The organism is Pseudomonas sp. Wu6 (assembly GCF_019891515.1).
In the GTDB taxonomy this organism is placed as follows: domain Bacteria; phylum Pseudomonadota; class Gammaproteobacteria; order Pseudomonadales; family Pseudomonadaceae; genus Aquipseudomonas; species Aquipseudomonas orientalis_A.
The window spans coordinates 112,719-225,854 of the sequence record NZ_JAFLXH010000002.1 but is presented as its reverse complement, the minus strand read 5'-3'; the positions used below and the strand labels follow the sequence as shown (position 1 = coordinate 225,854).

Genomic DNA, 113,136 nt, shown 5'->3' with positions numbered 1-113,136 from the left:
TCCAGGCCGATCATCCGGCGTTTGCTCCCCGGGCCGCGATGGCCTGGTTCATGTCCTCGATGGACACAGCAGTGGCAGGCTTGCTGATCAGTCCCTTGAGGTCGGTGACGGTTTTACTGGCGGCGATCATGGAAAACTTGCCGTCTTCCATTTCGACGAATTCCACCCGGTCGCCTGTTTCCAGGCCGAGGGCTGTCCTCACCTGGACGGGGATGGTGATTTGCCCTTTTGAAGTCAGTGTGGCGGTCGCCATAGTGAAGCTCTCCATCGTGATATTCCTTACCTTAGGGTAAGGAATGATGGAGGACAATATCCGTTGGTCCATAGGTGGCTCGCAGGTGTGGTGAGTCGTCCTCAAACCCTAGCTCGGACTCTCAATCCCCACACCTTTGGCCATGGGCCAAACCGATACAAACTATGACCGACCGCGCCCGCTCACTGCACCACGCGATAGCACGGCACATACGCCGCGCCGCCCGGCAGCTTCATGCGGTGCTGGGCGACAAACGCTTTAAGCAGCTCGTCCAGCGGTTTCATGATCGCCGGGTCACCGTGAATCTCGTACGGCCCGTTTTCTTCGATCAGGCGAATGCCCTTGTCCTTCACGTTACCTGCCACGATCCCCGAAAACGCGCGACGCAGGTTGGCCGCCAGTTCATGGGGCGGCAGCGCATGGCTCAGTTGCAGGCTGGCCATGTTTTCGTGGGTCGGGTCGAAGGGGCGCTGGAAACCTTCGTCGATCTTCAACAGCCAGTTGAAGTGGAACGCGTCGTTGCGCTCGCGTCGGAACTGCTTCACGGCCTTGAGGCCCAGCGTCATCTGGCGCGCGACTTCGGCCGGATCGTCGATGATGATCTGGTAATGCTTCTGCGCCGCTTCGCCGAGGGTAGCCCCGACGAACGCGTGCAGTTGTTCCAGGTAAGGGGCCGCATGCTTGGGCCCGGTCAGCACCACCGGGAACGGCAGGTCGCGGTTGTCCGGGTGCATCAGGATGCCCAGCAGGTAGAGGAATTCCTCAGCGGTGCCGGCGCCGCCGGGGAAGATGATGACGCCGTGGCCGACACGCACGAAGGCTTCCAGGCGTTTCTCGATGTCCGGCAGGATCACCAGCTCGTTGACGATCGGGTTGGGCGCTTCGGCAGCGATGATGCCCGGCTCGGTCAGGCCCAGGTAGCGGCCACCGGTGATGCGTTGTTTGGCGTGGGAAATGGTCGCGCCTTTCATCGGCCCTTTCATCACGCCGGGGCCGCAGCCGGTGCATACGTCAAGGCTGCGCAGGCCCAGCTCGTGCCCGACTTTCTTGGTGTATTTGTATTCTTCGGTGTTGATCGAGTGGCCACCCCAGCACACCACGATCTTGGGCTCGACACCCGCGCGCAGCGTACGGGCGTTGCGCAGCAGGTGGAACACGTAGTCAGTGATGCCCTGGGAGTTGCTCAGGTCGATGCGCTGGCTGTCCAGCTCATTCTCGGTGTAGACGATGTCACGCAAGGCGCTGAACAGCATTTCGCGCGTGCTGGCGATCATCTCGCCATCGACGAAGGCGTCGGCGGGCGCGTTGAGCAGTTCCAGGCGTACGCCGCGGTCTTGCTGGTGGATGCGCACTTCAAAGTCTTTGTAGGCATCGAGGATGGTCTTGGCGTTGTCGATATGCGCGCCGGTGTTGAGGATCGCCAGGGCGCACTGGCGAAACAGGGCGTAGACGCTGCCGCTGCCGGCTTCACTCAGTTGCTGGACTTCACGTTGTGACAGGGTTTCGAGGCTGCCCTTGGGGCTGACGGCGGCGTTGATGACTTGACGTTGGGGCATTCTGATTCCTTGAAAGCACAGCCACCGCATCCACGACAGGCGCGGTGGCTTGAGAATGATGGGCGCCGTATACGGTCGCACGAGACGGTTATTTACCTCAGGCGCAAGGCCGAGCGCAAACACCGTCCAGCACCATCATGCCGCAGAACTTACTGGATCAGCTTCCAGTTTTTGTAGAAAACTCGACGCAGGGTAAATACCAGGCCGGCAAAACCGGCGATCACGGCGTTAAGCACGGAGGGCACCCGGGTTGGCCGCACGATATCAATGAACAGGCAGTAACGTTTTGCATCGTTCTTGTTGAAAGACGCATGCATCAGCGTGTCATCGAAGATAAACAATGGGTCGTCGTGCCAATAGTGCTTGTGCTTGCCCACCTGGATATACACGCCTTCGTGGTGCGGCGCCGGCGCCATGTTGTAGAGCACGCGGAACATCATGCGCAGGGGGCCGAAGTGGAACGATGTCGAGCGGTTCTCGTTGAACACCGACACGCCGATGGTCTTCACGAATGGCAGTTTTTTGCGCAGTTGCGGGATGTCCAAGGCGGTTTCGATGGGGCGGCCGTACCACTGGAAAAACAGCATGCCGCGTTTCTTCTCGGCCATGCGTGCGTCCAGGTAACCGATGATTTCTTCCTTGCGGGCCATGGCGTCGTTAATGACCTGTTGCAGGTCTTCGCGCCAGGCCGGCGGCAGGTCTTGCATCGTGTAGACATGCCGGTTGCGTTTGCTCAACAGGTCGAGCAGGGTGTTGAACGGTGCCAGCACCCAGGTATTGCGGCCGTTTCCGACGAAATATTTCTTGATGGTGCCGCGGTCGTAGAGGCCGTTGCGCAAAAAATCATAAACACCGCAGAACAGCACCAGCAGCAGAAACACCAGGCAGATACGCGGGAAACAGTAGATCAGCAGCAGAACGCCGACGACCCAGGCGAGGGACACCAGCTTTTTGCCGACAGCATTTTTGCTCATGAAACCTGGCTCCAAACTTGAAACATAATGAAACAATATCGTCATGATAGGGGTTTCTGCCGTGCTTGGGCGTTTTAAATAGTTCGAAAAGTGTTAACGCGGTGCACAGTTTGTAACGGTCGTCAGGGTGGGTGGATTGAATTTTGAGAACGGAAGATTTGCGTCTATCGTGACGCTTCGGTTTTTCAGGCGTCATAGACCGGTACGATTGAAGTTGAATGGCCACCATTGGCCTTCGGCACCTTGGAAGAGGCAGAATTTTTATGATCATCAAACCGCGGGTTCGTGGCTTTATCTGTGTGACCGCTCACCCTGTTGGCTGTGAAGCGAACGTCAAGGAGCAGATTGAGTACGTCACCCAAAACGGCGTAATCGAAGGCGGCCCCAAGAAGGTGCTGGTCCTCGGTGCTTCCACCGGCTACGGCCTGGCCGCGCGCATCAGTGCTGCGTTTGGCTGCGGCGCCGACACCCTGGGCGTGTTTTTTGAGAAAGAAGGCGAAGAAGGCAAGCTGAGCTCCGCCGGCTGGTACAACAGCGCGGCGTTCGAGAAGTTTGCCGTGCAAAAGGGCCTGTACGCCAAGAGCATCAACGGCGACGCGTTCTCCGACGAGATCAAGCGCCTGACCATCGACACCATCAAGAAAGACCTGGGCAAGATCGACCTGGTGGTCTACAGCCTGGCCGCGCCACGCCGTACCGACCCGCAAGGCGTGGTGCACACCTCCACCCTCAAGCCGATCGGCAAGGCTGTGACCCTGCGTGGGATCAACACCGACAAGGGCGTGGTGGTCGACACGACGCTGGAACCGGCGACCCAGGAGGAAATCGACGGCACCGTGAAAGTGATGGGCGGCGAAGACTGGCAGCTGTGGATCGATGCCCTGCGCGACGCCGACGTACTGGCCGAAGGCGCCAAGACCACCGCGTTCACTTACCTCGGCGAAAAGCTGACCCAGGACATCTACTGGAACGGTTCCATCGGCGAAGCCAAGAAGGACCTGGACAAGAAAGTCCTGACCCTGCGCGAAAACCTCGCTGCACTCAAGGGCGACGCCCGTGTGTCGGTGCTCAAGGCCGTGGTCACCCAGGCAAGCTCGGCAATCCCGATCATGCCGCTGTACCTGTCGCTGCTGTTCAAGGTCATGAAAGAGCAGGGCACTCACGAAGGCTGCATCGAGCAGGTCTATGGCCTGTTCAAGGACAGCCTCTACGGCAGCGAGCCAAAGCTGGATGCCGACGGTCGCCTGCGTGCCGACCTGGCCGAGTTGGAGCCAAAGGTCCAGGACGCCGTGGCGGCGCTGTGGAACCAGGTCACCGACGACAACGTCAACGAGATCAGCGATTTTGCCGGCTACAAGGCTGAGTTCCTGCGCTTGTTCGGTTTTGAAGTCGATGGCGTGGACTACGACGCGGACGTGAACCCGACCGTCAAGATCAACGGTCTGGTCCAGGCGTAAATGATGTGATTGGCAGCGGCCTTGATCACAAAGTGATCAGGCTGCTGTTCGCCCGAGTTTGAGTTGAATAAGGTTTTGCGCGCGGATGAAGTCAGGCCGTCGCACCTCGACCACTTCTTTCTCCCAGAGTGGATTCAACGGCAAATGATAGCCGCTGTCCTTGGCGGTGTTAATGAATTCGGCCATTTCCCGAGCGTTACAGATGATGCTGATTTCATCGAATCTGCCCAGTTTCGCCGGCAGGAAAAAGGTCACCGGGTAATTTGCGCTCACGTCCGTGAACGGGTTGCCTGAATCCGCACTGTGGTGAACCACTTGCTCCGCATCACCCACCAGTTTGCGGTTGATGATGTTTATCATCTGCTGCAGCCGCGCAGTTGCATTGCCGAGATGGGGATCTTCTTTCTGATAGAAACTGTCCGCGCTTTTAAAGTCCGCGTGCAGTTCTTGCGGTACCTTTTTGTACCCACTGATTCGTTCCTTGAACACGCTGTGCGCGACATCCGATACGGGGAGCTTATCCTGGGGCCCGAAGTCACTCAGGTGCGGCGCGACCATATGCAGATCGTAGTCGGCGGTCAAAGGCTTGCCCCCTGCCTGCTTGGCCAGCACTTCAAGCGGCTTGCCCAAGTAGGTGATCAGATAGGTGTCGGCGGCAGGCGAAGCGCAACGGGCTTGAAACGTATAGCGTTGCCCGCTCGGCCCTTGGGCGCTGAGGTGCAGCTTACCGTTGGCGTCTTTTGCAGACAGCTCAGTGATAGCGCCCAGCTTCACCAATTCGTTAAGGCGGCCGCGCGAGAGTTTCAGCGGGATCGGGACTGCATGGCCTTGCGCGACACAATCCAGGATCTGCACGTTGGCGCCAGCGACTTTTTCCGGCGCGCCCTCCAGCTTGCTGAAGGCCTGGTCGATACAGATCAGACCGGCCTGCGGCCCCCAGTTGGCACTTTTGCCCTTGATGTGAAAATCCTTGGTGGGGTGTCCGGCTTCTATCAGTCCGGTAGCCACGGACTCGACTGGGCGTATGCCGATGATGGAGTTGGTGGTCGCCGCGATCTGTTGCAAGGGTTCTATGTGGCTTGAAACTATTCCTGTTTGCTCTTTTACCCGCTCGATCAGGGGGGTGTGCAGGCTGTCGGATTTTCCGGCACCTGCGTTTTTCTGAAGGGACTGTTTGCGGTGCAAGGCTTCCATGCTGAGTGCGGAGGGTGATGTAACACTGAGAGTTCTGGTTTTCATCGGAATACCTCTACGTCACGTCTAGCGGCAGTGTTGGATGATTCCGTTCAGTCACTGTTCTCCTTGATAGGGCTGACAGTAAAAGAGATTGGCTCCTTACGCAGAGGTTTGGTGAATTTTCAGAACGATCCTACGCGTGCTTGCCTTCTGCTGCGGGTCCTGCGCATGCCAGACTGCCCCACTCATTGTGCAAACGAGAGCAAACCCATGACGATCCGTGCGGTAGTGTTTGATTTCGGTGGCGTGTTGTTTGACTGGAGCCCGCAGCATCTGTATCGCAAGCTGATTGCCGACGAGCAGGAACGGCGATGGTTTCTCGAGAATATCTGCACCCAGGCCTGGAACACCGAGCAGGATGCCGGCCGAAGCCTGGCTGAAGGCACCCGCAGCCTGATTGCCCAACATCCTGAACACCGGGCCTTGATCGAGGCTTATTACGCGCGCTGGCACGAAATGTTGCGTGGTGCGTTGCCGGAAGGGGTTGCGATTCTCACCGCGTTGCATCAGGCCAATATGCCGTTGTTCGGGCTGACCAACTGGTCGGCGCAAACCTTTCCCTATGCCCTTGAACGCTACCCGTTCCTGCAATTGTTCCGCGATATCGTCGTCTCCGGCCAATTGAAACTGATCAAGCCGGACCCGGCGATCTACCAGGCCAGTCTTACGCGGATCCGTGCCCATCTGCCGGACATCCAGCCCAATGAGGTGGTGTTCATTGATGATGTCGTCGGCAATGTCGACGCGGCCATCGCCCTTGGCTGGCAGGGCATCCACCACGTGTCGGCCGAGCGCACCGCCGCGCATCTGCGTGAACGGGGCGTGGCGTTCTAGCGCGCCCATTTCTCCATGACAAAATCGACGAAGGCCCGCAGCTTGGGCAGGCGATAACGGTCCTGGCGATACAGCAGGTGCATGGGCCGGCTGGGCAGTTTGTAGCCGGTCAGCAAGGCGACCAGCTTGCCGCTCTCCAGGTCCGGTTGCACCAGGGCATCCGCCAGCATGATGATGCCCATGCCGTTTACCGCCGCCTGGCGCAAGCCCTGGGAGCTGTTGATGGTCAATGAGCCGGCCACCGGCACCTCTACCTCGCCCGCGTCCCCGGTCATGCGCCACAGTTTGTCGGTGTCGCGCCAGTTGTCGGTCGCAGGGTAGGCGAAGGCCAGGCAGTCGTGTTGCTGCAGGTCCGCCGGAGTCTGCGGCGTGCCACGCCGCGCCAGGTACGCAGGGGACGCGCAGAGGGTGAGGGTGTAGGCCTGCAGGGGCCTGGCGATCACGCTGGAGGTTTCCAGTTCGCCGAGACGGATCGCCACGTCGAAGCCGCTGTCGACCAGGTCCATCCGCTCATTGCTCAGCACCACGTACAGGTCGATCAGCGGGTAGCGCTGGGAAAACTCGCTCAAGGCCGGCACGAGACGTTCGGTGCCGAACACGGGCGGCGCGGTGATACGCAGGCTGCCTTTGGGGGCTTCGCTGTGAATCTGCTCCGCCAGCAGCTCGGAGTCGGCCACCAGCCCCAGCACTTCCAGACAGCGCTGATAATACTGCCCGCCAAATTCGGTAAGGTTCTGTTTGCGGGTGGTGCGTTTGAGCAAACTGACGCCCAGTCGTTGCTCCAGCGCCCGCAGATGGTTGCCGACCATGGTGGTCGACATCCCGCACTCGTGCGCGGCGGCGGTCATGCTGCCGGTCTCGACGACTTTCACGTACACCGACATGGCCTGGAACAGATCCATTATCAAGTCCTGGTTTAAAGTAATTGCAGTAATTCGCAGTTTATCCAGCTGTGGTGGCTAACGATACTTAAACACCGCAACGATGCACTGGAGCCCGCCCCATGACTGCCGCCTGCCTGATGAGCACCTATCAACCCTTGGCCTTGAGTTTCACCCGTGGTTTGGGCACGCGTCTGTGGGATCAGCACGGCCGCGAATACCTGGACGCGGTTGCGGGCGTGGCCGTGACCAATGTCGGCCATTCCCATCCGCGGCTGGTAACGGCCATCAGCGAGCAGGCCGGCCTGCTGTTGCACACCTCCAACCTCTATAGCATTGACTGGCAACAGCGTCTGGCCCGGCGCCTGACCCAGCTGTCCGGGCTGGACCGCGCGTTCTTCAATAATTCAGGCGCTGAAGCCAATGAAGCGGCGCTGAAACTGGCAAGGCTGCATGGTTGGAAAAAAGGCATTGAGCAACCCTTGGTAGTGGTGATGGAGAACGCTTTCCACGGGCGCACGCTGGGCACCATGGCAGCCAGTGACGGGCCGTCGGTACGCCTTGGGTTTCAACGTTTGCCGGGGGATTTTCTGAGGGTGGGTTTTGGCGATCTGGACGCACTGGAACGTATCACCCAACAATTTAGCGCGCGTATCGCCGCCGTTCTGTTGGAGCCGATCCAGGGCGAAAGCGGTGTATTACCGGCGCCGCCCGGCTATCTGAAAGCGCTGCGCGATCACTGCACGCGCCACGGCTGGCTGATGATGCTCGATGAGATACAGACCGGCATTGGCCGTACGGGGGCCTGGTTTGCCTTTCAGCACGAGGGCATTGTCCCCGACGTGATGACCCTGGCCAAAGGCCTCGGCAACGGCATACCGATCGGCGCCTGCCTGGCCCGCGCCGGCGTCGCCGAATTGTTCACGCCGGGCAGCCATGGCAGCACCTTTGGCGGCAACCCGCTGGCGTGCCGTGTCGCTTGCACCGTGCTGGATATTATTCACGAGCAAGGCTTGTTGCAGAACGCTGCACGCCAGGGCGAACACCTGCTGGATCGCTTGCGCATCGAGCTGGATGGGCATCTGCAAGTGCGGGCGATTCGTGGCAAAGGCCTGATGATCGGGATTGAACTGGCCAGCCCTTATCGCGACCTTGCACACCGTGCCGCCCAGGAGCACGGGCTGTTGATCAACGTCACGCGGGGCAAGATCATTCGCCTGTTGCCGCCGCTGACCCTTGATGCCAGGGAAGTCGAGATGATCGTTCGAGCCATCACCCGACTGCTGGACTGAAAGGCAATCAAAATGTGGGAGGGGCAAGCCTTAATACCGTCTGTAGGAGCGAGCTTGCTCGCGAAAAACGTCAACGATAACGCGTGCTTTCTGAATGAACGCGGTGCCGGTAAGTTTCTCGCGAGCAAGAGCTAGGCGCTCCCCTCCCTCAGAATTCTGTGCTGCTTTTCAGATTCCATTCAGCCACTCCTGATTCAGGGTCTCGGTATCCCCCAGGTACTCCAGCAACCACGCCATGGCCGGCGACAGTTTGTTCTGCGCCCAGGCCACGCAGGATGGGCTGGCCGGGAAGGGGCGGTGCAGTTGCAGCGCCACCAGCTCGCCGCGCTCGACCCACGGCAGCACCTGATGCGCCGGGGCCATGCCGACGCACAAACCGTCGCGCAAGCAATCGAGCGCCGAGGACCAGTTGGGCACCACCAGGCGGCGCTGGTTATCCAGGGTCCAGGTGTCACGCTTGGGCAGGTTGCGCGAGGTGTCGGTCATGCACAGTGAGGCAAAGGGGCGCAGTTGATCATCACTGAGCAGGCCGCTGACCGCTGCCAGGGGATGTTTGGCGCTGACCACGCACAACCAGTTCAACAAGCCCATGTCACGAAAGCTGAAGTGGCTGGCCACCGGCACCGCGCTGGTGGCGCCGATCACAATGTCGGTGCGCTCGTCCGCCAGCGCATCCCACACGCCGTTGTACACCTCGTACTCCAGCAGTAATTCCACGTCGGGAAACTGTCGATAGAAGTCCAGCACCAGTTGCCGACAGCGGTGCGGCTTGACGATGGAATCCACCGCCACCTTCAATTGGCCGCTCCAGCCATTGGCCACTTGCTGGCACAGGCGCCGGGTGCCGAGCATTTTTTTCATCACCCCGCGGGCTTCGTCGATAAACAGGCGGCCCGCGGGCGTCAGCTCCACGTCACGGTGGCGCCGTACAAACAGCGGCACGGCCAGCCACTCTTCGAGCTGGCGCACCGTGTAGCTGATGGCCGACGGCACGCGATGCAGTTCCTGGGCGGCGGCGCTGAAACTGCCGTGGCGTGCGACGGCATCGACCACATCCAGGGAGTATTCGGACCACATGGCAGTTGCCTTCAAAATTATTGATAAGACTATTCAATTATTATCGCTTCACAGGAAAACTGCCAGCTTCATAATGGGCGCCAGTCAGCAAATAGTTTGATGGCAGGATCGACAAGGCTTCAATGAAAAATTCTTTTGGTTTCACGTGGTATCTGGCGGGGCTGAGCATGCTCGGTTATCTCGCCATGGACATGTATTTGCCGGCGTTTGGCGCCATGGGCGAGCAGTTGCAGATTGGCGCCGGGGCCGTGGGCGCCAGCTTGAGCATTTTCCTTGCCGGTTTTGCGCTGGGGCAGTTGCTGTGGGGGCCACTGTCCGACCGGCTCGGGCGCAAGCCGGTCCTGCTCATGGGGTTGAGCCTGTTTGTGCTGGGGTGCCTGGGTATGTTCTGGGTGCAGACGGCGCCGCAGCTCTGGGCATTGCGCTTTATGCAGGCGATCGGTGTGTGCTCTGCCGCCGTGAGTTGGCAGGCCCTGGTGATTGATCGTTACCCGGCGGACAAGGCTCACCGGGTGTTCGCCAGCATCATGCCGCTGATGTCGCTGTCGCCGGCGTTGGCGCCGTTGTTGGGCGCGATGGTGTTGAATCACTTTGGCTGGCAGGCGATTTTTGGCGTGTTGCTGGGTGTGTCGCTGCTTCTGCTGTTGCCGACGGTGTTCCTGCGCGCCGCGCCGAAGCGTCAAACGCGCCACCCCGTGCGCCTGGGCTATGCACAGCTGCTCACTTCACGGGTATTTACCGGCAACGTCATGATATTTGCCGCCTGCTCCGCCAGTTTCTTTGCCTGGCTGACCGCTTCGCCGTTCATCCTCGGTGGCATGGGCTACACCCCGAGTGACATCGGCCTCAGTTACGTGCTGCCCACCCTGGCCTTTCTCGTCGGCGGCTACAGTTGCCGCAGCGCCTTGCAGCGCTTGCCGGGCAAAACCTTGCTACCGTGGTTGCTCGCTTTCTATTGCCTGAGCATGGTGACGTTGTACCTGGTTGCAACGTTGACAGTGCCGACCCTCACCACCTTACTGATTCCGTTCTGCCTGATGGCGCTGTGCAACGGGGCCAGTTACCCGATTGTGGTGGCGAATGCACTGATGCCGTTCTCGGAAAATTCCGGCAAGGCGGCCGCTCTGCAAAATACCCTGCAATTGGGCTTGTGCTTTCTCGCCAGTCTGTTGGTGTCATCAATGATCGAGCAGCCGCTGTTGATCACGGTGATTGTGATGCTGGCGACCGCACCGTTGGCGGTGCTGGGTTACTGGCTGGCGCGGCCGAAGGCGCAGTGCTCTGAGCTGGCAACTGATCTGAAGTAAAAATGTGGGAGGGGGCTTGCCCCCGATTGCGGTATATCAGCGCCAAATGTGCTGGCTGATCCACTGCTATCGGGGGCAAGCCCCCTCCCACATTTGGATTGAGTTTCTTCAGCTTGAACGCGTTCTGGCTCATGACGGCCGGATTGTTTTTGTAACGCCTCGGCAGACTATCTTGTCCGAATGATTGTATACAACTCTATGGACATACAGTCTCAACATTGCATACAGTGAGCGCACAACAAAAACAGAGATGCGCTCACCATGACTATCCCGAAGGCGTCACCGCAGCGGCCCGAAGATGAAAATCTGGGGGTCGCCGCCAACATGGCCTACGGCCTGCAGCATGTGCTCACCATGTATGGTGGCATCGTTGCCGTACCATTGATCGTCGGCCAGGCGGCCGGGTTGTCGCCGGCGGATATCGGCCTGTTGATCGCCGCGTCGTTGTTTGCCGGTGGCCTGGCCACGTTGCTGCAAACCCTTGGCTTGCCGTTCTTCGGCTGCCAGTTGCCGCTGGTGCAGGGCGTGTCGTTCGCCGGTGTGGCGACCATGGTGGCGATCGTTGGCAGCGACGGGGCAGGGGGCGTGCCGGCGATTCTCGGCGCGGTGATGGCCGCGTCGTTGATTGGGTTGTTGATCACCCCGGTGTTCTCGCGCATTACCCGGTTTTTCCCGCCGCTGGTGACCGGTATCGTCATTACCACCATCGGCCTGACCCTGATGCCCGTGGCGGCGCGCTGGGCCATGGGCGGCAACAGTCGCGCGGCGGATTTCGGCAGCATGTCGAATATCGGCCTGGCTGCGCTGACATTGGTGCTGGTGTTGCTGCTGAGCAAAATCGGCAGCGCGGCGATCTCGCGCCTGTCGATTCTGCTGGCGATGGTGATCGGCACGGTGATCGCGGTGTTCCTGGGCATGGCCGACTTCTCCGGCGTGACCCAGGGGCCCATGTTCGGCTTTCCCACGCCGTTCCATTTCGGCATGCCGACCTTTCATGTGGCGGCGATCATTTCCATGTGCATTGTGGTGATGGTGACGCTGGTGGAAACCTCGGCGGACATTCTGGCGGTGGGCGAGATCATCGACACCAAGGTCGACTCCAAACGCCTGGGCAACGGCCTGCGCGCCGACATGCTGTCGAGCCTGTTCGCGCCGATCTTCGGTTCATTCACGCAGAGTGCGTTCGCCCAGAACGTCGGCCTGGTGGCGGTGACCGGGGTGAAAAGCCGGTTCGTGGTGGCAACCGGCGGGGTGTTCCTGGTGGTGCTTGGCCTGCTGCCGTTCATGGGCCGGGTGATTGCCGCAGTGCCTACCTCGGTACTTGGCGGTGCCGGCATTGTGTTGTTCGGCACGGTGGCGGCCAGCGGTATTCGCACCTTGTCCAAGGTGGATTACCGCAACAACATGAACCTGATCATCGTCGCCACGAGTATCGGTTTCGGCATGATTCCTATCGCCGCGCCCAGCTTCTACGACCAGTTTCCCAGCTGGTTCGCGACCATTTTCCATTCGGGCATCAGCTCGTCGGCGATCATGGCGATCTTGCTCAACCTGACGTTCAACCACTTCACCGCCGGTAACTCTGACCAGCAGTCGGTATTCGTGGCGGGGACTGAGCGCAGTTTGTGCTTTCGCGACGTGGCGGCATTGCGCGATGGTGATTACTACCGGGGCGGCAAGCTGTTCGATGCCGAAGGCAAGGAGATTCCACTGGTGGCGGATATGCCGAAGAGAACAGTGAAGGCTGAAACCAGCAAGGTCTAAATGTGGGAGGGGGGCTTGCCCCCGATGGCGGTGTATCAGTCAAAACTCCAGTGGCTGACACACCGCTATCGGGGGCAAGCCCCCTCCCACATTGGAATTAGCCAGCCTTGAGGGCTTGGTGCGGCATTGAACATACTTCATCCAAGAACTTCACCACCGTCCCCATGCACGCCTGGCGCTCTTCCACGTGGGGCATGTGGCTGGAGTCTTCGAACAGCGCCCAGCGCACGTCGGGGATTTCGTCCAGGAACGGCTTGACCACCAGCGGCGTGGCCTCGTCGTGCCGGCCGGAGATCACCAGGGTCGGCACGTTGATCGCAGACAAGCGACCGATCACGTTCCAGTCCTTCAAGCTGCCGATCACATGGAACTCCGTCGGGCCGCTCATGGCGTGATACACCGTCGGGTCGGCATCGACCTGGGCGAAGGTGCGCGCGACTTCTTCCGGCCACGGGTTGACCCGGCACACGTGCTGGTCGTAGAAAATCCGCGAGGCGGCCTGGTATTCCGGGTCCTGGTAGGTACCGGCGGCTTCATGCTTGAGCAGGGTTTCATGTACACCTTCGGGCAACAGCTTGCGCAGTCGATTGGCCTCGCTGACCCAGGTGCGCATGCACGTCGGTGAGTTGGCCGGGATAAAGGCGCGCAGGCCCTTGGGCTGCAGAATCGCATGTTCGCTGCCGAGCATGCCGCCCCAGGATTGCCCGAGGATCGCGTAGTTGTCGCTGATGTGCAGGTGGTCGAGCAGGTTGTTCAATTCGTCGAGGAATAGCTCGACGGTCCAGAACGAAGCCGGTTTTTCCGGCAAGTGCGTCGAGCGACCATTGCCCAACTGGTCGTAGTGAATCACCGCGTGGCCGCTGGCGGCGACATCCTTGAACGCGTCGACGTAATCGTGGGTGCAGCCGGGGCCGCCATGGATGATCACCAGTGGTGTGCGGCCGGTGGACAGCTCGCCCGTGATGCGATACCACGTCTGATAGGCGCCGAAGGGGGCGTAGCCTTCGCGGACTTTGTCGATGAATTCCATTTCGTACCCTGCTCTGAAAAAAGGATCATGGCTACGATAGTCTGCACGCGACGTTTAGGTAACTAGCAAAACAGCTAGGTTTTAGATAAGGATCAATCGTCCAGCAACCGGTAGTGCGTGGCGCGCACCACCGCCTGCACGCGGTTCTTGGCGCCCAACTTGTGCATGGCCGATGCCAGGTGCAGGGTCACCACCGCCAGCGAACGGGTCAATTGCGTGGCGATCTCGGCCGCAGTCAAGCCTTCGGCCGCCCATTTCAGGCACTCGCGCTCGCGCTTGGTCAGATGGATATGCGGGTAGGTGCGCACTGCTTTGTTGAACAAAGGATAAGCCGCCTCCTGTAACGCGTGGCCGATCACGCTGAAGTCCGACAAGGTTTGCTGCGCATCTTTCAATACCGTGCTCGCCTTACCGGTGCGCAGCCCGGTCAGTGAAGCGAAGCCACCGCGGGGCAGGTGGATCGGCACGCTGACGCCGCAGGTCAACTGTTGTTCGTGCAGGTAGGAGCAAACGGGTGCATGGCAGGGGTCGATGATCGTTTGCAGTGCAGTCTCGGCCTTTGCCTCATACGACCAGACAAACGGCGATACGCTGCGCAAGGCCAGGTGTTGCACCGGATCGATCTGGTAGAACCCTTCGCTGCACCACAAGGCGTGCCAGTCGGTCGGCGTGTTGCGCAGTTGCAGCACCGAGGGCGTGATCAGCACCCCGTTGAGGTCGATGGGCACCGGCGTGTAGTCGTACACCAGCGCATCGAAACCCAGCTGTTGGGCGAGGATAAACGTATTGTCTATCTGCTCGTCCAGGCTCCTGCCCGGCATCAGGCGATTATTGAAGGCAGTTAGCCTGGCCAGCATCCGTTCTGCTCCCGAATTCATTTGAATCTCGACTTGCTGCAAGTAGAATGCCACGCCCCGGCGAAGGACTGCCAGGCCAAACCTATAAGAAACGCTAGGTTATGGACGCGCGGCATCCTCGGTAGTGTTGACGTACAAACGGCCACTACCTGCCAGGCCGATACAACACAAGGAATGTATGCATGTGGCGTGAAATTGCCCCCGACCAGCAGTACAACGTGCAAGTCGACGGCCATAATCTCGTGGTCTACAGCTTTGGCGAAGGCGATGAGGTGCTGCTGTGCCTCAACGGCGGGCCGGGCCTGCCGTGTGACTATTTGCGCGACGCCCATGGCTGGCTCAAAGACCATAACCTGCGAGTGGTTGCATTCGACCAGCTTGGCACGGGCGCATCAGCCAGACCGACCGACGTTTCCCTGTGGGAAATCCGCCGTTATGTCGAAGAAGTCGAGACCGTGCGCCAGGCACTGGGCCTGGGCCCCGTGCATCTGCTCGGGCATTCCTGGGGCGGTTGGCTGAGCATCGAATACGCCATCCATTACCCCGATGCGCTGAAAAGCCTGATTCTCGAAAACACGGTCGGCGATATTCCCCACCTGTCCCGGGAACTTGAACGTCTGCGCGGCGCCCTTGGCAGCGAAACCGTGGCCATGATGCAGCGCCATGAAGCCATGGGCACGCTCGATCACCCGCAGTATCAAGCCGCCATTACCTTGCTCAACTATCGCCACGTGTGCCGCCTGGACGAATGGCCGGAGCCGGTCAAACGCTCCCTCGGCGATTGGAACATGGGGCCTTACGAAACCATGCAGGGGCCCAACGAATTCCTGTATATCGGCAACCTCAAGGACTGGAATCGCATTCCTGAAATGGCCACGTTCAAGATGCCGATATTGATCACCTCCGGCCAGCACGACGAACTCACGCCGGCCTGTGCCCTGCGCATGAAGATGGCGGCCCGGCACGCCGAACTGCACGTATTTCCCAACAGCAGCCATATGCCGTTCTACGAAGAACCCGAGGCGTATTTTCCGGTGCTGCTGGACTTTCTCGCCCGCCACCGAGGCTGACGAATGAACCTCGCGCGTTACCGCTTCGTACTGTCCCGGCCCCTGCAATTGTTGCCGGTGCTATTGGGCATCAGCCTGATCACCTTTGTGCTGGTGCGCTCGATCCCGGGCGATCCGGCGCGCGCGCTGCTGGGTTCGCGCAGCACGCCGGACGCATTGCTGAAAATCCGCGCCCAGTACGGCCTCGACGAACCGTTGTGGCTGCAATATTTCTACTTCCTGAAGAACCTGCTCAAGGGCGATCTCGGCCAATCGCTGCTGTACAAGGTCGACGCCCTGAAGCTGATCGTCACGCGTATTGAACCGACGCTGGTGCTGGTGCTCGGCAGTGTGCTGCTGGCGCTGTTGATCGCGGTACCGCTGGCGACACTGGCGGCGCGCAATAAAGGCGGCTGGCCAGACAACCTGATCCGCGTATTCACCACGGTCGGCCTGGGCATGCCGGCGTTCTGGCTGGGCCTGATGCTGATCCTGTTGCTGAGTGTGCAGTGGGGCTTGTTTCCGGTGTCCGGTTACGGTCGCACCTGGTTGGACAAGGCCCATCATATGGTCCTGCCGTGTCTGACCATTGCCCTGGCGCTGTCGGCAGTGCTGGTGCGCAATTTGCGCGCGAGCATGTTGGTGGAACTGCAGGCCGATCATGTCACCGCAGCACGGGCGCGGGGGCTGTCGGAAGCCGCCGTGTTCCGCCGCCATGTCGTGCCCAACTCCCTGGTGCCGGCCGTCAACCTGCTGGCTGTGAATATCGGCTGGCTGATCAGCGGCACGGTGGTCATCGAAAGCCTGTTCGCCATTCCCGGCATCGGTCAGTTGCTGGTGCGCGGTATTTTTACCCGCGACTACATGGTGGTACAGGGCGTGGCGATGGTGCTGGCCTGTGCGACGGTGGTGGTCAACTTCATCGCCGACGTGGTCACGGTGGCCCTCGACCCACGGGTGAAAATGCAATGAACAGCCGCCCATTGATAGCGCCCTGGCGTTTGCGCCTGCGCCTGGGTTTTCGCAACGGCCGGCTGACCGCCGCGTGGGGCCTGTTGATACTGCTCACGTGGCTGACCCTGGCGCTGTTCGCGCCGTGGATCGCGCCCTACGACCCGATTGCGCAGAACACCGATATTAGCCTGCTGGCGCCCGGTGCTGCGCACCTGTTCGGCACCGATAACTACGGCCGCGACGTGCTGTCGCGGGTGATCTGGGGCGCGCGCATCGACCTGCAACTGGCGATTGTCGGGGTGATCTTTCCGTTCATGATCGGCACCTTCATCGGTGCAATCTCCGGGTATATCGGCGGACGCCTGGACAGTGTGTGCATGCGCGTGATCGATGTGGTCCTGGCGTTCCCGTTTCTGGTGTTGATGCTGGCGATCATGGCCATTCTCGGGCCTGGACTGCAGAGCTTTTACATCGCCATGGCACTGGTGGGCTGGGTCTCGTATGCGCGGTTGATCCGCTCGCAGATTCTGGTACTCAAGGAGAGCGATTTTGCCCTGGCCGCCAGGAGCCTGGGGTTTGGTCATGGGCGCATTCTGTTCCGGCATTTGCTGCCCAATGCGATGTTTGGCTCGATCGTGTTTTCGATGTCCGACGCGGTGCTGGTGCTGCTCAACGGCGCTGCGGTGAGCTACCTGGGCCTGGGCGTGCAGCCACCGACCGCCGAATGGGGCACGATGGTCGCCGAGGGCCAGGCCTTTATCACCACCGCCTGGTGGATCTGCACCTTCCCGGGCGTGGCCATCGTCACCCTGGCCATGGGCTTCAGCCTGCTGGCCGATGGTGTGGCGCAAGTCCTGGGGGATCGTTCATGAGCCTGCTGCAAGTGCGCGACCTCAGCGTGATCGCCGACAACGCCGGGCATGCGCTGACCCTGGTCGACCGCGTGTCCTTTGACCTGGCCGAGGGTGAAATCCTCGGGTTGGTCGGTGAAAGCGGTTCGGGCAAGACCCTGGCCTGTCGCGGCTTGATGCGCCTGCTGCCATCGCCCAGCCTGCGCGTGCAAGGCGGCACGGTACGCCTGGCCGGCCAGGACCTGCTGCGCCTGGATGAAGCCGGCATGCGCGCCGTCCGTGGCGGGCAGTTGGGCATGATCTTCCAGAACCCCAGCAGTCACCTGGACCCACTGATGCGTATCGGCGAGCAGATCGCCGAAGGCATCTGCCTGCATCAAGGCGCCTCGAAAAAAGATGCGCGCCTGCTGGCCATCGACGTGCTGCGCCAAGTGGGTATTCCTGACCCGCAGGCCCGTGTCGACAACTATCCCCATGAGTTTTCCGGCGGCATGCGCCAGCGCGCGATGATTGCGGTAGCGCTGGGGTGCAACCCGAAGGTGCTGATCGCCGACGAACCCACCACGGCCCTGGATGTGACGGTGCAGGCGCAAATCCTGCGGTTGTTGCTCGACCTTCGCGACAGGCGTGGCCTGTCGATCATCATGATCACCCACGACCTCGGCGTGGTCGCGCAAAGCTGCGACTCCATCGCGGTGATGTACGCCGGGCGCCTGTGCGAACACGGCAGCAAATACGAACTGCTGGCCCAGCCACGGCACCCGTACACCGCCGGCCTGATCGATTGCCAGCCGGCCCACAGCAGCGGCCATGCGTTGTTGCGCACCATCCCTGGCCAGCCGCCGCTGCTCGACGCATTGCCGGGCGGTTGCCGCTTCAACCCGCGCTGCCCGCAGGTCGGCGCCCTGTGTACCGAACTGTTGCCGGAAGGCGCGCGAGTTGCCTGTCACTATCCCCTCGGAGGGCGCCCATGAGCCTGTTGCAGATCAAGGACCTGGAGGTCCGCTTTGCCGCATCCGGCGGTGGCCTGTTCGGGTTGAGCAAGCAGTGGGTGAGGGCGGTGAACGGGGTGTCGCTGAATCTGGCCGCCGGTGAAACCCTCGGGCTGGTGGGCGAGTCCGGCAGCGGTAAAAGCACGTTGGGCCGGGCAGTTTTGCACCTCAACCCGATCAGCGCCGGGCAAGTGCTGTTCGACGGTGTCGACATGGCCCGGGGCAGCGCCATCGATATTGCGCGCTTGCGCCGGGAAACCGCGATGATCTTCCAGGACCCCTACGCCGCCCTGAACCCGCGTCACAGCATCGGTGAAACCCTCGCCGAAGTGTTGCGGGTGCAGCGCAAGGTCGCGCCGCAAAACATCCGCGCCCGTGTCGATGAACTGCTCGAGCTGGTTGGCCTGCGTCCTGAACTGGCCTCGCGCAAACCCGGCTCCCTCAGTGGCGGCCAGTGCCAGCGCGTGGGCATCGCCCGAGCGCTGGCGGTGGAACCGCGCTTGATCGTCGCCGACGAATGCGTGGCGGCGCTGGATGTGTCGATCCAGGGCCAGATCATCAATCTGCTGCTGGAACTGCAACAGCACATGAACCTGGCGATCCTGTTTATCGCCCATGACCTGGCCATCGTGCGGCGCCTGTGCGACCGCGTGGCAGTGATATACCTGGGCAAGATCGTCGAGGAGGGTCCGGTGGAAGCAGTGTTCACTGCGCCGCGCCATCCCTATACGGCGGCGTTGATCGAGGCGATTCCGCAGATTGACCCCCATCGTCCGTTGCCTGCGCAGCCATTGCCCGGCGAACCACCCAGCCCGCTGAATTTGCCCACAGGTTGCGCGTTTCACCCGCGCTGCCGCTATGCCCAGGCCATGTGTTCCGTGGTGTTGCCGCCCACCCATTCAGTGCATGAGCATCGGTACAGTTGCGTGCTTGAACACCCTTTGCCCCTTCCTGCCCATCATGAACAAGGAGTTATGACATGCAATCGCGCCATTTGAAATTGCTCGCCGCCGCCACGCTGACCGCCTGGTCCCTCACTGCCGGCCTGGCCCAGGCTGCTGGCGTACTGACCATCGGTTGCCGTGAAGACAGTACCACCTTTGACCCGATCAAAAGCGCGCAGAACCGCGATACCTGGGTATTTGCCAACGTCTACGACACCCTGGTGCGAGTGGACAACCTGGGCACCAAAATGGAACCGGGCCTGGCGCAAAGCTGGGAGATTTCCAAGGACGGCCTGACCTACACCTTCACACTGCGCGACGCGAAGTTCTCCGACGGCTCGCCGATCACCGCCAGCGACGCGGCGTTCAGCCTGTTGCGCATCCGCGATAACAAGGCGTCGCTGTGGAGCGACCCGTTCAGCCTGATCGACACCGCCAAGGCCCGCGATGGGAAAACGCTGGTGGTGACCCTGAAAACCCCGGCGGTGGCGTTTCTCTCGCAATTGGCGTCGCCAACGGTGTCGATCCTGTCGGAAAAAGCCATGACGACAATGGGCGAAGACGCCTACTCGGAAAACCCGGTGACCTCCGGCGCCTTCACCGTGGACGAATGGCGCAAGGGCGACCGCGTGATCCTGAAGAAGAACCCGAACTTCTGGCAGGCCGGCAACGTCAGCCTGGACGGGGTGGAGTGGGTGTCGGTCACGGACGACAACACACGCATGCGCATGGTGCAGAACAACGAGCTGGACACGGCGATCTTCGTACCGTTCTCCCGGGTTGAAGAGCTGAAGAAAGACCCGAACGTGGTGATCCATGCCGACCCGTCCACCCGCGAAGATCACCTGCTGATCAACCACGCGCATGGCCTGCTGGCCAAGCCAGAAGTGCGTGAAGCGCTGGACATGGCCATCGATAAACAATCGCTGGTGAAGACCGCCACTTACGGACAAGGCACCGTGGCCTATTCCTACATCCCGAAAGGCTCGCTCTATCACTACGCCAATAACCTGCAACGCCCGTATGACCCGACTGCGGCGAAAAAGCTGCTGGCCGATGCAGGCGCCAAGGACCTGAAGCTCAACTACGTGGTCAACGCCGGCAACGAAGCGGACGAGCAGATTGCGGTGATCATCAAGGATCAACTGGCCAAGGTCGGCGTCACCGCCAACCTGCAAAAGGTCGACCCGACCCAGAGCTGGCAGATGCTGGTGGACGGTGAGTACGATATTTCGGTGATGTACTGGACCAACGACATCCTCGACCCGGACCAGAAGACCACTTTCGTGCTGGGTCATGACACCAACCAGAACTACATGACCCGTTACCAGAACGACAAGGTCAAGGCCCTGGTGGCGCAGGCGCGCATCGAGGCCGACCCGGCCAAGCGTGAACAGATGTACGTGGAGTTGCAGAAACTGGCGAAACAGGACGTGAACTGGATCGATCTGTACTACAGCCCTTACATCAATATCTCACGCAAGAATGTGAGCAACTTCCTGCAGAACCCGCTGGGCCGCTTCACGCTTGAGGAAGTGGTGAAAAACTGACGAGCGCTGCAATACCAATGTGGGAGGGGGCTTGCCCCCGATAGCGGTCTGTCAGCCAACAGATTCATGGGCTGATCCACCGCAATCGGGGGCAAGCCCCCTCCCACATTTTGCTTCAGGTTGTGTCAGGGGTTATTGCGCATCAAATGCCTGCCCATTGATCCCTGCACTGTCCGGCCCCATCAGGTACAGGTACACCGGCATGATTTCTTCCGGCGCCGGCCGTTCCATCGGGTTTTCCCCTGGGTAGGCCTGGGCTCGCATGCTGGTGCGCGTACCGCCCGGGTTGATGCTGTTGGCGCGCACGGCGGCGACGTCTTCCAGCTCGTCGGCCAGGGTCTGCATCAAGCCTTCAGTGGCAAACTTCGACACTCCGTAAGCGCCCCAATACGCGCGGCCCTTGCGCCCGACGCTGCTGGAAGTGAACACCACCGACGCATCCGTGGACAGCTTGAGCAACGGCAGCAGGGTGCTGGTCAGCATGAACATCGCGTTGACGTTGACGTGCATCACTCGCATGAAGTGCTCGCCGGACAATTGTTCGATGGGCGTGCGCGGTCCGATGATCGAGGCGTTGTGCAGCAGGCCGTCGAGGCGGCCGAATGCCTTTTCGATCATTGCTGCCAGCTCATCGTATTGATGGGGCAGGGCGGTCTCCAGGTTGAACGGGATCACCACCGGTTGCGGCTGGCCGGCGGCTTCGATTTCGTCATACACCTGGGCCAGGTTGGCCTCGGTCTTGCCCAGCAGCAGCACGGTAGCACCGTGGGCGGCGTAGGTTTTCGCCGCAGCCGCGCCGATCCCGCGGCCGGCACCGGTGACCAGGATCACCCGGCCTTTGAGCAGTTCTGGAGGGGCGGAATAATCAAACATACATAACCTCACATTCGAAAACGCCGAAGATCAACTGTGGGAGGGGGCTTGCCCCGATAGCGGTGGATCAGTCAACAAATGCAGTGACTGACACACTGCAATCGGGAGCAAGCCCCCTCCCATATTGGATCTTCATCGATCAGTTAAATCAGCAACTGCACACCGCGCTATCCAGCACCTTGCGCAGCTCCAATGGGTGGTCCACCACCACATCCGCCCCCCAGTGACGCGGATTGTCGTCCGGATGGATATAGCCGTAGGTAACTGCCGCCGTCCGGGTGCCGGCATCGCGACCGGATTCGATATCACGCAAATCGTCGCCCACGAACAACACGCTGGCCGGGTCGAGGTCGAGCATCTTGCACGCCAGGATCATCGGCTCCGGGTCCGGCTTGCTGTTCTTTACGTGGTCCGGACAGATCAGCACGGCCGAGCGTTCGGCCAGGCCCAGTTGCTGCATGATCGGCTCGGCAAAGCGCAGCGGCTTGTTGGTGACCACGCCCCAGACCAGCTTGGCTTTCTCGATGTCTTCCAGCAGCTCGGCCATACCGTCGAACAATTTGCTGTGCACCGCGCAGTCCTTGAGGTAGCGCTCGAGGAATTCCTGGCGCAGCGCTTCGAAACCTGGCGACTCCGGGTCCATCGAGAACGTCACGGCGACCATCGCCTTCGCGCCACCGGAGATTTCATCGCGGATGTGCTGGTCGTTGACCGGCGGCAGGCCACGGTCGGCGCGCATGGCCTGGCAGATGGCGATAAAGTCCGGCGCGGTGTCCAGCAGGGTACCGTCCATGTCGAAGAGAACCGCTCGCAACTTCACAGGCTTACTCCTCGCGCAGGGTCTGGATCATGTAGTTGACGTCAACGTCGTTGGCCAGTTTGTAGTGCTTGGTCAGCGGGTTGTAGGTCAGGCCGATGATGTCCTTGACGGTCAGCCCCGCCTGGCGGCTCCACGCGCCCAGCTCGGAGGGGCGGATGAATTTCTTGAAGTCATGGGTGCCGCGCGGCAGCAGCTTCATGATGTATTCGGCGCCGATGATCGCGAACAGATAAGCCTTGGGGTTGCGGTTGATGGTGGAGAAGAACACCTGGCCGCCGGGCTTGACCATGCGGAAACAGGCGCGGATCACCGAAGACGGGTCCGGCACGTGTTCGAGCATTTCAAGGCAGGTGACCACGTCGAACTGTTCGGGCATTTCCTCGGCCAGGGCTTCGGCGGTGATCTGGCGGTATTCCACGCTTACGCCGGATTCCAGCTGGTGCAGCTGGGCCACGGCCAGCGGTGCCTCGCCCATGTCGATGCCCATGACGGTTGCGCCGCGCTGGGCCATGGCTTCACTGAGGATGCCACCGCCGCAACCGACGTCCAGCACCTTTTTGCCGGCCAGGTTGACGCGTTCGTCAATCCAGTTGACCCGCAGTGGGTTGATGTCATGCAGCGGCTTGAACTCGCTCTCACGGTCCCACCAGCGGTGGGCCAGGGCTTCGAATTTGGCGATTTCGGCGTGGTCGACGTTGCTCATGGTGAATCCTCTGAATCTGATAAATCGGTTTATTCGCTGTGCCCGCTGATGCGTTGGCCCCAGGCAATGGCCGTGGCGGTCAACTGTGCTTCATCCATGCGGGTCAATCGTCGGTCGTCGAGCAACTGCTTGCCGGCGACCCAAAGGTGTTTCACACAATCGCGACCGGTGGCGTAGATAAGCTGTGAGACCGGGTCGTAGATCGGTTGTTGCGCCAGCCCCGAAAGGTCGAAGGCGACGATATCCGCAGCCTTGCCGACTTCCAGCGAGCCGATCTGGCTGTCCAGGCCCATCGCCCGCGCGCCATTGAGGGTGGCCATGCGCAGCGCGCGATGGGCGTCCAGCGCAGTGGCCGAACCGGCGACGGCCTTGGCCAGCATCGCGGCGGTGCGGGTTTCGCCCAACAGGTCAAGGTCGTTGTTGCTGGCGGCGCCGTCAGTGCCTATAGCCACATTGACGCCAGCCTGCCACAGGCGTTCAACCGGACAGAAGCCGCTGGCCAGTTTCAGGTTCGATTCCGGGCAATGGATCACGCTGGTGTTGCTTTCTACCAGCAAAGCCAGGTCATCCTCGCTGATTTGGGTCATGTGAACGGCCTGGAAGCGCGGGCCCAGCAAGCCAAGGCGACCCAGGCGGGCCAGTGGCCGCTCGCCCGTCTGTTCCACGGCCTGCTGCACCTCGAAGGCGGTTTCGTGCACGTGCATATGGATCGCGGCGTCCAGCTCTTCAGCGATGATCCGGATATTTTCCAGGTTGTCATCGTTGACGGTATAGGGCGCATGGGGGCCGAACGTGATCTTGATGCGTGGATGATGCTTGAGGTCGCCGAACAGCTCGATGCCCTGGCGAATCGCCTCATCGGCGCTGCTGGCGCCCGGGATCGGGAAGTCCAGGATCGGAATGGCGATCTGCGCGCGCATGCCGCTGTTGTGCACGCAATCGCTGGCGACCTTGGGGTAGAAATACATATCGGAGAAGCAGGTGATGCCGCCCTTGAGCTGCTCGGCGATGGCCAGATCGGTGCCATCGCGCACGAAGGCTTCATCGACCCACTTGGCCTCGGCGGGCCAGATGTGTTTTTCCAGCCAGGTCATCAATGGCAGGTCATCGGCCAGGCCGCGGAACAGGCTCATCGCCGCATGCCCGTGGGCGTTGATCAGGCCGGGGCTGAGCAGCATGCCCGGCAGTTCGCGCACTTCGTTCGCCTCAAGCTTCAATGCCGCCGCCCGCGGCCCGATAAACACGATGCAACCGTCGCGGATACCCAGGCCATGCTCCTTGAGCACTACGCCGGCGGGTTCGACGGGTACCAGCCAGGTCGGCAGCAGTAATAAGTCGAGCGGGGCGGCAGTGGGCGTCATCGCAGGCTTCTTCCTGGGCAGCTATAAAAGAAGGGCGAAGTATACCCGAGCGTCCCGGCGGGCGGATCGCTATAATCGGCGGCTTTTGTTCATGAGTACGGGGTTAAGGGATGCGCGACCGACTGTTGGCGGCGGAGAAGGTGAAGGCCATCGAGTGGCGTGATGGCGTGCTGCACCTGCTCGATCAGCGTGCATTGCCGGCCCGGGAAAGCTGGGTAACGTGCTCAACCGTCGACGAGGTGGCCGCCGCCATTCGCGCGAGGGTGGTGCGCGGCGCGGCGGCCATTGGTATCAGTGCGGCCTACGGCCTGGTCCTGGCTGCGCGCCAGCGCATTGCCGAGGGCGACGACTGGCAGGCGGCATGGGAAGAAGACTACGCATTGCTGGCCGATACCCGCCCCACCGCATCCAACCTGTTCTGGGCGTTGAAGTGCATGCGCGAGCGCCTTGACCGTCTCAAGCAACACGCCGACCCGTTGGCGGCGCTGGAAGCCGAAGCCATTGCGATTCATGAGAGCGATCGCGAAGCCAATGTGGTCATGGCCCAATTGGGCCTCGAGCGCATTCGCAAGCATCAGGGCAACGCCCAGGCGATCCTGACCCATGGCAACGCCGGCGCCCTTGCCTCCGGCGGTGTCGGCACGGCCCTCGGGGTGATCCGCGCGGCATTCCTGGAAGGCCTGGTCGAGCAGGTTTATGCCAATGAAACCCGGCCGTGGCTGCAAGGCTCGCGATTGACCGCCTGGGAGTTGGCCGGCGCCGGCGTTCCGGTCACGGTAAATGCCGACGCTGCCGGGGCGCATATCCTCAAGACCAAAGGCGTCACCTGGGTGGTGGTCGGCGCGGACTGCATCGCGGCCAATGGCGATGTGATCAGCACGATCGGTACCTATCAACTGGCCGTTTGCGCCATGCACCACGGCGTACGCTTCATGGTGGTGGCGCCGAGCTCGACCGTCGATCTGATGATGGCTACCGGCGATGATGTGACCCTGGAAGAGCGTGACGGCGCTGAGTTGCTGGAGGTGAATGGCCAGCGGTTGGAGGCGCAGGTATTTAATCCGGCGTTCGATGTGACGCCGGCGGATCTGATTGATGTAATCGTGACCGAAAAAGGTGTGGTGGAGCGGCCGGATACTGCCAAGCTGGCCAGGTTGATGTGCCGTAAGCGGCTGCATTGAGGGCTGTGGTGTCTGTGCCATTGCTATCGGGGGCAAGCCCCCTCCCACAGGTTTGACTGTGTTCACAATTCAAGTGTGGGAGGGGGCTTGCCCCCGATTGGCCCTCAAAGTCAATAAAAGTCCCGGATTTGCCCTCAAAAAACAGCACCACCCCACCTCTGAGCCTCTCTCGTCCCCCTCAAGCCTGTCATTCATCAAATTACTAGCCTCCATGCGCATCAGGGGGATAGGTGCGTGGCGGCGATTGTGATAACATCCGGCGGTTTCCAGGGCTGCCCCGAGGGGTGGTCCATAACGTGCAGATCCGTGTCATAACTCGTTGATTTGTCGTAAGTCGTTGTCAGGCACCGTGCCGGCAGCGGCGAGCTTTGTTCGTCCCGAATGGATGTAACGAAGTTTCACCCGAAAAAGGAATCAGGCTTCTCATGGGCGAACTGGCCAAAGAAATCCTCCCGGTCAATATCGAAGACGAGCTGAAACAGTCCTACCTCGACTACGCGATGAGCGTCATTGTCGGTCGGGCACTGCCTGATGCGCGCGACGGCTTGAAGCCCGTGCACCGGCGTGTGCTGTTCGCGATGAGCGAGCTGGGTAACGACTGGAACAAGCCGTACAAGAAATCTGCCCGTGTTGTCGGTGACGTGATCGGTAAGTATCACCCCCACGGCGACACTGCGGTGTACGACACCATCGTTCGGATGGCCCAGCCGTTTTCCCTGCGCTACCTGCTGGTAGACGGCCAGGGCAACTTCGGTTCGGTCGACGGCGACAACGCCGCGGCCATGCGATACACCGAAGTGCGCATGACCAAGCTGGCGCACGAACTGCTGGCCGATCTGCATAAAGAAACCGTGGACTGGGTGCCGAACTATGACGGCACCGAAATGATCCCGGCCGTCATGCCCACCCGTATTCCCAACCTGCTGGTCAACGGTTCCAGCGGTATCGCCGTGGGCATGGCCACCAACATCCCGCCGCACAACCTCGGTGAAGTCATCGACGGTTGCCTGGCCCTCATCGACAACCCCGAGCTGACCGTCGATGAGCTGATGCAATACATCCCCGGCCCGGACTTCCCGACCGCCGCGATCATCAACGGTCGCGCCGGCATCATCGAAGCCTACCGCACCGGTCGCGGGCGCATTTACATGCGCGCCCGCTCGATCATCGAGGACATCGACAAGGTCGGTGGCCGCCAGCAGATCGTCATCACCGAACTCCCGTACCAGCTGAACAAAGCGCGCCTGATCGAAAAGATCGCCGAGCTGGTTAAAGAGAAGAAGCTCGAAGGCATCACCGAACTGCGCGACGAGTCCGACAAGGACGGTATGCGCGTAGTCATCGAGCTGCGTCGTGGCGAAGTGCCCGAGGTGATCCTCAACAACCTGTACGCCCAGACCCAGCTGCAAAGCGTGTTTGGCATCAACGTGGTTGCCCTGATCGATGGCCGCCCACGCATCCTGAACCTCAAGGATCTGCTGGAAGCCTTCGTCCGTCACCGCCGTGAAGTGGTCACCCGTCGTACCGTGTTCGAATTGCGCAAGGCCCGCGAGCGCGGCCACATCCTGGAAGGCCAGGCGGTTGCGCTGTCGAACATCGACCCGGTAATCGCCCTGATCAAGGCATCGCCGACGCCGTCGGAAGCCAAGGAAGCCCTGATCAAGATGCCGTGGGAATCCAGTGCCGTGGTGGCCATGGTTGAACGCGCCGGCGCTGATTCCTGCCGCCCTGAGACCCTGGACCCGCAATACGGCCTGCGTGACGGCAAGTATTTCCTGTCGCCGGAACAGGCCCAGGCCATCCTGGAACTGCGCCTGCACCGCCTTACCGGGCTGGAGCACGAGAAGCTGCTGGCCGAGTACCAGGAGATTCTCAACCAGATCGGCGAGCTGATCCGCATCCTCAACAGCGCCGTGCGCCTGATGGAAGTGATCCGCGAAGAACTCGAAGTGATCCGCGCCGAATACGGCGACGTGCGCCGCACCGAAATCCTCGATGCGCGCCTCGACCTGACCCTGGGTGACATGATCCCGGAAGAAGAGCGTGTGGTGACCATCTCCCACGGTGGCTATGCCAAGACCCAGCCGTTGGCGGCGTACCAGGCCCAGCGTCGTGGCGGTAAAGGTAAATCGGCTACCGGCGTCAAGGATGAGGACTACATCGCTCACCTGCTGGTCGCCAACAGCCACACCACGCTGCTGCTGTTCTCCAGCAAGGGCAAGGTGTACTGGCTGAAAACCTACGAAATCCCGGAAGCCTCCCGTGCCGCCCGTGGGCGTCCACTGGTCAACCTGCTGCCGCTGGACAGTGATGAATACATCACCACCATGCTGCCGGTCGAGGAATACACCGAAGGTCACTTCATCTTCATGGCCACCGCCATGGGCACCGTGAAGAAGACCCCGCTGGAATCCTTCAGCCGTCAACGCAGTGTGGGCCTGATCGCCCTGGAACTGGATGAAGGCGACGTGCTGATCTCTGCCGCGATCACCGATGGCGAGCGCGAAGTCATGCTGTTCTCCGACGGCGGCAAGGTCACGCGCTTCAAGGAGTCCGACGTTCGCGCCATGGGCCGTACCGCCCGCGGCGTGCGCGGCATGCGCCTGCCGGAAGGGCAGAAGCTGATCTCCATGTTGATCCCGGAAGAAGGCAGCCAGATCCTTACCGCGTCCGAGCGTGGCTACGGCAAGCGCACCGCCATCAGCGAGTTCCCGGAGTACAAGCGTGGCGGCCAGGGCGTGATTGCCATGGTCAGCAACGACCGCAACGGCCGTCTGGTCGGCGCGGTGCAGGTGCTCGACGGCGAGGAGATCATGTTGATTTCCGACCAGGGCACCCTGGTCCGTACCCGCGTGGCGGAAGTATCGAGCCTGGGCCGTAACACCCAGGGCGTGACCCTGATCAAGCTGGCCAAGGATGAAAAACTGGTCGGCCTTGAGCGTGTGCAGGAGCCTTCGGAAGTTGAGGGCGAAGCGCTCGAAGGTGAGGAATTCGACGGCGAGGTGATCGCAGCCGGCGATGACAACGTCGACGAGCCAACCCTCGATGCTGCCGCAGACGAAGAAGAACCGCAGGAATAAGCGGACACACAGGGGGCGGATGAAGATTCGCCCCCTTGTTGTTTGTCCCCTTTGAAATATAACGCCGCCCCCTGTAGGAGCTAGCTTGCTCGCGAAAATCGCCAACGATGACGCGGGCTGCCTGATACGCCCTTGCGCTATCGGGTTTTTCGCGAGCAAGCTCGCCCCAGCAGTGTTTGATTTCAGTCCCACCAGATCAGAGAGATTGGATGTGAGCAAGAGAGCCTATAACTTCTGTGCCGGTCCCGCGGCGCTTCCTGAAGCAGTCCTGCAGCGCGCGCAGGCTGAACTCCTCGACTGGCATGGAAAAGGCCTCTCCGTGATGGAAATGAGCCATCGCAGCGATGAGTTCGTGTCCATCGCCACCAAGGCCGAGCAGGATCTGCGCGACTTGCTGGACATCCCCTCCCACTACAAAGTGCTGTTCCTGCAGGGCGGCGCGAGCCAGCAGTTCGCCCAGATCCCGCTGAACCTGCTGCCCGAAGGCGGCACGGCCGACTATATCGACACCGGTATCTGGGGTCAGAAGGCCATTGAAGAAGCCTCCCGCTACGGTCATGTCAATGTGGCAGGCACCGCCAAGCCTTATGACTACTTCGCCATTCCTGGTCAGAACGAATGGAATCTGTCCAAGGATGCGGCCTACGTGCACTACGTCGCCAATGAAACCATCGGCGGCCTGCAATTCGACTGGGTGCCGCAAGTGGGCGATGTCCCACTGGTGTGCGACATGTCCTCGGACATCCTCTCGCGCCCCATCGATGTGTCCAAGTACGGCATGATCTACGCCGGCGCGCAGAAAAACATCGGCCCGAGCGGCATCCTGGTCAATATCATCCGCGAAGACCTGCTCGGCCGCGCGCGCTCGGTGTGCCCGACCATGCTCAACTACAAGGTCGCGGCCGATAATGGCTCGATGTACAACACCCCGCCGGCATTCGCCTGGTACCTGTCCGGCCTGGTGTTCGAATGGCTCAAGGAGCAGGGCGGCGTGGCTGCCATGGGCAAGCTCAACGAAGTGAAGAAGCGCACCTTGTACGACTTCATCGACGCCAGCGGCCTGTACAGCAACCCGATCAACCTCGCCAATCGCTCATGGATGAACGTGCCATTCCGCCTGGCTGACGACCGCCTGGACAAGCCGTTCCTGGCCGGTGCCGACGAGCGCGGCCTGCTGAACCTCAAGGGTCACCGTTCGGTCGGTGGCATGCGCGCCTCCATCTACAACGCCGTCGACATCCACGCCATCAACGCGCTGGTTGCCTACATGGCAGAGTTCGAAAAGGAACACGGCTAATGTCTGAGCAAGAACTCAAGGCCCTGCGGGTACGCATCGACAGCCTGGACGAGAAAGTCCTCGAGCTGATCAGCGAGCGCGCACGCTGCGCCCAGGAAGTGGCCCGGGTGAAAATGGCGTCCCTGGCGGAAGGCGAGGTGCCGGTGTTCTACCGGCCCGAGCGCGAGGCTCAGGTGCTCAAGCGCGTGATGGAGCGCAACAAGGGGCCGCTGGGCAACGAAGAGATGGCGCGGTTGTTCCGTGAAATCATGTCCTCGTGCCTGGCGCTGGAGCAGCCGCTGAAAGTGGCGTACCTCGGCCCGGAAGGCACCTTCACCCAAGCGGCGGCCATGAAACATTTCGGCCATGCCGTGATCAGCAAGCCAATGGCGGCGATCGACGAAGTGTTCCGCGAAGTGGCGGCCGGTGCGGTGAATTTTGGCGTGGTGCCGGTGGAAAACTCCACCGAAGGCGCGGTCAACCACACGCTGGACAGCTTCCTGGAACACGACATGGTGATCTGTGGCGAGGTCGAGCTGCGCATCCACCACCACCTGCTGGTGGGCGAAAACACCAAGACCGACAGCATCAGCCGTATCTATTCCCACGCCCAGTCCCTGGCTCAGTGCCGCAAGTGGCTGGACGCCCATTACCCGAACGTCGAGCGCGTGGCGGTCTCCAGCAATGCCGAGGCGGCCAAGCGGGTCAAGGGCGAGTGGAACTCGGCGGCGATTGCCGGCGATATGGCGGCTGGCCTGTACGGGCTCACGCGCCTGGCCGAGAAAATCGAGGACCGTCCGGACAACTCCACGCGCTTCCTGATGATCGGCAGCCAGGAAGTGCCGCCCACCGGCGACGACAAGACCTCCATCATCGTCTCCATGAGCAACAAGCCCGGTGCGCTGCATGAGCTGCTGGTGCCGTTCCACGACAACGGGATTGACCTGACGCGCATCGAGACGCGTCCTTCGCGCAGCGGTAAATGGACCTACGTGTTCTTTATCGACTTCATCGGGCATCACCGTGACCCACTGGTCAAAGGTGTGCTGGAGAAAATCAGCCAGGAGGCCGTGGCACTCAAGGTGCTGGGCTCTTACCCGAAAGCGGTTTTGTGAGGCTTTGACATGAGTGGCAACTTCCTCGCCCTGGCGCAGCCGGGCGTGCAACAACTCTCGCCTTACGTTCCGGGCAAGCCTGTGGACGAGTTGGCGCGTGAGTTGAATCTGGATCCGTCCAAAATCGTCAAGCTGGCGAGTAACGAAAACCCGCTGGGCCCGAGCCCCAAAGTGTTGGCGGCGATTCGGGAAGAGTTGGCCGAGCTGACCCGTTATCCCGACGGCAACGGCTTTGCCCTCAAGTCGTTGCTGGCGCAAAAGTGTCGGGTCGAGCTGAACCAGGTGACCCTGGGCAACGGCTCCAACGACATCCTCGAGCTGGTCGGCCGGGCCTACCTGGCACCGGGCCTGAACGCGGTGTTCAGTGAGCATGCATTTGCGGTCTACCCGATCGTCACCCAGGCCGTAGGCGCCGAAGCGCGGGTGATTCCGGCAAAAGACTGGGGGCACGATCTGCCGGCAATGCTGGCCGCAATCGATGCGCAAACCCGCGTGGTGTTTATCGCCAACCCGAATAACCCGACGGGCACCTGGTTCGATGAGCAGGCCTTGAACGAATTCCTGCAGGACGTGCCCGAGCACGTCCTCGTGGTGCTGGACGAGGCTTATATCGAGTACGCCGAAGGCAGCGACCTGCCGGATGGACTGGCCTTCCTGGCGGCCTATCCGAACCTGCTGGTGTCGCGCACCTTCTCCAAGGCCTACGGCCTGGCGTCGCTGCGGGTTGGCTATGGTTTATCCAGCGCGGTAGTCGCTGATGTGCTGAACCGTGTGCGCCAACCGTTCAACGTTAACAGTCTGGCCCTGGCGGCGGCCTGCGCGGCGTTGAACGATGCCGATTACCTCGAGGAAAGCCGTCGCCTCAACGAGCGCGGCATGCAGCAATTGCAGGACGGTTTTCGCGAGTTGGGCCTGGGCTGGATTGCGTCCAGGGGCAACTTTATCTGCGTCGACCTCGGCCAGGTAGCCGCTCCGGTCTTCCAGGGTTTGCTGCGCGAAGGCGTGATCGTACGCCCGGTGGCCAATTACGGCATGCCCAATCACCTGCGCGTCACCATCGGTTTGCCGGCTGAGAACAGTCGCTTCCTGGAGGCGTTGGCCAAGGTGCTGGCCCGTGGTTGATGTCACTGCATTGCAACCTGCTGTGCCTATGATCGGTCGCCTGGTGGTGGTCGGTCTTGGGTTGATCGGTGGATCCTTCGCCAAAGGTCTGCGCGAGAGCGGCCTGTGCGGCGAAGTGGTCGGTGTGGACCTCGACCCGCAATCGCGCAAGCTGGCGGTGGAGCTGGGGGTGGTGGATCGCTGCGAGGCGGACCTGGCCATCGCGTGCCAGGGTGCCGACGTGATCCAGCTGGCCGTGCCGATCCTGGCCATGGAAAAGCTGTTGGCGATTTTGGCCGGCCTGGATTTGGGCAGCGCGATCCTCACGGATGTCGGCAGCGCCAAGGGCAACGTGGTGCGCGCAGCACAACTGGCGTTTGGTGAAATGCCGCCGCGTTTCGTGCCCGGCCATCCGATTGCCGGCTCCGAGCAGAGTGGGGTGGAAGCCTCCAACGCCCAGCTGTTTCGTCGGCACAAAGTGATCCTGACGCCGCTTGCGCAGACCGATCCTGCGGCCTTGGCCGTGGTGGACCGGTTGTGGCGCGAGTTGGGCGCGGATGTGGAGCATATGCAGGTCGAGCGTCACGACGAAGTGCTGGCGGCGACCAGCCATCTGCCCCATCTGTTGGCATTCGGCCTGGTGGATTCATTGGCCAAGCGCAACGAGAACCTGGAGATTTTCCGCTATGCCGCCGGCGGCTTCCGCGACTTCACGCGGATTGCCGGCAGCGACCCGGTGATGTGGCACGACATCTTCCTCGCCAATCGTGAAGCGGTGTTGCGTACCCTCGATACCTTCCGCAGCGACCTCGACGCCTTGCGCGACGCCGTGGATGCAGGCGATGGCCATCAACTGTTGGGTGTGTTCACCCGTGCGCGGGTGGCGCGTGAACACTTCAGCAAGATCCTGGCGCGGCGCGCCTATATGGAAACCGCAGTGAATGCCGACGAACTGACCTTCATCGCCCGTCCAGGTGGCCGCTTGAGCGGGCGCATTCGGGTGCCGGGTGACAAGTCGATCTCCCATCGCTCGATCATGCTGGGCTCATTGGCTGATGGCGTGACCGAAGTGGAAGGCTTCCTTGAAGGTGAGGACGCCCTGGCGACCTTGCAGGCATTTCGCGACATGGGCGTGGTGATTGAAGGGCCGCACCACGGCCGCGTGACGATTCATGGCGTGGGCTTGCATGGCTTGAAACCGGCGCCGGGGCCGATCTACCTGGGCAATTCCGGCACGTCCATGCGCCTGCTGTCCGGGTTGCTGGCGGCGCAGCGCTTCGACAGCGTGCTGACGGGCGATGCGTCGCTGTCCAGGCGCCCGATGAGCCGCGTGGCCAAGCCGTTGCGGGACATGGGTGCACTGATCGAGACCGGGCCGCAAGGGTGCCCGCCGCTGACCATCCGCGGTGGCCAGGCACTCAAAGGCATCAATTATGTACTGCCGATGGCCAGTGCCCAGGTGAAATCCTGTGTGTTGCTGGCCGGACTGTATGCCGAAGGCAAAACCGCAGTGACCGAGCCTGCACCGACCCGCGACCACACCGAGCGCATGCTGCGCGGTTTTGGTTACCCGGTGACCGTGGAGGGCGCGACGGCGTCGGTCGAATCCGGGCATACGTTGACCGCTACCCATATAGAAGTGCCTGGGGATATTTCCTCCTCGGCATTTTTCCTGGTGGCGGCCACGATTGCCGAGGGTTCCGAGTTGTTGCTCGAACATGTCGGTATCAATCCGACCCGCACCGGGGTGATCGATATTCTGCGCCTGATGGGCGCGGACATTACCCTGGAAAACCCGCGTGAAGTGGGTGGCGAACCGGTGGCCGACTTGCGTGTACGCGCCGCTGTGCTTAAAGGCATCGAGATTCCCGAAGCGCTGGTGCCGCTGGCGATCGATGAGTTTCCCGTGCTGTTCGTCGCCGCCGCCTGCGCCGAGGGGCGCACCGTGTTGCGCGGTGCCGAGGAGCTGCGGGTGAAGGAATCCGATCGCATCCAGGTCATGGCCGACGGTCTGCTGGCGCTGGGTGTGAAGTGTGAACCGACATCTGATGGGATTATCATTGATGGCGGCCCGATAGGCGGCGGCGACGTGCATGCCCATGGCGATCACCGCATCGCCATGGCATTGAGCGTGGCGTCGTTGCGAGCGGCGGCGCCGATTCGTATCCGTGACTGCGCTAACGTCGCTACATCTTTTCCGAACTTTCTTACACTGTGTGCCCATGTTGGCATGCGTGTAGCCCAAGAGGCTCAATTGTGAATATCAAAGCACCGGTGATTACCATCGATGGGCCAAGCGGCTCGGGCAAAGGCACGATCGCCGGCATCCTGGCCAAGCGTCTCGGCTGGTGCCTGCTCGATTCCGGCGCGCTGTATCGCCTGCTGGCCTTCGCTGCGCGCAACCATGGCGTCGACCTGACCAACGAAGAATCCCTGAAGCTGCTGGCGGCGCACCTTGACGTCCAGTTCGTCGGCGCGACGGAAGGTCATCCCCAGCGGATCATCCTCGAAGGGGACGACGTGACCGACGACCTGCGTAACGAGCAAGTCGGTTCCTGGGCCTCCCAGGTTGCCGCGTTGCCCGCCGTGCGTGACGCATTGCTGCAGCGCCAGCGCGCGTTTCAGGAGTCGCCGGGCCTGGTCGCCGACGGCCGTGACATGGGCACGGTGGTGTTTCCCGAGGCGCCGCTGAAGATTTTCCTGACCGCCAGCGCCGAGGAACGTGCTCGCCGCCGTTACTTGCAGTTGAAGGGCAAAGTCGATGGTGTTAGTCTGTCGAGTCTGCTAGATGAGATCCGTGCACGCGATGAGCGTGATACCCAGCGTGCGGTAGCCCCGCTCAAGCCGGCGGCTGACGCCATACAGCTGGATTCCACGGAGTTGTCCATCGAGCAGGTGCTGGAACGCATCATGAGCGAGATCGCCATTCGCGATATCGCCGGGTGACCAAGAAGGCTGCAGGGGACCAGTCATAGTCCTGCGGTGCTTCTTCTAATTGAAACTGACCCATACCGTCTGGGGTGTGGAGATGGGCGTATTCTTCGCCCTTATCAACAGGAATTAAAATGAGCGAAAGCTTTGCGGAACTCTTTGAAGAAAGCCTAAAAACCCTGAACCTTCAGGCAGGCTCCATCATCACCGGTGTTATCGTTGATATCGATTACCAAGCTCGCTGGGTAACCGTTCACGCTGGTCTGAAGTCTGAAGCTCTGATCCCGCTGGAACAGTTCTACAACGATGCTGGTGATCTGACAATCAATGTTGGTGACGAAGTTCACGTTGCTCTGGACTCGGTTGAAGACGGTTTCGGTGAAACCAAGCTGTCCCGTGAAAAAGCCAAGCGCGCTGAATGCTGGATTGTTCTCGAAGCAGCCTTCGCAGCTGAAGAAGTGGTCAAGGGCGTTATCAACGGTAAGGTTAAAGGCGGCTTCACTGTCGACGTTAACGGCATCCGTGCGTTCCTGCCAGGTTCTTTGGTCGACGTTCGTCCTGTGCGTGACACCACGCACCTGGAAGGCAAAGAACTCGAATTCAAGGTCATCAAGCTCGACCAGAAACGCAACAACGTTGTCGTTTCCCGTCGCAGCGTCCTGGAAGCAGAGAACTCCGCCGAGCGTGAAGCTCTGCTGGAATCCCTGCAGGAAGGCCAACAAGTCAAAGGTATCGTCAAGAACCTCACCGATTACGGCGCATTCGTCGATCTGGGTGGCGTCGATGGCCTGCTGCACATTACCGACATGGCTTGGAAGCGTATCAAGCATCCATCGGAAATCGTCAACGTTGGCGACGAGATCGATGTCAAGGTTCTGAAATACGATCGCGAACGCAACCGTGTTTCCCTGGGCCTGAAGCAACTGGGTGAAGATCCATGGGTCGCTATCAAAGCCCGTTACCCAGAAAGCACCCGCGTGACCGCGCGTGTTACCAACCTGACCGACTACGGCTGCTTCGCTGAGCTGGAAGAAGGCGTGGAAGGCCTGGTACACGTTTCCGAAATGGACTGGACCAACAAGAACATCCACCCTTCGAAAGTCGTACAAGTCGGCGACGAAGTGGAAGTTATGGTTCTGGACATCGACGAAGAGCGTCGTCGTATCTCCCTGGGCATCAAGCAGTGCAAATCTAACCCATGGGAAGATTTCTCTGGCCAGTTCAACAAGGGCGATAAAATCTCCGGCACCATCAAGTCGATCACCGATTTCGGTATCTTCATTGGTCTGGACGGCGGCATCGACGGCCTGGTTCACCTGTCCGACATCTCCTGGAACGAAGTTGGCGAAGAAGCTGTTCGTCGTTTCAAGAAGGGCGACGAGCTGGACACCGTTATCCTGTCGGTTGACCCAGAGCGCGAGCGTATCTCCCTGGGCATCAAGCAACTGGAAAGCGATCCGTTCTCCGAGTACGTACAAGAGAACGACAAAGGCGCCATCGTTAAAGGTACAGTGAAAGAAGTTGACGCCAAAGGCGCCATCATCACCCTGGCCGACGATATCGAAGCGACTCTGAAAGCCTCCGAAATCAGCCGTGACCGCGTTGAAGACGCGCGCAACGTTCTGAAAGAAGGCCAGGAAGTAGAAGCCAAGATCATCAGCGTTGACCGCAAGAGCCGCGTAATCCAACTCTCCATCAAGTCTAAAGACGAAGTGGAAGAGAAAGAAGCTATCCAGAGCTTGAAAGAAACTCCGGCAGCTGCAACTGGCGAGACCACCATGGCCTCCCTGCTGCGCGAAGCAATGGCTAAGCAGAACTAAGTTCTGTAAGGCTGTAGAAAAAGGGCGACTTCGGTCGCCCTTTTTTGTGCCTGAAATTTGATGAATTAACATCCTCGAACCAAGGCATTCAGCCTGTGGTCAGAACTGGCTATAGTCTTTAAAAGATATGTCGCGTTACTGATTCGATAAGGGTTTGAATGAACAGGATTCTCTTGATACTTGCGTTGATCGTACTTGCGGGTTGCTCCAGCACCAGCGCTAAGACCCATGCCAAGCGCGGCGTCAGCGGCATAGAGGTCGATTGCTCTGGTCTGGGTAACAAATGGGAGAAGTGCGAAAAACGCGCTGCTCGCGAATGCAAAATGCAGGGCTATAAAGTCATTACCCGATCCAGTGATGCTTCGGATGAAGAGGGCGATTACCCATTCGGCTGGAACCCCGCCGGCGCAGTCACGCGGACGATGTTAGTGATCTGCAATTAGGGTCCTGTGTGTTCACAGTGAGCGTTTATTCAGCTCGCAGATAAGTTGATATACGGGCTGTTCAAATTCATCAAGTCATGCTAAAACCTTCGAAGCGCTTTTCCTAGCTGCTTGAAAAAGAAGGGAAAAATATGACGAAGTCGGAGTTGATCGAACGAATTGTCACCCATCAAGGGCTGCTCTCATCCAAGGATGTGGAGCTGGCTATCAAGACCATGCTCGAGCAAATGTCCCAATGCCTGGCCACTGGAGACCGCATCGAAATTCGCGGCTTCGGTAGCTTTTCCCTCCACTACCGCGCGCCGCGCGTTGGCCGCAACCCAAAAACCGGCCAATCCGTCAGTCTCGACGGCAAGTTCGTTCCCCACTTCAAACCGGGCAAGGAATTGCGCGATCGGGTGAACGAAGAAGAGGAAGAGGGCGTCTGAGTATTTCTTTGGAAAGGAGATGGGTATGCGTGGGGTTAAGCGCGTTGTTGCGATATTGATTGCAGTGCTTGCGGGTTTGGTAATTTTGGCATTTGTGCTCGAGAATCAGCAAGGTGTTGCGTTGTCTTTCTTGGGTTGGAGTACTGCGCAGATGCCGGTGGCGGTGTTTGTGGTGATTGCTTTGATTGTAGGAATGTTGATTGGGCCGTTGTTGGGGGTGTTTGTACGTAGGCGTCGGCATAAGACGATTGCCTAGTGGTTCAGGTGTGGTGCGGTGAGCGGCGCTCATGACCGTTTGTCAGAAATCTCATCATGCAGAGCTCTTTGAGCTTTGCACTGCTGCCTGGCCACCCAGTCCTGCTGGTTACGACAGTTCCCACGGAAAAATCAGAATCGTCCGACATACATTTCAAGGCTTGTATTATGCCAAAGAGATGGCAAAATGGAATCTGTTCTCGATAACGGGCATTTTGTGCGCTCAAAATTTGGCAGAGACGCCGGTTTTTGGCTGTTACTAATTAAAATAAAAAATACACAATTTTGTCTGCATAACGAGCCCGCAGTTTCTCTTTGAAGGCAGGTTTTTGTTGTGAGTAGTAGCTTTCGCATCCCCTCTGCACCTCCGCACGGTGAGGTTGATATCACCGCAGTTTTCCAAGCCATTTGGCAACAGAAAATCCTTATTTTATGTGTGACCGTAGGGGTGACATTGGCTGCGGCAGTCTATGCATTCACTGCAACTCCTGAGTACCAAGTAAGTAGTGTTTTGCGCCCCGCTGCTATCAATGAGCTGGATGCTTTGAATCGTTCTGAGGTCTATCAGCTACCCCCAGGGGATGCGCTTATCAAAGTAGGCGCATCGTTGGAGTCTTATGAGACTCGACTCAATTTCTTCAGGGCTAATCAGGAGTTGTTCAAGCCCTTCGAGCGCCCTGGACGTACACTTGAGCAAAGCTTTGACGCTTTTAATCGCGACTCGCTGAAGTTAGTGCTTCCCGATCCAAAAAAATCAGACTCTCTGAGTGCCTATATAGGTCTTGGGCTCACTTATCCGAAGGGTATTGATGGCGTCAACGTGCTTAATAAATTCGTTGATTTCGCGATTGGTGCTGAGCGTGAACAGATCGCTGCCGACCTCCGAGTGATTGTTAAAAACCGTCTAAGCGAACTGGAAGGTAAGATTGAAGCGGCTCGCTCAAGTTATAAGACGGATAAAGATGCGCGAATAGCAACGCTTCTAGAGGCCGACAATCTCAAGCGGGCACAGTTGCAGGACGAGCTGAAAGCTTTGCGCCAGCAAATCAAAACTACTCGCCAGGACCGCATTACGCAACTGGGTGAGGCTATTGCGATTGCTAAATCTCTCGGAATCGAGAAGCCGACGACACCTTCTGCCTTGGGTGAAAAAAGTACGGGTTCCAGCGAAAGTAGCAGCGTGATGCGAACAGAGATTAATAATCAGCAAATACCCCTTTATTTCATGGGCGTAGAAGCATTATCGGCTGAACGGACGGCGCTGTTGCAACGCAAGTCTGATGACTTTACCGAAGGCCGAATCGCCCAAATCGCTCGTGAATTGCAGTTGCTGCAGAGTAACCGTGAAATTGAGGTGTTAAACCAGCGGAAAAATGAAGACCTCTTTCTTTCCGGGGTTGAGCCTCTGAGGGCGGAGGTTGTACGCCTGAGAAATCTGGGCAATCTCGACATCAGCAACATGAAGCTGGTAACGATAGACCGAAAAGCGCTTGAGCCATTAAGACCTGTAAATCCTAAGAGAGTGTTGATACTGGCGGTCGGCATTTTTGTGGGTGGGATCTTGGGAGTTCTCTCTGCATTGGTCAGGCATTTTGTCGTCAGTGGTCGACGCGCCAGGCAACAGGAGGCCACTCCGCGGATCTCTAATGCTGAAGGTAAGCCATCGCACGAGAAGGCGGTACTGTAATCCTGCCTTTCAGTGCATCCAGCAAGCCATGATCTTGCATAGTCATGGCTCATTATTGGTCCCGGATTTTGAGGTTTACCGGGCATCCCTTGAGTATTCAACCATCGAAGCTTTGCACCCTGGTCGGGAGGGGAAGCTGTTTCCTTCGTCATCACCTAGTGCTTGGCCCGCGCTGCTATAAATTCAGTTTTTGGTAATTTCAAATGCAGGGCATTTGCAGAGGGGATTTCGCTGCGAGCTGGCTAATTGACGCTGCAGTGGGTGGCCTCGACGCCGTTGGAGTCTTTCACAGTTCGTTTTTGAATTGGAGGGTTAGAGCTGTATCATAGTGCCCTTTGTCGCCATCGAAAATACTGTGTCAGCGCACATAGGCAAGGTGTCAAAAGCATGCCGAACAAAAAAGGCCATTCGGCCGGCCGGTTGCAATACGCAGCAGAAGCGCCGCCGTGATAAGTATTTGGCGAGGTAGGGTGATCCAACGCTTTCAAGGATTTCAGCTAAAGGTTTTGGATGGGCGGCACGATTTTTCAGTAAAAATCAAGTAAACCTCTGTCCGAATGGTGGGGGGATCTGGACGTTAAGGACGTGTTTTGGATATGACAATGTTGAAGCGTAAGGGAATCATTCTTGCAGGAGGCGCGGGCACCCGCCTCTATCCATTGACACTGGGAGTGTCGAAGCAAATGCTCCCCATCTACGACAAACCGATGATCTTCTACCCGCTGTCTGTGCTAATGCTGGCAGGTATTCGTGAAATTTTGATTATCTCGACCCCCGATGATTTGCCAGGATTCCAGAAATTACTCGGTGACGGCAGCCAATACGGTGTGCAATTGAGCTATGCGGAGCAGCCTAATCCCGACGGCTTAGCGCAGGCATTCATTATAGGTGAGGAGTTTATTGGCAAAGACCCTGTGTGCCTGATTTTGGGCGATAACATTTTCTATGGTCAGCATTTTTCCGATAACCTGCGATCTGCCATGTCGCAGACGTCTGGTGCCACCGTATTTGGATATCACGTATCGGACCCGGAACGTTTCGGTGTGGTTGAGTTTGACCCTATTGGACGTGTGCTCAGTATTGAAGAAAAGCCCGCAAAACCTAAGTCGAATTATGCTGTTACAGGCCTGTACTTTTACGACAACCAAGTCGTGCAGATCGCTAAAAGCATCCTCCCATCCTCACGTGGCGAGCTTGAAATTACCGATGTAAATCGTGTTTACCTTGAGCAGCGAAGCCTGACTGTCGAAATGTTGGGGCGAGGCTTTGCTTGGCTGGACACGGGCACCCATGAGTCATTGTTGGAGGCGAGTCAGTTTGTGCATACCATTGAGCATCGGCAGGGCTTGAAAGTGGCTTGCCTCGAAGAAATCGCCTTTCATGCCGGCTGGATTACGCCCGAACAATTGGCCATTCAAGTGCAGCACTTGAGTAAAACAGGCTATGGGCAATACTTGCGGAACATACTTACTGAGCATACGAGCTAATGAAGTTTATAGAGACCAAGTTGGCCGGTGTGGTCATCATTGAGCCCAAAGTATTCGCGGATGACCGTGGATGGTTTATGGAAAGTTTCAATGAGCCGTTGTTTCATGAGCAACTCGCCGCATTAGGTCATCCAATCCCGCGCCCATTTGTACAAGACAATCATTCATGCTCAAAAAAGCATGTCTTGAGGGGACTGCACTTTCAGCATGATCCCCATGCCCAGGGCAAACTGGTGCGGGTTACCGCAGGCAGTGCCTATGACGTGGCGGTAGATATCAGAAAGGGCTCGCAAACATTTGGCCAGTGGGTGGGCGTCGAGTTGTCAGCGAGCAATGGCCGGATGCTTTGGATTCCAGAAGGATTTGCGCACGGTTTCTTAGCCTTGGAAGACAATACGGAGTTTCTCTACAAAACTACGGATACTTACTCCAGGGCCTGTGAGCAATCGATCAACTGGAGCGATCCCGCCATTGGTATCCAATGGCCGGTGACTCAGGAGTTGATCATCAGCCAGAAAGATAACGAAGCTCCGTTGCTCTCGGATGTGATTTCCTTTGTTTCAGCGCTAACAGGCAATGTGACGTCGAGTGAACTGCAAATAATCGGAGATGATCGTGGCAGTCTGATTGCCCTTGAGCAAGGGCGTGATATCCCGTTTGACGTCAGACGAGCCTATTACATTTTTGATACTAAAACAGGTGTCAGCAGGGGCTCGCACGCTCATTTCAGATTAGAGCAGTACATTATCTGCCTGTCTGGTAAATGCAGAATTTTGATCGACGACGGTGTGACGCGGAAGTCAATTTGGCTGGACGCCCCGAACAAGGCCATTCACATCAAGAGGCTGATTTGGCGCGAGATGCACGATTTCAGTGAAGATTGCGTTCTCCTGGTGTTCGCAAGCAATCATTATGATGAAGGCGATTATCTACGAAATTACGATGATTTCATGCGTGCGGTGAAACGATACGCTTGATTGAATAGCATGCTTGCTCAGGTCCAGCATTAGCGAGCCCGCCTTTTAGCGCGCGGCCTGATCAAGCAGCTTACAGATTTGCAGCGGTGCAGCGTTGGCTGTGCCTTATGCACCCAATAACGAAGCACCGAAATCAGGTATTTTTTGATGATCCCATTTCTCGATCTAAAATCATTGAACAAGGCTTATCGTGAAGAGCTCATAGAAGCAGCGACACGTGTCATTGATTCGGGCTGGTATATTCAGGGGGAATGCCTCAAGCGCTTTGAGGAGGAGTTTTCAGCCTACACGGGCGCACTTCACACTGTCGGTGTGGCGAACGGTCTGGACGCATTGACCTTGACCATACGTGCCTGGAAAGAGTTGGGGAAACTCAAGGATCACGATGAGGTTATAGTCCCGGCTAATACCTACATCGCGACATTACTGGCCGTCACCGAAAACAATTTGACACCGGTTCTGGTTGAGCCTGACGCAGACACCTACAACTTGTGCCCCAGGAACATCGAGCACGCACTAACTGAAAAAACGCGGTTGATCATGCCGGTTCATCTCTATGGACAGTTGGCTGACATGCCTGCGATTGATGCGATCGCAAAACGCGAGAATTTATTGGTGTTGGAAGACTCCGCTCAAGCACATGGCGCACAGGTGGCGGGTAAGAGTGCGGGTAGCTGGGGGGATGCATCTGGCTTCAGTTTCTACCCAGGCAAAAACTTGGGGGCGTTAGGGGACGCAGGTGCGATTACCTCCAGTGATGCTGAACTGGTCAATATGATTCAGGCATTACGAAACTATGGTTCCCATGAGAAGTACAAGAACCTGGTGCAGGGCGTGAATAGCCGGCTTGACGAAATTCAGGCTGCAATGTTGAGCGTGAAGCTTAAGTATCTTCAGGCGCAGACCGAGGCCCGTCGACGGGTTGCCGCCATTTATATGGCTGGGATAAAAAACCCATTGATTAAGTTGCCATTGAATACCGACGTTGACGTGATGAATCGTGCCTCGCATGTTTGGCATCTTTTTGTCATACGGTCCAACGTAAGAGAGGATTTACAGCGCCACTTGGAGAAATCCGGTGTTCAAACACTGATCCATTATCCCATCCCGCCTCACCAGCAGCAGGCTTATGCACAGTCCTACTTTTATAATAAGTCATTTCCTGTTACTGAAAGCATTCATCGGGAAGTATTAAGCTTGCCAATCAGTCCAGTGATGACCGACGCTGAGGCTCAGCATGTCGTTGAGGCTTGCAACAGCTTTTCTGTAGACGCCTGACATGACGCTGCTTCGGACAAGCCTCCTCAACGGTATTGCCGTCATTATCAAGATGCTCACTTTGTTGGGCATCAACAAAATGCTGGCAATTTATGTAGGGCCTTCTGGATATGCCGCCTTAGGCCAGTTTCAAAACGCTGTTCAGATGGTGACGACGTTCTCGACGGGCGCCATTAGCAACGGGGTGACCAAGTACACCGCTGAATACGACGGCGATGAAGAGGCGCAGCGTCGAGTGTGGCGCACGGCGGGCACAATCGCATTTGTCGGCTCAGTTGTAACATCTGTCTTGATTATTTGCTTCAGCAAACCGCTGGCTGTGTGGTGTTTTAATGATGAATCCTTGTACAGCGTGTTTATCTGGTGCGCTGCTACAGTGGTTTTTTTCTCCTTTAACACCTTGCTGCTCGCTATTCTCAATGGCAAAAAGGAAATCAACCGATACATCCTGGCCAATATCGGGGGGAGCCTCCTTTCCCTGCTGGTCACTATTGTCATGGTTGTAGGGTACGGATTATACGGGGCATTGATTTCCTTGGTGCTCTACCAATCTATTGCATTTTTTGTAACGTGCTTGCTCTGCTACAGAACGCCTTGGTTTCGGTTTTCAAATTTATTAGGACGTTTGGATAAGCAGGTCGCCATCAACCTGACTAAGTTCACTGCCATGGCGCTCACCACAGCCGCATGCGTGCCAGTCAGTCATATTTTGGTCCGGAATTATCTTGGTGCGGAGTTCGGCTGGGAAACGGCTGGTTATTGGGAGGCTATGTGGCGCTTAAGTACAGCGTATTTGCTGCTCGTGACAACGACGTTGGGTCTGTATTTTTTGCCGAAGTTATCGGAGCTGGTCAATCCTGAGGATATCAGGAAGGAGATCGTGCAAGGGTATAAGCTAATTCTGCCTGTTGCGATGGTCTGCGGGTTAGCGATCTACCTCCTGAGGGACTTTATTATCGGGCTTCTATTTACCAGTGCGTTCAGCCCCATGAGAGACTTTTTCGCTTGGCAGATGTTGGGCGATACACTGAAAATTGCAAGCTGGATCCTTGCGTACCTGATGCTGGGTAAAGCGATGGTTAAGATGTATATTTTTACAGAAGTGATTTTTGCATTCGGGTTTTATCTATTGACAATAGTATTGACGAAGGTGGGTGGGCCGGTTGGTGTGACGTGGGCTCATGCCGTTAATTACGGTTTTTACTTAGTTGTCATGTACTTTCTTATTTACAGAAAGCTCAATCAAAATAATGCAATATGAGGTCCTTTTGCCCATGAGTCGCTTGCTATCCTCAATTCGCGATTTAATTTTGACGCGAAAAGATATCAATAAGAGTGTCGAGCTGGCCGAAGTCTATGGGGCCATACTCTGGGCTGTTGATAAGGGCGTCTACGATGATCCTGAGTTGGAGGATATATTAACTGGGCGATGCATGGATATCGTTCAAATAGGCGAAGCCGATTTACCTTCGAAGGATTGCATTCATCTCATATCTGAGCCGTATTTGATCGGTGGGCATACTCGGTTAATGGAGCAGCTCGCTACGATGCATGTGGAAAAGCCGGATCTCCTGATAACCCGCCAAAGCGACGAACGGGCAATCGAGCGTACCCGAAGCTTTTTCAATGAATGTGCCAGCTTGCAGCCCGGAACGCCGTTGCAGAAAGTAGCTGAAATTATAGAGTGCCTGAAGTCATATAAGAGAGTGGTTCTGCATATCCACCCTGATGATATAGTCGCTGTCATTGCCTGCCGTATTCTAAAAACGATCTCGGGCGCTAAGATTTTCTTTGTAAACCATGCTGACCATGTATTTACCTATGGTAGCACGGTGGCTGATGTGTATTTCGAAATCAGCACCTTTGGCTTGCATCGAGATATGAAGAAAACCATATCAGGGGATAAATCGTTTTTGGGTATTCCGCTGAGTACTCAATTAGTTTTAAAGAAACATCGTCTGCCCGATAAGGAAGATGCGCTGAATTTTTTCAGTGCGGCATCGCCGTTTAAGTTTAAGCCTGTTAAGGGATATGATTCAAGGCCCACAATCCAAAGGGTGTTGTCGGAGTTTAAAAGATCCACATTCTGGATAGTGGGAGCTAATCCGTACACGAATATTTGGTGGTGGCCACTAAAATTAAGATATTGGAGTCGCTTTAAGATTTTGTCGTCTGTACCTTATGCGAGTTATTTAACGCTTTTGGAAAAGGCTGACTTTTACGTAGATAGTTATCCTACGCCCGGCGGTACCGCATTTGCCGAGCAGCTCGTCAGTGGCCGTCGCTGTGTGGGGCTTCGCGCCCCGATACAGGGTTATTCGCCTGCAGATAACCTTAAGAGTAAAAGCATCGACGATCTAATGATGAGCATCCTCCAATGTGATAACGATGAGTCAGTCATTGAGTCGGTGTGCGCAGTCAATGGCTACGATGCCGTAAAGTCCCGCTATCGGGCGTGCCTTTATGACAACATACTGTGCGCCAATGAATTGGAAAAACATGTGGCATGGACGGGTGACGTTGCCGCTTATGAACAGGCAGGGAAAATAACTTCAGCCATTCCGCCCGTCATAATCGCTAAGTTAATAAGTTACGATAAACGCTTTTTATTGTTGGTGCTGCGTGAGTTAAGCGCCATGCAGAAGATGAAGATGGTGGTTAAACTAGCGCTTTTGAAGCTTAGAGGAGTGACAGGAAAGAGCCCGAGGTCGGATAAAGTATGAGGGTGTTAGCGCTACGGTTTTTTATTGTCCTTCTCTTGGTCTCGGATTACGTTATCTTGACGTTTCATGCGCCTGCTGTTTTTAGCGCCTGGCGTGAAGGCGGCGTATTACTCTATATCCTGCTGACAATGCTGCTTGTTTTTTTTCAGGCAGGCACGCACCACTCGATACCGCGCAAATATAAAGAACAGCTTTTGGTCTTTGCATTTTTCATTGTATTTTATTTATTGTGCGGAGACCTGTCTGATGGCTCATTTCGGATGTTTCGCTCTTTTGCGATGCCCGTTCTTTTTGCATTGATGTTGAATGCAGTATGCCGCGGGTTAGAGCTTGAAATGAAACTTCGGGTGATATATTCAACCCTGGTTATAATGACCTTTGTTTCTGGTGGTTACGCCGTTTATCAATATCTCACCATCAGTAATGCAGAACAATTCTGGTATTGGCCTTTACTCCTGGAAAAAGGTTTTGAACTGGAGGCGTATAATTCCATGAGAGATGGGAACGCCCGGATATCAGGTTTTTTTACCGGTACCCTAGAGTTTAACGCATTTGTTTTGAATACCGCGCTGTTCGCAAGTTGTTTACTTGTGAGCACGATGAGGAAACGCAAATATGGCTTAAGCTTCATCGGGTATTTGCTAACTGCTTTTTTTTCGATATTGTTAATTTGTTATGGTTCTGTGAGGACCGCCGTAATTGGAATGATATCGGCAGTGTTCTTTCTGGCGGTATTGCAACTGTTCAGGCGCAAAAGACTTGTTAGCGTGTTGGGGTACAGTTATGTGCTATTTTTTACATGCTCGATTTTTCTGTATCTTGCTCTGGGGTACACCGAAGACTTGTCCGCGCTTGATCGGGTAAGGCAGTGGTATGTGGTTCTGGAATCACTTGGTTCCATGCCATTGGGTCTGGGGTTTGGTGCCATCGGGCCGGGTCAGGCGCATTGGTATGACTCCCTATGGTTGAATCTCCTAGCGTCCGCTGGCTATTTAGGGCTCGCTGTCATGATCGGGCTCATCATGTTTTACGGTAAAATCGTCACAGTTAGTCAGCAGTTACGTTTGGGAGGGAGCGCCTTCATGGCAGGCATTGCCGATTATCTTGTTATCAGCTATCCATTCTTCCTAAGCAGTTTCTTCTTCCAGTCCTACACCAATAGTGTTGTCCTGTATCTTTTTGCGCTAGTTATAGTGGTGGTGATGTATGACTCGAAATATCGTGAAAATTAAACTTTCCATATTGGTTGTCTTGTATAAGCGGCATTATAAAGATTCGATCGCTATAACGACCTTGCTGGCGTGTGTTGAGCAATTTAGCGAAAAAGGAATTGAGGTCGATTTTTTTGTGTGGAATAACACTCCAGAGTATTCGCCAGTTTTAGCTAAAAAGAAATTGACGTGGCTGGAAGGTGATAACGAAGGTCTGTCCCATATTTATAATCGTGTCGCCACTCAGGCTTTTGGAACAGGCGCGACACATTTTTTGATTTCGGATGATGATACCGATTACTCCGCACCAAATTATGTTGGCTCGATTGCACAGGCGATTGAATGTGAAGCGAAATCACAGCCTGACGCATTTGGCGTGATACTGCCGAAAATTTACTCGGGAGAGAAACTGGTCAGTCCAGGTGAGCGCTTCTGGTTTTTTGGTCGTCTCTCCCCGACGGTTGATAGCGGCATAAATACTTCACTTAATAAGCTGGCTATCAACAGTGGGGTAATATTTACAAAGGCGTGTTATGAACAGATGGCACCACTCTTCGATGAGCGTCTTAAATTTTATGCAACAGACACAGCGTTCTTCGTGAGGTATGAGTCTTACTATTCACACTTCTATGTACTTGATACAGCGCTGCAACACGATCTGTCTGAGGATACGTCGGATAGTCCCGATCGAGCTCTGTTTCGATTCCAGGAAATGATTCGTGGTTTTCGAGTGATTTTTGAACGAAAAGGTTTTTTCTTTCGCTCAATAATGGAAAATTATCTGATGTTTTCCGCGTTGAAGAAGAGCGTATCGTATAAGAATTCTGGTTTTCTCCGTTCATATGTTTCGTCTTTTAAAGAGAAAAAATAATGCTGATAGAACTGGTTGAATATCTTTCTTTAAAAGTCAGAAACCGCAGCATCAAGCTTGATAAGCGTATTCCTGATGGTTATCTTTTTGGCTTTGTGCTGTCTAAAGCTTTCATGATAGTAAATGGTCTGCTGAAGTTCAGACGATTTTCGATCATCTTGGTAGGCAAGGGCGTAACCGTAAAGGCGCGATCCCTAATCTATGGGGGCAAAGGGCTTATGATCGATGATGGATGCTTCATCGATGCTTTAGCAGTCAAAGGCATCACCTTAGGTGAAGGCGTTTCTTTGAAGAAAAATGTTATTATCGAGTGCACGGGCAGTCTTACTAAGCTGGGCGAAGGGCTATCGATTGGTAATAATGTCGGAATCGGCAGCGGCAGTTTTTTGGGCTGCGCTGGCGGTATTGTCATAGGTGATGACACGATTATCGGTAACTATGTATCGTTTCATTCGGAGAATCATAATTATGCTGATCCTGCAACGCCTATTCGTCTGCAGGGAGTAAATAACTCAGGAATCCACATCGGTAGTAATTGCTGGATAGGCGCTAAAGTTACTGTACTCGACGGTGTTTTCCTTGAGGATGGCTGTGTGGTAGCGGCGGGTGCCGTTTTAAAGGCTGGACGATATGCCGCTAACTCAATTTATGCCGGCGTCCCTGCGAAGCGCATAAGAGAACGTTGTTAAAAAGGATGTGTAGTGAAAAAAATTATATTTTTTCATTTGCTCAATGATTTTAGCGGGAGCCCCAAGGTTCTTTCTCAAGTGATTGATGCTGTATCGAAGAAAGGATATGACGCCGAATTGTTTTTAGGCGGGAAGGGGAGTTCCGGCTTTCTTTCATCTGTCCCTTGCATTCAACGACGCTACTTTTACAAACGCTTTGATAATAAATTTCTGACATTAATAAGTTATACAATTTCACAGATTACATTGTTTTTAAAGTTGCTGAAATATCGGAAGTCCTCTGCGATTTTCTATGTTAATACTTTGTTGCCTTTCGGTGCTGCTCTCGCGGGGAAGTTGTTAGGAGTCAAGGTTTTTTATCATATTCATGAAACATCTATTCGCCCCAAGCCGTTGAAGGCCTTCTTGCGCTGGGTAGTTGAAAAGTGCTCAAGTGGTAATATATTTGTATCTCGCTTTCTTGCTCGAGAGGAAGGCTTTCACCATGTCCGGAGCGAGGTTGTTTATAATTCAATCCCGCGAGACATGAGTCGCATTGCTACTCGTCATGTTTATCAACATTTGCCGCATGGGACGTTTTGCGTGCTGATGATTTGCTCTTTGAAAGCCTATAAGGGCGTCAATGAGTTTGTGCGTCTTGCTCGTTTGTTGAGTTCGGATTCAAGCTTCAAGTTTAATTTGATCCTTGGCGCAACGGAAGCTGAAGCCTCTGAGTTTTTCTCGGGTACTCAAATGCCTGATAATATTAATCTTGTCTTCAGCTGTGCTGATGTTACGCCCTATTACCAGCAAGCGAGTATTTTACTCAATCTTTCGAAAGCGCCTGAGTGCGTGGAAACGTTTGGTTTGACGATTCTCGAGGGCCTTTCATTTGGAGTCCCCTGTATCGTACCTCCGGCAGGGGGGCCTATTGAACTGGTTTCTGATGACTGCGAAGGGTATCTTATGGACTCTGGCAGAGTCGAAGACATTGCTGCAAAACTGGAATTCCTCAAAGAAAACTCGGATGTCTGTTATCGCCTGTCTGCGGCAGCGAAGGTAAAGTCACTTAGTTTCTCAAGTGAAAAATTTGAAAGTGGTGTGCTCGGGGTGTTTGATGGGATTTAAATTTGCAGTCATAGGCACGGTCGGTCTTCCAGCGCAATACGGGGGGTGGGAAACGCTTTCAGAGCAACTGGTGACATACCTGGATAGAGACTACGAGGTTTCGGTATATTGCAGCTCGAAGTCCTATGCGTCTCAACCCAAGAAATATGGCAACGCAGATTTGATCTACATTCCGTTAAAAGCTAACGGTGTGCAAAGTATCCCTTATGATATTGTCAGCATGCTGCATGCCTATCGCAAGAATGATATTTTGGTGATCTTAGGTGTCTCCGGGTGCATCGCACTTCCATTCATAAAAATGCTCACCAAGAAGAAGATTGTTGTCAATATCGATGGTTATGAATGGAAACGCGCAAAATGGTCACCTTTGGCCAAAAAATTCTTGAAGTTTTCAGAGGCTGTTGCAGTCAGATATTCTGACGCAGTGGTCACTGATAATCAGGTTCTTCAGGATTATGTCCGTAATGAGTACGGGCGGGAAAGTACTCTTATTGCCTATGGTGGCGATCAGGCCAAGGCACGAGCATTAACAGAATCCGATAAGGATCGCTATCCTTTTCTACGTAATCCTTATGCGTTTTCTGTATGCAGGATTGAGCCTGAAAATAATATCCACATTGTTGTCGAAGCTTTCCACGCCAGTGGTCTTCCTTTGGTCATCGTTGGAAACTGGAAGCAGAGTGAGTATGGGAAGGCGCTTCAGGATAAGTACGCAAGTGCGGAAAATCTCCATCTGCTAGACCCTATCTACAACGGTGATGAGTTGAGCCCTTTGCGCAGCAATGCCACTATTTACATTCATGGACACAGTGCCGGTGGAACTAATCCTTCCCTTGTCGAAGCGATGTGGTTGAGCTTGCCCATTATTGCATTCGATGTGTCATTCAATCGGGCTTCTACCGAGGACAACGCTAAGTTCTTCGATTCCAGTGATTCACTTATAACCCACGCATCCATGCTTTTTGCCGACGAGGCGGCACGTGCGGCCCTGAGTGAAAAAATGCATGAAGTTGCGGTGCGTCGATATCGTTGGGAGGGGGTATCGTCTCAATACGATAAGCTATTCAAACAATTGTTGTCGTCTGATAAGGCTTGATTATGTCCGATGGTTTGAGTGGTGCGTCCCTTTCACAAATGCCGAAGATTCTTCTTACCGGAGGCACTGGTTTCGTCGGGCTTCCATTGCTCCAGGCCTTGGCTGCGGCCAGGTATCCGGTTGTCAGCGTGACACGCAAGAACGCTGCTATTACGCTGCCGGGTGTACAAAGTTGCGTGATCCCAACATTGTCTCGGGACAATAATTGGGATGCGCTCCTACAGGGGGTGGAGGTAGTCATTCACTCCGCTGGGCGTGCCCACATTATGAACGAGACCCATAGCAACCCGCTGCAGGCTTTTCGTGAAGTGAATGTGGACGCGACGCTTAATCTTGCTCGGCAAGCTGCGCAAGCCGGTGTGAAGCGTTTTATTTTTATCAGCTCCGTTAAGGTCAATGGCGAGGAGACTGATAGAAATCGTGCGTTCAAGCCTTCGGATGCCCCCGCTCCGCTCGATGATTATGGCGTGTCTAAGCTGGAGGCCGAGCAGGCGTTGATGGTGTTGGCGAAGGAAACCGCAATGAGCGTAGTAATCATCAGGCCTGTCCTGGTGTATGGCCCAGGTGTAAAGGCAAACTTTGAAAAGATGTTAGCTGCCGTAGATAAAGGGCTGCCTCTGCCACTTCGGTCGATCAACAACCGCAGGAGCTTGGTATTCATTGACAACTTGATAGATTTGATTTGTTTGTGCATTCATCACCCAACGGCAGCAAATCGTATATTTCTGGTGAGTGACGGCAATGACCTGTCCATCGGGCAGATTCTAGAAAAGCTGGCTGTGGCAATGAACAAAAAGTCTCGCATATTTTCGGTTCCACAGGGGCTTTTGGGGCTGGCTGCTTCTGCGGTGGGTAAGCGAGATTTCTTTCAACGTCTATGTGGCTCGCTTCAAGTCGATATTGCTGATACACGAGAGCTCTTAGGCTGGGTTCCCCCTGTTAGCATTGATGAGGCGTTTGCTATTACAGCTCGTTCTTATCAGGAAAAACGACATGGCTCCCACCATGGCTAATTTGGCCATGGTGCTTCAAGCCCGGGATAATAACTTTAATTTTATCCGCGTGGTTGCGGCGCTCTTCGTTCTGGTTTCCCACGCTTACCCGCTCTCGCGTGGTGCGGCTGAGGTCGAGCCGCTTGTGGCGCAGCTCGGTTTTTCGCTTGGCGGTTTAGGTGTATTTACCTTTTTCTGTATATCAGGGTTTTTTATATCCCTGAGTTACCAACGTTCAAAAAGCAAGATTGACTTCGTCGTTGCAAGATTTTTAAGATTATATCCAGCACTCCTGGTTGTTCTGGTGTTGAGTGCATTCGTTGTAGGGCCATTGTTCGCGACTATGAGTCTGCGCGATTACCTCTCATCAAGTGAGGTCTATAGTTATGTGACCTCTAATTTAAAGTTGAAAACGATTCAATTTCAACTGCCGGGTCTTTTTCAAAATAATCCTTATCCAGGTATTAATGGTTCGTTGTGGACGCTGTATTATGAAGTTTTATTGTACGCTCTGGTTTTGACGTTGGGCGTTGTCGGGCTGCTGAAAAGTTTGCCGCGGGTGTCAATGTTTTTCGTAGTGTACTTTGTTTTTTATTTTGTGTTTAAAATATTGTTAGCGCGTGAGGGCATTCATCCCGGGTTTCAGACGCTTATGTGGGTGCAGTGGAGCTTTCCGTTTATAATCGGCATGCTGCTTTATTCGTATAGGTCCAATATTTGGTTGGATTATCGTATTTTAGGTGCTTGCTGGTTAGTTACGTTTTTGCTGTTCAAGTCCCCTGTTTTTGTTGAAGCCTTTGTGGTTGCTTGGAGTTACTCTGTGTTCTGGGTGGCCTTCAATACACCATGGTTTGCTCGTCAATTTAATAAATTGGGGGATTATTCTTATGGCCTCTATATCTATGCATTTCCGACTCAAGAGATTTTGGCCCACCTCTGTAAAGGGATATCGCCTGTGGCCATGATTCTAGTGGCTTTACCGCTAGCGCTTGTCCCCGCCGTGCTGTCCTGGCACTTTATCGAACATCCTTGTATCTTGCGTAAAAAGGCAATTGCTCAGAGAGTATCTCTGTCGCTCGCTAGGCTTTGCGCGATGTTTACTAAATACTCAACTAAATAGCTCTGATTTTAAAGGTTGGTGTCCCGAAATGAAGCGTTTTTTTGATCTATTACTGAGCTTTTTTGCTCTGCTCATACTATTGATCCCGATCGTGCTTGTTACCCTTGCGGTAAAATTGACGTCAAAAGGTCCTGCTCTTTATTGGTCTGATCGTGTGGGTGCGAATAATACAGTATTCAAAATGCCGAAATTTCGCTCGATGCGTACTGGAACCCCCGCGGTGGCCACGCATCTGTTGCAAGATCCGGCGCAGTACCTGACACCCATTGGAAATTTCTTAAGGAAGTCTAGTCTGGATGAGTTGCCTCAATTATGGAGCATCATCGCCGGCGACATGAGTTTTGTGGGCCCCAGGCCGGCGCTTTTTAACCAGGCTGACCTTATTGCATTGCGCACAGAGCAAGGTGTTCACCTTGTAAGGCCTGGCCTCACGGGCTGGGCGCAGGTGAATGGACGGGACGAGTTGCCGATACCTGTCAAGGTTAGTTATGATGCCTATTATGCGAAAAATATGAGTTTGTTTTTCGATCTGAAAATCCTGTTTTTGACAGCTTTGAAGGTACTCAAGCGAGATGGCGTTTCCCATTAGTACGATGGAGTTCGTCAATGAGTAGCTTGTTCGGACAGGCAACGTACAGTGCTTTTTGTTCTGCGTTTATTGCGCGGTCGACAAGAATTTTGATCTAACGCAAGGACCGTAGGTGAATCATGATTAACCGGTTGCGCACTTGGCTATTGAAACTGCCTCGTCACCAAAAACGATTGATACAGGTAGTTGCGGACGTTATTTTGGTGTTCTTCGCACTGTGGATGGCATTCGTTGTTCGCCTCGGCATCGACGAGATGACCAACCCTATCAAAATGCATCTTTGGTTGTTTTTAGCCGCACCGGTAGTCGCTATTCCGCTTTTCATCCGCTTCGGTATGTACCGTGCCGTCATGCGCTATTTTGGCAATGACGCACTGGTAGCGATTATCAAGGCTGTGAGCCTTTCATCGCTGATCCTGGGCGTCGTCGTCTATTGGTATAGCAATCATCAAAATGTCGTGCCCCGATCAATTATCTTTAACTACTGGTGGTTGAGCTTGATCATGGTCGGTGGTTTGCGTTTGACCATGCGGCAATACTTTTTGGGCGATTGGTTCGCCGCTGCCCAGCATGTGCCATTTACCAGTCGTGAAGACGGCCTTCCTCGTGTCGCCATTTATGGTGCCGGCGCCGCAGGTAATCAATTGGTGGCCGCGCTGCGTATGGGACGCCTTATGCGCCCCGTAGCTTTTATCGATGACGACACTACTATCTCGGATCGTGTCATTTCCGGCCTTCAAGTCTATAAGCCTAAACATATTCAACGGATGATCGATGTGACGGGCGCTCAGGAGATTCTTTTGGCCATTCCTTCGTCCAGCCGCGGGCGGCGTCGTGAGATTCTCGGCTTTTTGGAAGGTTTTCCGCTCCATGTTCGCAGTGTTCCCGGTTTCATGGACCTCGCCAGTGGCCGGGTCAAGGTTGACGATATTCAGGAAGTTGATATTGCTGACTTGCTGGGGCGTGATTCGGTACCTGCGCAGGATGAACTGCTCGAGCATTGCATTATGGGGCAAACCGTCCTTGTGACGGGAGCGGGGGGATCTATCGGTTCTGAGCTGTGCCGGCAAATCCTTGACCTCCGGCCAACGACTCTGCTGTTGTTCGAGCACAGTGAGTTCAATCTCTACAGCATTCTTTCTGAGTTGGAACAGCGCATTACTCGTCATTCGTTACCGGTCAAATTACTGCCGATACTGGGGTCGGTACGTGATCAGGCCAAGTTGCTTGATGTGATGAAAACCTGGCGTGTTGATACGGTTTATCATGCAGCGGCTTATAAACATGTGCCGATTGTCGAGCACAATATTGCAGAAGGTGTGTTGAATAATGTGATCGGCACACTGAATACCGCTCAGGCTGCACTTCAAGCGGGTGTGTCGAACTTCGTCCTAATCTCGACAGATAAGGCGGTGCGTCCAACCAATGTCATGGGCAGCACCAAGCGCCTTGCAGAGCTGACGCTTCAAGCCTTGAGCGGTGAACTCGCGCCTGTTTTGTTTGGTGATAAGTCTAATGTCTCCCATGTGAATAAAACCCGCTTCACCATGGTGAGATTTGGTAATGTATTGGGTTCATCCGGCTCTGTGATTCCCTTGTTTCACAAGCAGATAAAGTCTGGCGGGCCCCTGACGGTTACGCATCCGAAAATCACGCGTTACTTCATGACCATTCCAGAAGCGGCTCAATTGGTCATACAGGCTGGTTCCATGGGGCTTGGAGGTGATGTGTTCGTGTTGGATATGGGGGAGCCTGTCAAGATCATCGAGCTGGCCGAAAAGATGATCCATTTGTCAGGGTTGAGTGTACGCTCCGACAAAAATCCTCACGGTGATATCGCTATCGAATTTTCCGGATTGCGCCCCGGTGAAAAGCTGTACGAAGAACTATTGATCGGTGACAATGTAGTGGCAACACAGCACCCGATGATTATGAGTGCCAACGAGGATCATTTGCCGTGGGAGGCCCTCAAGGCCAAACTGTCTGAATTGCTGGCAGCGATCGATCAAGATGACTACAACCGAGTCCGTCAATTGTTACGTGATACGGTCAGTGGTTATACGCCGGATGGCGAAATTGTTGATTGGATCTACCAGCAGAGGCGATTGGAGCCATAGATTGCCGCGTTATTTGGCATTACAGATATCGATGTTCAAATAGGTAAGTTTTCAGTCGTTTTCTTCCTTTAATAAGCCGATCATTGATCGGCTTATTATTTTATGTGATTAAAATTTAAACATTTCTTTTTACTTGCGAGTTTACTATTTTTGCAGGATTGCCTACAACGGTAGTATTGGCTGGGACTGATCGGGTAACTACAGCCCCTGCGCCGACCATTGCGTTTTCACCGATTTCTAAGCCGGGCAAGATGGTGCAGTTTGCGCCCAAGGAAGCGCCTTTTCCTACAATAGTCCGATCGAAACTTTCAGGGTAAACTTTACTTCTGGGATATAGGTCATTGGTAAAAGTAACGTTGGGGCCGATGAATACGTCATCCGAAATCGTAATTCCATCCCAGATTTGAACTCCGCATTTAATCGTTACCCTATCTCCAATAGTTACATCATTCTCAATGAATACGTGGTCGCAGATATTGCAGTCCGCTCCAACTTTGGCGCTGGGTAAAATATGCGCAAATGCCCAAATCCTGGAGCCTTTACCAATGGTTGAGGATTCACACAATGCATGGGAGTGCACGAAGTAGTCTTTTGGCGCGTTCATTTTTTCTCCATTTACCGTTGACTCAAAATGCAATCGTTTCATGAAAAAGAAACGATTCCTTTTTTGTGTATTTTACTTGACGGACGGCCTGCCTGGGTAGCACACATACGACAGTATTTCAATGAGAGGGGAACGTATGTGTTTTTTCAAAAGCCTCTGCGAGAACTGGGTCGACAACGGTGTATTGCGTTAGAGGAATAGCCTAACATACCTTGTAACCCACTCATTTTTGACTCTCCTCCCGCATCATCTAAGTTAGAAAAGCAGCTTCGGAAAAGCTGCTTTTCTCTTACCGATGTCATGGAGCGTCACCGATGCAAAACACCTACGTTTCCTCCCTTGTCTTTGCCTTCCTCGCCAGCCTCTCTGTCGCCACCACCGCAGCCCCATCCGCCAAACCTGAAGTCCCAACCCCCATCTCCGCGCAAATGATCAAAGCCGAGCAGTCTGCCAAGGTCAACCTCAACGCGGCCGATGCTGAAACCCTGCGACGCGATTTGTTCGGTATCGGCGCCGCCAAGGCGAAAGCGATCGTTGCTTTTCGCGAAAGCAATGGCCCTTTCACTGCGGTGGATGAGTTGCTGGAGGTAAAGGGTATTGGCAAGGCCCTGCTGGAGAAGAATCGCGACAGGTTGGTTATCAACTGAAGGACGTAGCCAGGAAGGCCGATCATTGATCGGCCTTTTAGCCTGGGTGTTTCCAGCCCAGTCCTGGCATGAAATGTGGTTAGCTCAAGATTATCGATTGTTCGACAGTCACCTTTAATGGAGGATCGCCCCATGTACAAAGACTATCCGGCCGCCTACCAAGTCAGTAAAGGCTCGGCATTACAGGTGGATACGGCGTTCTACGAGCGCATCCGGGATCGCCGGGACCAACGCACGCTGGTCGGACAGTTCGATGTGCCTATCCGCACGGGCAGGGCATGGAAAGTCCCTGCCGGGCATGTCTTCCGCGTGACCACTCCGGTGGGCCCGCAAGTGGGGGATTTCAACGTGTGGAACGCCAATGATCCGCGCGAGCGCCTCTGGGCAGCTCGCACTCGGCAACTTCAAGGTGCCCATGTCAGCACCCACGACCGTTTGTGGTCGAACCTTCCGTTCCTGCGGCCACTGGTCACCATTACCGATGACAGCCTGGCAGGCTACGGCATCGATGAACATGGCGGGCGCCTGCATGATTTGCTTGGCACGCGCTGCGATCCTTATGTGAACCGTATGCTCACCGGGGAGGACTTTCATCATCATTGCCATTCGAACCTGACTCGCGCGGTATTGCCCCACGGTCTGACGGAATTCGATGTGCACGACGTGCTGAATATCTTCCAGTGCACCGGACTCAATCACGATGACATGTACTTTATGAAAGCCTGTCCGGCACAGAAGGGCGATTACCTGGAGTTTTTTGCCGAGATTGATTTGCTGTGCGCGCTGTCGACGTGTCCGGGTGGGGATTTGTCGCTGCCGATGTGGGGGCCGGACGCGCAGGACCCGTTGACGGTGTGTCGTCCGTTGGGGGTAGAAATCTACCAATTGGAGGAGGGGTTGCTTGAAGGCTGGAGTCAGCCCGAGCGTGCTGCCTATAAAGGGCAGCACGGGTTGCAGATTGCCAAGGCGGCTTGGGAGTAACCCCAGGGCTCAACGATCCTGGGCATCCTTGGCATCCGCCTGCGCATTGCGCTCGGCCACGCGTTTGCGTTGTTCGTCGGTGAGTTCCACTTTGTTGGCGCTGTCGCGCAGCATCATCAATCCACCGACGATCGATCCGATCGCAACAACCATAATCAACCACGCATACCACGGCATAAGGCTCTCCTTGAGGCAGGTTGCCGGGGGAGAATTCTCCCACGGTAATAACTGCTTTGAGTTACGGGCGTTCTGAGTAGTTCAGTGTAGGCCCGTTCTGCCTCACGAGTCTTATAGCCCGGTCAACATTGCATCTGCCGGCGCATCGGCGCGGTCTTGGGCGGTCAGTTGGAAGTAGATGAAGCCCACGGCCATGAAGCCAAGGAAGATCAGCCCGATCAGTGTATTGAACCAGGCCATCGCCACCAGGCACACCACGGCCAGTACCAGCGCGATGCCCGGTACGATGGGGTAGCCCGGTGCGCGGAAAGTCCGCTCCAGCAGCGGTTCGGTTTTGCGCAATTTGAACAGGCTGAGCATGCTCATGATGTACATGACGATGGCGCCGAACACCGCCATGGTGATCATCGCGGCGGTCAGGGTCATGCCGCCAAGGTTGATCAGGCCGTCGCTGTAGATGGCCGCGATGCCGACCACGCCGCCGGCGATGATGGCGCGGTGAGGTGTCTGAAATCGCGACAGTTTGGCCAGGAAGGGCGGCAGGTAACCGGCGCGCGCCAGGGCGAAGAACTGGCGCGAGTAGCCGAGGATGATGCCGTGGAAACTTGCCACCAGGCCGAACAGGCCGATCCAAACGAGCATGTGCAACCAGCCGGAGCTTTCGCCCACCACGGTTTTCATGGCCTGGGGCAGCGGGTCGTTGATGTTTGACAGGGTGCGCCAGTCGCCCACGCCGCCCGCGAAGAACATCACGCCCATGGCCAGGATTACCAGGGTGAGGATGCCGCTGATGTAGGCTTTCGGAATGGTGCGCTTGGGATCTTTCGCTTCTTCGGCGGCCATGGCCGCGCCTTCGATGGCGAGGAAGAACCAGATGGCGAAGGGGATCGCGGCGAACATGCCGGCAATCGCCGGGGCACCGAAGGTGTCGGCGCCGGCCCAGCCGTTCAGGGCGAAGTTGCTGAAGCTGAACGCCGGGGCAACGACGCCCATGAACACCAGCAGCTCGGCGACGGCGAGCACGCAGACCACCAGTTCGAAGGTGGCGGCGAGTTTCACGCCGAGGATGTTCAGGCCCATGAACACGATGTAGGCGCCGACGGCGGCGTGTTTCGGGTCCAGCGCTGGAAGCTGCACGTTGAGGTAGGCGCCGATGGCCAGGGCGATCGCGGGTGGCGCGAAGACAAACTCGATCAGGGTTGCCAGGCCGGCGATCAAGCCGCCTTTTTCACCGAAGGCGCGGCGGCTGTAGGCAAAGGGGCCGCCGGCATGGGGAATCGCCGTGGTCAGTTCGGTGAAGCTGAAGATGAAGCAGGTGTACATCGCGGCGACCATCAATGAGGTCACCAGAAATCCCAGTGTGCCGGCCACACCCCAGCCATAGCTCCAGCCGAAGTACTCGCCGGAAATCACCAGCCCGACAGCGATGCCCCATAGATGCAGGGTGCCCAAGGTGGGTTTGAGTTGTGTGTTCATTGTGAGGAGTTCCCTGAACGGTTGGAATGATTCAGGGTGTTGCAGTGGGCATGCCAGCCTGAGAATCATTGTCGTAAAGCGATGCAACTGTCGTATGGAAGATGGTTTGGCGTTTGAAAATTCTCATCATTGCACCAGGCAGGTGCAGCCCTGCCTGGACTGCCGCCATCGCGGGCAAGCCCGGCTCCCACAGTGGACCGCATTCCAGTGTGGGAGCTGGGCTTGCCCGCGATGAACATAGGTATCTACACAACTCTGTATCGCTCACCCGTAACCACGATGCGAAGCGAGCCGCTCTTGATCTTGATCTGCTTTTGATCTCGGGCACACCGAGCCTAAGCGAGGTGCCGAGTGGTGGGGCAAGAGCGTTTTGCTTACTTTTGCGCTTTTCAAAAGTGAGCCGCCGTAAGGGCGGAACCCTAAGTAGCCGTTACCGCAGAAACGGATATGTACTCAACCCAATCCACCATCTTGGTCGGCCCAGAGGCCGCCATCAGGGGCAAGTCGAATCGTCGCACCGCCCCTCCCACATTTGGACCTCCGAGCGTCAGGAAGATACGCGTTAGCTCCCTCGCCACAGGTGCGGTGTCGCACCAAAACTGTGTAGATACCTATGCCGCGATGAGGCCCAGCCAGCCACTGCAACCCCCCTGTAAACCGCGCATAAAGCCATTCTTTACGCCATCTTTACGCCCCGCGCCCCGCCTCGCTCTCGTTCCTTTACACCCCTCCTGCGGACAATTGCCCTACACGCGGCACTCGCCGTTAAACGGAGAAACTTCCATGAGCGTTCTGGACGGGGTGTCACTGCTATTGGCCGTGGCGCTGTTCATTTATCTGCTGGTTGCGCTGTTACGCGCGGATCGGAACTAGGAGCGGGCTATGCACAGTTATGACTATTGGCTGATCATCGCCTTCTTCGCCGTGGTACTGGTGCCGGCACCGTTTCTGGGGCGGTTCTATTACAAGGTGATGGAAGGCCAGCGCACGTGGCTGACGCCGGTGCTGGAGCCTGTCGAGAAAGCCTGTTATCGCCTGTCGGGTGTGGACGATCAACAAGAGCAAAGCTGGCAGAAGTACATGCTGGCCTTGCTCGCGTTCAACCTGGCGGGCTTCCTGCTGTTGTTCGCCATCCTGTTGTTTCAGGACTATCTCCCACTCAACCCGCAGAAATTGCCGGGCCAGGAATGGACGCTGGCGTTCAACACCGCGGTCAGTTTCATGACCAATACCAACTGGCAGAACTACAGCGGCGAAGCCTCCCTGAGCTACCTCAGCCAGATGGTCGGCCTCACCGTGCAGAACTTCGTCAGCGCCGCCACCGGCCTGGCAGTCCTGGTCGCGCTTTGCCGTGGGATCGGTCGCAAATCCACCGCGACTCTGGGGAATTTCTGGGTCGACATGACCCGCGCCACGCTCTACGGTTTGCTGCCGCTGTGCCTGGTGCTGGCGCTGTTCCTGGTGTGGCAGGGTGTGCCGCAGACGTTCGCCCATTACGTTGATGCCGTGACGATGCAGGGTGTGGATCAAGTCATTCCCCTGGGCCCTGCAGCCAGCCAGATTGCGATCAAGCAACTGGGCACCAATGGCGGCGGCTTCTTTGGGGTGAACTCGGCGCATCCGTTCGAAGACCCGACGGCCTGGGCCAACCTCTTCGAAGTGGCGTCGATCATCCTGATCCCGGTTGCCCTGGTGTTCACCTTCGGTCACTACGTCAAAGACCTGCGTCAGAGCCGCGCGATTCTCGCGTGCATGCTGGCCTTGTTCCTGATTGGCGGCGCGACGTCGCTGTGGTCCGAGTACCAGCCCAATCCGACCCTGAATAACCCGGCCGTGGAACACACCGCGCCGCTGGAAGGCAAGGAAACACGCTTCGGCACCACCGGCACGGTGCTCTGGTCGGTGACGACCACTGCGGCCTCCAACGGATCGGTCAACGGCATGCAGGACAGCCTCAACCCTCTGAGCGGCATGGTGGCGCTGGTCAACATGATGGTTGGCGAAGTGATTTTCGGCGGCGTCGGCGCAGGCCTGTACGGCATGTTGCTCAACGTGTTGATCGCGGTGTTCCTCGCCGGCCTGATGATCGGCCGCACCCCGGAATACCTGGGCAAGAAGCTTCAGGCCAAGGAAGTGCAATTGCTCGTAGTGACCCTGCTGGTCATGCCGGTGGGTGTGCTCATGCTGGGTGCCATCGCCGCCAGCCTGCCGGGCCCGGCCGGGGCCGTCAGCAACCCTGGGCCCCACGGTTTCAGCCAGTTGCTCTACGCCTACACCTCGGCAAGTGCCAACAACGGTTCGGCGTTCGGCGGTTTCAGCGGCAACACCGCTTTTCACAACCTGATGCTCGGCCTGGGCATGTTGATTGGCCGGTTCGGTTACATCCTGCCGGTGCTGGCCCTCGCCGGTAGCCTGGCGATGAAGAAGACCGCACCGATTGGCCAGAACAGTTTTCCGACCCACGGCCCGTTGTTCGTGACGCTGTTGACCGTGACCATTTTGCTGGTGGGCGGCCTGACGTTTCTGCCGACACTGGCGCTGGGCCCGATTGCTGAACACCTGAGCATGGGCTTCTAAGTCAAGGGGATATGAGAATGAACATGTCTGTAAAAAATGCTGCCCCCGCGCGCACTCAGGAGCCCGCCAAAACCGCGATCTCTGCGTTGTGGCGCCCGGCGCTGGTCCAGGCGTTCGTCAAGCTGGACCCCCGTCAATTGCAACGCTCGCCGGTCATGCTGGTGGTCGAGCTGACCGCCATTCTGACCACCGTGCTGTGCTTTGTGCCCGATACCAGCGTGCCGACTTTCGTGGCCGTGCAAATCGCGGTGTGGCTGTGGTTCACCGTGTTGTTCGCCAACTTCGCTGAAGCCTTGGCCGAAGGCCGTGGCAAGGCCCGCGCCGACAGCCTCAAGGCCGGCAGTGAAGGCCTGAGCGCGCGCCGCAAGGAGGCCGACGGCAGCTTCAAGGTGGTACCGGCCACCAGCCTGCGCAAAGGTGATGTGGTGCGCGTCGCGGCAGGTGAAATGATTCCTGGCGACGGCGAAGTGATCGAAGGCATCGCCGCGGTCAACGAAGCGGCGATTACCGGCGAGTCCGCCCCGGTGATCCGCGAGTCCGGCGGCGACCGCTCGGCCGTCACCGGCAACACCCGGCTGGTGTCGGACTGGCTGCTGGTCCGCATCACCGCCAACCCCGGCGAGTCGACCCTGGACCGCATGATCGCGCTGGTGGAAGGCGCCAAACGCCAGAAAACCCCCAACGAAGTTGCACTGGATATCCTGCTGATCGGCCTCACCCTGATCTTCCTGCTGGTGGTGGTCACCCTGCAGCCGTTCGCACACTTCGCCAATGGCAGCCTGCCCCTGGTGTTCCTCGTCGCACTGCTGGTGACGCTGATTCCCACGACCATTGGCGGCTTGCTCTCGGCCATCGGCATTGCCGGCATGGACCGTCTGGTGCGGTTGAACGTGATCGCCAAGTCCGGTCGCGCGGTGGAAGCGGCAGGGGATGTGCACGTGTTGCTGCTGGACAAGACCGGCACCATCACCTTCGGTAACCGTCGTTGCACCGCCGTGGTTGCGGCGCCCGGTGTCAGTGGTCGAGAAGTGGCTGAAGGCGCGTTGTTCGCCTCCCTGGCCGATGACACGGCGGAAGGCAAGTCCATCGTCGAATACCTGCGCGCCTTGCACCCCCAGGCCGAGCCGACGCTGGAGCAACTGACCGCCGTACCGTTCAGCGCGGAAACCCGGTTATCCGGTGTCGATTACCAGGGCCGCGTCTTTCGCAAGGGCGCGGTGGATTCGCTGCTGGCGTTTATCGGCCAGCAACGCAGCGACCTGTTACCTGCGCTGTCGCGGGAAATCGACAAGATCGCGCAGAGTGGCGGCACCCCGTTGCTGGTGTGCGCCGATGGCAAGTTACTCGGTGCGATCCATCTCAAAGACGTGGTCAAGCCCGGTATCCGCGAGCGTTTCGCCGAGCTGCGCAAGTTGGGCATTCGTACCGTGATGGTCACCGGCGATAACCCGCTGACCGCCGCCGCGATTGCCGCTGAAGCCGGCGTGGATGATGTATTGGCTGAAGCCACGCCTGAGAAGAAGCTGGCGCGTATCCGCCATGAACAGAACGACGGTCGTCTGGTCGCCATGTGCGGCGACGGCGCCAACGACGCCCCGGCACTGGCCCAGGCCGATGTCGGCATGGCGATGAACGACGGTACCCAGGCTGCGCGGGAAGCCGCGAACATGGTCGACCTCGACAGCGATCCGACCAAGCTGCTGGACGTGGTGCAGATCGGCAAGGAGTTGCTGGTGACCCGGGGTGCGCTGACCACCTTTTCCATCGCCAACGACGTGGCCAAGTACTTCGCGATCCTGCCGGCGCTGTTTGCCTCGATCTATCCGCAACTGGGCGTGCTCAATGTCATGCACTTGCAGAGCCCGCAGAGCGCGATCCTGTCGGCCATCGTGTTCAACGCGCTGATCATCGTGGTGCTGATTCCCCTGGCCCTGCGCGGTGTGCGCGTGCAAGCCGCGAGCGCGGCCGCGCTGTTGCGCCGCAACCTGCTGATCTACGGCCTGGGTGGGCTGCTGGTGCCCTTTGTGGGCATCAAGGCGATCGACATGCTGCTGACGGCGCTGCACCTGGTTTGAGCCTGATCGTTCCCACGCTCAGCGTGGGAACGCCGCCCCGGACGCTCCGCGTCCCACCGCATCACTGCACCGAGGAGTCTGAAATGTCCAACATCATCCGCCCAGCCCTGAGCCTGCTGGTACTCATGACCCTGATCACCGGCGTCGCCTACCCGCTGGTGGTGACCGGCGTCGCGCAAGTAGCCTTTGCGGACCAGGCCAATGGCAGCCTGGTGCGCGATGCCAGCGGCAAGGTGCGCGGCTCCAGCCTGATCGCCCAGGATTTCAGCGGCGACGGCTGGTTCCACCCACGCCCTTCGGCCGGCGCGTTCGCGACGGTTTCCAGCAGTGCCAGCAACCTTGGCCCGAGCAACCCCGCACTGGCCGCGCGTATCTTTGACGACGCGACTAAACAACAGGTGCCAGGGCAGGGGCCGGTACCTTTGGCCTCGCTGACGACCTCCGGCAGCGGGCTCGATCCACACTTGCCACCCGAGGCAATTGCCTATCAACTGGCGCGAGTGGCGGCCGCACGGAATGTACCGGTGTCGACCTTGCAGCGGCTGTTGGATGAACACATCGAAAGCCCGTTGGTAGGCCCGCCCGTAGTCAACGTGCTGGCCCTGAACATGGCCCTGGAAAAACTCTGAACCCTGTGGGAGGGGGCTTGCTCCCGATAGCGCTGGTTCAGTTGAAATAGCTGTTACTGACACACCGCTATCGGGAGCAAGCCCCCTCCCACATTTGATCTTCATTGAACCTGACTACTTTGAACACCTGAGGAACCCCCGCGCATGAGCGACTCCGGCCGCGCCGATGCCCTGCTAGCCGATCTGCCCCGCAACGGCCGTGGCCGGCTCAAAGTTTTCCTTGGCGCCGCGCCCGGCGTTGGCAAGACCTACGCCATGCTCCAGGCTGCCCATACTCAACTGCGCCAGGGTGTGGCTCTGATCGCCGGGGTGGTCGAGACCCACGGCCGCGCCGAGACCGAAGCCTTGCTCAGCGGTTTGCCGCAACAGCCGTTGTTGCGCAGCGAATACCGGGGCGTAATGCTTGAAGAAATGGACCTCGACGGCCTGCTCGCGGCCCGGCCCAAGCTGGTTCTGGTCGATGAACTGGCCCATAGCAACGCCCCCGGCAGCCGTCATGAAAAGCGCTGGCAGGACATCCAGGAACTGCTCGCGGCCGGCATCAACGTGTTCACCACAGTCAACGTCCAGCACCTGGAAAGTCTCAACGACCAGGTGCGTGGCATCACCGGCGTGCAGGTGCGCGAAACCCTGCCAGACTGGGTGCTGCAGGAGGCCGACGAACTGCTGCTGATCGACCTGCCGTCCCGCGAATTGCTCGAGCGCCTGCGCGACGGCAAGGTGTATGTGCCGGAACAGGCGCGTGCGGCCATCGATGCGTTTTTCACCCAAACCAACTTGATGGCCCTGCGCGAGCTGGCCATGCAGACCGCTGCCGCCCATGTCGACGACGATCTGGCCCAGGGATATCGCCAGCTCGGCCAAGCGGCGCCGGCGGTGCGGGGTCGCCTGCTGGTGGGGGTCGATGGCGATGCGCAAGCCGAACGCCTGGTGCGCCATGCCAGCCGGGTCGCCCAGCGGCGGCATTTGCCGTGGAGCCTGGTGCATGTCGACAACGGCCGCGCGCGGGATGAGCAGTCACGGCTGCGCCTGCAGAATGCCCAGCAACTGGCTGAACGCCTGGGCGGTGAGGTGGTGCTGCTGCGGGCCGGCGAGGTGGCGAGGACGTTGATCCAGCATGCGGCCGAGCGCCGCGCCAGTCTGGTCTTGGTGGGGCAGTCGCGCATGCGCTGGCGTCGGCGTCTGTTCGGCGGTGGCCTTGCCGCACGCTTGCTGCGCGATGCGCGGGGGCTGGAAATCAACGTGCTCGACAGCGACGATAGGCCAGCAGCGCCGCGCTTGCCGGATGTGCGTGGGCTGCGCTGGTTCGATTATGCCCTGGCCGTGGTGGCCACCCTGGTTGCGGCCGGCCTGGCGTGGGGCGTGTCCAGCCTCTTGCCGTTGCCGAATATCTCGCTGGTGTTCCTCGCTGCGGTGCTGCTGGTGGCGGTGCGCAGCAGCCTGGGGCCTTCGCTGGTGTGTGCGGCGTTGTCGTTCATGACCTACGACTTTCTGTTTATCCCACCGAATTTCTCCTTTTCCATCCAGCGTGAAGAGGACGTCCTGACGCTGTTGTTTTTCCTGTTGATGGCGGCGCTCACCGGCAACCTGGCCGCACGCCAGCGTCGGCAATTACAGGCGCTGCGCGATACCCAGGAAGAAACCAGCGAGCTGCTCGACCTGTCACGCAAGCTCACCGCCGCCACGGATCGCCAGGCGGTCATCAGTGCAGCGGCTCATCACCTGCAAGGCTGGAATGAGTTGGATCTGTGCCTGGTCAATCGCGACGGCCAGGGCGGTTGGACGATCGAGACCGGTGGCCCGCTGACCCTCACCGAGGCCGAGCGTGCCGCCGCCGACTGGGCCTGGCAGCACGACCAACCGGCAGGCATGGGCACCGGCACCTTGCCGTTTGGACGCTGGTGGTGGTGGCCGTTGTCGGGTGAAGAGGGCCCCTTGGGCTTGCTGGGCGTCAGCGCGAAAGCCGGCATGGAGTTGAGTGGCCAACGCCGTCGCCTGCTCACGGCATTGAGCCAGCCGTTGGCCCAGGCGTTGGCGCGTGCGCAGTTGGCGCAGGAATTGGAGTCCGCGCGTTTGCACGGTGAGACCGAACAACTGCGCAGCGCCTTGCTCGCCTCCGTCTCCCATGATTTGCGTACGCCGCTGACCTCCATGCGCGGCAGTATCGACAGCCTGCTGGCGCTGGGTGAGGCGATCCCCTTGGAGGACCGTCGCGAATTGCTCGAAGGTACCCGTGATGAAGCCGAGCGCCTCGACCGCTATATCCAGAACCTGCTGGACATGACCCGCCTGGGCCACGGTGCGCTGAAGCTGGCGCGCGATTGGGTGTCGCCCGGGGATATCGTCGGCAGTGCCCTTGGCCGCCTTCGCGCCGTGCTGGCGCCTTTGCAGGTCGACACTGATGTGCCGCCGGACTTGCCCTTGCTCTATGTGCATGCGGCGTTGATCGAGCAGGCCCTGGTCAATGTCATGGAAAACGCCGCGCGCTTTTCGCCGCCCCAGGGCCGCTTGCAGTTGAGCGCCGGCGTGTCGGACGGCCAGGTGTTTTTTGCCGTGGCCGATGAGGGGCCGGGAATTCCGGAGGACGAACGGGCAAAAATCTTCGATATGTTCTACACCGCTGCGCGCGGTGATCGCGGCGGGCAGGGCACCGGCCTGGGGTTGGCGATCTGCCAGGGCATGGTCGGTGCGCACGGTGGGCACATCAGTGTGGCCGACGGTATTGAAGGGCGGGGCACCTGTATTACCTTGTTCCTGCCATTGCCTACACAACCTGCCTTGGAGCAAAACCTGTAGGAGCGAGCTTGCTCGCGAAGGTCGTTAACGATAAAGATGGCTTCCTGAATGTACGCGGCGCCTAGACGTTTTTCGCGAGCAAGCTCGCTCCTGCATGGGTTGGTTTTTAATTGATTTTAACTGAGACACCATGAGCCAGACCTCGACGATTCTCGTCATTGATGACGAACCGCAGATCCGCAAATTCCTGCGCATCAGCCTGGCCTCCCAAGGCTATAAGGTGATCGAAGCCGGTAGCGGCAACGAAGGCCTTGCTCAGGCGGCGTTGAGCAAACCGGACTTGCTCGTCCTTGACCTGGGCCTGCCCGATATGGACGGCCAGCAGGTGCTGCGCGAGTTTCGCGAGTGGTCGACGGTGCCGGTATTGGTGCTCTCGGTGCGGGCCAGCGAAGCGCAGAAGGTCCAAGCCCTTGACGGTGGTGCCAATGACTACGTGACCAAGCCGTTCGGTATCCAGGAGTTCCTCGCCCGGGTGCGCGCCTTATTGCGTCAGGCTCCGGCGGGGGAAGCGCAGGAGGCTGCGTTGAGTTTCGGCCCGCTGACGGTGGACCTGGCCTACCGCCGTGTTCTGCTCGACGGCGTCGAAGTGGCACTGACCCGCAAGGAGTACGCGGTGCTGGCGCAACTGGCGCGGCATGCGGGGCGGGTGATTACCCAGCAGCAATTGCTCAAGGATATCTGGGGGCCGACCCATACCGAAGACAGCCACTACCTGCGCATTGTAGTAGGGCATTTGCGCCAGAAGCTGGCGGATGATCCGATGCAGCCGAGGTTTATCGTGACTGAGGTGGGGGTGGGGTATCGGTTGCTGGGTGCTTGAGTTTGCCGGGGCCTGAAGCGGCCTCACACACTTTGAATGTATTCACAGATCAAAATGTGGGAGGGGCGGTGCGACGATTCGACTTGCCCCCGATGGCGGCCTCTGGGCTGGCCGGGATGTTGGATTGGGCCGAGTACATATCCATTATTTAGGTAACGGCCACTTAGGGTTCCGCCCTGACGGCGGGTCACTTTGGAAAAGCCCCAAAGTAACCAAAGGGCTCTTGCCCCACCACTCGGCACCTCGCTCATGCTCGGTGTGCCCTCTCTCCGGCTTGAATCCGTGGGCCGCCGCAATGGGCCATCCCTGGCCCAGTGCGGCTAACCCGGCGTCCTGCCGGGTTACCCACGGATTCAAGCCTGCGTTCGGCCAGCGTGGTTTAACGGGGCGCCTGAGATCAAAAGCAGATCAAGATCAAGAGCGACTCGCTTCGCATCGTGGGTACCGTTGGCTGCTACGGCCTACAACGTTCCCGATGAGGGCATCCATAACAGTCGGAGTTTCAGGCCTGCTCACTCTCATACCGATCCAGCGTATCGCTGGCAATTTCCCTCCCCAGCGCGATCAATTCCGGCGCCTTGTAGAACTCGAAAAAACGGCACACTCGCTTTGGCACGTTGATCAGCACATCCGGCGGGTAACCGGCGATTTTGTATTGTGCCAATGACGTTTGCATCACTTCGAAACTCTGGTTGATCAGGTCCAGCAGTGAGGCGGGTCCGACATTGTCGATGATGAACGAGCCCGTGGCCGACTTCGGCGCGCCGGCTTTTTCCGGGGCGGCGGCGGGTTGCTGGGATTCGGGCTCGGCCGAGTCCAGCCATGGGTTGATCTCGGCGGCCTGGGCCTGCAAGGCTTCCTGCTCGAGCTTCATCAGTTGCTCGGCCTGTTTACGCCGAAACGGCAGGTGCGAGCCCAATGATTTGGCCAGGCTGTTGAAGCGGCTTTTGAATGCCGGCGGGCGCTGGATCACCGGCAGGTGATAGTGCTTCTGGTTGGTGGCGTTGAGGTTGACCGCAATGATCAGGTCGCAATGGCTCGACACCACCGGCACGATAGGCAACGGGTTGAGCAAGCCTCCGTCCACCAGCATGCGGTTGCCTTGCATCACCGGCGTGAACAGGCTGGGGATCGCTGCCGAGGCGCGCATGGCCTGGTGCAGGCAACCCTCCTGGAACCAGATTTCCTGCTGGTTGGTGAGGTCGGTGGCCACGGCGGTGTAGGGGATGCGCAGGTCTTCGATATTGATTTCGCCGACGATCTTGCGGATCTGCCCGAACACCTTTTCACCGCGAATCGCGCCCAGGCGAAAGCTCACATCCACCAGGCGCAATACGTCGAGGTAATCCAGGCTTTCGATCCAGTTTCGATACTCGTCCAGCTTGCCGGCGGCATAGATTCCGCCGACCACGGCGCCCATCGAGCAGCCGGCAATACAGGCGATGTCGTAGCCGCGTCGTTCGATTTCTTCGATCACGCCGATATGGGCGTAGCCCCTGGCCCCGCCGGAGCCCAACACCAAGGCAACACGTTTTTTCATGACCAGACCCTTCGCAAAACAGGTGCCCACAATGCACCCATCCAGGGGGGCGCTTCAATCCTTGGTGAGCCCTGAGAATATTTTTCCAGAATCGCTACGGGGCTCGGGTATGCTCTGGCAATAGGTACTACTGATTTCAGGCTAGGGACAAGGCACTTTTCCCTGTAGGCAACGTCTACAGGCTACGACAGATTTTGTATATTTTGAGGTGTCATCAATGAAAGCCTGGATGTGTGTACCTGTGATCCTGTTGGCCTTGGCGGGCTGTGCCGGGAAGACCGCGTATCGCGACAGCTGCGGGTCGCAGTTGGATGCCGCCTGGAAAGAACTGGACCTGGCCAAGGCCGAGGGCTTCGCCGGCACCGTCAGCTACTCCAAGGCGTTGTCGCTGTTGACGGGGGCCAAGACCCAGCAGCAATTCGAAGCGTTCGAAGGCTGCTCCAACAAGGCCGAGAAGGCGCGCTTCTATATTCGTGAGTCACGCGCCGGGCGTTGATCAGCCACGCATAGCATTTTTCATCGCAAAGGGAGGGCAGGATGTCAGCGCTGGTCAATCAGTTAGTTGCTCAGGTCATTGGCCTGGAAGTAGGGTTGCTGAGCTGCCAGGCTCGTCTTGCTGCCGTCACCGACGATGAAGCCTTGCATGATCTGCGCACCACGGTGCGCCGTCTGCGCAGCCTGTTGCGGCCCTTGCGCGGGTTACCGGGTGTTGAACAGCTTGAATCCGCCGCCCGCACGGTCGGCCAATTGACCACCCCACTGCGTGACCGCGAAGTGCTGGCGGCGTACTTGCAACAGCACGGGCACCAGCAGGCGGCTGAGCGTCGTCTGCGCCTGCAGCCTGAGGCCTATCGCCAGGTGGCGCAGAGCCCGGAGCTTGCCCACCTGCTGCAGATCCTTGATGCGTTTCCACGCTTTATCCGTGCATCCCAACACCAGAAACTGCTCAAGAGCCTGCGCTCACGCATCCAGAAACGCCTGGCCAAGCAATGGAAAACCCTTGAGCACGCGCTCAAGGATCCAGAACATGATCGCCACCGTTTGCGCTTGCTGATCAAGCGTGTGCGCTATGCGGCCGAAGCGTATCCCGAATTGGACAAGCTGCCGGCCAACGCCGTGGCCGGTTTGAAAAAAGCCCAGGGTGCCCTGGGTGATTGGCATGATTGCTGGCAATGGCTGCTCCAGGCCGAGCACCAGGCGGACTTGCAGCCCTGCATTGCGACCTGGCGTGCCGGCATGGTCAAGGCCGAGGCACGGGCGGATCGTGTGCTCGACAAGCTCAGCGCCCATTGTTTCTGAACCGGTCCGGCTTTTGGCCGGAATAGGCGCTGTACCTGGCGGGGTGGATGGTTAAGATCCCCTCATCATTTGCTTGATGTGAGGTCGCCATGCGCTTTAGTGATTTGCTCGACGCTGCTCGCAGCCATCCGCTGGATGTCACCATTCCCGCCGAATGGGCTCAGGGCCGCGCCACGTTTGGTGGTTTGGTCGCTGCCTTGCAGTACGAGGCCTTGCGGGCGCAGGTGCCGGCCGACCGGCCGCTGCGCTCACTGGCGATCACTTTCGTCGGCCCGGTAGCGCCGGATGTGCCGGCCAGTTATGAAGTTGAAGTATTGCGCGAGGGCAAGGCCGTCAGCCAATTGCTGGGCCGTGTGGTGCAGAACGGTGAAGTGGCGACCCTGGTCCAGGCCAGTTTCGGTGCGGCCCGCCAGTCGGAAATCGACGTGGCGAGCGAGTCGCCACCGGTGTTCAAACATTGGAATGAATGCCAGGAACTGCCGTATATCAAGGGCGTCACCCCCGAATTCATGCGACACCTGGCAATGCGCTGGAGCGTCGGCGGCCTGCCGTTTACCGGCAATAAATCCCGTGAAATGGGCGGGTGGGTGCGTTTGCGTGGGGATGTGAAGGAAGAGCCGCTGACCGAGGCGCATATCCTCGCACTGGTCGATGCGTGGCCCCCGGCGTTGCTCCCGCACCTCAATAAGCCAGCGCCGGGCAGCACCCTGACCTGGACCATCGAGTTCATCCAGCCACTGCAGGACTTGACCACCCTTGACTGGTGCCAATACCACGTCAACATCGAACACGCCCGCGACGGCTATGGCCACGCCGCCGCCGCGCTCTGGAGCCCGACCGGCGAATTGATCGCCCTCAGTCGCCAGACCGTAGTGGTCTTCGCCTGACGCTCAACGCGGGTGGCGCAGCCGCCAGGCACGCCACCAGCCACCGCTGAGCACAAAGCGCGGAAACGTCACGAACTGCTCGACCACCAGGCGTTGCACCGCGTCCTTACGGTCGCTGAACGGCTCACTGGCCTGGGCTTCCAGGCTATGGCCATGACGCTGCAACGCCAGGCCCGCCACTATCCCGATCACGCCGATGGCGACACTGACCAGGCTCAGGCTGAACACACCGGAGACGATCAACAAGAAGCCGATGATGAACAGCGGCACGGCAATCAGGTGCAAGGCCAGGTTGGCCGGGTGCTGATGGTTTTGTGGGTAATGACGCCATTGCCAGGCGGGGAGATTGGGGTGACGTTTGCCCATGATGGTGAATCCTCTGTCCGTTGAAACAACTTGGATGGAGTTTAGGTGGGAGAGGGTGGGGCGGCGAATTGGGGTTGGCTATGGGGGTTATAGAGGGGTCGTTAGGGTGTACATCTTTCAAGCCCAAATGACACAGTCATGCTCATCCATGTGTACTAGGAACGTTAGTTGTCTATCCGTTATCCAGAATGGGTATCCAGAGGTCTCACCTGAAATCGACGTAATAGTTTGCGCGTCGTCAACTTCCCAACCTCTCAAGCTTTTTGGCATTGATCGCCATAGCTGCGCTGCGGCATGGTTGTAGGAGTCGGATTAAGGGCTAAGTGGTCCTACAGCTTCAACTGCCCAATCGCCTTATTCAATTCTCCCGCCAACGTCGCCAGTTCATTACTGGTGGTCGCCGAATCCACGGTCTGCTGTACGGTGTTCTCGGTTACATCACGAATACTCACCACGGCGCGGTTCATCTCTTCGGCGACATGGCTCTGCTGTTCGGCGGCCACCGCAATCTGGGTGTTGCTCTCACGCATCTGCGCCACGGCGCCGGTGATTTCGGCGAGTGCGGCGCCGGCTTCCTGGGCCTGTTGCACGCAGTCATCGGCCTTGAGCGAGCTTTCCTGCATGAAGTCCACCGCGTCGCGGGTACCGGCTTGCAGCGCCGAGACCATGCGGGTGATTTCGTCGGTGGAGCTCTGCACGCGCTTGGCCAGGTTGCGCACTTCGTCGGCGACCACCGCAAAGCCACGGCCCATTTCGCCGGCGCGGGCAGCTTCGATGGCGGCGTTGAGGGCGAGCAAGTTGGTCTGTTCGGCGATGCTGTGGATCACCCCGACCACGCCGTTGATTTTCTGGCTGTCTTCGGCGAGTTTCTGGATCATCTCAGCGGTCTGCTGCACACCGGTGGACAGTCCGGCAATCGAACGTTGCACACGTGTGACCACTTCCTGGCCGCTGCCGGCGAGGGTATCGGCGGTTTGCGAGAGGTCGCGGGTGGCCCCGGCGTGCTGGGCAATATGGTGGACGGTGGCGGTCATTTCGTTGATCGCCGTGGCGGCCTGGTCGGTCTCGCTTTGCTGGCCGAGCATGCCGTGCTGCACCTCGTTCATGCTGCTGGCCAGGCGGGCGGCGCCCTCGTCCAATTGCCTGGCGGTCCGGGCCACGGTATTGACCACCCGCTGGTAGCCCGCTTGCATGGCATTGAAGGCGCTGGCCATTTGCCCGACTTCATCCTTGCAGGCCAGGGGCACCCGGGCGGACAGGTCGCCGGTCTTTTCTACATGGAGCATCACGTCCTTGAGGGTGTTGAGCTGGCTGAGCAGGAAGCGGATCAGCAGTTGCGAGGCGCCGAGCATCGCCAGCATCAGGACCGCCACCGCCACCGCATAGTTGACGAAGCGTTCGCCGAACACCTGGCGCAGGCTTGGCGCGTAGGCGAGAACGGCGACCTGTTGTCCGTCGGCACGGCGGATGACCTCGGCGCCCACCAGCGGGTTCACGCCGAACAAGGGCAGGTGACTGAGCTCGACCCAGCCGCTTGCGCCTTGCAAGGCGGACAGATCCTGGCCTGCCCGTTGTGGCGCCTGGTCGCGGGTGAAGGTCAGCCAGTTCTCGCCAGTGGGCAGTGTCTTGTCGGCCGGCCAGGTGTTGAGCAACTGCGCCTGGGCCCTGGCCGAAACCTGGGACGCCTGGCTGCGGGCCTGTTGTTCGAGCTGGACGGCATACAGCACCAGCAGCAACGTGGTGATGAAAGCGACCGCGTTGACGGCCCAGAATTTGTACTTCAGTGAGATATTGCTAAGCCAGGCACCCATGGAGGTTTTCTCTGATAGCGGAAACAGCATTGGCAAGGTGCCATTATTGTGCCGCTACTCAGGAACGGGTTTTTGACATGGGTCAATGCGCCGCATCACCGACGGTAGGCAAGCCGAAAAAAGCCCGGGCACAGGCGGTACTGTGCAGCGCCAGGTCTTCCAGCGTTTCATGGCGATGCAGGGCAACTTCGCGCAGCACTTCGCTCAGGAAGGCGGGTTCATTGCGGCCGTTCTTCGGCTTGGGGCGTAGTGTGCGTGGCAGCAGGTAGGGCGCATCACTTTCCAGCATCAGACGGCCGCGGGGAATTTCCCTGACCAATGGGTGCAGATGCGTCCCACGGCGCTCGTCGCAGATCCAGCCGGTGATGCCGATGTGCAGGTCAAGGTCGAGGTAGCTGAAGAGCGCCTGTTGTTCGCCGGTGAAGCAATGCACCACGGCGGCGGGCAAGTGGTCACGGTAATCCTTGAGGATCTCCAGCAGGCGCTGGTTGGCGTCGCGCTCGTGAAGGAACACCGGCAATTTCAGTTCGACAGCCAGGGCCAGGTGTTCCTCGAGGACTTTTTCCTGTTGTGGGCGCGGCGAAAAGTCCCGGTTGAAGTCCAGTCCGCATTCGCCGACGGCACGCACACGGGGCTGGTTGAGCAAGTCGCGCAAACGCTGGGCGCTGTCGCTGCTCCAGGCGCTGGCGGAGTGGGGGTGGATGCCGGCGGTGCTGAACAGGCGTTGCCCACTGTCATCAAGGCTTGTGCACAGCGCCAGGGCCTGCTCGCTGCCTTCGACACTGGTGCCGGTGAGCACCAATTGCTGCACGCCGGCGGCATAGGCCCGCTCGAGAACGGCCGAGTGCCTCTCGTCGAAACTGGGGTTGGTCAGGTTGACGCCGATATCAATGAGTTGCATGGTGCTACCTCCGCCTGCGGCCGGAAAGCATATCAGAGCTGTAGATTTATAAGAAAAACGAAGAACTACAACGCGTTATAGCTGTCTTTGAACGTCGCCAGCGACATTGTGGCGGGCCCTTTGCCTCTCACCCTGTCGTCGTTGCACGCCTTGCCAGCGCATTAAGCGCTCTGTTTCTGACGCCCGACACCTGGTGTTTAACGAAGGTGTTGGCCAGTATTCTTTCCGGAGAGCGGATGATCCGACCCGCGGCGTTACTCATGATGTGCGTGACGTTACTGCTGCCCATGGCGGCGGTCGCGCGTCTGGATGGGCCGCTGGAAGTGACCAAGCCCGGCAAGGTCCGTGACCTGGCAGAGATTCGCTCCAGTCGTACCCTGCGTGTGTTGGTCAACCAGAGCCGCAATAGCTCTGGTGAAGTGCAGGGCCAGGCCATCGGTGTCGAATACCATCGCCTGCGAGCTTTCGAGCAATACCTCAATGGCCGTGCCCGCGATGGGCAGGCAATCAACCTCAAGATCATCCCCAGGGCCAAGGACCAGTTGCTTGCCGCGCTGGCCCGTGGCGAAGGCGACTTGGTAGCCCCCGGCGAACTGCTGGACGTGAAGGCCGCGCACAAGATCAGCAGCAGTGACCCGATCGCCAGCAACGTGCCGCTGTGGCTGGTTGGCGTCAAGGGTGAACGACGGTTTACCAGGTTGGAGCAATTGTCGGGCCGCACCCTGACGTTGACCACCGGCAGCGCGGCGGCGGATGCGATCAGCCAGGCCAACCAGAAACTGGCCCTGCACAAGCGCCCGCCGATCAAGGTGGAATGGGTCGACCCGAGCCTGGCGGTGGAAGACGTGCTGGAGATGGTGCAGGCCGGGATCTTTCACCTGACCATTGTTGAAAAACCGATTGCCGAGCGCTGGTCGAAAATCCTGCCCAAGTTGCGCTTTGACAAGCAGGTGGTCATCAGTGAGCCGGGCGACGAGTACTGGTTCGTGCGCCAGGATGCGTCGATGCTGCGGGCGAGCATCGATCGTTTCCTCAAGACCTACCACACCCCATCTGACCAGGATGTGGCGTTCCAGCGTATCTATCGACGTCTCTACCAGGTGCGCAACCCGTTGGCCCGCGCCGACCGTCAACGCCTGGAGAAACTGCGCCCGGTCCTGCAAAAGCATGCGCGCGAGCAAGGCATGGACTGGTTGAACCTGGCCGCGCTGGCATTCAAGGAGTCCGCGCTTGACCCAGGGGCACGCAACAGCGGTGGTCCTACCGGTTTGATGCAGATCACGCCTTCGGCGGCGCAGCGGGTGGGCGTGAACAATATCGAGAATCTGGACAGTAATGTGCAGGCGGGCGCGCGCTACCTGGCCATGATCCGTCGCAAGTTCTTTGCCAGCCCAAAGCTCAACGAGCGCGAACGCATGGCCTTTGTGCTGGCCGCGTATAACATGGGGCCGGAGCGGGTGCAGGGCATGCGCACCGAAGCCCGGCGTCGGGGGCTCAACCCCAATCAGTGGTTCTTCCAGGTTGAACGCATTGCCATGGAGCAGGTAGGGATGGGCGGCGTCAGCTATGTTAATAGCGTCAACAAATACTATCTGGCGTTCGACCGGGAGCGGGAGTCCCTGGAACCGTCGGCGCCGAACGTTGCGTCGCGTAAATAATCGAATTTGTCGATGGTGATAATGCAGTTTTTCGGCTTTTATCATTGTTTAAACTGATTAATATAGCGGCCAACCAACCCCTATCTGAAAAAGGATTTACCTCGTGAGCCCATTGATTACCCGTGTCCTGTCCACTCGCGCAGGTTATGGTCTGACCGTTCTGCGCATTTTCGTCGGTATCATCTTCGCTGCCCACGGCTCGCAAAAACTTTTTGGCTGGTTCGGCGGCGGTGGTCTGGCCGGCACTGCCCAATGGATGGAAAGCATCGGCCTGGCGCCGGGCACCCTGATGGCCGTGTTGTCCGGCGGCACCGAGTTCTTTGCCGGCCTGGCGCTGATCATCGGCCTGCTCGCACGTCCTGCGGCACTGGGCCTGACCTTCCTGTCGCTGGTGGCGATCTTTTCCGTGCACATTCATAACGGGCTGTTCATGGCCAACAATGGCTATGAGTTTGCGCTGGCCCTGCTTGGCGGCTCGCTGGCGGTACTGTTCGAAGGTGCCGGCAAACTCTCGGCCGATCGCGCCATCACCCACTGATCGTTTCGCAAGGTAGGAGGCCCGCCACGTGCGGGCCTTTTTCGTTGCTCGGGATTCTTGACACTGCCCCGCCAGCTTCTCTAGGATGCTGCTCATGCGCCGATTTAAACAGCTAATTGCGGGGCGCCACTGGACTCAAGCAGTCCGACAGAACCATGCACTCATCAGCAGGCACGGGTCGAAATACCGCTAAAGCGCTGGTTCGGTGTTGCCTCTCACCTGCCCGCAGACTTTTGAGGCAGAGACACGACACAATGAATGCACCACGCGCCCTGATACGCCTGGCCCCCATCACCGCGGACCTGACTCAGCGCAGCCCGAAAATCCTCCTGGGCGGCAAGCACCAGCCGACGCTGCTGCGCTACCTGGATGGCTGGCCCCGTCGCACCGGGCGGCCTTCGGCGTTCCTTATCCAGTTCGTGGAAGACGGCGACTCCCTGACGCGTTTCGCCAGTAACAGCTTTGACCTCGCTGTTATCCAGGCACCGAGTGCAGGCAATGCCGAAGAGGTGATCCGCCAACTGACCCGTATTGCCCGGCAAGGGTTGATTGCCCGTCGCTGATACCCGCCGCCCGGCGATCAGCCAAAGGTCACCGGCGACCATCGGCGTCGACGCAGGCAGCGATACCGTAGCCAGGCTATCAGGCACAGCATCAGGGGCACCATCGCGATCATCAGCAGCTTTATGGTGCGTTCGAAGCGGTTTAACGGTGCATACGCCTGCGCCTTGAGGGCATGCAATTCCATCGGCAGGCGCAGGCGCTCCTTGTTAAGCGCTTGCAATTGGGTACTGGTGTCCACGACCTGGGTGCCCAGGCCTGTGGCCTTTGGATTGAGCCGTTGCCATGCTTGTTCGGTATGCTCAAGACGACGTTCCAGTTCCGCTGCCTTTTCCCGATAGGCCTGTGCGGCAGCTTCGCGCATGGGCGTGAGGGTGCTGAGCGAACGCGACGTGATGTGCGGGCGAATATTGGCAAGTAATGCGGGTGCCGCCAGGTTATCCAGGGTATTGAGTACGAACTGCAGGTTGTTGTTGCCCGTTGCCTGGCTGACAGCGTCGGCGAGTACATCGGTATCGGCAACCACCACGACCTCGATCCGGGCAGCCTTTTGCAAGCCGGGCGGCTGTCCGCTCAATCCGTCAGGAAATGCCGAATAGGCCGGCCCCTCGAGACGCGCGGCGATGACATGGCGCTGACCTGAAGTGGAGGCTTCGTCAATCAGCGCGTCGAACTGCGTCGTTGAAGCAAAACGCTCGGCGTCCAACAGCGCAGACTGCCGAGAGCTTTGCAGCAGCGGGGTGAACGTCTTGCGGTTTTTTCGGGCGCGCAAGATCGCGCCACTGCTTGATACGCTCAGGCTGTCGAGTTTCCAGGTGCTGATATCGTGAGCATTCATTGCCGGTCGTGGCAGTTTCAATCTGGCGGGGTGCAGCACGGCGGGCATGCCCGGGCCGAGCGATGCCGACGAGGCGTACAGGCTGTCGACCAGCAGCTTGTTCGTGGGCATGCGTATGCCCCAGGCGTTCAACAGGCCATCGAGCCTGGAATCTACCGATACGGCTTCAGACCCCATCTCGCTTACCGGGTCGATGAAGATCATCAGCTTGCCGCCCCCCAGGACAAACTGTTCCATGGCGTAAAGCGCTTGTTCGGCCAGCGCCCTCGGTTGTACGACCATCAAGCTACCTATCGAGTCAGGCACCTGGGAGATGTTGGTGGCCAACTCTGTCAGGTTGAAATGCCCGCGCATCTGCTCCATCAGTTGGCTGGCGGACTCATTCAACGGCAACCCGGACAGCAGGCCGACGCTGGGCCGTTGAGGGTGCATCAACCTATAGATCAGTTGGCTGATCTGATACTCGAGCAGCGGTTCGTCCACGGGGTTAAACGCATCGATGCGTTGCATACCCTAGCCGGCACGCGTGCCTATAAGGCCAAGGAATCCTTGTGTGTCATCCAGGCCGAACAAGCTGGCTTTGTAGGCATCTTCGGAAAAAGGGGTTGGATCAATAATGTGCAGGTTGATCATGCCGTTGGCGGCTTCTTCGAATTCCTGGAGCAAATCCGCTATGCGTTGGCCGAATCGTTTCACGGCTCGGCTTTTCCTGGGTGCTGTGAGCGAGTTGAAGTAATACAAGTCCAGTGGACTTTCAAGCGTCGCGAGCAACTGCTGCGTCGAGGGTGATAACGTATGAATTTTCTGTCGTGAAAAGTCCCAGCGGGAATCGGGTAGTTTGTTTAGCCAGACCAGATTGAATGCCAGGAACAGTAATAATATGACGACCAACGTCATACCCACACGAAGAGCGGATCGCATCAGCGACTTTCCTTAGCTGTTTTTATAGTTGAGTGTAACGATGGTTGCAGAAAGGAAGGCAACGATCATGCTGACAAAATATAAACCGTCATGCAGTGTTATTTTGCCGTTGTCCATTGAACTGAAACGGGATATCGGGTCAAGTTTCATGATGCTGTCAACTATCCAGATTGGCGCTTGATGTTCAAGCGCATCCAGGACCGAAGACAGCCCGCTGATGGTCAACAGCAAACCCAGGGTGAGGAGAAAAATAATAATCCGCTGGTGCGTGAGTGCACATATAAAGCAACCGACCGATAGGTAACTTCCCGCCAGTAGCCAACTTGCCAGAAATTGTGATGCGATCACCCCGTTGTCGGGCGTTCCCAGAAAATGCGCGGCCGCCACTATAGGAAAATTCAACAATAGGGCAATGCTGCAGACCACCCAGGCTGCGAGGAATTTTCCGATCACGCGTTCTGCCGAGGTGAGGGGCAGGGTTTTCATCATGTCGCAAAAGCCGATGTTGCGTTCATCCGACCACAGTTGCATTGATAGGCTGGGTATCAACAGCAGGTAGAGCCAGGGGTGCAGTTCGAAAAAAGCCTGCAAGTCACTGCTGTCGCGCTCCATCCAGCGATGGGTATACAGCCCCAGCGTCGCACAAAGCACCAGGAAAAACGCCACGCTCAGGTAGGTGTGTGGGGTACTGGCATAGCTGGCGAGTTGGCGTTTGAATATGAGGGGCAGCAGTTTCAAGAGGATACCTCGTGGCTCAGATGGTGAACGACATCGTTCAGGCGACCTGGCTCCAGATGCAGTGACGTGATGTTCCAGCCGCGATGGGTGATGAGTGAATTGATGGCAGGGAAAATGGCGTGCCCGGGCATGGCCAGGACCGTCACCTTGCCTGGGTTTTGACGGTCTTCCTCGATGCCGGCCACGCCGGGCAGTACGGCAAGGGCGAGTAGATCCACGGGCGGATCGGCTGCGAGCGTCACCGCTTGGAAGTGCCGGGAGCAGCGCTGCAAGTCCGCCAGCGAAGAGTCGGCAATCAGTCGCCCGCCTGCGATTACCAGGGCGCGGGTGCAAATCTCGGACAGCGCGTCGTAATGGCGGGAGGCGATGATGATGCTCATTTCTTCGTTCAGGGACTGAACAAGCGCCCTGAATTTGAGCTGTTGCTCGGTGTTCAGCCCTTCGGTGGGCTCGTCCAGGAGGAGGACGCTGGGGGAGTGCAAAATGGCTTGTGCAATCGCGACGCTGCGCTTCACGTCAAGGCTGAGTACATCGATGGGGCAGTTGAGTACGGGGTGTAGCTCCAGTCGCATGGCGACCCGGTCGACGTGCCGGCGTTTTTCGGCACCCCTGAACCCTCGGGCGGTGGCCACAAAGTTGAGGATGCTTTTGACCGACAGCGTGTGATGGGTTATGCCCCCCTGGAGCTGGTAACCGACGGCTTGCCTGGCGAGAGTTGAATGGGTTTGGGTACTCAGGCCCTGAATGCTGACGTGCCCACGGGTGGGCCTGGCCATGCCGGAAATCAAATTCAGCAACGTTGTTTTACCGGCGCCATGCTCTCCCAGCAATCCCACGCATTCATGGCGTTGGGCACAGAACGAAAAGTCGCTTATCACGCTTTTCTTGCCCAGGTACTTTGTCAGGTTGCTGACTTCGATCATAGGTTTACCGAATCAATTGGGCGGTGCCTGAAGAATGTTTAGTTGTGGTGTCGGTGCGTTAAAAAGATTACGTTCAAATACCTGCTCTTGGGAACGCTGGGCTCACTTAATAAGTAAAGTCCTACGTTTGATTTGATAACGCGCTGAAACAATTGTGTTGTTCTGAATACTTAATAATGGTCGGATATTTGTCTGACATTTATATAAGGTTTTCTTTTTGCAATGAGGCCTGACTGCCATGATGCTTCTACGTACCCTTGTTCTTGAGCGCAGCGGCGAGGATGCTCCCGTCAACGGCGCACTGTTGTGCGGCTTTGCGGTCAAACAGACATCCTCCAACTTCCTGGTATATAGCCTTGATGAAGAAGCCGAACCCGGTCATTCCAGGGTGTATATCGCCGCCTTGCGCAAAAAACTCGAACGGTATTTTCTTGGCGGGGTTGAGTCCAAGGAGGACTTGCAAGTAGCGATGCAAGTCTTTAAGCAAATTCTGATGATGGCGGCGGCATCCGGCAATAAGGACGCTGCCGTCACCGAGTCTCAGGTTCCGTTTCACTTCATTGATCTGAAAGGCTGCAGATTGCCGCCTGCCAGGCCCGAAGATCATCACTCAGTGATCGTCAAGAAAGCCCTGGTGATGAAGGTGATTACATTGGGCATGTCCGCCCCCGCTGCGCCTGCCATCGAAAGCAGCGCGGTCATCGTGCCGTCGATCCGCTTTTCATCGCAAATGGTTGCACCGCCGCGGGGCAAGAGTGAGCCGGAGCCCGTCCCGAGGCCTGTGGATGAAGTGTGTGTTGAAGAGCCGCCGCCTCCGCCGGTCACGGTACCCGAAGTGGCGCGGGTGCCGGTCGAACCCAGCGCGCCGATTGCTCAGGCAGACCCCATCGAAATGCCGTCGCAACCCCGCTCCTCCAGGGAGAATACCTCCATTCTCGAGATAGACAGCACGCTGAGCAATCTGGCCAGGGGCGCCCAGGAACTGACACAGAAGAAACAGGCTGTCATCGAGCGCGAAGAGATGCTCGAACAGTGGCAGGCTCGATTGCAGCAACAGCAGAATCAGCAGGATGAAAGAAGCCGGGCGTTGGACCAGCAGCATTCGCGCCTGCAGGAGCAAGCACTGGAAGTGAGCCAAAAGACCGAAAAGATGGTGTTGATGATGTCGCAGCTATCGCTGATGCGACAGCGCCTGCAAGGCACGCTCGTTGAACTGGACCAGGTCCTCGACGGGCAGGGCTGAGTCACTGTCGGGCTGGATACTTTGCGCCGTTGATTTATGATCGATCCCCGCCGGCCGACGCCAGGGTATGATGCCCTGGTCTGTCGACACTATTGGACATTGCCTGGGGATGCACGCGTTTGAGTACCAAGCTGATAACCAAAGAAGGCCATGAAGCGCTGAAAAAGGAGCTGGACTACCTCTGGCGTGAAAAGCGCCCGGACACCACGCGCAAGGTGACGTGGGCAGCTTCCCTGGGAGATCGCAGCGAAAACGCGGATTACCAGTACAACAAGAAGCTGTTGCGTGAGATCGATCGGCGGGTGCGCTACCTGCGCAAACGCCTCGAAGATATGCGCGTGGTGGAATACATGCCCGAGCAGGAGGGCAAGGTGTTTTTCGGTGCGTGGGTCGATGTCGAAAACGAGCAGGGCGAGACCAAGCGTTTCCGCATTGTGGGTTATGACGAGATCTATGACCGGATGGATTACATTTCTATCGACTCCCCCATGGCACGTGCGCTGCTGCGCAAAGAGGTAGACGATGAAGCCATCGTACAAACCCCCGGCGGTGAGGTGTGCTGGTGGATTACCCGGATCGAATATGTGAAATAGCAACTGATGGCCCTTGCCGGAGCAAGGGCCATCAGTGTTTCAGCCCTCGCGCAGTACCGTCAGCGGGCTGGCGTTGAGCGCACGACGCGTGCCGAACACCCCGGCGGCACCGATCAGCGCCGCACCGATCAGCGGCAACAGCAGTAGCCAGGGGTGAGGGTGCCAGGTCAGGTCAAAGGCGTAGCGGTACAGCACCCAGGTCACCAGTTCCGTGCCCAGTGCCGCCAGCAAACCGCTGACCGCCCCCAGCAGGCCGAACTCGATGCGCCGGGCCTTGACCAGCAACCTGCGCTCGGCACCCAGCGCACGCAGCAGCGCCCCTTGGCGGATGCGCTCATCCAACGTGGCCTGCAAGCCGGAAAACAGCACGGCCATGCCGGCAGCGAGCACGAACAGCAGCACGTATTCCACCGCCAGGGTCACCTGGGCAAGGATGCTGCGCAGTTGTTCCAGCAGCGCCTCGACCTGCAGGATGGTGACGGCCGGGAAGGCGCGGGACAGGTCGACGATCTGTTGGTCATGCCCAGGCGCGAGGTAGAAGCTGGTCAGGTAGGTGGTCGGCAAATCCTTCAAGGTGCCCGGTTGGAAGATCATGAAGAAGTTGGGCTGGAAGTTGTCCCAGTTGATGGTCCGAAGGCTGGTGACCCGTGCCTCGCGATTCTCCCCGCCAATGGTGAAGACCAGATGGTCGTCGAGCTTGAGCTTCAGGCTTTCAGCCACCTTGGCTTCCACCGAGACCCCAGGCACGCCATCGCCCGGTTGCGCGGTCCACCAGCTGCCCGCCGTCAGTACATTACCCTGGGGTAAATCGGCGGCCCAGGTCAGGCTCAGGTCCCGTTGCACCGCGCGATCGCCGCTGGAATCCTTGCTGACAATCTCCTGTACGGGCTCGCCGTTGATGCTGATCAGCCGCCCGGGTATGACGGGGTAAAGCGGTGCCGATTGCGCCTGAACTTCAAGAAGGCGCGCGCCAAACGCCTCTTTGTCGGCCGGCAGAATATTCAGCGCGAAGTAGTTGGGCGCATCCTTGGGCAACTGGTTCTGCCAGGTGTCGAGCAGCTCGCCGCGCAGCAGGGCGATCAAGCCCATGGACAGCAGGATCAAGCCAAACGCCAGGGACTGGCCGGCGGCCGCCAAAGGATGGCGCAGCAATTGGCCCAGGCCCAGGCGCCAGGGCAGGGAGGCCCGTGCGAGTAAGCGGCGCAGGCTTTGCAGTAACAACAGCAGCAAGCCACCGAGGATCAATGCCGCGACCACGCCGCCGCCCAGTAATGCGAAGGTCAGCACCAGATCAAGGCTCAGTCGCCACATGATCAGGCCCAGGGCAAAGAGCGCCGCGCCGTACACCATCCAGGTGCTCGAGGGGATCGGCAGCAGGTCGCGACGCAATACCCGCAACGGCGGCACCCGGCCCAGCGCGGCCAGGGGCGGGAGCGCGAAGCCGGCGAGGGCGACGAGTCCCGTGCCGATACCGGCCACGGCCGGCAGCAGCCCGCCGGGTGGCACGTCCGCGGGCAGCAGATCGTGCAGGAAGTAGAACAGCCCGAATTGCGCGAGCCAGCCGAGGACGGCGCCGGTCAGGCTTGCCAACAGGCCCAGTACGCTCAGTTGCAGGCTGAACAGCAACATGGCTTCGCGGCGTGACAGCCCCAGGCAGCGCAGCAGGGCACTGGCATCGAAGCGGCGGCTGGCAAAGCGGTTGGCCGACAGCGCCACGGCCACGCCGGCCAGCAATACCGCCACCAGGCTGGCCATATTCAGGTAACGCTCGGCCTTGCCCAGGGCGCCGCCAATCTGTTGGTTGCCATCGCGCGAGTCCTGCAGGCGCTGGTTGGCAGCCAGGCCCGGCTTGACCAGGTCGCGATAGGTTTGCAGCGCCGTGCTGCCGGGTGGGGCGCGCCACAGTTCGCGATAGCTTACGCGGCTGCCAGGCTGGACCACGCCGGTGGCGTCCAGGTCCGCCAGGTTGATCATCACCCTGGGCGTGAGGCTGTAGAAATTGCCGGCGCGGTCGGGTTCGTAGGTCAGGACGCGCGCCAGACGCAGGGTTTTCATGCCGACGTCGATGCTGTCGCCGACCTTCAGGTCCAGCGCTGTCAACAGCCGTGCTTCCACCCAGGCTTCGCCGGGTTTGGGGCCGCCGCCCGGGGTTTCGGTACCAAAGGGTTCGCCCGCACTTTTGAGCTCGCCCCGCAGCGGATACTGCTCGTTGACTGCCTTGATACTGGAGAGCTGGATGCCGTTGTCGGCCGCAATAACGCTGGAGAATTCCACGATGCGCGCATGATCCAGGCCCAGTTCGGTGCCGGATCGGATTTGCTCGGGGCGGGCTGGCGAGCTGCCTTCAAGTACCAGGTCCGCGCCCAGGAACTCGGTGGCGCGCAACAGCATGGCGCCGTTGAGGCGTGCGCCGAAATAGCCGATAGCGGTGCTGGCGGCCACCGCCACCAGCAGAGCGAAGAACAACACGCGCAATTCGCCGGCGCGGGCATCGCGCAGTAATTGGCGCATGGCAAGACTGAACAGGCGTAACAGCGGCAGGCGTGCCATCAAGGCTCCAGGGGCGCGACCATCAGGCCGGCTTCAAGGCGGATCAGGCGTCGGCAGCGATGGGCCAGGCGCTCGTCGTGGGTGACCAGTACCAGGGTCGTGCCGCTCTCTTTATTGAGTTCGAACAACAGGTCGCTGATGCGCTCGCCGGTATGGCTGTCGAGGTTGCCGGTGGGCTCGTCGGCAAACAGCACGTCAGGCTCGGCGGCAAATGCGCGGGCAATCGCCACGCGTTGCTGCTCGCCGCCGGAAAGCTGGCGTGGCGAATGGGTCAGGCGCTTGCCGAGGCCGACGCGTTCGAGCAGGTGCGTGGCGCGCTCGCGGGCATCCTTGCGGCCGTCCAGCTCCAGCGGCAGCATGACGTTTTCCAGCGCGTTGAGGCTGTCGAGCAACTGAAAGGACTGGAATACGAAACCCACGTGTTCGGCACGGATACGCGCGCGTTGGTCTTCGTCGAGACTGCTCAGGGCTTGACCTGCCAGGGTGACTTCACCGCTGCTGGGCAGGTCCAGGCCGGCCAGCAGGCCGAGGAGGGTGGATTTGCCGGAACCGGAGCTGCCGACGATAGCCAGGCTATCGCCCTTGTTCAGTTCCAGGCTCAGTTCGTGCAGGATAGTCAGTTCACCTTCCGCGCTGGGAACCACTTTGCTGAGGTTTCGCGCGGTGAGAATGCTTGCGCCCATGGAGAATCCGATGCGAATGTGGTTTTTGAGTGCTGGCCTGGCCTTGATGTGCATGGCCCAGAACGCAGCGGCGGGTACAGTCCTGATCGTTGGCGATAGTATCAGTGCCGGTTTCGGCCTGGATACCCGCAAAGGGTGGGTCGCCCTGTTGGAGCAGCGGCTCAAACAGGAGGGTTTTGACGATAAAGTGGTCAATGCGTCGATCAGTGGCGACACCAGCGCCGGAGGCCTCGCGCGGTTGCCGGCGGCGCTTGCAGCGCATAAACCGGATGTGGTGGTGATCGAGTTGGGCGGCAACGATGGGCTGCGCGGTCAGCCGCCGGCGCAATTGAAACAAAATCTTGCCTCGATGATTCAGGCGTCCCAGGACAGCGGTGCCAAGGTGCTGCTGCTGGGCATGCAGATCCCACCCAACTATGGCAAGCGTTACGTCGACGCGTTCGCCAAGGTCTTCGGCGAGGTCGCAGAGGAAAAAAAGGTGGCGCTGGTGCCGTTTTTTCTCGAGGGAGTGGGTGGTCATCCTGACTTGATGCAAGCGGACGGTCTGCACCCGGCAGTCGCCGGCCAGGGCAAGTTGCTGGAAAATGTCTGGCCGACGCTCAAACCGTTGTTATGACGCTTTTCTACCGGCAGGCTTTCGGCTAAGGTGGCGCCCCCCCGATTTGGAGCCCCTGATGTCGCGTCCTGCCTGGTCCCTGTTCAACTACCAACTGATCGAGCCTGACGAGCAGCTGGATCTGTTCGCCTGCCAGGAAGTGCGAGTGCATCTGGTGGCGCGTCAACTGGAGTTGGGCGGCTCGATTGATCGCACGCTCTGCGGCACGCTACTGCCGGCGCAACCGCTCTGGTCGTCGGTGGATCGTTCGATCTTCCAGGACCAGCGCCTGTGCCCGTTATGCAGGGCCATTCTGGAATCGCAAAAGCGCGGCACACCGCCGATCTGGCCGGAGCTGCGCTTCGAGCTCTAGCGCGGCCGGCTTGATGCCAGGCACTCGCTTGACGTATACAATCAGTTTTTTCCTACCGTCGTTCTGCGAAGGATTTTCCGGATGTTGTCGCGCCTTTCCGTCGTTACCTGCTGCCTGTCTCTCGCTGCGCTCTGTGCGGCCGGTCCGGCGTCAGCCTTGCAGTTGCCCTTGCCGCCGCCCGGTGAGGACATCGTCGGTCAGGTCCAGGTGATCAAGGCCAAATACGAAGACACGTTTGCCGACCTGGGCACCACGTACGACCTGGGCTATTCGGAAATGGTCGCCGCCAACCCGGGCGTCGATGCCTGGCTGCCAGGGGCGGGCACGGATATCGTGCTGCCGACACGGTTCATCCTGCCGCCGGGCCCGCGCGAAGGCATTGTGATCAACCTGGCTGAATATCGGCTCTACTATTACCCCAAGGGGCAGGACGTGGTTTACACCTTCCCGCTGGGGATTGGTCGTGAAGGCTGGGGGTCGCCCATTGCCCATACCAGCATCATCGCGAAGACGCCGAACCCCACCTGGACACCGCCGGCCTCGATCAAGGCCGAACATGCCGCCAATGGCGACCCGCTGCCCAACGTAGTACCTGCCGGCCCCGACAACCCGTTGGGCCCGTTCAAGTTCACCCTGGGCACACCGGGTTATCTGATCCATGGCTCCAACATGAAATTCGGTATCGGCACCCGCACCAGCCACGGTTGCTTCCGCATGTTCAACAACAATGTGCTGGAAATGGCGAGCATGGTGCCGGTCGGCACGTCGGTGCGTATCATCAACGATGCCTATAAGTTCGGCAGCGCCGGCGGCAAGGTCTATCTCGAAGCCCATACGCCGTTGAACGACGATGGCACGCCCTCGGTGGTCGACAAGCACACGGCGGTGATCAATGCCCTGCTCAAGCGTGAAGACCTGGCCAACAGCCTGCGGGTGAACTGGGATCAGGTGCGTGATGTGGTGGCGGCGGAAGATGGCTTGCCGACTGAAATCGGTGTGCCTGGCGTTGCTCCGGTGGTGTCCAGCGCGCCGGTTGATTTTCAATAAAGCTGGTGCGGATGGCTGCGGCCAGTTCAGCATATTTCGGGCAAAAAAAAGCCGACCCATAAATGGATCGGCTTGATAACAACCCCGAAGGATTATTACTTGCGGCTTGCTTTTTCAAGCATGCGCAGAGCGCGCTCGTTAGCTTCGTCAGCAGTCTGTTGTGCTTTTTGAGCAGCAGCCAGCGCTTCATCAGCTTTACGGTAGGCTTCGTCTGCACGAGCCTGGGAGCGAGCTGCTGCATCTTCCGTCGCAGTCAGACGCGCTTCGGTTTCTTTGGAGACGCTGCTGCAACCGGTAGCCAGAACTGCGGCCAGAGCCAGAGCAGAGAATTTCAGAACGTTGTTCATCGTGTTCCCCTTCAAGGACTTTCTATTAGATGACTACTGTCTCAGAGTGAGCAAATAGCCGGCGTACATACTACCCATTACTTGTAGTAAGTAAACTGACGTTGCGCAAGAAGCAAAAAAAATTCTGGTACCGAATCTGTTTTGGCTAATCTGTGGGAGATTTGTATAAAGACCAGACGGGTTTTTTCATCCTGCTGAAGATTGGATCCAGGCTGAAAGCGCCGGCCCGCATGCCTCGAGCCTTGTAAGCAGATGAAATGTTATATATCCAGACGGGCACTTGCGTTGCGCTTGCGCGTACCGCAACGGGTATCTTTCGCTCATCTAGAGGTGACTTTAACAGCGTCAGTTCGTCTCAAGCTGCAACTGCCGGCAATGTTCAGGCGTTCGGTCACCGGTTGATCGAGGCCCTTTCTAATAATCCGCCCGTGGCAGGGGATGACGAGTGTGCCTTGAGCAATTGCTGAATTGGTGCCTACTATTCCCTGCGTGCAGGTGTGAGCGCTCAGGGTTTTCTCGTTGTCGAAACCGGCACGGGGTGGCGTAGATGTTCCTTCGCCGGAAAAACATCGGTAAGGTAGGGTCAATATTCAAGACCCGCGAGGAGTAGTGATGAGCGAGGCGTTGTCCATCCACCATGACCAGGCTGGTCATCAGTTCGAGACCAATGTGGACGGTCATCGTGCCTATCTGACCTATATGGACCTCGGGAAACAGACCCTGGATATCTATCGCACGTTCGTGCCCAACGCGTTGCGTGGGCGTGGTATTGCGGCTGCGTTGACCGAAGAGGCGTTGAAGTTCGCCGAAGAGTCAGGCTATACGGTCATCCCGTCCTGCTCCTATGTGGAGCGCTACATGGAGCGCCACCAGCGCCATGCCGCCAAGCTGTGAACGAACAGCCATAAAAAAACGCCGGGTTTAGCCCGGCGTTTTTGTGTGTGCCTGATTCAGGTGCGTTTGCGTTTGGGCAATACGTCCTTGAGCTTGGCGTGCATGCTGCGCAGGGTGTTCTCGGTAGCGGCCCAGTCGATGCACGCGTCGGTGATCGACACGCCGTACTGCAAGTCGGCCAGGTCTTTTGGAATGGCCTGGCAACCCCAGTTCAGGTGGCTCTCGACCATCAAGCCGATGATCGATTGGTTGCCTTCGAGGATCTGGTTGGCGACGTTTTCCATCACCAGCGGCTGCAGGGCCGGGTCCTTGTTGGAGTTGGCATGGCTGCAGTCGACCATGATATTTGGCTTGATGCCGGCCTTGTTCAGCGCCTGTTCGCAGAGTGCGACACTGACCGAATCATAGTTGGGCTTGCCATTGCCGCCGCGCAGCACCACGTGACCGTAGGCGTTGCCCTTGGTGGTGACGATGGACACGCCGCCTTCCTGGTTGATGCCCAGGAAACGGTGAGGGCTGGAGACCGATTGCAGCGCGTTGATCGCCACGGTCAGGCCGCCGTCGGTGCCGTTCTTGAAACCCACGGCCGAGGACAGGCCGGAGGCCATTTCGCGGTGGGTCTGGGACTCGGTGGTGCGGGCGCCGATGGCCGACCAGCTGATCAGGTCCTGCAGGTACTGCGGGGAGATCGGGTCCAGCGCTTCGGTCGCGGTGGGCAGGCCCATTTCCGCCAGGTCCAGCAGCAGTTTACGACCGATATGCAAGCCGTCCTGGATCTTGAACGAGTCGTCCAGGTACGGGTCGTTGATCAAGCCTTTCCAGCCGACGGTGGTACGCGGCTTCTCGAAATAGACGCGCATCACCAGGTACAAGGTGTCGGACACTTCCGCCGCCAGCACCTTGAGGCGCTCGGCGTATTCGTGAGCGGCCTTGAGGTCGTGAATCGAGCAAGGCCCGATGACGACGAAGAGGCGGTGGTCGGTGCCGTCGAGAATGTCACGGATGACTTCGCGACCCTTGGTGACGGTCTGCAGGGCAGCGTCGCTCAGGGGGATTTCGCGCTTGAGCTGATCGGGCGTGATCAGGGTCTCGTTGGATTCAACGTTAAGGTCATTGATCGGTAAATCAGCCATCGTGTTACTCGTCAGGGTCACGGGTGCCGGCCGCCAGCCATCCCCGTGCGGCGGAGCACAGCATGATTTGGATGCAGGGGGGAGGAACCTTAGCGCGTAATACGGGCCCGCGACAATGGGCAAAGGCCGCTTTAATCCAGCGCTGGCTGCATAACGGCCGCGTGGGAGAACTCGCCGGCGTGGCGCGACACCCAATCGTGGGCCAGGGCTTCGAGTTGCTGGGCCGTGAGCTCGGCGGTTTCGTGCAGGCGGCAGTAGCGCTCGATCTGGCACACTTGCTCACCCATGCGTGCGCCGAACAGGGCATGTTCATCGGTAAAACTGATGCCGATGCGATAGCCGGCTTGCCCTTTGCGGCACCACGCAACATAGCCCGGATAGCGCGCGGTGGCGCCCAGGGAGGGGATAGACAAGTCGACCGCGGTGCCGGGGCGCCAGGCACGCGGCCAGTTGCAGGCGATGCCGCCGCGGCCGATAGTGCGCAGGCGTTGGCGGGGCAAGGGGGGAGACGGACGTTGGATCAACTCGACAGCGACATCATCAGGGTGAGGTAAAAAACGACCCATGTACACGGACTCCGAACACCGTCCAATGGACGGCAGTGGCAGCAGTATAGTGAAAGAACTGGAATTGACCGACCTGGATATCGACCAGCAACTGCTGCGATTGCCCGGGTGTTCGCTGGTAGTGTTTACCAGTGTCGGTTGTTCCAGTTGCCGCTGGGCGCGCCAGCAGTTGCCGGGCTGGCGCTTGCCGGTGGACCGACTGTGCTGGGTGGATGCCGGGCACAACGGTGGCGCGGTCGAACGTTACCAGATCTTTCATTTGCCCGCGTTGTTCCTGGTGTGCGAGGGTCAATTCCTCGGGCAATTACAGACACGTCTTACGCAACCAGACCTGACCGACGCGGTAAACCACGCACTGACACGTACCCCAGAGGATTTGCCATGACCGCCACTGCAAACCCTTCGCCACGCATCGGCATCATTGGCACCGGCGCCATTGGCGGGTTTTATGGCCTGATGCTGGCGCGTGCCGGGTTCGACGTGCATTTTCTGCTGCGCAGCGAATACGCAGTGGTCAGCAAGCAGGGTCTGCGCCTCAACAGCAGCGTGCATGGCAACCTGCACCTGCATCCGGTGCAGGCGTATGCCAACGCTGCGGATATGCCGCCGTGCGATTGGCTGCTGGTGGGTACCAAATCCACCGGCAATGCCGACCTAGCCCCGACCATCGCCCAGGTTGCGGCGCCGGATGCCAAGGTGGTGCTGTTGCAAAACGGCCTGGATGTCGAGGACAGCCTGCGTGAACACCTGCCGCCGTCGCTGCACTTGCTCGGCGGCCTGTGTTACATCGGCGTGCATCGCGCCGCGCCGGGCGTCGTCGAGCATCAGGCGCTGGGGCGGGTCAACCTGGGCTATCACAGCGGCACCGCAGCCAACGATGAAGCGCGGCAGCAGGCGATTGTCGAAGAAGGGGCCGGCCTGTTTCATCAAGCGGGTATCGAGTCCCAGGCCATGACCAGCGTGCATCAGGCCCGCTGGCATAAACTGGTGTGGAATGTGCCGTTCAACGGCCTCTCGGTTTTGCTCGGCACCGGGACCCGCGCGCTGATGGCGGATGAATCCAGCCGTGCGCTGATTCAGGCGCTGATGGCCGAAGTGGTGCAGGGCGCTCACGCCTGTGGCCATGACATTGCCGCGAGCTACGCCGGGCAGATGTTTGCCATGACTGAAACCATGGACGACTACCTGCCCAGCATGTATCACGATCACGTGCACAAGCGTGCGCTGGAACTGGCGGCCATCTATGCGCGACCCTTGGCCGCCGCCAAAGCGGCCGGCTGCGAATTGCCGCGCATGCAGGCGCTTTACCAGGCCTTGAGTTTTATTGATCGGCACAATCGCTGATTCGGGGGCACTGACATGGTGAAGGGATTGAGCGACAAACTGGTGCTGGCGATTTCATCGCGAGCCTTATTCGATTTGAGCGAAAGCCACAAGGTCTATCTCGCCGAAGGCGTGGAGCCGTATCGCCAGTACCAGATCGAGCACGAGGAGGAAATCCTTGAACCCGGCGACGCGTTCCCGCTGGTCAAGAAACTGCTGAGCCTCAATGCCAGCCTCGGGCGCGCCCGTGTCGAGGTGGTATTGGTGTCGCGCAACAGCGCCGATACCGGCCTGCGAGTGTTCAACTCGATCCAGCATTACGGCCTGGACATTTCCCGCGCCGCTTTCGTTGGAGGGCGTAGTCCCTATCCGTATTTAGCCGCCTTTGGTTGCCATCTGTTTCTGTCGACCCATGCAGAAGATGTGCGCAGTGCGCTCGACGCCGGTTTTGCCGCAGCGACGATCCTGTCGGGTGGCCCGCACCGGGCATCAAGCGAGGAACTGCGCATCGCCTTCGATGGCGATGCGGTGCTGTTCTCCGACGAGTCCGAGCGCGTCTATCAGGCCGGCGGCCTGGAAGCGTTCCAGGCCAGCGAACGAGAGTCGGCGCGCGAGCCGTTGCACGGGGGCCCGTTCAAGGGCTTCCTGGCGGCGCTCAACCTGTTGCAGCGTGAGTTCGCCGACGAGGCGTGCCCGATTCGCACGGCACTGGTCACCGCACGCTCGGCGCCGTCCCACGAGCGGGTCATTCGCACCTTGCGCGAATGGGATATCCGCCTGGATGAATCGTTGTTCCTGGGTGGCCTGGATAAATCCGCGTTCCTGGAAGCCTTCGCCGCCGATGTGTTCTTCGATGACCAGGTCGGCCATTGTGAGCGCGCCAGGGAGGTCGTGGCCACCGGGCATGTGCCCCATGGCATCAGTAATGAGTTGAAAATCCAGAGCGAGAGCTGAGCCGCACTGCTCGAGGCGCTGCTAAGCTCATTTGATCTCCGCCAGCCTGGCAACCCAGGGGGTTCTATGATTCGTTCGATGCTGTACGCCACGGATCTTGGCCTGTATGCACCGTATGTCATGCAACATGCCCTGGCGTTGGCGCGAACGTTCAAGGCCGATTTATATGTGATTCATGTGGTGGAGCCCATCGGGCTGTTCGCTGAATCGGTGTTGCAGAGCTACCTTGATGAAAAGGCCCTCAGCGAATGGCAGCGCCAGGGGCTGACCACGGTCATGGCGACGATCGAGCAACGGGTGCTCGACAGCTTTCGCGAGGAGCTGGGGGATGGGGAGCAGGACCTGAAGTTGATTCGTTCGGTGCGGGTGATCCAGGGGGACCCCTGCGAAGTGATTCTCGACCAACTGCATAAGCTTTGCGTCGACCTGTTGATCGTCGGCAGTCATAGCCATGCCAGCGCAGCGGCCACACCGCTTGGGCGTACCGCTGCGCGCCTGGTGCAGGTGGCGAGTGTGCCGGTTTACCTGGTGCCGTCGCTGCAACGTCGGCGCAATGATGATATTGATCGGTAAAAAACGATAAAAAGTTCTAGATTTATATATCTTACCTTTAATATAGTTATATACCGTCGCTGATACCCGTGGCGTCTATCTGCTTTGAGGGATTCATATGAAGCTTCAACAACTGCGCTACATCTGGGAAGTGGCGCACCACGACCTCAACGTTTCCGCTACCGCTCAAAGCCTCTACACGTCGCAACCCGGTATCAGCAAGCAGATCCGCCTGCTCGAAGACGAGCTGGGCGTCGAAGTATTCGCGCGCAGCGGCAAGCACTTGACCCGCGTCACGCCGGCGGGCGAGCGCATCATCACCACGGCCGGCGAGATCCTGCGCAAGGTCGAGAGCATCAAGCAGATCGCCCAGGAATTCTCCAACGAGAAGAAGGGCACCCTGTCGATCGCCACCACCCACACCCAGGCACGCTACGCCTTGCCGCCGGTGATCCGCGATTTCATCAAGCAATACCCCGACGTGGCGTTGCACATGCACCAGGGCTCGCCGATGCAGATCGCCGAAATGGCCGCTGACGGCACCGTCGATTTCGCTATCGCCACCGAAGCCCTGGAACTGTTCGGTGACCTGGTCATGATGCCGTGCTACCGCTGGAACCGTTGCGTGGTGGTGCCGCAGGGGCACCCCTTGGCCAAGTTGCCGAAGCTGACCCTGGAAGCCTTGGCCGAATACCCGATCGTGACCTACGTCTTCGGGTTCACCGGGCGTTCCAAGCTCGACGAAGCCTTCAGCCACCGCGGTCTTACCCCGAAGGTGGTGTTTACCGCAGCCGACGCCGATGTGATCAAGACTTACGTGCGCCTGGGCCTGGGCGTGGGCATCGTCGCCAAGATGGCTGTCGACACCCAGCTCGATAAAGACCTGGTGGTGCTCGATGCCAGCGAGCTGTTCGAATCCAGCGTGACCAAGATCGGTTTCCGGCGTGGCACGTTCCTGCGCGGTTTCATGTGCGATTTCATCGAGAAATTCGCGCCGCACCTGACCCGCGAAGTGATGGCCAAGGCGATCCAGTGCCACAACAAGCAGGAACTGGAAGCGTTGTTCGACGGCGTTGAACTTCCGGTTCACTAAAGTGGCTCAGCGGGCCTCGGTCACGGTGAAGTGTTGCCGGGCGCCCGCCACCAGAATCTCCACCTCGTCATCGATGCACTTGCCCAGCAGGCTCTTGCCCAACGGAGCGCGCGGGGTGATGACGGTAACGGGTTGCCCGACTACCTCCACCTTCAACCCCGCCGCATCCGGCGCCAGGAACAGCCACTGCTGGCGACCGTCCTCGTCTTCCAGACCGACCAGGGTGCCGAGTTCTATCCCGCGCTGATCATCGTAGGCACGCAGCTGCAGATTCTGGCACAGCACCAGCGATTGCCTGATTTCCTCGACTCGCCTGGCTTGTCCGGTCGCCAGGTACGAGGCCTCAAGGCCTAGGGTGTCGTATTTGTTCTCGGCGATGTTTTCTTCGTGGGTCGCCGTCTCGTAAGCGGTCTGCGCGGCGCGTTGGAGGACATCGAGGTCGACTGTCAGCTTTTCCAGAATCAATTGAAGGACGGCGTGTTTATTCATGGCTGTGCTTGATCATTCGCAGAATTGCAGGACATTTGCCCGGCTTTTTTCGTTCGGGGCGTTCTGGTCCTGTTGCAGCCAGAACTGGCATTTGGGGTTGGACAAATTGCGCGCATTGTTTCGCGCCTGCTCCAGGGTTTGTTGTTGCTCCTGCTTTTGCAGGTTCTGCTGGTACTGCTCAAACATGCGGTTGGTCGGCTCCGGTTCAGCCGCAGGCGGTTTGCCCAACTGTTGAACGGCCTGGGCCACCGGCGCCAGGCTCTGCGGGAACAGGTAGCGCGAGGCCAGCCAGGTGGTCAGCGCGATGGCGATAAACCCCAGCCACACGCCTGCGGCAATGGCGATGCACAGTTTGAACAGCGACATCGGACGGTCGGACATGGTGGCCTCCTGGCGAGCATTGACGGCAAGTTGGCGATTGTCGCACAGCCACTGTGCAGAATAATCGTGATCAAGCTTTTGCATCGGCGCATTTATGCGGACAATCGAGCCTTTGAGCACTGGAGCCCGGAATGAAAGCCCGCTGGGATATTTTTTGCAGCGTTGTCGACAACTACGGCGACATCGGCGTGACCTGGCGACTGGCCCGGCAATTGGTCGCCGAGCACGCGTGCGCTGTGCGCCTGTGGGTCGATGACCTGCGCGCCTTTGAGCGCATGTGCCCGCAGATCGATGTCAGCCTGGAGCAGCAGTGGCAAGAGGGCGTCGACGTGCGCCACTGGCCGAGCGAATGGGCGCCGACCCCGGCGGCCGATGTGGTGGTTGCAGCGTTCGCGTGCCAACTGCCGGCTGACTACATGGAAGCCATGGCCGCGCGCGCGCGCACGCCGTTGTGGATGAACCTGGATTACCTGAGTGCCGAGGACTGGGTGGTGGGCTGTCACCGCCTGCCGTCGGTGAAGTTCAAGGGGGTGCAGAAGTACTTCTTTTTTCCTGGCTTTCGCCCAGGCACTGGCGGGCTGTTGCGTGAAGCAGGGTTGCTGCAGCAGCGTCAGGCTTTTCAGCAGGACACCCATGCGCAGCGCCAATTCCTGCAGACCCTGGGCGTGTTTCCGGTAGCCGATGCGCGGCTGATCTCGCTGTTCGCCTACGAAAACGCCGGGCTGGGCAGTTGGCTGGACGTGTTGTCGACAGACGGGCGTGCCACTCATCTGTTGGTGCCGGAAGGACGCATCCTGGGCGATGTGCAACGCTGGCTGGGCGAGGAGGGGCTGACGGCGGGGGCGATTCATCAGCGCGGGGCGTTGACCGTGCAGGTGCTGCCGTTCGTGCGCCAGGCGCAGTACGACCAATTGTTGTGGTGCTGTGAGCTGAATGCCGTGCGTGGCGAGGATTCGTTCGTGCGCGCCCAGTGGGCCGGGCGCCCGTTGCTGTGGCACATCTATCGTCAGGACGAAGACATCCATCTGGACAAGCTCGATGCCTTTCTCGAGCTGTACACCGCCGCCTTGTCGCCGGCGGCCAAGGCGGCGCTGGTTGCACTGTGGCAAGCCTGGAACACCGAGGGCGATATGGCCCAGCCGTGGAAAACGCTGCAGGAGCACTGGCCGGAACTCAACGGACACGCGCAGAACTGGTGTCTGGAACAGGCCTTGCAGGCCGATCTTGCGACGGCGCTGGTACAGTTTTATGAAAGTTGGATATGATACGCCACCTTGATTTTTGTAAATCCCATCCAAATTTCGGATATATGCAATGAAAACTGGTAAAGAACTGAAACCCGGTACAGTGATCCGTCTCGAAAACGACCCTTGGCTGGTTCAGAAAGCTGAGTTCACCAAGTCCGGTCGTAACAGCGCCATCATGAAGACCAAGCTGAAGAACCTGCTGACCGGTTACAAGACCGAGATCGTCTACAGCGCCGATGACAAACTGGACGACGTGATCCTCGACCGCAAGGAAGCGACCCTGTCCTTCATCAGCGGCGACACCTACACGTTCATGGACACCACCGACTACACCATGTACGAGCTGAACGCTGAAGATATCGAAGCCGTTCTGCCGTTCATCGAAGAAGGCATGGAAGACGTCTGCGAAGCTATTTTCTTCGAAGAGCGCCTGGTTTCCGTAGAGCTGCCGACCACTATCGTGCGTAAAGTTGCCTACACCGAAGGTTCCGCTCGCGGTGACACTTCCGGCAAGGTGATGAAGCCTGCCAAGCTGAGCAACGGTACCGAACTGCAAGTGGCCGATTTCATCGAAATCGACGACCTGATCGAGATCGACACCCGTGAAGGTGGTTCGTACAAAGGTCGCGCCAAGAAGTAATTCCTGCGCCGCGATACGAACGAAAAAGCCCGACCATGTGTCGGGCTTTTTTATGCGTGCAGGGTTTACACCGGCATACCAGCCGGGTCCAGTTTGCGGGCGTAGCGCTCGGCGCGCTGGCTGGCATCGGTGGTGTAATGGTCCCGATCAGGGCGACAGTGGTTAAACGGTTACGTGCAGACGCACATCAACGTTGCCGCGAGTGGCATTGGAGTACGGGCAGACCTGGTGAGCGGCGTCGACCAGCGTTTGCGCATCATCCTCGGCCAGGCCTGGCAGGCTGATGTGCAGGTCGATGTCCAGGCCGAAACCGCCGGGGATCTGGCCGATGCCAACGTGGGCGCTGATCGAAGCGTCATCCGGGATTTTGCGTTTGGTCTGGCCGGCGACGAATTTCAGTGCGCCGATGAAGCAGGCCGAGTAGCCGGCGGCGAACAGTTGCTCAGGATTGGTGGCCTGACCGCCGGCACCGCCCAATTCCTTGGGCGTGGAGAGTTTGACGTCGAGGATGTTGTCGCTGGAGACAGCGCGACCATCACGGCCGCCGGTGGCGGTGGCTACTGCGGTATAGAGCGTTTGCATGGTGTCGTCCTCTGATTTTTAGCGCTAAATGTTTGCGCGCTAAGTAGTTGGTGAGGCGAATGTATAGCGCTAATGTTTAGTGCGCAAGATAAATTCACAAATATTTTTCAGGCGACGGGAAAACAATGTGGGAGGGGGCACACCCTAATGCCAGTCAGTAAGGCTTTTTTTGTAGGAGCGAGCTTGCTCGCGAAAAACTCACAGACACCGCATTCATTCAGGAAGTACGCGTTATCGTTGACGTTTTTCGCGAGCAAGCTCGCTCCTACAGGATTTGGTGCTTCTTTAGAGTGTGTTTTGCAGGTTGCTGCGCAAAGCAATCAAATCCGCCTGCAGTTTGCGTAACTGCTGCAGTTCCATTCCGCTGGCGCCCAGGATGCACTGGGGGATCCCCATGGCCTGGTCCTGCAGCGCCCGTCCGGCAGCGGTCAACTCCACCACCACCACGCGCTCATCTTCGCGGCTGCGGGTGCGGCTCAACAGGCTTTCGGCTTCCAGGCGCTTGAGCAAAGGCGTCAGGGAGCCGGGATCGGTGAGCAGGCGGCTGCTGATTTCACCCACGGTCAAACCGTCTTCTTCCCACAACACCATCATGGCCAGGTACTGCGGATAGGTCAGGCCGAGGGCCTGAAGGAGAGGTTTGTATGCCTTGGTCATCAGCAGTGAGGTGGAATGCAATGCGAAACACAGCTGGTTATCCAGCATCAAGGATTCACAGGGGGTTGGATTTTTGCTCATGGCGGTGCCTCGAAAAGCCGGTATGACGGGAATCTAGCGGGCAAATCTTTAATGCGCCAGGTAATTCTGCGCGCACGGTCAGACCAGGCCGCTTTGCAATGCCAGATCCCAGGGCGGCACCGGGCTGAAACGGGACTTCAGGTATTCCAGCAGCAACCGGCTGCGTGCATTGGGTTGCTGTTCCAGGCGTAGCGCATAGATACCGGCGGTTTCCGGGGTCGGCAAGCCGCTTTCACAAAACAGTGGCAAGAGTTCACCGCGCACCAGGTATTCGCTGGCCAGCCACGTAGGCAGGTGCGCAATGCCCAGCCCTGCCAGGGCGCCGGAGAGCAGGGCCTCGGCATTGTTGGCACTCATGCGGATACGACGAGGGCGATAGATGGCACGGCGCCCGTCCAGTTCGAAGCGCCAGGCGAACATCGGCGCCAACCCGTCCCAGTCCAGGCCGTCGTGCTCGCTCAGTTCCCGCGGGTGCGTTGGCGTGCCTCGGCTTTTCAGGTAAGCCGGGCTGGCGCAGGCAATGCGCACGATACTGGCGAGCGGCGTGGCGATCAGACGCGTGTCGGCAATATGCCCGGCGCGCAGCACCAGGTCGACCTTGCCCAGGTGCGCGCCCTGCATATCGACAAAACTGTCGATCAAATGCAGCTGTACATCAAGCCCCGGGTACACCTGCAGGAAATCCGCGATCACGGGCGCCAAGTGCCGTCGCCCGAACGCCGCCGGTGCGTCCACGCGGATCAGGCCTTCGGGCGCATGGCTCAGGGACACGGCTTCGGCGCGCGCAAGCTGCAACTCGCCGACAATCCGTCGCGCCCGCTCGGCAAAGGCCAGTCCGGCCGGGGTAGGGACCACGGCATGGGTGCTGCGCTGGAACAGGCGGCTGCCGACAGCGTTCTCCAAACTGTCGATACGCCGCGCCACTGCCGAGGGGGTTAACGGATAGCGGCGCGCAGCGGCGGAAAAGCTGCCGCTTTCCAGCACATCGAGAAACAGGCTCAGCTGGTCGGTCAACGTATTGGGATTCATGGGTCCATGCTTGTGCGAGTTTGGCACAGCCATTGTGCGTTGCTGTGCCTTTGCGCGCCATAGCCGACTGCGTAGCATGCGACACTCAGGATTTGTGGAGTAGCGAGCGGTGGTGGATCTGGCGATGTACCTGGTATTGGGCGCGGCACTGGGCACAGTAGGCGGCTTGTTTGGTATTGGCGGCGGACTGATCGCCATCCCGGTGCTGGGTGTGCTGTTCGGGCTCGATCAGCAGATCGCCCAAGGCACCGCGCTGGTGATGGTGGTGCCCAATGTGATGCTGGCCCTTTGGCGGTATCACCAGCGCAACCGCATCGAGCAGCGCCACGCCTTGCCGCTGGGTGTGATGGGCTTCAGCTTCGCCTGGCTGGGTTCGATCTGGGCGGTAGGCCTGGATGCCGGCGCGATGCGGATCGGGTTTATCGTCTTTTTGGTGGTACTGGCAGCCTACAACCTGTTGCGCATGTTCACCCGTAACGCACCGCCGACGGCGCAAATGCGCTATTCCTGGCCGTGGCTGGGCGTACTCGGCGCAGCGTCAGGCGCCATGGGCGGATTGTTCGGTGTCGGTGGCGCGGTGGTGGCCACGCCGGTGCTTACCAGCGTTTTCGGCACCAGCCAGGTGGTCGCCCAGGGCTTGTCCCTGGCGCTGGCGCTGCCCAGCACCGGCGTGACCCTGGTCACTTACGCCTGGCATCACGAAGTGGACTGGCTGATCGGCGTGCCGTTGGCGGTGGGCGGCCTGCTCAGTATCAGTTGGGGCGTGAAAGTCGCTCATGCACTGCCCGAGCGGGTGTTACGTGGCCTGTTCTGCGGTTTTCTGGCGGTGTGCGCGGTGATGCTGACGTTTAAAGTCTGAACCCTTCGAGAATGTATTCGGCCAGGCATTCGGTAATGGGCGACGTCATTTGCGGGTTGCGCAGCAAGCGCAGGTTCATCGACGGCAAGGGCGGGAAGCCTTCGTCGCTGCCGAGCACGCGCAGGTCCTGGGACACCAGGCTTTCCATGCTGATCATCGCCGCCAGGCCGGCACTGACCACCGCCAGGATCGCCGCGCCATTGGAGCTGTGATAGGCCAGGCGATAATCCCGTCCAGCCATATCCAGCGCGGCCTGGGCCCACTGCGTGTAGAGGCAGTCGCCGCCGGAAACCGCCAGCGGCAGGGACTCGTGCTCGTCCACGCAAAAACACGGCGCGGCGGCCCACACCATGCGCTCAGTGCGCAGAAACTCACCGAGATCGTTGCCGGGCTCGCGGCTGATGACGGTCAAGGCCAGGTCCCGTCTCTGCATCAGCACCGTTGACGACTCGCAGTGCAGCTCGATCTGGATCAGCGGATAGGCCTTGGAAAACTGCTTGAGAATGCCCGGCAGGAAGCGCATCACGTAATCGTCCGGCGTGCCGATGCGCACCAACCCCACCATATGCGGCTCGCGCAGAGTGTTGAACACTTCGCTGTGCAGTTTCAGGATGCGCCGCGCATAGCCCAGCAATACCTGGCCCTCAGGCGTCAGCCGCACCTGACGGCCGTCGCGTTCGAACAGCTTGCGCTGCAGCACGTCTTCTTCCAGACGTTTCATTTGCATGCTCACCGCCGATTGGGTGCGGTTGACCAGTTCCCCTGCGCGGGTAAAACCGCCCTGATCGGCGATGGCGACGAAGGTGCGCAGCACTTCCGTGTCGATGCTCGGGTAAGTCGACAATTGATCAATCTCCGAGATGTATTGCATAAGAAACATTCGTTGGATTGATCATAGGCCCAGGCACACACTCGCGTCATCCCCACTGGAGGGCGAGAAGATGAAAGGTCAAAAAGATCATGGGTCGATGGCAAGGTCGCCGTTGTCAGGGCTTCTTCGCAGCATTTCGCGTTGGCCGGCGTTGCATCGCGAACGCCGGATGCTGGCGGGCATGAGTGATGATGCGCTTAAGGATATCGGGCTCAACCGTATCGACGTGGAGCAGGAGATCCACCGGCATTTCTGGGATGACCCGCTGCGCAAGTGACTCCGGATGCAGTAGGGTAGGCGCGAGCATTCAAGGAGCCATCCATGCCCGCCGTCCTCTCCTTTTCCCTCAAGCAGGCACGCCGCATGGCGCTGGCGGCCCAGGGCTTTTCCGGGCGCCAGCCGCCGGCGCAGATAAAAGCCGCACACCTCAACCGCCTGATCGAACGCCTTGGCGTGCTGCAGATCGACTCGGTCAATGCGGTGGTGCGTTCCCATTACCTGCCGCTGTTTTCTCGACTGGGCAATTATTCCCCCTTGATTCTGGAACAGGCCGCCTGGAGCCAGGGGCGACGGCGCTCGCTGTTCGAATACTGGGGGCATGAAGCCTCGCTGCTGCCCATGGCGATGTACCCCTTGATGCGCTGGCGCATGGAGCGGGCCAGGCAGGGCCAGGGGATTTACGCGCAAATGGCGCGGTTCGGGCGGGAGCGGCAGGACACGGTCCAGCGCGTTCTGCAGGCTGTCGAACAGCAGGGCGCCTTAGGTGCGGGCAGCCTGTCGACCCGTGAAGAGCGCGCCGGGCCCTGGTGGGATTGGAGTGACGAGAAACATGCGCTGGAATGGCTGTTCGCGGCCGGTCTGGTCACCGTGGCCGGGCGGCGCGGGTTTGAGCGCCTGTACGATTTGCCGGAGCGAGTGATCCCCGGCGAAATCCTTCAAACCGTCGTGAGCGAAGCCGAGGCCCTGCGCGGCTTGTTGGTGCACAGCGCCGGCGCATTGGGCGTGGCCACTGAAAAAGACCTGCGCGATTACTTCCGCCTCGACCCCGTCGACAGCCGCCAGCGCCTGGCCGAGTTGGTCGAGGAGGGGCAGTTGCTGAGCTGTCGGGTGCAGGGCTGGAAGCAACCGGCGTACTGCCTGCCCGCGCCGAAAGTGCCCCGCAGCGTGCCGGCCAGCGCATTGTTGTCGCCCTTTGATTCGTTGATCTGGGAGCGTGCCCGTACCGAGCGGCTGTTCGATTTCAGGTACCGCCTGGAAATCTACACCCCCCAACACAAGCGGGTGTACGGCTACTACGTGCTGCCGTTTTTGCACAACGAGCGGATCGCTGCGCGCGTTGATGTGCGCGCCGAGCGGGCCAACGGCTGCCTGGCGGTGCATGCGGTGCACGAGGAGGAGCAGGGCCTGGACGAGCCGGGCATGCTGGCGTTGGCGCTGAACCTGCGGCAGATGGCCGATTGGCTGGGGCTGCAACAGGTCAAGCTCAATTGCCAGCGGCCGAGTGCTGCGCGGTTACGCTTGGCAATGCTCAAGATGGATGCTGGGCTTTAGGGCGCCATCGGGGGCAAGCCCCTCCCACAGGGGAATACGCTCCACATGTGGGAGGGGGCTTGCCCCCGATTGGCGTCAGTCCAGTCGACACCCATCTAGCGCTTGACCTGTTTCAGGGTTTCGGCAATCAGGAACGCCAGTTCCAGGGACTGATCGGCGTTCATCCGCGGGTCGCAGTGGGTGTGATAGCGGTCCGACAAACCGTCTTCGGTGATCGGCCGTGCGCCGCCGATGCATTCGGTGACGTTCTGCCCGGTCATCTCGATATGAATGCCGCCGGCATAGCTGCCTTCAGCCTGGTGGACCTGGAAGAACTCCTTCACTTCGCCAAGGATCTGCGCAAAGTCGCGGGTCTTGTAACCGCTGCTGGCCTTGATGGTGTTGCCATGCATCGGGTCGCTGCTCCACAGCACTTGCTTGCCTTCGCGCTGTACGGCGCGAATCAGCCCGGGCAGGTGGTCGCCCACCTTATTGGCGCCCATGCGTGCGATCAGGTTCAAGCGGCCAGGGTCGTTGTCCGGGTTGAGAATATCGATAAGACGGATCAGGTCGTCGGGGTTCATGCTCGGGCCGACCTTGACCCCGATCGGGTTGTTCACCCCGCGCAGGAATTCGACATGGGCGCCATCCAACTGCCGGGTACGGTCGCCAATCCAGAGCATATGGGCCGAGCAGTCGTAGTAGTCGTTGGTCAGGCTGTCGCGACGTACGAAGGCTTCTTCATAGTTGAGCAGCAACGCTTCGTGAGCGGTGAAGAAGCTGGTCTCGCGCAGCTGCGGCGAGTCGTCCATGCCGCAGGCGCGCATGAAGGCCAGGGTTTCGTCGATGCGGTCGGCCAGTTGGCTGTACTTCTCGGCCAGCGCGGAGTTGGCGATAAAGTCCAGATTCCACTTGTGCACCTGGTGCAGGTCGGCGAAGCCGCCTTGGGCAAAGGCGCGCAGCAGGTTGAGGGTCGCGGTGGACTGGTGGTAGCTCTGCAGCAGGCGGTCCGGGTCCGGTACGCGGCTTTTTTCGTCGAAGCCGATGCCATTGACGATATCGCCGCGGTAGGCGGGCAGGGTGACGCCGTCGATGGTTTCATCGTTGGACGAGCGCGGTTTGGCGAACTGGCCTGCCATGCGCCCGACTTTGACCACCGGGCAGCCGGCGGCGAAGGTCATGACAATCGCCATCTGCAGCAGCACCTTGAAGGTGTCACGGATTTTCGCGGCGGAGAACTCGGCAAAGCTCTCGGCGCAGTCACCGCCTTGCAGCAGGAAGGCGCGACCCTGGGTCACTTCGGCAAACTGACGACGCAATTCGCGGGCTTCCCCGGCAAACACCAGCGGCGGGTAACTGGCCAGGCTCTGCTCCACTCGCTGCAGGTGCGCAGCATCCGGGTAGCGGGGTTGCTGCTGAATCGGCAGGGCACGCCAGCTGTCGGGGCTCCAGGGTTGGCTCATCATGCACTCGTTGGGTAGGTTGAAGTTCGGACGCCAATGTTAGCAGCAATTAGTGCGTGACCTGCCGACGTCGCTTGGCTGACAATCGCGCACTTTGCCCTGCAGCCAACCCGTTAGGAGTAGTGATGAGCGAGGAGCGTGTGGAGCGCCTGCTGGCCGAAGTCCATGATGATTTCGGCATGATCCGTGTGCTGGAAGTGGCCGATTACCGTTTTCTCGAATTTGGCGACGCCATCGAGCAAAGTTGCGTGTTTACCGCCGACCCGAGCTGGCTGGAGTATGACTATACCCGCGCCATGTTGATCGGAGCGTTGTGCCATGAGCAGCCGGAGAGTGCGCTGTTCCTCGGCCTGGGCGCCGGCACGTTGACCCAGGCATGCCTCAGGTTCCTGACGCTTGACGATGTTGAAGCCATCGAGCTGCGCCCCGACGTACCGCGCCTGGCGATGGAGTATTTGGGGCTGGACGATGATCCACGCCTGTATATCCGCATCGGCGATGCCCTGCAATTGCTCGACAGCGCTGAACCGGCCGATCTGATCTTCGTCGACTTGTACACCGATGTGGGGCCGGGCGTCGGCCACCTGGCCTGGACGTTCCTCGAGAACTGCCAGAAGAAGCTCAACCCGGGCGGCTGGCTGGTGATCAACCAGTGGGCCACCGATGACGGCAAGCCGCTGGGCGCAGCGTTGTTGCGCGGGTTGTATCACCGGCATTACTGGGAACTGCCGGTGAAGGAGGGCAATGTGATTCTGCTGGTGCCTTCGGAGCTGGATCAGGAGTTGGATCTGGAGGCGCTGGTGGTCCGTGCAGAAGCCTTGGCGCCGCGTCTGGGGTATTCGTTGCAGGCGTTGATCAAGGCGATTCGGCCGGCGACTTAGTCGTCTGTACCGGCCTCATCGGGGGCAAGTCGAATCGTCGCACTGGCCCTGCCACATTTTGATTTGTGAATACATTCAAGTGTGGGAGGGGGCTTGCCCCCGATGGCGGCCTCCGGGCTGGCCAGGGTGTTGGATTGGGTTGAGTACATATCCGTTTCTGCGGTAACGGCCACTTAGGGTTCCGCCCTGACGGCGGGTCACTTTGGAAAAGCCCCAAAGTAACCAAAGGGCTCTTGCCCCACCACTCGGCACCTCGCTTAGGCTCGGTGTGCCCGAACGCAGGCTTGAATCCGTGGGCCGCCGCCACGCGCCATCCATGGCGCGGGGCGGCTAACCCGGCGTCCTGCCGGGTTGCCCACGGATTCAAGCCTGCGTTCGGCCAGCGTGGTTTAACGGGGCGCCTGAGATCAAGATCAAAAGCAGATCAAGATCAAGAGCGACTCGCTTCGCATCGTGGTTACCGGCGACTCGCTGCGCATCGTGGTTAGGGTTGGGCGCTGCAGCGTTGTGTAGATGCCTATGGCCCATTAGGCGGTATGGCCAAGTCAAATACCCTTGAACACGCCCGGGCGCTTTTCGATCATCGCCCGCACGCCTTCCTTGGCATCCTCGCTGTTGAGCAATTTATCCACCATCGGCGGCAACGCGGCCGCCGCTACGGTCTCACCTTCCCTGTGTGCCAGTCGCGCCGACATCAGCGTTGCCTGCACCCCAAGCGGCGCCTGGCGTGCGATGCGATTGGCCAACTCGATGGCGCGCGGCAGCAGGTCTTCGCTGGCCATCACTTCCTGCACCAGGCCCAGGCGCAGGGCTTCATGGGCGTCAAATTCATCGCCGGTCAGCAACCAGCGCATTGCATTGCCCCAGCCGGCGATCTGATGAAAGCGTAATGTCGCGCCGCCGAACGGAAAGATCCCACGCTGCACTTCCATCTGCGCGAAGCGAGTGTTGCTGGCGCAAAGGTTGATATCCGCCGCCAGCATCAGTTCGATGCCGATGGTCAGGCAGTAGCCGTGGACGGCGACGATCACCGGCTTATTGACCCTGGGGCCGGCGAACACGCCCCAGGGATCGCAGCCACCCAGAGGCGGTTGCCAGCCTCCGGCCATTACCCCGCTGACGTTGGCCAGGTCGAGCCCGGCGGTGAAGTGGTCGCCATGGGCAAATACCACGGCAACCCGCGCGTCATCGTTTCGATCAAATTCGCCATAGGCCATGCTCAGTTCGTTGAGCAGATCCAGGTCGAAAGCATTGCGCTTGGCCACCCGGTCCAGTCCCAACAGCAGGACATGGCCCTGAAGTTCACGGCTGACGCGGCTGGTGCTGGCTTGATTCATCGGGTGTGCCCTCGGGCGCGGGTAAGGTTTCAGACCAAAGGGACGGTCTGGACAGGTGAACCGTTTAAGCGTGATGACCAACAGGGCCGGGCTTGTGAAAAATAGACCCTGGCGCAGTTATCTGCAAAGGCTGTGTCGCAGCACGGTTTCTCAGTGCTTTTCGATAAAAAAAGCTCCCTTTTTCAGCTATTTCCGGTATAGTGCGCGCCGGCCTTTAACCGGGCCGCGTTTAGGTAGCGCAATTCCCCGAAGTCAGCTTCGGCTGCACGTCCGCACAGCGGACTCTTCCTTGACGAATCTTTTTCATTCATTCGTTTTCGCAAATCCCCGCCGACAAAGCAGCCAGGGCGACTCTTGAGTCTCAACACGGCATGCGCAGCTTTGGAGCATGGGTCTTTGCGGATGCACTTAGAGGCAGACCCATGACCCAGGAAACCGGCGGCTTCGCCGCTTTTAATCTTAACCCGAACATTCTCGCCGCAGTCATCGCGACTGGCTACGAAGAACCTTCGGCTATTCAGCAGCAATCGATCCCGATCATCATGGCCGGCCAGGACATGATTGGCCAGGCGCAAACCGGTACCGGTAAAACCGCCGCGTTCGCCCTGCCTATTCTGCATTGCATCGATCCTGCCAAGCGCGAGCCGCAAGCCCTGATCCTGGCGCCAACCCGTGAGTTGGCGCTGCAAGTAGCAACCGCTTTCGAAACCTACGCCAAGCAAATGCCAGGTGTAACCGTTGTGGCCGTTTACGGCGGCGCGCCTATGGGCCCACAACTGAAAGCCATCCGTAACGGCGCACAGATCGTTGTCGCCACCCCGGGCCGTCTGTGCGACCACCTGCGTCGTGACGAGAAAGTGCTGTCGACCGTGAACCATCTGGTTCTGGACGAAGCCGACGAAATGTTGAAGCTGGGCTTCATGGATGACCTGGAAGTCATCTTCAAGGCACTGCCACCGACCCGTCAGACCGTGCTGTTCTCGGCCACCCTGCCGCAGTCGATCCGTGCCATTGCCGAACGCCACCTGCGCGATCCGCAACACGTGAAGATCCAGACCAAGACCCAGACTGTCACCGCGATCGAACAGGCTCACCTGTTGGTTCACGCTGACCAGAAGACCTCGGCTGTATTGAGCCTGCTGGAAGTCGAAGACTTCGACGCCCTGATCATGTTCGTGCGCACCAAGCAAGCGACCCTGGACCTGGCCAGTGCCCTGGAAGCCAAAGGCTACAAGGCCGCTGCGCTGAACGGTGACATTGCCCAGAACCAGCGTGAGCGCGTGATCGACTCCCTCAAGGATGGCCGCCTGGACATCGTTGTGGCAACCGACGTTGCTGCCCGTGGCCTCGACGTTCCACGTATCACCCACGTGTTCAACGTTGACATGCCTTACGATCCGGAATCCTACGTTCACCGTATCGGCCGTACCGGCCGTGCCGGTCGCGAAGGTCGTGCGCTGCTGCTGGTCACTCCACGTGAGCGCCGCATGCTGCAAGTGATCGAGCGTGTAACCGGCCAGAAAGTTGCCGAAGTCCGTCTGCCGGATGCCCAGGCCGTTCTCGATGCGCGCATCAAGAAACTGACCAACAGCCTGGCGCCACTGGTGGCTGACGCTGAATCGACCCACGGCGACCTGCTGGACCGCCTGACCGCCGATATCGGTTGCACCCCCCGTGCCCTGGCTGCAGCGTTGCTGCGCAAAGCCACCAACGGTCAGGCCCTGACCCTGGCGGCCATTGAGAAAGAACGCCCACTGGTACCGAACAACGCGCCACGCGGTGATCGTCCAGAGCGTACCGGCGACCGTCCAGACCGTGGTGATCGTGAGCGTCGCGCTCCGGTCCCATTGGCCGAAGGCCGTGCCCGTTGCCGTACCGCGCTGGGCGCGCGTGACGGTATCGCGGCCAAGAACCTGCTGGGCGCTATCCTCAACGAGGGTGGCCTGGCACGTGAAGCCATCGGTCGCATCCAGGTGCGTGACAGCTTCTCCCTGGTGGAGCTGCCGGAAGACGGCCTGGAAAAACTGCTGGCCAAGTTGAAAGACACTCGCGTTGCCGGTAAGCAGTTGAAGCTGCGTCGCTACCGCGAAGATTGATCCGCCGTCAGGCTGATTGATCGCACATAAAAAATCCCCGACTGGTTCGGGGATTTTTTTTGCCTGGGATTTATGGCCGGCACTCGATTGTGGTGAGAGGGGCTGCGTCAGCCAAAACGATAGATATCCATTCCAAGCGCGCCCAGTGTGAAGCCCTGGTGCGCCACGCTGAAATCTCCGCCCACCCCCCGCGCGAAGTACAGCGGCAGCAAGTGCTCATCGCTGGGATGGCTGCGCACGGCGTGTGGCGCCTGGCGGCGATAGTCATGCAAGGCTGCGTCGTCATTGGCCGCCAGCTTGTCGACGACCCAGTCGCGAAACTCCAGCGCCCATGGCGTGATGGTTTCAGGCCCTGCGCGCCAATCCAGCTCGCCCAGGTTATGGGTGATGCTGCCGGAACCGATCAGTAGCACACCTTGCTCGCGCAGGCCGGCGAGCGCCCGCCCGACCCGGCTCTGCTGGGCCGGGCCCATGCGGCTGGGCAGCGACACTTGCACCACCGGGATATCCGCCGCCGGGTACATCAGGGACAGGGGCACCCAGGTGCCATGGTCGAAGGGGCGGTGCTCATCGATGTGCGCACCCAGGCCATCGGCATGCAGCAATTCGACGATTTCAGCGGCCAGCCGTGGGTCGCCCGGCGCGGGATACTGCACGGCAAACAGCTCGCGGGGGAACCCCCCGAAGTCATGCCAGGTCTCGGGTGCGCTGGCGCCACTGACCAGCAACTCCTGGCTTTCCCAATGCGCCGATACCACCACAATCGCCTTCGGGCGCGGCAGCTCGGCCGCCAGGCGTTGCAACGCCGGGCCGCTCGCGCCGGGTTGCAGGGCGAGCATGGGGGAGCCGTGCGAGATAAACAGGCTGGGGAGCATAATAGGAGTCCTGAGCGTTAACATAGGCCCATCTTCAGTCAGATCATCAATCAAAATCTAATATAAGTTTTAGTGCTTTTTGATCGAATTTTCGAGGTAATTTATGCAGCCTGAGTTTTGGCAGGAGCGTTGGGCCCGCAACCAGATTGGCTTTCATTTGCCCGAGGTCAACCCCTATCTGCAGCGGCATTGGCCGCAGTCGGGGCTGGTGGACGGGGCCAAGGTGCTGGTGCCGTTGTGTGGCAAAAGCCTGGATCTGGTATGGCTGGCCAGTCAGGGCTGCCACGTGATGGGGGTGGAACTGTCCGAGCAGGCGGTTGAGGCGTTTTTCAGCGAGCAGGGGCTGGCGCCGCAGATCAGCCGAAGGGGCGACTTCAAGGTGTACCAGACGGGCTTGATCGAAGTGTGGTGTGGCGATTTCTTCGCGCTCGACGCACAGGCAGTCGCTGGTTGCAGCGCCCTGTATGACCGTGCAGCGTTGATCGCGTTGCCGCCGCTGATGCGCGCCCAATACGCCGAGCGCCTCACTGCCTTGCTAGGCCGTGGTTGTCAGGGCCTGCTGGTTACGCTCGATTACGACCAGGTGCAAAAGGCCGGGCCGCCTTTTGCCGTCAGCGATGCTGAAGTGCGCGTATTGCTGGGCGAGCACTGGGCATTGGACAGGCTCGAAGAGCAGGACATTCTCGGCGAAAGCTGGAAGTTTGTTCAGGACGGCGTCACCCGCCTTGACGAGCGGGTTTACCGGTTGACCAGGGTCTGAATCACGCCCGCAAAAAAGGGGCGATTCAATCGCCCCTTTTGTCTTGCCCGATGCTGTCAGCCGCGACGACGCAATGCGTCAATCCGCTCTTCCAGCGGTGGGTGGCTCATGAACATGCGCGCCAGGCCTTGCTTGATACCACCGTTGATACCAAAGGCGGTCAGGCTGTCCGGCATATGCACCGGCAGGCCTTGTTCGGAGCGCAGGCGCTGCAGTGCGCCGATCATCGCGCTGGTGCCCGCCAGGCGTGCGCCGGCTTCGTCTGCGCGGAACTCACGTTTACGCGAGAACCACATCACGATGGCGCTGGCCAGGAAACCCAGCACCAGCTCGGCGAAGATGGTTGCCACGAAGTAGGCGATACCGCGGCCTTCTTCATTCTTGAAGATCACCTTGTCGACGAAGTTGCCGATGATCCGTGCGAAGAACATCACGAAGGTGTTCACCACGCCCTGTACCAGCGCGAGGGTGACCATGTCGCCATTGGCCACGTGGCCGATCTCGTGTGCCAGCACCGCTTTGACTTCGTCCGGCGAGAAACGCTCCAGCAGGCCCTGGCTGACGGCGACCAGTGCGTCGTTCTTGTTCCAGCCGGTGGCAAAGGCGTTGGCCTCGTAAGCAGGGAAAATCCCCACCTCGGGCATTTTGATGCCTGCTTCTTGAGACAACTGCTCCACGGTTTGCATCAGCCATTGTTCATGGCGAGTGCGTGGTTGAGTGATGATCTGGGTGCTGGTGCTCATTTTCGCCATCCACTTGGAGATGAACAGCGAGAACAGCGAACCGGCAAAACCAAAGACCGCACAGAAAATCAGCAGCTGATTGAGGTTCAGATCAACCCCGTTGGCCGCCATGAACCCATTGAAGCCAAAAAGGCTCAGGGTGACGCTGGCAATCAGTACGACTGCCAGGTTAGTGGCCAAGAACAGCAGGATGCGCATCATGGTTGTAGAATTCTCCTCATGCTTAATATGTCGCTTACTGCGGGGTATATAAGGTGCGGCCTGGGGTGATTCAACCGGGCGACTATTTCAAACTGTGTCCTACAGCGAAAATGTAACGCGTTGAAGGGATTTTCCCACATCCAATCCCCGGTAGATTAGCCGCCAAGCGTGTCGAACAGCCCGTTAACACTAGGGCAGGGCGGCTGGCGCGGTGCCATCGTCGGCGCCGAGGCAGCTCTTGCCAAAGAAGTGTTGCCAGATAATCGCTGTACGACCAAATGAAGGTCGTACAGCCACATTTCCCTTACTGGCGATAGGACTTGAGGAAGTTGCCGATGCGACCGATGGCCATATCCAGCTCATCCACGCGCGGTAGGGTCACCACGCGGAAGTGGTCCGGCCACGGCCAGTTGAACGCGGTGCCTTGCACTACCAGCAGCTTTTCCGACAGCAGCAGGTCGAGCACGAATTTTTCGTCGTTGAGGATCGGGCAGACTTTCGGGTCAATCCGCGGGA

The 113,136-nt window shown here is 58.6% G+C and carries 108 protein-coding genes and 2 pseudogenes (2 of these 110 running past the window's edge); 71 read left to right on the top strand and 39 right to left on the bottom strand.

All coding sequences use genetic code 11. From position 1 onward, the window contains the following. The 4 genes from J1G34_RS02260 to J1G34_RS02245 form a co-directional block, all read right to left on the bottom strand. Positions 1–14 carry the 5' portion of a PIN domain-containing protein gene (locus J1G34_RS02260; RefSeq protein WP_065893557.1) on the bottom strand. It extends 382 nt beyond the left edge of the window, so the window shows 14 of its 396 coding nt (coding positions 1–14); its start codon is at positions 12–14; its stop codon lies beyond the left edge, outside the window. Continuing rightward, on the bottom strand, positions 11–268 hold the full coding sequence (locus J1G34_RS02255) for an AbrB/MazE/SpoVT family DNA-binding domain-containing protein (RefSeq protein ID WP_065893558.1): 258 nt from the start codon (positions 266–268) through the stop codon (positions 11–13). Before J1G34_RS02255 ends, J1G34_RS02260 begins: the two co-directional genes overlap by 4 nt. 167 nt (positions 269–435) lie before the next feature. Then, a complete protein-coding gene (gene ppnN, locus J1G34_RS02250; protein WP_065893559.1) occupies positions 436–1,809 on the bottom strand; it encodes a nucleotide 5'-monophosphate nucleosidase PpnN in 1,374 nt (457 codons plus the stop codon). Positions 1,810–1,958: 149 nt separating this feature from the next. Beyond that, positions 1,959–2,783, bottom strand: a complete 825-nt coding sequence (locus tag J1G34_RS02245; RefSeq protein ID WP_065886388.1) for an aspartyl/asparaginyl beta-hydroxylase domain-containing protein — start codon at positions 2,781–2,783, stop codon at positions 1,959–1,961. 263 nt (positions 2,784–3,046) lie between these two features. On the opposite strand from J1G34_RS02245, the gene fabV reads away from it, so the two are divergent. After that, a complete protein-coding gene (gene fabV / locus J1G34_RS02240) occupies positions 3,047–4,240 on the top strand; it encodes an enoyl-ACP reductase FabV (protein ID WP_065886389.1) in 1,194 nt (397 codons plus the stop codon). Positions 4,241–4,276: 36 nt separating this feature from the next. Here the strand turns inward: fabV and J1G34_RS02235 are convergent, their stop codons facing one another. Continuing rightward, the gene (locus J1G34_RS02235) at positions 4,277–5,479 is read right to left on the bottom strand and encodes a CyaA/EF/ExoY family adenylyl cyclase toxin (RefSeq protein ID WP_222993196.1); all 1,203 of its coding nucleotides are present in this window, start codon (positions 5,477–5,479) and stop codon (positions 4,277–4,279) included. Positions 5,480–5,686: 207 nt separating this feature from the next. Between J1G34_RS02235 and J1G34_RS02230 the strand changes: the two genes are divergently transcribed. Then, entirely contained in the window at positions 5,687–6,310 is a 624-nt protein-coding gene (locus J1G34_RS02230) for an HAD family hydrolase (RefSeq protein ID WP_065893562.1), read from the top strand. On the opposite strand, the gene J1G34_RS02225 is transcribed toward J1G34_RS02230, so the two are convergent. Continuing rightward, complete coding sequence (locus J1G34_RS02225; protein WP_065896638.1) at positions 6,307–7,212, bottom strand: LysR family transcriptional regulator; 906 nt, start codon at positions 7,210–7,212, stop codon at positions 6,307–6,309. The genes J1G34_RS02230 and J1G34_RS02225 overlap by 4 nt on opposite strands. A 101-nt stretch (positions 7,213–7,313) precedes the next feature. On the opposite strand from J1G34_RS02225, the gene J1G34_RS02220 reads away from it, so the two are divergent. Further along, positions 7,314–8,483, top strand: coding sequence for an aspartate aminotransferase family protein (locus J1G34_RS02220; protein ID WP_222993194.1), 1,170 nt, complete (start codon positions 7,314–7,316; stop codon positions 8,481–8,483). A 168-nt stretch (positions 8,484–8,651) separates the two neighbouring features. Here the strand turns inward: J1G34_RS02220 and punR are convergent, their stop codons facing one another. Then, on the bottom strand, positions 8,652–9,560 hold the full coding sequence (gene punR, locus J1G34_RS02215) for a DNA-binding transcriptional activator PunR (protein WP_065896636.1): 909 nt from the start codon (positions 9,558–9,560) through the stop codon (positions 8,652–8,654). A gap of 122 nt (positions 9,561–9,682) precedes the next feature. On the opposite strand from punR, the gene punC reads away from it, so the two are divergent. Both punC and J1G34_RS02205 read left to right on the top strand, forming a co-directional pair. Further along, entirely contained in the window at positions 9,683–10,867 is a 1,185-nt protein-coding gene (punC, locus tag J1G34_RS02210) for a purine nucleoside transporter PunC (RefSeq protein ID WP_222993192.1), read from the top strand. Between the two features lie 261 nt (positions 10,868–11,128). After that, positions 11,129–12,631, top strand: a complete 1,503-nt coding sequence (locus J1G34_RS02205; RefSeq protein WP_122484459.1) for a nucleobase:cation symporter-2 family protein — start codon at positions 11,129–11,131, stop codon at positions 12,629–12,631. A 97-nt stretch (positions 12,632–12,728) separates the two neighbouring features. On the opposite strand, the gene J1G34_RS02200 is transcribed toward J1G34_RS02205, so the two are convergent. Beyond that, positions 12,729–13,661, bottom strand: coding sequence for a proline iminopeptidase-family hydrolase (locus tag J1G34_RS02200; RefSeq protein ID WP_065893568.1), 933 nt, complete (start codon positions 13,659–13,661; stop codon positions 12,729–12,731). Positions 13,662–13,753: 92 nt separating this feature from the next. Then, positions 13,754–14,518 (bottom strand): LuxR family transcriptional regulator, encoded by a 765-nt coding sequence (locus J1G34_RS02195; RefSeq protein WP_065893569.1) that lies wholly within the window; start codon positions 14,516–14,518, stop codon positions 13,754–13,756. A gap of 182 nt (positions 14,519–14,700) precedes the next feature. On the opposite strand from J1G34_RS02195, the gene J1G34_RS02190 reads away from it, so the two are divergent. From J1G34_RS02190 to J1G34_RS02165, 6 genes are read left to right on the top strand one after another with little or no spacing between them, the layout of a single operon-like run. Continuing rightward, a complete protein-coding gene (locus J1G34_RS02190) occupies positions 14,701–15,588 on the top strand; it encodes a proline iminopeptidase-family hydrolase (RefSeq protein ID WP_222993190.1) in 888 nt (295 codons plus the stop codon). A gap of 3 nt (positions 15,589–15,591) precedes the next feature. Then, complete coding sequence (locus J1G34_RS02185; RefSeq protein WP_065893571.1) at positions 15,592–16,539, top strand: ABC transporter permease; 948 nt, start codon at positions 15,592–15,594, stop codon at positions 16,537–16,539. Next, on the top strand, positions 16,536–17,393 hold the full coding sequence (locus J1G34_RS02180; protein WP_222993188.1) for an ABC transporter permease: 858 nt from the start codon (positions 16,536–16,538) through the stop codon (positions 17,391–17,393). The genes J1G34_RS02185 and J1G34_RS02180 overlap by 4 nt, the downstream gene beginning before the upstream one ends. Then, positions 17,390–18,346, top strand: a complete 957-nt coding sequence (locus J1G34_RS02175; RefSeq protein ID WP_222993186.1) for an ABC transporter ATP-binding protein — start codon at positions 17,390–17,392, stop codon at positions 18,344–18,346. The genes J1G34_RS02180 and J1G34_RS02175 overlap by 4 nt, the downstream gene beginning before the upstream one ends. Next, positions 18,343–19,362, top strand: coding sequence for an ABC transporter ATP-binding protein (locus J1G34_RS02170; protein WP_222993184.1), 1,020 nt, complete (start codon positions 18,343–18,345; stop codon positions 19,360–19,362). The genes J1G34_RS02175 and J1G34_RS02170 overlap by 4 nt, the downstream gene beginning before the upstream one ends. Continuing rightward, positions 19,344–20,858 carry an ABC transporter substrate-binding protein gene (locus J1G34_RS02165; RefSeq protein ID WP_065886403.1) on the top strand — a complete coding sequence of 505 codons (1,515 nt, stop codon included), beginning with the start codon at positions 19,344–19,346 and terminating at the stop codon, positions 20,856–20,858. Before J1G34_RS02170 ends, J1G34_RS02165 begins: the two co-directional genes overlap by 19 nt. A gap of 132 nt (positions 20,859–20,990) precedes the next feature. Here the strand turns inward: J1G34_RS02165 and J1G34_RS02160 are convergent, their stop codons facing one another. The 4 genes from J1G34_RS02160 to J1G34_RS02145 all read right to left on the bottom strand — a co-directional run bounded on the left by J1G34_RS02160 (position 20,991) and on the right by J1G34_RS02145 (position 24,615). After that, positions 20,991–21,731: a YciK family oxidoreductase gene (locus J1G34_RS02160; RefSeq protein WP_065886404.1), complete on the bottom strand. Its 741-nt coding sequence runs from the start codon at positions 21,729–21,731 to the stop codon at positions 20,991–20,993. Between the two features lie 148 nt (positions 21,732–21,879). Further along, a complete protein-coding gene (gene mupP, locus J1G34_RS02155; protein ID WP_065886405.1) occupies positions 21,880–22,551 on the bottom strand; it encodes an N-acetylmuramic acid 6-phosphate phosphatase MupP in 672 nt (223 codons plus the stop codon). Positions 22,552–22,555: 4 nt separating this feature from the next. Continuing rightward, positions 22,556–23,254 carry a bifunctional 2-polyprenyl-6-hydroxyphenol methylase/3-demethylubiquinol 3-O-methyltransferase UbiG gene (gene ubiG / locus J1G34_RS02150; RefSeq protein ID WP_003189760.1) on the bottom strand — a complete coding sequence of 233 codons (699 nt, stop codon included), beginning with the start codon at positions 23,252–23,254 and terminating at the stop codon, positions 22,556–22,558. A 29-nt stretch (positions 23,255–23,283) separates the two neighbouring features. Further along, positions 23,284–24,615 (bottom strand): TRZ/ATZ family hydrolase, encoded by a 1,332-nt coding sequence (locus J1G34_RS02145; RefSeq protein ID WP_222993181.1) that lies wholly within the window; start codon positions 24,613–24,615, stop codon positions 23,284–23,286. 110 nt (positions 24,616–24,725) lie between these two features. Between J1G34_RS02145 and mtnA the strand changes: the two genes are divergently transcribed. The 27 genes and pseudogenes from mtnA (at position 24,726) to J1G34_RS02015 (ending at position 56,189) form a co-directional block, all read left to right on the top strand. Next, positions 24,726–25,796 (top strand): S-methyl-5-thioribose-1-phosphate isomerase, encoded by a 1,071-nt coding sequence (gene mtnA / locus J1G34_RS02140; RefSeq protein WP_065893577.1) that lies wholly within the window; start codon positions 24,726–24,728, stop codon positions 25,794–25,796. A 425-nt stretch (positions 25,797–26,221) separates the two neighbouring features. Continuing rightward, on the top strand, positions 26,222–28,876 hold the full coding sequence (gyrA, locus tag J1G34_RS02135) for a DNA gyrase subunit A (protein ID WP_065886408.1): 2,655 nt from the start codon (positions 26,222–26,224) through the stop codon (positions 28,874–28,876). Between the two features lie 211 nt (positions 28,877–29,087). Continuing rightward, entirely contained in the window at positions 29,088–30,173 is a 1,086-nt protein-coding gene (serC, locus tag J1G34_RS02130; RefSeq protein ID WP_065936287.1) for a 3-phosphoserine/phosphohydroxythreonine transaminase, read from the top strand. After that, entirely contained in the window at positions 30,173–31,267 is a 1,095-nt protein-coding gene (pheA, locus tag J1G34_RS02125; protein ID WP_003172650.1) for a prephenate dehydratase, read from the top strand. Before serC ends, pheA begins: the two co-directional genes overlap by 1 nt. Before the next feature lie 9 nt (positions 31,268–31,276). Further along, on the top strand, positions 31,277–32,389 hold the full coding sequence (gene hisC, locus J1G34_RS02120) for a histidinol-phosphate transaminase (RefSeq protein WP_122560885.1): 1,113 nt from the start codon (positions 31,277–31,279) through the stop codon (positions 32,387–32,389). 28 nt (positions 32,390–32,417) lie between these two features. Next, positions 32,418–34,628: a bifunctional prephenate dehydrogenase/3-phosphoshikimate 1-carboxyvinyltransferase gene (locus J1G34_RS02115; protein WP_065936311.1), complete on the top strand. Its 2,211-nt coding sequence runs from the start codon at positions 32,418–32,420 to the stop codon at positions 34,626–34,628. Then, a complete protein-coding gene (gene cmk, locus J1G34_RS02110; RefSeq protein WP_222993179.1) occupies positions 34,625–35,314 on the top strand; it encodes a (d)CMP kinase in 690 nt (229 codons plus the stop codon). The genes J1G34_RS02115 and cmk overlap by 4 nt, the downstream gene beginning before the upstream one ends. Positions 35,315–35,433: 119 nt before the next feature. Continuing rightward, on the top strand, positions 35,434–37,119 hold the full coding sequence (gene rpsA, locus J1G34_RS02105) for a 30S ribosomal protein S1 (RefSeq protein WP_065886412.1): 1,686 nt from the start codon (positions 35,434–35,436) through the stop codon (positions 37,117–37,119). A gap of 158 nt (positions 37,120–37,277) precedes the next feature. After that, a complete protein-coding gene (locus J1G34_RS02100; protein WP_222993177.1) occupies positions 37,278–37,562 on the top strand; it encodes a hypothetical protein in 285 nt (94 codons plus the stop codon). A gap of 131 nt (positions 37,563–37,693) precedes the next feature. Beyond that, the gene (gene ihfB / locus J1G34_RS02095) at positions 37,694–37,990 is read left to right on the top strand and encodes an integration host factor subunit beta (protein WP_003189779.1); all 297 of its coding nucleotides are present in this window, start codon (positions 37,694–37,696) and stop codon (positions 37,988–37,990) included. Between the two features lie 25 nt (positions 37,991–38,015). Beyond that, positions 38,016–38,246: a lipopolysaccharide assembly protein LapA domain-containing protein gene (locus J1G34_RS02090; RefSeq protein ID WP_065936290.1), complete on the top strand. Its 231-nt coding sequence runs from the start codon at positions 38,016–38,018 to the stop codon at positions 38,244–38,246. 333 nt (positions 38,247–38,579) lie between these two features. Next, the gene (locus J1G34_RS02085) at positions 38,580–39,932 is read left to right on the top strand and encodes a Wzz/FepE/Etk N-terminal domain-containing protein (RefSeq protein WP_065936291.1); all 1,353 of its coding nucleotides are present in this window, start codon (positions 38,580–38,582) and stop codon (positions 39,930–39,932) included. A gap of 596 nt (positions 39,933–40,528) precedes the next feature. Further along, positions 40,529–41,419: a glucose-1-phosphate thymidylyltransferase RfbA gene (gene rfbA / locus J1G34_RS02080; RefSeq protein WP_065936292.1), complete on the top strand. Its 891-nt coding sequence runs from the start codon at positions 40,529–40,531 to the stop codon at positions 41,417–41,419. Then, positions 41,419–41,976: pseudogene (gene rfbC, locus J1G34_RS27040) on the top strand (dTDP-4-dehydrorhamnose 3,5-epimerase); the annotation flags it as partial. The gene rfbA and the pseudogene rfbC, both read left to right, overlap by 1 nt. Then, positions 41,965–42,396, top strand: coding sequence for a sugar 3,4-ketoisomerase (locus tag J1G34_RS27035; protein WP_339434565.1), 432 nt, complete (start codon positions 41,965–41,967; stop codon positions 42,394–42,396). The pseudogene rfbC and the gene J1G34_RS27035, both read left to right, overlap by 12 nt. A 147-nt stretch (positions 42,397–42,543) precedes the next feature. After that, positions 42,544–43,674: a DegT/DnrJ/EryC1/StrS family aminotransferase gene (locus J1G34_RS02070; RefSeq protein WP_065936294.1), complete on the top strand. Its 1,131-nt coding sequence runs from the start codon at positions 42,544–42,546 to the stop codon at positions 43,672–43,674. Between the two features lies 1 nt (position 43,675). Further along, positions 43,676–44,935: an O-antigen translocase gene (locus J1G34_RS02065; protein WP_065936295.1), complete on the top strand. Its 1,260-nt coding sequence runs from the start codon at positions 43,676–43,678 to the stop codon at positions 44,933–44,935. Between the two features lie 13 nt (positions 44,936–44,948). After that, positions 44,949–46,397 carry a hypothetical protein gene (locus tag J1G34_RS02060; protein WP_222993175.1) on the top strand — a complete coding sequence of 483 codons (1,449 nt, stop codon included), beginning with the start codon at positions 44,949–44,951 and terminating at the stop codon, positions 46,395–46,397. A 56-nt stretch (positions 46,398–46,453) separates the two neighbouring features. Next, positions 46,454–47,629, top strand: a complete 1,176-nt coding sequence (locus J1G34_RS02055; protein WP_139113392.1) for a hypothetical protein — start codon at positions 46,454–46,456, stop codon at positions 47,627–47,629. Further along, on the top strand, positions 47,604–48,479 hold the full coding sequence (locus J1G34_RS02050) for a glycosyltransferase family protein (RefSeq protein WP_222993173.1): 876 nt from the start codon (positions 47,604–47,606) through the stop codon (positions 48,477–48,479). The genes J1G34_RS02055 and J1G34_RS02050 overlap by 26 nt, the downstream gene beginning before the upstream one ends. After that, on the top strand, positions 48,479–49,168 hold the full coding sequence (locus J1G34_RS02045; RefSeq protein ID WP_065936298.1) for an acyltransferase: 690 nt from the start codon (positions 48,479–48,481) through the stop codon (positions 49,166–49,168). The genes J1G34_RS02050 and J1G34_RS02045 overlap by 1 nt, the downstream gene beginning before the upstream one ends. A 12-nt stretch (positions 49,169–49,180) precedes the next feature. After that, positions 49,181–50,275 (top strand): glycosyltransferase family 4 protein, encoded by a 1,095-nt coding sequence (locus tag J1G34_RS27445; protein WP_222993171.1) that lies wholly within the window; start codon positions 49,181–49,183, stop codon positions 50,273–50,275. After that, on the top strand, positions 50,265–51,371 hold the full coding sequence (locus J1G34_RS02035; protein ID WP_065936300.1) for a DUF1972 domain-containing protein: 1,107 nt from the start codon (positions 50,265–50,267) through the stop codon (positions 51,369–51,371). Before J1G34_RS27445 ends, J1G34_RS02035 begins: the two co-directional genes overlap by 11 nt. A 2-nt stretch (positions 51,372–51,373) precedes the next feature. Further along, positions 51,374–52,384 carry an NAD-dependent epimerase/dehydratase family protein gene (locus J1G34_RS02030; RefSeq protein WP_262411667.1) on the top strand — a complete coding sequence of 337 codons (1,011 nt, stop codon included), beginning with the start codon at positions 51,374–51,376 and terminating at the stop codon, positions 52,382–52,384. Then, positions 52,365–53,483, top strand: coding sequence for an acyltransferase family protein (locus J1G34_RS02025; protein ID WP_170876003.1), 1,119 nt, complete (start codon positions 52,365–52,367; stop codon positions 53,481–53,483). Before J1G34_RS02030 ends, J1G34_RS02025 begins: the two co-directional genes overlap by 20 nt. Positions 53,484–53,511: 28 nt before the next feature. Then, complete coding sequence (locus J1G34_RS02020) at positions 53,512–54,072, top strand: sugar transferase (RefSeq protein ID WP_065936301.1); 561 nt, start codon at positions 53,512–53,514, stop codon at positions 54,070–54,072. Positions 54,073–54,191: 119 nt separating this feature from the next. Beyond that, a complete protein-coding gene (locus J1G34_RS02015; protein WP_222993169.1) occupies positions 54,192–56,189 on the top strand; it encodes a polysaccharide biosynthesis protein in 1,998 nt (665 codons plus the stop codon). A 115-nt stretch (positions 56,190–56,304) separates the two neighbouring features. On the opposite strand, the gene J1G34_RS02010 is transcribed toward J1G34_RS02015, so the two are convergent. Further along, on the bottom strand, positions 56,305–56,835 hold the full coding sequence (locus tag J1G34_RS02010; protein WP_459077106.1) for an acyltransferase: 531 nt from the start codon (positions 56,833–56,835) through the stop codon (positions 56,305–56,307). 272 nt (positions 56,836–57,107) lie between these two features. Here J1G34_RS02010 and J1G34_RS02005 point away from each other — a divergent pair, with 272 nt between their 5' ends. Together J1G34_RS02005 and J1G34_RS02000 are read left to right on the top strand one after the other, a co-directional pair. Further along, positions 57,108–57,440: a ComEA family DNA-binding protein gene (locus J1G34_RS02005; protein ID WP_065936302.1), complete on the top strand. Its 333-nt coding sequence runs from the start codon at positions 57,108–57,110 to the stop codon at positions 57,438–57,440. Positions 57,441–57,572: 132 nt separating this feature from the next. Next, positions 57,573–58,421 carry an urea carboxylase-associated family protein gene (locus J1G34_RS02000; RefSeq protein WP_065936303.1) on the top strand — a complete coding sequence of 283 codons (849 nt, stop codon included), beginning with the start codon at positions 57,573–57,575 and terminating at the stop codon, positions 58,419–58,421. A 9-nt stretch (positions 58,422–58,430) separates the two neighbouring features. Here J1G34_RS02000 and J1G34_RS01995 read toward each other — a convergent pair whose 3' ends face one another. Together J1G34_RS01995 and eat are read right to left on the bottom strand one after the other, a co-directional pair. Next, complete coding sequence (locus J1G34_RS01995; RefSeq protein WP_003172675.1) at positions 58,431–58,598, bottom strand: DUF2897 family protein; 168 nt, start codon at positions 58,596–58,598, stop codon at positions 58,431–58,433. A 111-nt stretch (positions 58,599–58,709) separates the two neighbouring features. Continuing rightward, positions 58,710–60,074, bottom strand: a complete 1,365-nt coding sequence (eat, locus tag J1G34_RS01990) for an ethanolamine permease (RefSeq protein ID WP_222993167.1) — start codon at positions 60,072–60,074, stop codon at positions 58,710–58,712. A gap of 783 nt (positions 60,075–60,857) precedes the next feature. Here eat and kdpF point away from each other — a divergent pair. The 6 genes from kdpF to J1G34_RS01960 all read left to right on the top strand — a co-directional run bounded on the left by kdpF (position 60,858) and on the right by J1G34_RS01960 (position 68,971). After that, positions 60,858–60,947, top strand: a complete 90-nt coding sequence (gene kdpF / locus J1G34_RS01985; RefSeq protein WP_003218754.1) for a K(+)-transporting ATPase subunit F — start codon at positions 60,858–60,860, stop codon at positions 60,945–60,947. Positions 60,948–60,956: 9 nt separating this feature from the next. After that, entirely contained in the window at positions 60,957–62,651 is a 1,695-nt protein-coding gene (gene kdpA / locus J1G34_RS01980; protein WP_222993165.1) for a potassium-transporting ATPase subunit KdpA, read from the top strand. Between the two features lie 11 nt (positions 62,652–62,662). Continuing rightward, a complete protein-coding gene (kdpB, locus tag J1G34_RS01975) occupies positions 62,663–64,726 on the top strand; it encodes a potassium-transporting ATPase subunit KdpB (RefSeq protein ID WP_240995446.1) in 2,064 nt (687 codons plus the stop codon). Positions 64,727–64,809: 83 nt separating this feature from the next. Continuing rightward, a complete protein-coding gene (gene kdpC, locus J1G34_RS01970; RefSeq protein ID WP_065896605.1) occupies positions 64,810–65,355 on the top strand; it encodes a potassium-transporting ATPase subunit KdpC in 546 nt (181 codons plus the stop codon). A gap of 144 nt (positions 65,356–65,499) precedes the next feature. Beyond that, positions 65,500–68,151 (top strand): sensor histidine kinase, encoded by a 2,652-nt coding sequence (locus J1G34_RS01965; RefSeq protein WP_065893602.1) that lies wholly within the window; start codon positions 65,500–65,502, stop codon positions 68,149–68,151. A 130-nt stretch (positions 68,152–68,281) separates the two neighbouring features. Further along, a complete protein-coding gene (locus tag J1G34_RS01960) occupies positions 68,282–68,971 on the top strand; it encodes a response regulator (protein ID WP_065897472.1) in 690 nt (229 codons plus the stop codon). A 502-nt stretch (positions 68,972–69,473) separates the two neighbouring features. On the opposite strand, the gene J1G34_RS01955 is transcribed toward J1G34_RS01960, so the two are convergent. Beyond that, positions 69,474–70,511 (bottom strand): patatin-like phospholipase family protein, encoded by a 1,038-nt coding sequence (locus J1G34_RS01955; protein WP_065886464.1) that lies wholly within the window; start codon positions 70,509–70,511, stop codon positions 69,474–69,476. A gap of 217 nt (positions 70,512–70,728) precedes the next feature. On the opposite strand from J1G34_RS01955, the gene J1G34_RS01950 reads away from it, so the two are divergent. The 3 genes from J1G34_RS01950 (at position 70,729) to J1G34_RS01940 (ending at position 72,697) form a co-directional block, all read left to right on the top strand. Next, complete coding sequence (locus J1G34_RS01950) at positions 70,729–71,007, top strand: hypothetical protein (RefSeq protein ID WP_003238638.1); 279 nt, start codon at positions 70,729–70,731, stop codon at positions 71,005–71,007. A gap of 41 nt (positions 71,008–71,048) precedes the next feature. Then, positions 71,049–71,810, top strand: coding sequence for a CHAD domain-containing protein (locus J1G34_RS01945; RefSeq protein WP_222993163.1), 762 nt, complete (start codon positions 71,049–71,051; stop codon positions 71,808–71,810). A gap of 89 nt (positions 71,811–71,899) precedes the next feature. Continuing rightward, positions 71,900–72,697 (top strand): acyl-CoA thioesterase, encoded by a 798-nt coding sequence (locus tag J1G34_RS01940; RefSeq protein ID WP_222993161.1) that lies wholly within the window; start codon positions 71,900–71,902, stop codon positions 72,695–72,697. A 3-nt stretch (positions 72,698–72,700) separates the two neighbouring features. Here the strand turns inward: J1G34_RS01940 and J1G34_RS01935 are convergent, their stop codons facing one another. The 3 genes from J1G34_RS01935 to J1G34_RS01925 all read right to left on the bottom strand — a co-directional run bounded on the left by J1G34_RS01935 (position 72,701) and on the right by J1G34_RS01925 (position 75,775). Then, positions 72,701–73,063, bottom strand: a complete 363-nt coding sequence (locus J1G34_RS01935; protein ID WP_065897476.1) for a DUF962 domain-containing protein — start codon at positions 73,061–73,063, stop codon at positions 72,701–72,703. Between the two features lie 329 nt (positions 73,064–73,392). Next, entirely contained in the window at positions 73,393–74,874 is a 1,482-nt protein-coding gene (locus J1G34_RS01930; protein WP_222993159.1) for a methyl-accepting chemotaxis protein, read from the bottom strand. 82 nt (positions 74,875–74,956) lie between these two features. Beyond that, positions 74,957–75,775: a TatD family hydrolase gene (locus tag J1G34_RS01925; protein ID WP_222993158.1), complete on the bottom strand. Its 819-nt coding sequence runs from the start codon at positions 75,773–75,775 to the stop codon at positions 74,957–74,959. Between the two features lie 236 nt (positions 75,776–76,011). Between J1G34_RS01925 and J1G34_RS01920 the strand changes: the two genes are divergently transcribed. From J1G34_RS01920 to J1G34_RS01910, 3 genes are all read left to right on the top strand, one after another. Continuing rightward, positions 76,012–77,433 carry an MltF family protein gene (locus J1G34_RS01920; protein ID WP_122462908.1) on the top strand — a complete coding sequence of 474 codons (1,422 nt, stop codon included), beginning with the start codon at positions 76,012–76,014 and terminating at the stop codon, positions 77,431–77,433. A 103-nt stretch (positions 77,434–77,536) separates the two neighbouring features. Further along, on the top strand, positions 77,537–77,971 hold the full coding sequence (locus J1G34_RS01915) for a DoxX family protein (protein WP_065884450.1): 435 nt from the start codon (positions 77,537–77,539) through the stop codon (positions 77,969–77,971). A 254-nt stretch (positions 77,972–78,225) separates the two neighbouring features. Further along, a complete protein-coding gene (locus tag J1G34_RS01910; RefSeq protein WP_222993156.1) occupies positions 78,226–78,534 on the top strand; it encodes a class I SAM-dependent methyltransferase in 309 nt (102 codons plus the stop codon). A 17-nt stretch (positions 78,535–78,551) separates the two neighbouring features. Here the strand turns inward: J1G34_RS01910 and J1G34_RS01905 are convergent. The 3 genes and pseudogenes from J1G34_RS01905 to J1G34_RS01895 all read right to left on the bottom strand — a co-directional run bounded on the left by J1G34_RS01905 (position 78,552) and on the right by J1G34_RS01895 (position 81,952). Then, positions 78,552–80,291 (bottom strand): annotated as a pseudogene (locus tag J1G34_RS01905) (GldG family protein). 12 nt (positions 80,292–80,303) lie between these two features. Then, a complete protein-coding gene (locus J1G34_RS01900) occupies positions 80,304–81,029 on the bottom strand; it encodes an ABC-2 transporter permease (protein WP_065884453.1) in 726 nt (241 codons plus the stop codon). Then, on the bottom strand, positions 81,026–81,952 hold the full coding sequence (locus J1G34_RS01895) for an ABC transporter ATP-binding protein (RefSeq protein WP_128875646.1): 927 nt from the start codon (positions 81,950–81,952) through the stop codon (positions 81,026–81,028). Before J1G34_RS01895 ends, J1G34_RS01900 begins: the two co-directional genes overlap by 4 nt. Before the next feature lie 238 nt (positions 81,953–82,190). Here J1G34_RS01895 and J1G34_RS01890 point away from each other — a divergent pair, with 238 nt between their 5' ends. Both J1G34_RS01890 and greB read left to right on the top strand, forming a co-directional pair. Further along, entirely contained in the window at positions 82,191–83,195 is a 1,005-nt protein-coding gene (locus J1G34_RS01890; RefSeq protein ID WP_222993154.1) for a hypothetical protein, read from the top strand. A 119-nt stretch (positions 83,196–83,314) separates the two neighbouring features. Further along, positions 83,315–83,788 carry a transcription elongation factor GreB gene (gene greB / locus J1G34_RS01885; RefSeq protein ID WP_065892558.1) on the top strand — a complete coding sequence of 158 codons (474 nt, stop codon included), beginning with the start codon at positions 83,315–83,317 and terminating at the stop codon, positions 83,786–83,788. A 39-nt stretch (positions 83,789–83,827) separates the two neighbouring features. Here the strand turns inward: greB and J1G34_RS01880 are convergent, their stop codons facing one another. Together J1G34_RS01880 and J1G34_RS01875 are read right to left on the bottom strand one after the other, a co-directional pair. Continuing rightward, the gene (locus J1G34_RS01880) at positions 83,828–86,338 is read right to left on the bottom strand and encodes an ABC transporter permease (RefSeq protein ID WP_222993152.1); all 2,511 of its coding nucleotides are present in this window, start codon (positions 86,336–86,338) and stop codon (positions 83,828–83,830) included. Beyond that, positions 86,338–87,021, bottom strand: a complete 684-nt coding sequence (locus J1G34_RS01875) for an ABC transporter ATP-binding protein (RefSeq protein ID WP_065885127.1) — start codon at positions 87,019–87,021, stop codon at positions 86,338–86,340. The genes J1G34_RS01880 and J1G34_RS01875 overlap by 1 nt, the downstream gene beginning before the upstream one ends. Before the next feature lie 10 nt (positions 87,022–87,031). Between J1G34_RS01875 and J1G34_RS01870 the strand changes: the two genes are divergently transcribed. The 3 genes from J1G34_RS01870 (at position 87,032) to J1G34_RS01860 (ending at position 89,036) form a co-directional block, all read left to right on the top strand. Beyond that, a complete protein-coding gene (locus J1G34_RS01870) occupies positions 87,032–87,637 on the top strand; it encodes an arylesterase (protein WP_122561114.1) in 606 nt (201 codons plus the stop codon). A gap of 58 nt (positions 87,638–87,695) precedes the next feature. Then, a complete protein-coding gene (locus J1G34_RS01865) occupies positions 87,696–87,989 on the top strand; it encodes a hypothetical protein (protein WP_057722836.1) in 294 nt (97 codons plus the stop codon). An 81-nt stretch (positions 87,990–88,070) separates the two neighbouring features. After that, positions 88,071–89,036, top strand: coding sequence for a L,D-transpeptidase family protein (locus J1G34_RS01860; RefSeq protein ID WP_122462914.1), 966 nt, complete (start codon positions 88,071–88,073; stop codon positions 89,034–89,036). A 95-nt stretch (positions 89,037–89,131) separates the two neighbouring features. On the opposite strand, the gene oprI is transcribed toward J1G34_RS01860, so the two are convergent. Beyond that, positions 89,132–89,383 (bottom strand): outer membrane lipoprotei OprI, encoded by a 252-nt coding sequence (gene oprI, locus J1G34_RS01855; RefSeq protein WP_003172710.1) that lies wholly within the window; start codon positions 89,381–89,383, stop codon positions 89,132–89,134. 612 nt (positions 89,384–89,995) lie between these two features. Here oprI and J1G34_RS01850 point away from each other — a divergent pair. Continuing rightward, entirely contained in the window at positions 89,996–90,277 is a 282-nt protein-coding gene (locus J1G34_RS01850; protein WP_003233387.1) for a GNAT family N-acetyltransferase, read from the top strand. A 56-nt stretch (positions 90,278–90,333) separates the two neighbouring features. Here the strand turns inward: J1G34_RS01850 and J1G34_RS01845 are convergent, their stop codons facing one another. Both J1G34_RS01845 and J1G34_RS01840 read right to left on the bottom strand, forming a co-directional pair. Beyond that, complete coding sequence (locus J1G34_RS01845; RefSeq protein ID WP_122682950.1) at positions 90,334–91,410, bottom strand: 3-deoxy-7-phosphoheptulonate synthase; 1,077 nt, start codon at positions 91,408–91,410, stop codon at positions 90,334–90,336. A gap of 131 nt (positions 91,411–91,541) precedes the next feature. Beyond that, positions 91,542–91,976: a PilZ domain-containing protein gene (locus J1G34_RS01840; RefSeq protein ID WP_065894678.1), complete on the bottom strand. Its 435-nt coding sequence runs from the start codon at positions 91,974–91,976 to the stop codon at positions 91,542–91,544. Here J1G34_RS01840 and J1G34_RS01835 point away from each other — a divergent pair. From J1G34_RS01835 to cysB, 5 genes are all read left to right on the top strand, one after another. Further along, positions 91,975–92,361, top strand: a complete 387-nt coding sequence (locus J1G34_RS01835) for a YbbN family protein (protein WP_065898065.1) — start codon at positions 91,975–91,977, stop codon at positions 92,359–92,361. The two genes, J1G34_RS01840 and J1G34_RS01835, sit on opposite strands and share 2 nt — an antisense overlap. Beyond that, positions 92,358–93,320 (top strand): putative 2-dehydropantoate 2-reductase, encoded by a 963-nt coding sequence (locus J1G34_RS01830; RefSeq protein ID WP_122462916.1) that lies wholly within the window; start codon positions 92,358–92,360, stop codon positions 93,318–93,320. Before J1G34_RS01835 ends, J1G34_RS01830 begins: the two co-directional genes overlap by 4 nt. A gap of 15 nt (positions 93,321–93,335) precedes the next feature. Further along, positions 93,336–94,253 (top strand): 5'-nucleotidase, encoded by a 918-nt coding sequence (locus J1G34_RS01825; RefSeq protein ID WP_065885134.1) that lies wholly within the window; start codon positions 93,336–93,338, stop codon positions 94,251–94,253. Positions 94,254–94,319: 66 nt separating this feature from the next. Next, positions 94,320–94,826 carry a universal stress protein gene (locus tag J1G34_RS01820; RefSeq protein ID WP_065934405.1) on the top strand — a complete coding sequence of 169 codons (507 nt, stop codon included), beginning with the start codon at positions 94,320–94,322 and terminating at the stop codon, positions 94,824–94,826. A gap of 97 nt (positions 94,827–94,923) precedes the next feature. Further along, positions 94,924–95,898, top strand: coding sequence for an HTH-type transcriptional regulator CysB (gene cysB, locus J1G34_RS01815; RefSeq protein WP_057008395.1), 975 nt, complete (start codon positions 94,924–94,926; stop codon positions 95,896–95,898). 6 nt (positions 95,899–95,904) lie between these two features. On the opposite strand, the gene J1G34_RS01810 is transcribed toward cysB, so the two are convergent. Together J1G34_RS01810 and J1G34_RS01805 are read right to left on the bottom strand one after the other, a co-directional pair. Next, positions 95,905–96,387 carry a GreA/GreB family elongation factor gene (locus tag J1G34_RS01810; protein WP_222993150.1) on the bottom strand — a complete coding sequence of 161 codons (483 nt, stop codon included), beginning with the start codon at positions 96,385–96,387 and terminating at the stop codon, positions 95,905–95,907. 12 nt (positions 96,388–96,399) lie between these two features. Continuing rightward, positions 96,400–96,768, bottom strand: coding sequence for a hypothetical protein (locus tag J1G34_RS01805; protein ID WP_128875643.1), 369 nt, complete (start codon positions 96,766–96,768; stop codon positions 96,400–96,402). A gap of 131 nt (positions 96,769–96,899) precedes the next feature. Here J1G34_RS01805 and earP point away from each other — a divergent pair, with 131 nt between their 5' ends. Beyond that, positions 96,900–98,033 carry an elongation factor P maturation arginine rhamnosyltransferase EarP gene (earP, locus tag J1G34_RS01800; RefSeq protein ID WP_065898061.1) on the top strand — a complete coding sequence of 378 codons (1,134 nt, stop codon included), beginning with the start codon at positions 96,900–96,902 and terminating at the stop codon, positions 98,031–98,033. A 49-nt stretch (positions 98,034–98,082) separates the two neighbouring features. Next, entirely contained in the window at positions 98,083–98,655 is a 573-nt protein-coding gene (locus J1G34_RS01795) for an elongation factor P (RefSeq protein WP_003172723.1), read from the top strand. A 162-nt stretch (positions 98,656–98,817) separates the two neighbouring features. Here J1G34_RS01795 and J1G34_RS01790 read toward each other — a convergent pair whose 3' ends face one another. The 3 genes from J1G34_RS01790 to J1G34_RS01780 form a co-directional block, all read right to left on the bottom strand. Next, entirely contained in the window at positions 98,818–99,237 is a 420-nt protein-coding gene (locus tag J1G34_RS01790) for an organic hydroperoxide resistance protein (RefSeq protein ID WP_222993148.1), read from the bottom strand. Positions 99,238–99,522: 285 nt separating this feature from the next. Next, on the bottom strand, positions 99,523–99,975 hold the full coding sequence (locus J1G34_RS01785) for a MarR family winged helix-turn-helix transcriptional regulator (RefSeq protein WP_130139097.1): 453 nt from the start codon (positions 99,973–99,975) through the stop codon (positions 99,523–99,525). A 78-nt stretch (positions 99,976–100,053) separates the two neighbouring features. Continuing rightward, the gene (locus J1G34_RS01780; protein WP_065936916.1) at positions 100,054–101,004 is read right to left on the bottom strand and encodes a LysR family transcriptional regulator; all 951 of its coding nucleotides are present in this window, start codon (positions 101,002–101,004) and stop codon (positions 100,054–100,056) included. A gap of 109 nt (positions 101,005–101,113) precedes the next feature. Between J1G34_RS01780 and J1G34_RS01775 the strand changes: the two genes are divergently transcribed. Further along, positions 101,114–101,863 (top strand): sulfite exporter TauE/SafE family protein, encoded by a 750-nt coding sequence (locus J1G34_RS01775; RefSeq protein WP_222993147.1) that lies wholly within the window; start codon positions 101,114–101,116, stop codon positions 101,861–101,863. Here J1G34_RS01775 and J1G34_RS01770 read toward each other — a convergent pair. Further along, positions 101,853–102,734, bottom strand: coding sequence for a LysR family transcriptional regulator (locus J1G34_RS01770; protein ID WP_122736898.1), 882 nt, complete (start codon positions 102,732–102,734; stop codon positions 101,853–101,855). The genes J1G34_RS01775 and J1G34_RS01770 overlap by 11 nt on opposite strands. Before the next feature lie 70 nt (positions 102,735–102,804). Here J1G34_RS01770 and J1G34_RS01765 point away from each other — a divergent pair, with 70 nt between their 5' ends. Both J1G34_RS01765 and J1G34_RS01760 read left to right on the top strand, forming a co-directional pair. Then, on the top strand, positions 102,805–103,011 hold the full coding sequence (locus J1G34_RS01765; RefSeq protein ID WP_262411665.1) for a DUF1127 domain-containing protein: 207 nt from the start codon (positions 102,805–102,807) through the stop codon (positions 103,009–103,011). Between the two features lie 44 nt (positions 103,012–103,055). Continuing rightward, positions 103,056–104,285 carry a winged helix-turn-helix domain-containing protein gene (locus J1G34_RS01760; protein ID WP_222993145.1) on the top strand — a complete coding sequence of 410 codons (1,230 nt, stop codon included), beginning with the start codon at positions 103,056–103,058 and terminating at the stop codon, positions 104,283–104,285. Positions 104,286–104,380: 95 nt separating this feature from the next. On the opposite strand, the gene J1G34_RS01755 is transcribed toward J1G34_RS01760, so the two are convergent. Beyond that, positions 104,381–105,727, bottom strand: coding sequence for a class II 3-deoxy-7-phosphoheptulonate synthase (locus J1G34_RS01755; protein ID WP_065885145.1), 1,347 nt, complete (start codon positions 105,725–105,727; stop codon positions 104,381–104,383). A 125-nt stretch (positions 105,728–105,852) separates the two neighbouring features. Between J1G34_RS01755 and J1G34_RS01750 the strand changes: the two genes are divergently transcribed. After that, positions 105,853–106,608: a spermidine synthase gene (locus J1G34_RS01750; protein ID WP_065894705.1), complete on the top strand. Its 756-nt coding sequence runs from the start codon at positions 105,853–105,855 to the stop codon at positions 106,606–106,608. Between the two features lie 545 nt (positions 106,609–107,153). Here J1G34_RS01750 and J1G34_RS01745 read toward each other — a convergent pair. After that, on the bottom strand, positions 107,154–107,945 hold the full coding sequence (locus J1G34_RS01745; protein ID WP_065885147.1) for a crotonase/enoyl-CoA hydratase family protein: 792 nt from the start codon (positions 107,943–107,945) through the stop codon (positions 107,154–107,156). Positions 107,946–108,367: 422 nt separating this feature from the next. Here J1G34_RS01745 and J1G34_RS01740 point away from each other — a divergent pair, with 422 nt between their 5' ends. Continuing rightward, positions 108,368–110,041, top strand: coding sequence for a DEAD/DEAH box helicase (locus J1G34_RS01740; RefSeq protein ID WP_065885148.1), 1,674 nt, complete (start codon positions 108,368–108,370; stop codon positions 110,039–110,041). A 107-nt stretch (positions 110,042–110,148) separates the two neighbouring features. On the opposite strand, the gene J1G34_RS01735 is transcribed toward J1G34_RS01740, so the two are convergent. Continuing rightward, positions 110,149–110,916: a DODA-type extradiol aromatic ring-opening family dioxygenase gene (locus J1G34_RS01735; RefSeq protein WP_222993143.1), complete on the bottom strand. Its 768-nt coding sequence runs from the start codon at positions 110,914–110,916 to the stop codon at positions 110,149–110,151. A 103-nt stretch (positions 110,917–111,019) separates the two neighbouring features. Between J1G34_RS01735 and J1G34_RS01730 the strand changes: the two genes are divergently transcribed. Further along, on the top strand, positions 111,020–111,676 hold the full coding sequence (locus J1G34_RS01730) for a thiopurine S-methyltransferase (RefSeq protein ID WP_222993141.1): 657 nt from the start codon (positions 111,020–111,022) through the stop codon (positions 111,674–111,676). Positions 111,677–111,732: 56 nt separating this feature from the next. Here J1G34_RS01730 and htpX read toward each other — a convergent pair whose 3' ends face one another. Both htpX and J1G34_RS01720 read right to left on the bottom strand, forming a co-directional pair. Beyond that, positions 111,733–112,620 carry a protease HtpX gene (gene htpX, locus J1G34_RS01725; RefSeq protein ID WP_065885152.1) on the bottom strand — a complete coding sequence of 296 codons (888 nt, stop codon included), beginning with the start codon at positions 112,618–112,620 and terminating at the stop codon, positions 111,733–111,735. Between the two features lie 304 nt (positions 112,621–112,924). Then, positions 112,925–113,136: the 3' end of a pyridoxal phosphate-dependent aminotransferase gene (locus tag J1G34_RS01720; protein WP_065885153.1), read on the bottom strand. 1,000 nt of this gene lie beyond the right edge of the window; only the last 212 of its 1,212 coding nucleotides appear in the window; its start codon lies off the right edge, out of view; its stop codon occupies positions 112,925–112,927.

Bases quoted from the DNA above. Each gene is read 5' to 3' on its own strand.
- J1G34_RS02255 (WP_065893558.1), bottom strand. From the start codon at position 268: ATGGAGAGCTTCACTATGGCGACCGCCACACTGACTTCAAAAGGGCAA.
- ppnN (WP_065893559.1), bottom strand. From the start codon at position 1,809: ATGCCCCAACGTCAAGTCATCAACGCCGCCGTCAGCCCCAAGGGCAGC.
- J1G34_RS02245 (WP_065886388.1), bottom strand. From the start codon at position 2,783: ATGAGCAAAAATGCTGTCGGCAAAAAGCTGGTGTCCCTCGCCTGGGTC.
- fabV (WP_065886389.1), top strand. From the start codon at position 3,047: ATGATCATCAAACCGCGGGTTCGTGGCTTTATCTGTGTGACCGCTCAC.
- J1G34_RS02235 (WP_222993196.1), bottom strand. From the start codon at position 5,479: ATGAAAACCAGAACTCTCAGTGTTACATCACCCTCCGCACTCAGCATG.
- J1G34_RS02230 (WP_065893562.1), top strand. From the start codon at position 5,687: ATGACGATCCGTGCGGTAGTGTTTGATTTCGGTGGCGTGTTGTTTGAC.
- J1G34_RS02225 (WP_065896638.1), bottom strand. From the start codon at position 7,212: ATGGATCTGTTCCAGGCCATGTCGGTGTACGTGAAAGTCGTCGAGACC.
- J1G34_RS02220 (WP_222993194.1), top strand. From the start codon at position 7,314: ATGACTGCCGCCTGCCTGATGAGCACCTATCAACCCTTGGCCTTGAGT.
- punR (WP_065896636.1), bottom strand. From the start codon at position 9,560: ATGTGGTCCGAATACTCCCTGGATGTGGTCGATGCCGTCGCACGCCAC.
- punC (WP_222993192.1), top strand. From the start codon at position 9,683: ATGAAAAATTCTTTTGGTTTCACGTGGTATCTGGCGGGGCTGAGCATG.
- J1G34_RS02205 (WP_122484459.1), top strand. From the start codon at position 11,129: ATGACTATCCCGAAGGCGTCACCGCAGCGGCCCGAAGATGAAAATCTG.
- J1G34_RS02200 (WP_065893568.1), bottom strand. From the start codon at position 13,661: ATGGAATTCATCGACAAAGTCCGCGAAGGCTACGCCCCCTTCGGCGCC.
- J1G34_RS02195 (WP_065893569.1), bottom strand. From the start codon at position 14,518: ATGCTGGCCAGGCTAACTGCCTTCAATAATCGCCTGATGCCGGGCAGG.
- J1G34_RS02190 (WP_222993190.1), top strand. From the start codon at position 14,701: ATGTGGCGTGAAATTGCCCCCGACCAGCAGTACAACGTGCAAGTCGAC.
- J1G34_RS02185 (WP_065893571.1), top strand. From the start codon at position 15,592: ATGAACCTCGCGCGTTACCGCTTCGTACTGTCCCGGCCCCTGCAATTG.
- J1G34_RS02180 (WP_222993188.1), top strand. From the start codon at position 16,536: ATGAACAGCCGCCCATTGATAGCGCCCTGGCGTTTGCGCCTGCGCCTG.
- J1G34_RS02175 (WP_222993186.1), top strand. From the start codon at position 17,390: ATGAGCCTGCTGCAAGTGCGCGACCTCAGCGTGATCGCCGACAACGCC.
- J1G34_RS02170 (WP_222993184.1), top strand. From the start codon at position 18,343: ATGAGCCTGTTGCAGATCAAGGACCTGGAGGTCCGCTTTGCCGCATCC.
- J1G34_RS02165 (WP_065886403.1), top strand. From the start codon at position 19,344: ATGCAATCGCGCCATTTGAAATTGCTCGCCGCCGCCACGCTGACCGCC.
- J1G34_RS02160 (WP_065886404.1), bottom strand. From the start codon at position 21,731: ATGTTTGATTATTCCGCCCCTCCAGAACTGCTCAAAGGCCGGGTGATC.
- ubiG (WP_003189760.1), bottom strand. From the start codon at position 23,254: ATGAGCAACGTCGACCACGCCGAAATCGCCAAATTCGAAGCCCTGGCC.
- J1G34_RS02145 (WP_222993181.1), bottom strand. From the start codon at position 24,615: ATGACGCCCACTGCCGCCCCGCTCGACTTATTACTGCTGCCGACCTGG.
- mtnA (WP_065893577.1), top strand. From the start codon at position 24,726: ATGCGCGACCGACTGTTGGCGGCGGAGAAGGTGAAGGCCATCGAGTGG.
- gyrA (WP_065886408.1), top strand. From the start codon at position 26,222: ATGGGCGAACTGGCCAAAGAAATCCTCCCGGTCAATATCGAAGACGAG.
- pheA (WP_003172650.1), top strand. From the start codon at position 30,173: ATGTCTGAGCAAGAACTCAAGGCCCTGCGGGTACGCATCGACAGCCTG.
- hisC (WP_122560885.1), top strand. From the start codon at position 31,277: ATGAGTGGCAACTTCCTCGCCCTGGCGCAGCCGGGCGTGCAACAACTC.
- J1G34_RS02115 (WP_065936311.1), top strand. From the start codon at position 32,418: ATGATCGGTCGCCTGGTGGTGGTCGGTCTTGGGTTGATCGGTGGATCC.
- rpsA (WP_065886412.1), top strand. From the start codon at position 35,434: ATGAGCGAAAGCTTTGCGGAACTCTTTGAAGAAAGCCTAAAAACCCTG.
- J1G34_RS02100 (WP_222993177.1), top strand. From the start codon at position 37,278: ATGAACAGGATTCTCTTGATACTTGCGTTGATCGTACTTGCGGGTTGC.
- ihfB (WP_003189779.1), top strand. From the start codon at position 37,694: ATGACGAAGTCGGAGTTGATCGAACGAATTGTCACCCATCAAGGGCTG.
- J1G34_RS02090 (WP_065936290.1), top strand. From the start codon at position 38,016: ATGCGTGGGGTTAAGCGCGTTGTTGCGATATTGATTGCAGTGCTTGCG.
- rfbA (WP_065936292.1), top strand. From the start codon at position 40,529: ATGACAATGTTGAAGCGTAAGGGAATCATTCTTGCAGGAGGCGCGGGC.
- J1G34_RS02070 (WP_065936294.1), top strand. From the start codon at position 42,544: ATGATCCCATTTCTCGATCTAAAATCATTGAACAAGGCTTATCGTGAA.
- J1G34_RS02065 (WP_065936295.1), top strand. From the start codon at position 43,676: ATGACGCTGCTTCGGACAAGCCTCCTCAACGGTATTGCCGTCATTATC.
- J1G34_RS02060 (WP_222993175.1), top strand. From the start codon at position 44,949: ATGAGTCGCTTGCTATCCTCAATTCGCGATTTAATTTTGACGCGAAAA.
- J1G34_RS02050 (WP_222993173.1), top strand. From the start codon at position 47,604: ATGACTCGAAATATCGTGAAAATTAAACTTTCCATATTGGTTGTCTTG.
- J1G34_RS02045 (WP_065936298.1), top strand. From the start codon at position 48,479: ATGCTGATAGAACTGGTTGAATATCTTTCTTTAAAAGTCAGAAACCGC.
- J1G34_RS02035 (WP_065936300.1), top strand. From the start codon at position 50,265: ATGGGATTTAAATTTGCAGTCATAGGCACGGTCGGTCTTCCAGCGCAA.
- J1G34_RS02030 (WP_262411667.1), top strand. From the start codon at position 51,374: ATGTCCGATGGTTTGAGTGGTGCGTCCCTTTCACAAATGCCGAAGATT.
- J1G34_RS02025 (WP_170876003.1), top strand. From the start codon at position 52,365: ATGGCTCCCACCATGGCTAATTTGGCCATGGTGCTTCAAGCCCGGGAT.
- J1G34_RS02020 (WP_065936301.1), top strand. From the start codon at position 53,512: ATGAAGCGTTTTTTTGATCTATTACTGAGCTTTTTTGCTCTGCTCATA.
- J1G34_RS02015 (WP_222993169.1), top strand. From the start codon at position 54,192: ATGATTAACCGGTTGCGCACTTGGCTATTGAAACTGCCTCGTCACCAA.
- J1G34_RS02010 (WP_459077106.1), bottom strand. From the start codon at position 56,835: ATGAAACGATTGCATTTTGAGTCAACGGTAAATGGAGAAAAAATGAAC.
- J1G34_RS02005 (WP_065936302.1), top strand. From the start codon at position 57,108: ATGCAAAACACCTACGTTTCCTCCCTTGTCTTTGCCTTCCTCGCCAGC.
- J1G34_RS02000 (WP_065936303.1), top strand. From the start codon at position 57,573: ATGTACAAAGACTATCCGGCCGCCTACCAAGTCAGTAAAGGCTCGGCA.
- J1G34_RS01995 (WP_003172675.1), bottom strand. From the start codon at position 58,598: ATGCCGTGGTATGCGTGGTTGATTATGGTTGTTGCGATCGGATCGATC.
- eat (WP_222993167.1), bottom strand. From the start codon at position 60,074: ATGAACACACAACTCAAACCCACCTTGGGCACCCTGCATCTATGGGGC.
- kdpF (WP_003218754.1), top strand. From the start codon at position 60,858: ATGAGCGTTCTGGACGGGGTGTCACTGCTATTGGCCGTGGCGCTGTTC.
- kdpA (WP_222993165.1), top strand. From the start codon at position 60,957: ATGCACAGTTATGACTATTGGCTGATCATCGCCTTCTTCGCCGTGGTA.
- kdpB (WP_240995446.1), top strand. From the start codon at position 62,663: ATGAGAATGAACATGTCTGTAAAAAATGCTGCCCCCGCGCGCACTCAG.
- kdpC (WP_065896605.1), top strand. From the start codon at position 64,810: ATGTCCAACATCATCCGCCCAGCCCTGAGCCTGCTGGTACTCATGACC.
- J1G34_RS01965 (WP_065893602.1), top strand. From the start codon at position 65,500: ATGAGCGACTCCGGCCGCGCCGATGCCCTGCTAGCCGATCTGCCCCGC.
- J1G34_RS01960 (WP_065897472.1), top strand. From the start codon at position 68,282: ATGAGCCAGACCTCGACGATTCTCGTCATTGATGACGAACCGCAGATC.
- J1G34_RS01955 (WP_065886464.1), bottom strand. From the start codon at position 70,511: ATGAAAAAACGTGTTGCCTTGGTGTTGGGCTCCGGCGGGGCCAGGGGC.
- J1G34_RS01950 (WP_003238638.1), top strand. From the start codon at position 70,729: ATGAAAGCCTGGATGTGTGTACCTGTGATCCTGTTGGCCTTGGCGGGC.
- J1G34_RS01945 (WP_222993163.1), top strand. From the start codon at position 71,049: ATGTCAGCGCTGGTCAATCAGTTAGTTGCTCAGGTCATTGGCCTGGAA.
- J1G34_RS01940 (WP_222993161.1), top strand. From the start codon at position 71,900: ATGCGCTTTAGTGATTTGCTCGACGCTGCTCGCAGCCATCCGCTGGAT.
- J1G34_RS01935 (WP_065897476.1), bottom strand. From the start codon at position 73,063: ATGGGCAAACGTCACCCCAATCTCCCCGCCTGGCAATGGCGTCATTAC.
- J1G34_RS01930 (WP_222993159.1), bottom strand. From the start codon at position 74,874: ATGGGTGCCTGGCTTAGCAATATCTCACTGAAGTACAAATTCTGGGCC.
- J1G34_RS01925 (WP_222993158.1), bottom strand. From the start codon at position 75,775: ATGCAACTCATTGATATCGGCGTCAACCTGACCAACCCCAGTTTCGAC.
- J1G34_RS01920 (WP_122462908.1), top strand. From the start codon at position 76,012: ATGATCCGACCCGCGGCGTTACTCATGATGTGCGTGACGTTACTGCTG.
- J1G34_RS01910 (WP_222993156.1), top strand. From the start codon at position 78,226: ATGAATGCACCACGCGCCCTGATACGCCTGGCCCCCATCACCGCGGAC.
- J1G34_RS01895 (WP_128875646.1), bottom strand. From the start codon at position 81,952: ATGATCGAAGTCAGCAACCTGACAAAGTACCTGGGCAAGAAAAGCGTG.
- J1G34_RS01890 (WP_222993154.1), top strand. From the start codon at position 82,191: ATGATGCTTCTACGTACCCTTGTTCTTGAGCGCAGCGGCGAGGATGCT.
- J1G34_RS01880 (WP_222993152.1), bottom strand. From the start codon at position 86,338: ATGGCACGCCTGCCGCTGTTACGCCTGTTCAGTCTTGCCATGCGCCAA.
- J1G34_RS01875 (WP_065885127.1), bottom strand. From the start codon at position 87,021: ATGGGCGCAAGCATTCTCACCGCGCGAAACCTCAGCAAAGTGGTTCCC.
- J1G34_RS01870 (WP_122561114.1), top strand. From the start codon at position 87,032: ATGCGAATGTGGTTTTTGAGTGCTGGCCTGGCCTTGATGTGCATGGCC.
- J1G34_RS01865 (WP_057722836.1), top strand. From the start codon at position 87,696: ATGTCGCGTCCTGCCTGGTCCCTGTTCAACTACCAACTGATCGAGCCT.
- J1G34_RS01860 (WP_122462914.1), top strand. From the start codon at position 88,071: ATGTTGTCGCGCCTTTCCGTCGTTACCTGCTGCCTGTCTCTCGCTGCG.
- oprI (WP_003172710.1), bottom strand. From the start codon at position 89,383: ATGAACAACGTTCTGAAATTCTCTGCTCTGGCTCTGGCCGCAGTTCTG.
- J1G34_RS01850 (WP_003233387.1), top strand. From the start codon at position 89,996: ATGAGCGAGGCGTTGTCCATCCACCATGACCAGGCTGGTCATCAGTTC.
- J1G34_RS01845 (WP_122682950.1), bottom strand. From the start codon at position 91,410: ATGGCTGATTTACCGATCAATGACCTTAACGTTGAATCCAACGAGACC.
- J1G34_RS01835 (WP_065898065.1), top strand. From the start codon at position 91,975: ATGTACACGGACTCCGAACACCGTCCAATGGACGGCAGTGGCAGCAGT.
- J1G34_RS01840 (WP_065894678.1), bottom strand. From the start codon at position 91,976: ATGGGTCGTTTTTTACCTCACCCTGATGATGTCGCTGTCGAGTTGATC.
- J1G34_RS01830 (WP_122462916.1), top strand. From the start codon at position 92,358: ATGACCGCCACTGCAAACCCTTCGCCACGCATCGGCATCATTGGCACC.
- J1G34_RS01825 (WP_065885134.1), top strand. From the start codon at position 93,336: ATGGTGAAGGGATTGAGCGACAAACTGGTGCTGGCGATTTCATCGCGA.
- J1G34_RS01820 (WP_065934405.1), top strand. From the start codon at position 94,320: ATGATTCGTTCGATGCTGTACGCCACGGATCTTGGCCTGTATGCACCG.
- cysB (WP_057008395.1), top strand. From the start codon at position 94,924: ATGAAGCTTCAACAACTGCGCTACATCTGGGAAGTGGCGCACCACGAC.
- J1G34_RS01810 (WP_222993150.1), bottom strand. From the start codon at position 96,387: ATGAATAAACACGCCGTCCTTCAATTGATTCTGGAAAAGCTGACAGTC.
- J1G34_RS01805 (WP_128875643.1), bottom strand. From the start codon at position 96,768: ATGTCCGACCGTCCGATGTCGCTGTTCAAACTGTGCATCGCCATTGCC.
- earP (WP_065898061.1), top strand. From the start codon at position 96,900: ATGAAAGCCCGCTGGGATATTTTTTGCAGCGTTGTCGACAACTACGGC.
- J1G34_RS01795 (WP_003172723.1), top strand. From the start codon at position 98,083: ATGAAAACTGGTAAAGAACTGAAACCCGGTACAGTGATCCGTCTCGAA.
- J1G34_RS01790 (WP_222993148.1), bottom strand. From the start codon at position 99,237: ATGCAAACGCTCTATACCGCAGTAGCCACCGCCACCGGCGGCCGTGAT.
- J1G34_RS01785 (WP_130139097.1), bottom strand. From the start codon at position 99,975: ATGAGCAAAAATCCAACCCCCTGTGAATCCTTGATGCTGGATAACCAG.
- J1G34_RS01780 (WP_065936916.1), bottom strand. From the start codon at position 101,004: ATGAATCCCAATACGTTGACCGACCAGCTGAGCCTGTTTCTCGATGTG.
- J1G34_RS01770 (WP_122736898.1), bottom strand. From the start codon at position 102,734: ATGCAATACATCTCGGAGATTGATCAATTGTCGACTTACCCGAGCATC.
- J1G34_RS01765 (WP_262411665.1), top strand. From the start codon at position 102,805: ATGAAAGGTCAAAAAGATCATGGGTCGATGGCAAGGTCGCCGTTGTCA.
- J1G34_RS01760 (WP_222993145.1), top strand. From the start codon at position 103,056: ATGCCCGCCGTCCTCTCCTTTTCCCTCAAGCAGGCACGCCGCATGGCG.
- J1G34_RS01755 (WP_065885145.1), bottom strand. From the start codon at position 105,727: ATGAGCCAACCCTGGAGCCCCGACAGCTGGCGTGCCCTGCCGATTCAG.
- J1G34_RS01750 (WP_065894705.1), top strand. From the start codon at position 105,853: ATGAGCGAGGAGCGTGTGGAGCGCCTGCTGGCCGAAGTCCATGATGAT.
- J1G34_RS01745 (WP_065885147.1), bottom strand. From the start codon at position 107,945: ATGAATCAAGCCAGCACCAGCCGCGTCAGCCGTGAACTTCAGGGCCAT.
- J1G34_RS01740 (WP_065885148.1), top strand. From the start codon at position 108,368: ATGACCCAGGAAACCGGCGGCTTCGCCGCTTTTAATCTTAACCCGAAC.
- J1G34_RS01735 (WP_222993143.1), bottom strand. From the start codon at position 110,916: ATGCTCCCCAGCCTGTTTATCTCGCACGGCTCCCCCATGCTCGCCCTG.
- J1G34_RS01730 (WP_222993141.1), top strand. From the start codon at position 111,020: ATGCAGCCTGAGTTTTGGCAGGAGCGTTGGGCCCGCAACCAGATTGGC.
- htpX (WP_065885152.1), bottom strand. From the start codon at position 112,620: ATGATGCGCATCCTGCTGTTCTTGGCCACTAACCTGGCAGTCGTACTG.